Here is a 115,343-nt window from a genome sequence, read left to right on the forward strand (position 1 = left end):
TTTCTTTGATCTCGTCAAGATACCCATAACCGTTGTAAGTAGTTAAGGCTGAATTAAAACTTGAATTTATCTGACCCTTTACAGCATTGATCGATCTTCGCAATTGTTGTAAATAGGTGGAAGCATCATCTTTCATTTCTCCAAACCTATCAATAACCGAATTGATCTTTTCTACGAGGCTTAGGTCATATTCCAGATGAGAAACAGTCTCAGATAAAGCAGGATAGAGATGCTTGTTTTTTCTGAAGAATTTCAAGTGATTATTCACCGTTTCATTCAGCGAAGAAATCTTTCTGAAACCTCCAATTTCCAGAACCGACTCCTCTATAGCCAGTAATCGAAGCTCAGGTTGAATACTATCGAATCCGTGATTCGGGATCGCTTCATCCTGGGTTTTGGATTTAATAAATTCGTTGGTTTGATCGAGTCCAAAAACGGTCTTCTGAAAACTCGGGTATGGTTGGATCTTAAGAGCCTTATCTTTTCCCTGTCCTGTAATGCATAGTTCGCTAACCTGCGCGCATACTACCGGAAATTCCAAATCATCAAGACTCCTGGAACTAATTTTTATCATATCAATTTTTCCCTACATTTGAGGTACTACAAAGTTACTCAATTCTCATGAACGTAAGAATAGATCAAAGCTGGAAAAAAGTTCTGAATGCTGAATTTGAAAAGGACTATTTCAAGAATTTAATTCAATATGTAAAAAAGGAGTATACGGAGCATAAATGTTTTCCTCCAGGCGGTGAGATTTTTGCTGCTTTTGATCATTCAACATTTGATAATACCCGGGTAGTTATTCTGGGTCAGGATCCATATCATGGAGTAGGGCAGGCGAACGGTTTGTGTTTTTCTGTTCGTGATAATGTCCAGATTCCTCCTTCGCTAATCAATATTTTTAAAGAGATCGAGACTGATTTGAATAAGCCTGCGCCTTCCAGCGGAAATCTCGAGAGATGGGCAGATCAAGGTGTACTTTTATTGAATGCAACCTTAAGCGTAAGAGCTCATCAGGCCGGTTCCCACCAAAACAAAGGCTGGGAAATTTTCACAGATGAAGTGATCAGGCTCATTTCCGAACAAAAAGAAAATGTTGTATTTATGCTTTGGGGTGGTTTTGCCAAGAAAAAATCCAAGCTAATCGATAGTTCGAAGCATCTAATTTTAACCAGTGGTCATCCTTCACCACTAAGTGCAAACAGAGGATACTGGTTTGGAAACAAACATTTTAGTCTGGCCAATGAATATTTACAATTAAAAGGCAAAAAACCAATTAATTGGTAAGCATACTCAAGAAGTGCTAATTAGAATCTATATCCCAGGTTGACCATAAACTGACCAACAATAGGTGGAGATTTGTCACTAAACAAATTTCTACCAATACCACCGCTTAGGTCTAATAAAAAGCCTCCTTTAGATACAAATTTACCACCCAGACCAAATCCTATGGCAAAGTCGGTATAGTCATTAGTTTCATAAATATATTAATTAATACTTTCATTGTAATATGATCCATCTTCATATTCACCATTTGACAATATTCCAAAACCATGAACATAAAAGCCACGGGCATACTTTGAGCTAAAGAAATGCTTGTATTTACCGGTTAAAGAGAGCTCTTTGTAATAAGCATCATTGAGATAATCATCCTTAGTTGGATGGTAAAAAGCTTCGATCGCCCAGGTAGAATTTTCAGAAATTATGCGTTCATAGGTAATATCTACAATACCGAAAGCTACAAGATTAAAAGCATTCAGACTTAATTCCTGTTTTCCGAACTCTCTTGAATTTGCATTGGAAATACTGTCGTTGGTCTGGCTAAAACCCAGAGATGTAGCTGCTAAAAGCAAGCAGGTAAGTAAAAATTATATTTGTAGAAGTAGATTATTTGGCCCTGAAATTATGAATTAATTCCTTATTATCTACTTTTTCGGAAATAAGTTTAAGTCTTTTTAAATAATCCTGAACTTCAGTTAGATCCTGATCGGCGATTTGCTGCTGACTCCAATGGGTAAGATCAAGCCATTTTCTGATATCTTCTAGTTTTTGACCATATCTCTCTGCCAGTTCAACATCTATATTTTTCTGAATTTTGAAATTGCTTGTTTCAGTATTTAGAACCTCCAGCATTCTTACAAGTTCGTCTGGTTTTTCATCGATTGCTTTTTGAGAAGCTGCTATCACAAAACAAGGCCATGGAGTAGGGCAGTCGGCAATAAGTCGGAAGGTATTATTGTCCACCAGAGGTTTTGTGGTGAAATGTTCCCACATAAAATACTGCGCATCATCCTGTCTCAAAGCCTCAATAGCTCCTTCCAGATTATGAACAATCTCAAATTTGAGTGAATCTGTATTCCACCCAACATGTTCAGCATTTACATAGGCCATTAGATGTGAGCCGCTTCCTTCACGGCTAATCGCAGCTTTTGTACCCTTTAGATCGTTGATGTTTTTAAAGGAAGATCTCCCATCAACATGAATTCCCCAAATAAGCGGACTTCCAATATAATTCTGAATGATCTTACTTTTATTTCCATTTATAATGTCACGGCTGATACCTTCTGTTAGTATAACGGCTACGTCTATTTCCTCTTCCCGAAGCAAATTACACATAGCTCCCGTTCCTTCCGGAACTTCCTTCCATTTGAGGTCTAATCCTGCTTTTGCGAATTTGTTATTCTCGATACAACGATGCCAGGGTAAATTAAAATGCTCCGGTACACCACCAACTTTGATCTCAGTCATTTGAATGCTTTTCTTTTAGATAATCATATATCGCATATTGCGAACGCACAGTTTTCTCATCATCATCCTTCTGAACATAGGTATTCGTTTCTTCCTTATCCTGAATACGAGCTTTTACATTATCCTTTAACTGAATATTCAATATGTCCTTGAATTCATTAAAAATATCTTCATCCAGCACTGGAGAGATGACTTCAATTCTGCGATCAAGATTACGACTCATCCAATCTGCACTCCCATAGAACATTTTTTCAACACCCCCGTTTTCAAAAAGGTAGATTCTACCATGTTCCAGAAAACGATCAACTACACTCGTAACATAAATATTTTCACTCATGCCTTTAACTCCTGGAATTAGACAGGTAAAACCGCGTATCAGCATTCTAATCTCGACACCCGCTTCGCTCGCCCGGTACAGCAACTCGATCATTTCCTCATCTTCAAGGCTGTTCATCTTGGCGGTAATCTTAGCTTTCTTACCATCTCTGGCATTTTCGATCTCGTTGTAGATCAACTTGGTGAATTCTTGCCTGGTAGAAAATGGAGAGATCAAAAGGTTCTTTTCTCTCGGGATGATCAGTTCACCTTCCAGCACTTTGAACAAGCGATCGAGTTCTTTGGTGATCAGTTTGTTTGCTGTAAAAATTGCATGATCGCAATAAATTTCAGAAGTCTCTGCATTGAAATTTCCGGTTCCAATATAAGCATATCGTACAGTTTCATCATTCTCCTGCCTTTTTACCAGCATGATCTTGGAATGCACTTTCACCTTCGGAAAAGAATAGATCACATGAGCGCCTTTTTCTTCAAATTTCCTTCCCCAGCTAATATTGTTTTTCTCATCAAATCTCGCTTTGGCTTCAACAAAAACAGTAACATTCTTACCATTCTCCAGAGCCTGCATTAGGGAATTGGTCAGTTTGGACTCATCGGCTACCCGATAAAGAGAAATACTAATATCAGTAACCTGATCATCTGCCGCGGCCTGTTCTACAAATTTCTCAACATAATCAAAAGACATAAAAGGAAAATGCAGCGCCTGATCTTTCTCTAATATAGATTTAAAGTAATCATCACTTTTTTCCAAAGTTTTATGGGGTAGTGGAGGAAGCTTTTTAAAATGAAGATCCTTATTGCCACTTGGATCAGGGAAAGTAAAAAAGTCTTTAAAGTTATGATATTTGCCTCCAGGCATCATATCGATTTTCCCTAATTTCAGAAGTTTCCTGATTTTTCTATGAACAGGATCTGGCATACTTGCATCATAAAGTAATCTTGTAGGCTGCCCATCTGTTCTTTGCTTTAAAGATTCATAGATCTTTTCTGCCAGTACGCCTTCATATATATCGTCGATATACAGTTCAGCATCTCTGGATAATTTAATTTCATAAATTCCTGTAATATCGCTTTCAGGAAAAATTTTAAACAATTGATGTCTTAGAATTTCATCTAAATAAGTGATCTGGTGTTTTTCTGCTTCATCTTTAAAGGTCACGAATCGGCCACATTCTTCTACCGGTATATTGACAATGGCTAATTTATTTTCATCTTTAAAAGTAACCAGGAAATAGAGGATAGAATTCTTCAAAAACAATTCATTCTCTTCATCCAGATTAATTAACATAGGATCTAAATGTTGCTGAATGTTCTTTTGAAAATAATCTTCAGCAAAGGCCTTCTGCTTTTGATTATAATGATCTGCCTCCAGTAAAAAAATGTTGTTCGCTGCAAGTTCCGGGATGATCTGTTTTTTATAGATATCTCCAAACTGATTCTGTTGCTTTTTAACTTCTTCGATGATCTGTTTAGTGATTCTTGAAGGTTTGAGGGCTAGTTTTTTCCTGATACTTTTCTTCACCCTCTTCATTTGGCGGAGTTGAGAAACACGTACGCGGAAATACTCATCCAGATTGGAAGAAAAAATTGCCAGGAATTTCATCCTTTCGTAAAGAGGATTTATCTTATCTGCAGCCTCTTGTAGAACCCTTTCGTTAAAACTCAACCAGTTTAGATCTCTGTGTCTAAAACGGTTTTCATTAGGTTGCGGCATGGACATTATTTTGTTTAACCAAAAATACAAAGTAAGCCCTGTAGAGCTTTTAATATATTGTTAAATAAGCTACTTAGGAAACTATCCTTTCCAGACAGTATTTAATAAGATTATCTACAAGTTTTTTAGGATCTGCTGAAAATTCTCCGGTAGCTCTGTTCGCTAATACCGCATTCATAGAAACTGCATGATGGCCCAGTAGTTTCGACATCCCGTATATTCCTGAAGTTTCCATTTCAAGATTCGTAATAAACTTTCCATTAAAACTGAAGGCGGCAATATTTTGATTCATATCTGCTTCAGGAATGGAGTTTCGAAGAACTCTTCCCTGAGGACCATAAAAACCAATATTGGTAGCAGTGAAACCTTTGACAGTATCCTTGGATGAGAATTTCTCTATGAGTCGGCCACTTCCTTCGACTACGTAGGGATAAGCTTTTTTAGAAGACCAGTTCGTTTGTTTAACAAATTCTTCAGCATAAGCAGCTTGCAGAAAACTATCACTGTCATAGAAATGCATAAGACCATCAAAGCCCATTGCGAGTTCACTTACCAGAAATGAATCTAAAGCGATATCCTCTCTAATAGAACCGGTGGTACCAATTCTAATAATGTCCAAAGCTTTAAGATCGTTCTTAACTTCTTTTTTCTGCAGGTCGATATTGGCCAGCGCATCCAGTTCGGTTAAAGCGATATCAATATTATCGGTTCCCATTCCTGTAGACATCACGGTGATTCTTTTTCCATCCAGAAAACCAGTATGGGTGCAGAACTCACGTTTCATTCTAGTGATCTCGATTTTATCAAAATAAGCACTAATTCTTTCTACTCTAGCCGGGTCACCAACGGTGATCACTGTATCTGCGATTTCATGTGGTAGTAAACCAAGGTGATATATGGAACCGTCCTCATTGAGGATCAATTCTGAAGCTTTTAAACTCATTCTATAGTTTTAATAATCTGTTCAATTCAGGATCATAAAGGAAATCGAATTTTCGAACTCCCCCATAAACCTGTTCATTTAAAAGTTCACGATAGAAGTTCTTTTTTCCATTTAATACCTGAATTCCTTTTTCAGTAAGTTGTATTTTATTTTCGTTTTCAGAAAAGAACAGGGAGAGTCTGTCCAGTTTTCTTTGCATCTGGCTATCGCTATATCCATAATAGCCCTGATGCTGAAGAGCATATCCCAGCAGATGATTTCTACTGGTAATCTCTCTTGATTCTATAAGCTTTAAAATGTTTCTTTCAAGCGAGTTGATCCCTGTCCTACTATTTGGAAACCTTTCAATATGTGCTCTAATACAGCTCGATAAATATTCAAAATTGGACTTGGTCTTGATTTGTGCTTTTAATTTCAAAGGATCCTCACCACAATAAAGTTCCCAAATCAACAATGCAACTCCAATATCTTCAGAAGTTAATACAATGCTGTTTTCATAATGGTTCTTCAATTCTGAAATTGATAGCTGGCATAAGGGTTGAAACTCCTTCTCACCTTTGAGTTTTTTGCTACACACAAGATAAACGGGCATATCCATTCTCTTGTTCGCAAGAACCTGAATGGCAGCAAGCATATTAATATGGCAAAAAAGATCATACTCGAACCACAGATAGACCTTATCATAGTCATCCATAGCTTTTAGTCTTTCAACTTCAGAAATAAAACGTTCTTCATAATTTTTCGCAGAGATATCGTATGCTTTTAACAGGAATTTCTTGCGCATTTTGAAGAACTTGTCATTAAGCTTCCTTTTTGTAGGACCTTCACATAGGAGTTCACGCCATATAATCAATTCACCCGGTAATTTTAGCTCCTGCATATGTTCGGCTAAACCATCACCGTTCACTATATGTAAAGTCTTTTCGCTCATATTTAAGATATAAAAAACGTGCTATTAACCTCCAACACGTTTAACCTGATATCCTTCATATTGCAGGATCTGCATTATTTTTTCACGATCGTCACCCTGGATGATGATTTCTCCATCCTTGGTACTACCGCCAACGCCACATTTTTTCTTCAGCAATTTCCCGAGCTTGATGAGTTCTTCTTCAGGACCCTGGTAATTTTTGATGATAGTCACCGTTTTACCGCCTCTACCTTTATTACTGAAATGTGCTTCTAATTTCTGATCCTCTGGAGCGAGTTCTTCCTGGGAATCTCCGTTGGTATATGATGTTTCATCAAATTCATCATTGGTCGAAAATACGAAACCTCCCAGATCTTCCAGACCTAATTTCTTTTTCGCCATTATCTATTTTTTTAAGAGACCTATCTCTACAAGTCGCTGATGCAAAAATTCTCCTGCAGTAATGTCTTCATATTGTTTTGGGTTATCTTCATCGATACATTCTTCAAGACAGTCTAGTCTCATATCACTTCGTGGGTGCATAAAGAAAGGAATGGAATATCTAGGTTTTTCCCATTGATCTTTTGGCGGATTCGTAACCCGGTGAATAGTAGAGCGAAGTTTGTTATTGGTATGTCTTTCCAGCATATCCCCAACATTGATCACTAATTCATCTTCCTGTGGAACGGCATCGATCCATTCACCATCCTTCCGAAGGACTTGCAGACCACCAGTAGATGCTCCCATCAAAAGAGTAATTAAATTGATATCACCATGAGCTCCAGCTCTAACAGCTCCCTTTGGCTCTTCCGTGATTGGTGGGTAATGTATTGGTCTTAAAATACTGTTTCCATTACTTGCCCAATGATCAAAATAATGCTCTTCTAATCCAATATATAAAGCAAGGGCACGAAGCACGTAAATACCAGTTTTTTCCAGCATTCTATAAGCTTCCATCCCAATTTTATTAAAATCTGGTAATTCTTCAACCTGTACATTTTCAGGATATTCTTCAGACAGTTTCGCATCTTCTGAAGGTTCCTGTCCAAAATGCCAGAACTCCTTCAGATCTCCTTCTTTTTTACCTTTAGCATGCTCCTTTCCGAAGGAAATATAACCTCTTTGTCCAGCCAGCCCTTCAATCTCATAGTTCTTCTTAGTTTCAACCGGTAAGTCGAAAAAAGATTTTACTTCTTTGTAAAGATTATCAACCAGATTATCACTTAAAAAATGATTTTTAAGAGCTACAAAACCTATTTCTTCATAAGCTTTACCAATCTCGTTAACGAACTTTTCTTTTCTTTTAGGATCTTCCGAAAGAAAATCGGCGAGATCTACACTGGGAATATTATTCATTGCCATATAGCGCTTTTAAAATTTTAGGTAACAAACAAAGTTAAGTAAAATTAAGTAATTCATGGATTTTTAGACTCCATTCAACTTTATAATTTTACTTACATTTATCGAACAAATTATAATTTATGTCTTCCGTAGATACTTCCCAAACCAACATACAATACAAATCCAGTATTCATGATACCGAGACACTGCAAGATCTGTATTATGCCATTTTAAAACCCAGAATGATCGAAGAAAAAATGTTGATCTTGCTGCGTCAGGGTAAAATTAGTAAATGGTTTAGTGGAATTGGGCAGGAGGCGATCTCTGTAGGAGTAACCAAGGCCTTATATAAACATGAGTATATTTTGCCAATGCATCGAAATCTCGGTGTTTTTACAACCCGGGAAATTCCCTTAAAGCGGCTATTCGCTCAATGGCAGGGGAAAGCTTCTGGTTTTACAAAGGGTAGAGACAGGAGTTTTCATTTTGGAACACAGGAATTTAATATAGTAGGAATGATCTCTCATCTTGGACCACAGCTTGGAGTGGCAGATGGTATTGCACTTGCTAGCAAACTCAAAAATGAAGGATCTGTAACTGCAGTGTTTACAGGTGAAGGGGGTACCAGCGAAGGTGATTTTCATGAAGCTTTGAATATAGCGTCTGTTTGGGATCTACCTGTTTTGTTCTGTATCGAGAATAATGGTTACGGACTCTCAACTCCAACTACAGAACAATATAGATGTAAGGACCTTGCAGATCGCGGTGCTGGCTATGGGATGGAAGCGCATATAATTGATGGAAACAACATTCTCGAAGTTTATGAGAAAATTTCAGAAATAGCTGAAAGTATGAGGGTTGAACCAAGGCCGGTTCTTGTGGAATTCAAGACTTTCAGAATGAGAGGACATGAGGAAGCCAGTGGTACCAAATATGTTCCGCAGGAATTAATGGATGAGTGGCAGGCAAAAGATCCTGTGATCAATTTTGAAAATTTCCTTCTGGAACATAAAGTTATATCCCATGACCAGATTTCAGAAATGAAAGAAAAAATTTTACTGGAGATCAACGAGCATCTCGATATCGCTAATTCTGAAGCAATCGTCTCCGCCAGTCTGGAAACTGAATTGAATGACGTGTACGCTAATTGTAATTTTGAAGAAGTTCAGCCTGGATCTACAACTTCAGAGTTGAGATTTATAGATGCCATTGCTGAATCTGTTTCAGAATCTATGGAACGTCATCCCGATCTGGTACTTATGGGACAGGATATTGCCGATTACGGTGGTGTTTTTAAGATTACTGATGGTTTGCTTCATAAATATGGTAAGGAAAGAATTCGCAATACGCCAATATGTGAGTCGGCAATAGTGGGTGCTGCCATGGGTCTATCCATTAAGGGCATGAAAGCTATGGTTGAAATGCAATTCAGTGATTTTGTAAGTTCAGGATTCAATCCAATCGTGAATTACCTTGCTAAAGTGAACTATCGCTGGAACCAGAATGCCGATGTGGTCATTAGAATGCCTTGTGGCGGCAGTGTAGGTGCAGGACCATTCCATAGCCAGACAAACGAAGCCTGGTTTACAAAAATCCCCGGGCTAAAAGTCATTTATCCTGCTTTTCCTGCTGATGCGAAAGGTTTGTTGAATACCGCATTTAATGATCCTAATCCCGTATTATATTTCGAGCACAAAGCTCTTTATCGAAGTATCAGGCAGGAAGTTCCAGAAGGATATTACACTACAGAATTTGGAAAAGCCTCCTTGATTAGAGAGGGTAGCAATGTTACTATCATCACTTATGGTGCAGGTGTGCATTGGGCCATGGAAATACTGGATGAGTTGAAAATAGATTCTGCAGATCTGCTTGATCTTCGAAGTTTACAACCGCTTGATAATAGAGCAATTTGTAAATCTGTTACGAAAACAGGAAAGGCGATCGTGCTAACAGAAGATTCATTAACGGGTAGTTTTGCTTCAGAAATTGCTGCAGTGATCTCTGAAGAATGCTTTGAGAGTCTTGATGCCCCAGTATATAGAGTGGGTTCTCTGGAAACACCGATCCCGTTCGCAAAAGAGCTGGAAAATCAATACTTACCAAAGGATCGCTTTAGATCAAAATTGCAGGAATTATTGAATTATTAGCATGCTTTTATCATTAAATTGAGATAATTAAGATTAGTTAACACATTCTCTGTTAAATAATTAATAATCTTTTGTTGCCACCTTACTACTGCTGTAATTTAGATTCAACTAATCAATAAATCTATACATTATGGTACGTTTAATCGTCATTTTTCTGATTATTGCAATCGTTGCCGCAATCTTCGGTTTTGGAGGAATTGCAGACGGTGCAGCAGATATCGCGAAGATCATTTTTTATATCTTCCTTGTACTTCTGGTAATCTCATTACTAAGTCGTTTATTCAGAAGATAATCGAGCAATAACATTCTAAATCCAGTGTGCTTCGGAACAATCCTTGTCACATTGGATTTTTACTTTTAAATCAAATCCTACATGAAAAAGATATTTATTTTACTTGCAACAATTGGACTGCTTGCTTCCTGTGGAGGAACGAGTAAAGTTGCCAAAGAGGCTAGAAAGAGCTTTGATGGTCAGTGGACACTAACAAGTGTAACCTATCCTAATAACCCTGGTCAGTTTAACGTAACTCTCTTCAACGAAGCTCAGGCTTCTTGTTTTGAAAACAGCAACTGGGATTTTGTATCCAATAATAACCGAGGAACTTATACAGTTTCGGGAACAGGTTGCGACGGCGAAACAAACCAGTTTATTTGGTCTATCGATGAAGAGAATACCCCTCAGGGAATCTATGATTTTCTTCTGAAGCCTACTAATGAAGATTACAAATCTACAACGGGAAATGAAGGATTCAGACTGAACTTACAAAGTTTAACTGATACTAATATGACCTGGTCACAAACAGTGAGTCTTGATGGTTCACCGTTTACAATCAAAATGAATTTTACTAAACAATAATTATACAGAAAGCTATGAAAACAGTGATTAATAGAATGTTCGTAATACTTTTTGCATCCACACTTTTATTTGGATGTGATGCAGTAAAGAACGCAAACAATAAACAAAAAGGTGCCGTGATAGGTACTGCAGGTGGAGCCGTAATTGGTGGAGTTATTGGAAATAACACCGGAGATGGGAACTCTGCTCTTGGATCTATCATTGGTGGTGTAGTTGGTGGAGCAGCCGGAGCCATTATTGGTAACAGAATGGATGAACAGGCTAAGAAGATCGAGAACGAGATTCCTGGTGCTGAAGTTGAAAGAGTTGGTGAAGGGATCAACGTTACTTTTGATGAGAATAGTGGAGTTTATTTTGACACCGAGAAATATACCATCAACGCGAAATCTCAGGAAGCATTGAATAAGCTTGCTGGTATTTTTAAAGAATACCCTCAAACGAATGTCCTTGTTGAAGGTCATACCGATAATACAGGTAGTGATAGTTATAACCTCACTCTATCTAAAAACAGAGCACAAGCAGTAACTGGATACCTTGTAGATAACGGAATTGAGAAAGGAAGATTTACTACCAAATGGTATGGTGAGACTCAACCAAAGTATGATAATTCTACTGCTGATGGAAGAGCGAAGAATAGAAGAGTAGAGCTTGCTATAGTTGCTAATGATGAATTAAAGGAAGAGGCTAAAGAACAGGCCGAGCAGCAGGAAGGTAATTAAGATTATGTTTAAATAATTTCTGAAAGATCCCGGTTTATACCGGGATTTTTTGTGATTAATAAGTACATTCAAAGAATGAATTCAAAGGATGTTATTATACTGGGAGGGGGACTTGCAGGTCTTGTTGCGGGGATACATCTCGTGAATTCAGGCGCGAATGTTTGTTTGATTGAGAAAGACTCATATCCAGGACATAAGGTATGTGGAGAGTACTTATCTAATGAAATAAAACCATACTTAGAATTTCTCGGGCTTGATCTAGGGAGTGTTCACCTCCCAGAACTTTCAAGAATGCAATTTAGCACCCAGAAGGGTAATATGCTGGAATGTAAACTAGATCTTGGAGGAATGGGTATAAGCAGATACACTTTAGATCATTTATTATATCAGAAATTTTTAGACGCGGGAGGTGAAATTATCAAAGCTACTGCTGAAAATTGTAAATTTTATGGGGACATTTTTTTAGTTCATTGCAAGGATGGTCAGACTCTCGAAGCAAATTTTGTGTTAGGTGCATATGGCAAGAGGTCCAGTCTTGATAAGCGCCTGAGGCGATCTTTTATAAATAAAAAATCTGCATGGATGGCTGTTAAGGCGCATTACGACAATCACGATTTTCCTGATGATCTGGTTGCATTGCATAACTTTCAGGGAGGATATTGCGGACTATCAAAAACCGATCTTGGTACCGTGAATGTCTGTTATCTGGCGACTTATGAATCATTCCAGAAATATAGTAACATCAAATCATATGAGAACAAGGTTCTTAGCCGCAATCCGTATTTAAAGGATTTCTTTCAGAATTCAATAATGATCTTCGAAAAACCCCTGAGTATCGCACAAATTTCATTTGATAATAAGGAATTGGTCGAGGATCATATTATTATGATCGGGGACGCTGCAGGTTTAATTCATCCTTTATCTGGTAATGGAATGGCAATGGCTATACGTAGCGCTAAGATGGCTTCGGAAGCCTTATTAGAGTTTAAACTTAATCCTAAGAATCGTGAAAGCATAGAATCAAACTACGCTTATTCCTGGAAAAATAATTTTAGAATAAGAATGAAAACTGGCAGGATACTTCAGAAGGTACTAATGCACCAAAAACTGAGCAATTTCTCTCAAAGTTTTGTTCAGAAAGTACCCGGATTATTACCAAAGATCATTAAACTAACCCACGGAAAACAAATGCATGTCTGAAATAGATACAACAAAAAGATCTCTTGAGCCGGAGATCATGGACGATTTTGACTTTAGAGGTGAAGAATTGAGAATTACTCTGGAGGATCTTGAAAAGGTCAATTCCTGGCTGGGAGGTAATCAAATTAGTATTGATGGTCTGAGGCAACTGGATCTTGATAAAAATAAAAAAATCTCAATCGTAGACGTGGGTTGTGGTAATGGCGCGATGCTTCGAAAAATAGCAGATTGGGGCAGAATGGAGAAGTTGAAACTAAAATTGACAGGTGTAGATGCGAATGCATTTGCCATCGTAATTGCACAAGATTTATCCACAGATTATCCTGAATTAGATTTTGTAACTCAGAATATTTTTAGTTCAGAATTTCGCAGTTCAAAATTTGACGTCGTGATGTGTACGCTAACATTGCATCATTTCAAGGATTCCCAGATTCCGGAAATTTTGCATCAGTTCTACGATCAGTCTAATATAGCAGTGATCATCAATGACCTGCAACGTTCAGCATTAGCTTACAGATTGTTTCAAATGTTCTGCGCGGTATTTGTGAACAATGAAATTGCTAGGAAAGATGGTCTTATCTCAATTTTAAGAGGTTTTAAGGAGCATGATATTAATAAATATATGAATACCATTAAAGTGGATACTTACTCGATTCAATGGAAATGGGCTTTCAGATATTTATGGATCATTAATAAATAAAAGAATGAGTGTACATATAGTAAATGTTGAAAAGCAATTACCGGAATATTTTCGGGAAACCAGGCAGATCATTCCCCTGGTAGAAGATTGGCTTGGTGACCAGGATGAAAGATTCCGTAGAAAGATTGTCAAGATTTTTGAAGGAGCAGCCGTAGATAGGCGCTATTCGATCATGGATCCTGAGGAAGTCTTTACTATGACTTCATTCGAGGATAAAAATAATATTTATGTTAGAGAGGTTAAGAAGCTGGGTAGCCAGGTTTTAATAAAGTCGCTGGCTGCGGCAAACTGGGATGCTCAAAGTATCGATTATATTATAACCGTAAGTTGTACTGGAATCATGATTCCTTCTCTCGATGCTTATTTGATCAACCAATTAAAATTGAAACAGGATATTACTCGTTTGCCAGTTACCGAAATGGGCTGTGCGGCAGGTATCTCCGGTATGATATATGCTCACAATTTTTTGAAATCAAATCCCGGAAAACGTGCCGCTGTGATTGCGGTTGAAAGTCCTACAGCCACTTTTCAACTTTCAGATCTAAGTATGGCAAATATGGTTAGTGCCGCAATTTTCGGGGATGGAGCGGCTTGTATTTTACTTTCTTCTGAAGAAGGTCTGGATAGCCCAAGGATTATTGGAGAAGAAATGTACCATTTCTATGATTCGACGCAAATGATGGGCTTTGATCTCAAGAATGAAGGTCTGCAAATGATTCTTGATCCGGCAGTTCCTGAAACTATTTCTCAGCATTTCCCGCAAATAGTTCATCCTTTTCTCGAAAAACATGGGTCTTCTATAGAAAAAGTGGATCATTTAATATTTCATCCAGGTGGAAAAAAAATAGTGCAGACTGTTTCTGAACTTTTTGGTAACTTAGGTAAGAATATTGACGATACTCGCGAAGTATTGAAATTATTCGGAAATATGAGCAGCGCCACGGTACTTTATGTTCTGGAAAGATTTCTGGATAAAAATATTGCTAAGGGCGAGCAGGGTTTGATGTTAAGTTTTGGACCTGGTTTTTCTGCTCAACGAATTTTGATAGAATGGTAAAAGACTTCAGAAATACAGATTATTGGGCGGTCATACTTGGAGGTAGCAGTGGTCTTGGGTATGCCAGCGCAAAGAAGCTTGCAAACCACGGAATGAATATTATCATAATTCACCGCGACAGAAGATCTGATATTGAAGATATCGAAGACGCCTTTGAAAGTATACGAAAAACCGGTGTGGAATTTCGTAGTTTTAATACAGATGCAATTCAGAAGGAGAACAGGAATGAACTCGTTTCAAATATTAAGGAATCACTTGGAAAGTATGGCAAGGTAAGAACTCTTTTACATAGTATCGCAAAGGGAAATTTAAAACCTATGCTAGGAGATGAACAAACTCTGAGTAATATTGACTTTCAATTGACCATAGATGCCATGGCACTAAGCTTGTATGACTGGACTCAGGAACTATATAAAAATGACCTTTTCGCGAAAGACGCACGGGTGATTTCTTTCACCAGTGAAGGAAACAAAAAGGCATGGAAAAATTATGCTGCAGTTTCAGCAGCAAAAGTAACCCTGGAATCCTTAACCAGAGGTATTGCTCTTGAATTTGCTGAAAAAGGTATCCGCGCAAATTGTATTCAGGCGGGTATAACGGTTACTAGATCTTTTCAAATGATTCCGGGCAATCAAACGTTAAGGGAACATGCTTTAAAACACAATCCATTCAAAAGATTGACGGTTCCGGATGATGTCGCAAACGTGGTCTATTTACTGAGTAAAGATGAAGCTTCCTGGATCACCGGCAGTATTATTCCTGTTAACGGCGGTGAGCATTTAATGTAAATTCGCAGTCCTTGAAAAGTAAAGATATATTTTCCAAATTACCTTATTCAGCACCTTTTCTATTTGTAGACGAAATAACCTCTATAAGCGAGAATACTATTGAGGGCAATTACTTTTTTGATAAATCACATTATTTTTATCGTGGACATTTTAAGGAAAATCCCGTAACTCCGGGAGTGATCCTGGCTGAATGTATGGCCCAAATTGGTGTGGTATCCCTCGGAATCTACTTGTTAAGTAAGGAGGAGGCTGCTTCAGAAATCCCTAGAATTGCAATGACATCTTCGAACGTAGATTTTATAAAACCTGTTTATCCCGGTGAAAAAGTATTTGTAAAGTCTGAAAAAAAATATTTTAGATTTAATAAATTAAAGTGCATGGTGATCATGACAGATACTCAGGATAATATTTTATGCCGGGGTGAAATTTCGGGAATGATTTTAAAATCTACATCATGAGTAGAAGAGTCTTAATTACTGGATTGGGGGTTGCCGCGCCAAATGCAATAGGCGTTAATCAATTTGACCAGGCTTTGAGGAATGGCACTAGCGGAATTAAATTCTACCAAAACTTAAAAGATCTTAATTTCAGCTGCCAGATAGGAGGGAAGCCACCGGTTACTCAGGAGATGATAAACAATTATTTCAATCCACTTCAACAAAAAGGTTTAAATAGCAGCGGACTCATTTATGGAGTGATGGCTGGTGTAGATGCCTGGAAAGATGCTATGCTTCCAATTTCTTCGGAAGAGGAACCTGACTGGAATTCAGGGATCATTTTTGGTACAGGAATCCTGGGAGTAGATAAATTTAGAGAAGCAATTCATCTGATTGATGCCGGAAAAACCAGAAGATTGGGAAGCACTAGTGTGATTCAGACAATGGCCAGCGGTATCAGCGCTTATTTGGGCGGAATGCTTGGTTGCGGTAACCAGGTAACCACAAATTCTTCTGCATGTACTACAGGAAGTGAAGCGATCATCATGGGGTACGACCGGATAATCTCAGGAAAGGCTGAAAGAATGCTGGTTGGAAGTTGCGGCGATGATGGCCCTTATGTTTGGGGAGGATTTGACGCGATGAGGATTCTTCCGGGTAAGTACAACGATAATCCGGAAAAAGCTTCCAGACCAATGAGCGCAACTGCTTCGGGATTTGTGCCGGGTAGTGGGGCAGGAGCTTTGCTACTTGAATCCCTGGAATCTGCTTTGGAAAGAGGGGCTAATATTTATGCGGAAGTACTTGGTGGAGCTATCAATAGTGGCGGTCAGAGAGCTGGTGGAAGTATGACCGCAGCGAATAATGAAGCAGTGCAAAGATGTATAAAGGATGCAATCAGTTTTTCTAGAATTGAGGCTGAAGATATAGACTATATCAATGGTCATCTCACAGCTACTACAAGAGACGCTACAGAAATCAAGAACTGGACTTCTGCCCTCGGACTTTCAGGAGAATATTTTCCGAAGATTAATTCTCTTAAAGGAATGACCGGACATTGTTTGAGTGCTTCTGGTTCAATCGAAAGTGTTGCAAGTATACTTCAGATTAAAAATCAATATGTATTCGGAAATATAAACTGCGAAGATATTCATACAGATATAACAGCTTTGATTGATGACTCCTGTATTCCGAAGAAAACAATAGATGCTGATATTAATATCGTAGCAAAAGCCAGTTTTGGTTTTGGAGATGTAAATGCGGTCACTATCTTTAAACGGTATAAAAAATAATAGATGACCAATCAGGATATAATTTCTAAGATTAAAACAATCGTCACTCCATATACTCAGCGAAAAGAGGGTCTTTCAGAATTTGATGAAAGCACCAACTTTTTGAATGACCTGGAGATCAATTCTGCTAATCTTGTAGATGTAGTACTGGATGTTGAAGATGAATTTGATATTGAAATCGATAATGAATCTATGGAAGGAATGATGACCGTAGGTGACGCCAGGGATATCATCATCAAAAAACTGAATGATTGATCATTGGAAATGACCTCATAGATCTTGAGATCGCGTTGGGTAAACCAAGATTAAAAAATGATCGCTTTTTATCCAAAGTTTTTACAGATAGTGAAATTAGTCAAATTTATTCACAGTCTCATCCGGAACTGGCAATCTGGAAAATGTGGTCGATGAAGGAAACGGCTTATAAAGCTCATCAAAGGCTCTTTCAAATTCCAGCCAGGCTTGATCCGGTCACTTATGAATGTGATCTTTATAATCTATGTGTTATTAAAGAGCAGAAGAACTATAGCATTAATTTAGAACAGGACGAGAATCATATTTATTCCTGGCTTGAGTTTAAAAATTTAGATCATATAAAAATTCCATATTCTACAAATTATAAATCCGATTTTATAAAAGAGTTTGCTATTCGAACAGACCTCGATCTTCGAAATATCGAACTCCGAAAAAATCACATTGGAATTCCAGAATTGTTTCTGAAACATCTCGGGGCCAACTTGCCAATTTCGATCACGCACCATGGCAGGTTTGCTGCGATTTGCTTTCCGTTAATTAACTGCTAAAAGCAGTTAAACATTTAAAAACTCCGTTGTTGTCTCTTCGCCTCTTTTGTATCTTCAATCAAGAAATCAAAAATAAAAATTATGAAGCAAGTAGATAAAATGGAGATCGTTCACAGTCAGTCAGCTGAGTTTATTGAACAAGGCGAACAGGGAAAATTTTTGAAAATGATCCCGGATACTTTTCTTATCAAAGGAGATGAAGTGGATGGTAAGTATAATCAGGGTTACGCAATTAGACATTTAAATAGAAGAGATATACTTTTAATTGATGTTGTTGAAGAATCTTCAAAAGCTGCCGTAAAGAAATTTGTGGAAGAAGGTTACCAGATCAAAGGTATCTTAATCACCTGTGATGCCATTCTAAAAACAGCTTATGCAGATTTGAAAACTATTTCTGAAGATGCTGGTGGTGCTGCAATTTATGCTCATCCAAGAAATAACATTAAAGACGATTTTAAAACAAATGACATTACGAAAAGAGATCCTGTACTGGACAGTTTCTCTATTAACATATTTGACCTTCCAGGTGCCAGTGGAGCATCTGTAGTTGTTTATTCTGAAATTAATGACGGAATGTTGTTTCCAGGAGAAGACGCGGTAGGATCTGATTATTCTTCTGATCTGAATACTTTTTCCAGACCTGAAAAGACTAACGCAAATAACGATTTTGGTTTAGCTGAAAGCTGGGCTGCTTTCGATACTGAATTCAGCTTTCTATTTCCACGCAAGGGAAAACCTGGTTTCAATTTAGAAGAAGGAAATCAAATTGATATCCTGAATTCTCTTGGAAAAAGCTAGTTTCATAAATACTATTATCTAATATATTCAAAGGTTGTTTAAATAGACATTACACGATCACGATTGCCCTGAATTCAGCAAATCCGTCGATGTAGTTTCTCCTAAAAACAACCTTTTTTCTATTGATTTTTATCGGAAGTCTGAACTATAACTTCTTCAATCTCACTTCTACTTAATAGAATTTAGTTCCACAGCAAATAATTAGATAGTGATTCATACATAGGATAAGAACAAGAAAATTACTGCCTTAACTAAGGTTCTGTTAAACTCCTGCTTACTTCAGCCAAAACTATATAACTTAAAGAATAAAATAACCAACCATGTCAAAATTGAATGTCACCCAAAAATTAATTAAAGAACATTTACTGGAAGGGGAGATGACTCCTGGAAAGGAAATAGGAATTAAAATAGATCAGGCACTACTTCAGGATGCTACAGGAACCCTTGTACAATTGGAGCTGGAAGCAATGGGACTTAAGAAAGCTCAGACAGAAGTTGCAGTACAGTATGTGGATCACAACCTGCTTCAAACCGACTTTAAAAACGCTGATGATCACCTTTTTCTGCATTCCGCGGCTGAAAGATTTGGTCTTTGGTATAGCAGACCGGGAAATGGGGTAAGCCATCCCGTTCATATGCAGAGATTTGGAAAGCCAGGAAAAACCATGGTAGGATCAGATAGTCACACTCCAGCAGCCGGTTCTTTAGGAATGCTGGCGATAGGTACTGGAGGTCTTGATGTTGCTTCAGCAATTGCAGGGCAGCCGTATTTCGTAAAGATGCCTGAAGTGATGGGAGTGAAACTAACTGGAAATCTACCAGATTGGGTGAGTGCCAAAGATGTGATTCTTGAAATGCTTAGACGTTACGACGTAAAAGGTGGAGTAGGGAAGGTTATCGAGTATTATGGAGATGGTCTTAAAAATTTAAGTGCGATGGATCGCCACGTGATCGCAAATATGGGCGCTGAACTTGGAGCTACAACTACTGTATTTCCTAGTGATGAAGAAACAAAAAGATTTTTAAAATCTCAGGACAGAGAATCAGACTGGGTAGAACTACTGGCAGATGAAGGTTGTGAATATGAATATCATGATGAAATTATTCTTGATGATCTTATTCCGCTTATAGCACTTCCAACCAGTCCAGGAAATGTTGTTCCAGTATCTGAGGTTGCAGGCAAAAGTATTAGCCAGGTAGTTATAGGATCTTCGGCAAACCCTGGACTAAGAGACTTCTGGATCGCTGGAGCAATAGTGGAAGGGAAATCTGTGAATACAGATGTATCATTCGATATAAATCCTACTTCAAGACAAATGATTCAGAATATGATCGAGAACAGAGCGTTTGCCAACCTTATTAAGGCAGGAGCAAGGTTTCATCAATCTGGATGTATGGGATGTATTGGCATGGGTCAGGCACCAGCATCCGGAACCATCAGTTTAAGGACCATGCCTAGAAATTTCCCAGACAGATCTGGAACCAAAGATGACCAGGTACATTTATGCAGTCCAGAAACCGCAGCAGCTTCAGCATTAACTGGAAAGATCACAGATCCAAGAAACCTGGAGAAATTATATGATATGAAATACCCTAAATTTCAACATCCGGAGATTGAGATCATTAATACTGATATGCTGGTGGCTCCCCCGGAAGATGGAACAAATGTAGAACTTGTTAAAGGCCCGAACATAACGAGCTTACCGCATATAGACCCAATTTTAAATGAATATGAAGTACCTGTACTATTGAAAATGGGTGATAATGTCTCTACAGACGAAATATTAAAGGCAGGTGCCGAAGTTTTACCTTTCCGAAGTAATTTACCTGAAATTAGTAAATATGCATTTACCGTAATTGATGAAACCTATTATGATCGAGCGATGGATACTAAAGATAGCCATGGCGGTCACATTGTAGTTGCCAAGGATAATTATGCGCAGGGGTCGAGTAGAGAACATGCTGCAATTGCTCCTAAATATCTTGGTCAGGTAGCGGTAATAGCGAATTCTTATGCAAGAATCGCGTGGCAGAATTTGGTGAATTTTGGAATTTTACCATTGGAATTTATAGACATATCAGATTATGAAAAGATTGAACAAGCTGATATCGTGAAATTTGAAAATCTTCAAAGAGATATTAAGGAAAGAAATAATATCAAAGTGGTGGTTAAAAAGGAAAATGGAAATGAAGAAACCTTCGAAACAAAACATTCTATGAGTGATCGACAAATTCAGGTTCTGTTGAAGGGTGGAATAATAAATGAATTTAAAGAGAAATTAGAGCAGAAAGATTTAACTGCATAATTCATTCAAGTATATATATTAAAAAAACCCTCTAAATAGAGGGTTTTTTACTTGTAAGAAATTCTTAAAACTAGTGAGAACTCATTTTTGCCTTACGTTTTTCACATTGCCTGTCCAGATCACGAACAGTCTCTGCGATAGATGCTTCATAAGAGTTCTCGTTTGACTGGGCAAATATTTCCGGTCCTGGAGCGCTTAATCTAACTTCAGTAATATATCCATTTGGTTTTTGATTTTCATCATGTTTAAAATAGATATTTGCTCTTACGATCCAGTCATATTTGTTTTCAAGCTTTTCTAGTTTCTTTTCAGTAAAAGCTTCAAGATTTTCACTTTTATGGATGTTTACAAATTCAAATACAGTTTCCATTTAATTCAATTTTTTGATTGTTTAAATTAACCCAATATTGCTTGAGACACCAAGCCTGTTATGCCTCTTTTAGCAAAGTTTTAATAAAGTATTTAGAGCACAGTTTTTACATACTTAAAGTATTTCTAATAAATAGATAAAGAATATAAAACAAGCATTGCAGGGCAGGTTCAATCATTATTTTTGTTTTATGAAAACAACGGACTTACCAAAGAAGATGATGGAAAAGGCTATTTCCCTGGCAAAAGAAGGAGCTGAAAGCGATAACGGTGGTCCATTTGGAGCAGTGATCACGAAAGGAGAAGAGGTCATAGCAGCAACTTACAATAGAGTTTCTGGCGATCAGGATTGCACACAGCATGCTGAGCTAAGAGCAATACAGTTAGCTTGCAAGCAATTAGGAACTAAAAATCTGGAAGGCTGCGTTTTATACACCAGTTGCGAACCCTGCATGATGTGTCTTGGGGCAGCTCATTGGGCAAATTTCGACTATATTTACTATGCTGCTTCTGCAGAAGATGCTAAGGAAAATGGATTTCTTTACTCAGATATGTATTATAATTCCTCTACTGAGAATAGGCATCAGGAGTTTAAAATGATTCAGCTATGTCGAGATGAGGCCTTAAAGGTCTGGCTCAAGAAATAATTATATTTTACCCTACTCAAAATGAAATATGGATAACAATCAGAAGAATGAAGAAGCTAATAAAGTAAATAAAGAATTAGACAATCAGGACTCCCAGGATAAAACCATGACTAAAACACATGGTGAGATTTTAAAAGAACAGATCATTGAGGGTTGTGAAACCTATGATCGTAGTAAGAGTAGTATTTTACTGAGTTCCTTTACTGCTGGGTTAGAAATTGGTTTTAGTTTCCTGATGTTATGCTCATTATTCAGCTTTCTGGAAGGTAAAGTTGCTGAAGAAACTATATTTGCAATAATAGCCTTAGTTTATCCTTTAGGCTTTATATTGGTTGTTTTAGGAAAATCCATATTATTTACAGAACAGACTTCTTTATTAGCATTGCCGGTATTAAATAACCGTAGAAGTGTCTGGAGCTTATTCCAGATCTGGGGAGTGGTTATATTAGGAAATCTGGCAGGAGGGATGCTTATAGCTCTTACAGTTTCATGGCTTGGCTCCGGATTGAACTTGTTTGAAGCAGAAGTCATTGCTAAAATTGGTGAACACTTTGTAGACTACGATATCTTAACAATCTTCTTAAGTGCTATTATGGCTGGATGGTTAATGGGACTTTTAAGCTGGTTGGTCACTTCTTCTAAGGAAACTACGGCAGAGATCCTAATAATTTATCTGATTACAGCAGTAATGGGCTTTACAGGATTACATCATAGTATTATTGGTCATATTGAAATTTTTGCGGGGATGCTGGTTTCAGATAAGATTACCTTTCTGGTATACTTAAAAACGCTGGTTACTGCATTAGCGGGTAACGCTGTTGGTGCTACCGTATTTGTAGCATTACTAAAGTACAGAGCATTTGTATTTAATATTAAGATGTAAGAACGAATGTTAAACTCAAATTAATCCTGAGGTTATAGATACTCAATTAATTAAATTAAGATAAAAATTATGGCAAACACTAGCGATAAAGATCAGGCCGACTGGCAGAAGAATTCAGGGAGACCATCTAATTTCAATGAAAAAGATGAGAGTCTTTACAAGGGAGAAAATGGTAACCTCAGAGTAAAAAAAGAGAAAAATGGTCTTAGTGATGAAGAAGACAAGACAATTCAGGATACTTTAGATAGTCTCGAAGGAAACGAGGAAGAATGAATAAGTACGTTCTATTCTTAATTGGATTACTTAGCCTGGCACTCCTTTCTGCATGTAAAAAGCACCAATGGCGACACTTCAGACTTGAGCGAGTTGCGATTGCTAATTGAATCAAGATCTTTCGACATAGAAAATAACTGGGCGTTACCTTTACGTGGCGCTCAGATTAATCTGGTTACGAACGATAATCATTTGAGGTTTAGAAAGGATTCAATTGATATCTTTTTACCATATTTTGGAGTAAGGCAGTTTTCTGGGGGATATAATGATGAAGCAGGTATTCGTTATGAAGGAATTTTAAATGATCTGGAATTAGATTCCAGCTACGCAGATAAAGTGAAATTGAGATTCGAAACCAGTACAGGTACTGAACACATTAGATATATCATAACGATGTATCCCAATGGAAAATCTAATTTACAGTTACTAATGAATCAACGGGATATTATTTCGTATAGAGGCTTTTATACAGAAAAGCAAGTAGAGTAAAATATTCTATTTTACATAATATAAATTATAGTTCAAATACATATATCTGGAATTCTTGAGCACACTTACATTTTTAGTCTATTTCTCATCTATATCTTTTTTTTTCTTCGGAATAAGCTGTTTCACGAAGAAACATATGAAATCCGAATTTGTACGTTACGGTCTCACAAGTTACCTTAAACTTGTAGGTACATTATCGGTTTACTTGCAGGCTATTATTATGAACCAATCCTGGCAATAAGTTCCGATATTGGACTTGCGGTGCTAATGATCTTTGGTTATGGAGTACGGAGAAAAATAAAAGATAATTTTATACAATCTGCACCTTCATTTATCTATGCTATTTTCAATATTTACTTAGCATATGCATTATACTTTTTTAATTATTAGCCTTGTTCTTCAAGTAACCCTTTAAACTCCTTAAATAGTAAATCTAGTTTAGGTTTTATATATCTAGTGCAAAATGGTCGTTGAGGATCTGTTTGATAGTAATTTCTAATTTCAGGACGGGATTCCTCAAATGATGCTAACTCCAGGACTTTTGTAACTATTTTTGCCCTAATGCTATTGCTAATAATTTTCAAAGCTTTGCTGGTTTTTTCCAGTTCCATTTTATGAAACACGTATACAGCCGACCGGTATTTGTGCCGCATACCGTGATCTTTCATACTTTGATGAGTTTTCAAATGGATTAAGATTAGATCTTCCAGCTTTACTAATTCTGGATTGTATTCCAATATAATTCCTTCAAAGAATTGATCTGGAGATTTCTTAGCAGATATATATCCTTGTCGTACATTATGAACTCCATTAACAGCTTTAAACACTGCTTCAGTACACCAATGACAGCCACCTCCGAGTCCTATCTTCATGAATTTAACTTTTAACTATCTTCTTAGTTTCAACGAATGCGTAAATTTATAAAAACTGTTTTATGTGTTATCGTACTAAATTGAATAAAAAGATCTTTTCCCTGGAAAAATCACTGGATGCCAGGTTCTTGGAACCAGATAAATACCAGCCACAACTAGAGATTAATGCATTTAGTTTTTCTGAAACTCCTGTAATTACCTACGATAGTCCTGGCGAAATACAACTATTTCAGTGGGGTTTGATTCCCTTCTGGGCTAAGGATGATTCTATTAAAAAAATGACTTTAAATAGTAAAATAGAAACTGCAGCAGATAAACCAGCTTTCAGAAATTCAGTAGATAATAGATGCCTCGTGATTGCCGAAGCCTATTACGAATGGCAATGGCTGGACCCCAAGGGTAAAACCAAACAAAAATTCATTTTAGAACCCAAGGATCAGGAGATATTTGCTTTTGCCGGAATATTTTCTACCTGGAAGAATCCTGAAAATAACAATATTATTAACTCCTACTCTATTCTAACTACACAAGCCAACGAATTAATGAGCAAGGTTCATAACAATAAAAAGCGGATGCCGGTAGTCTTAAAACCTCAGGATCATAAAAACTGGTTGCAAGGTAGTGATCTTAGAAATTTTGCCTTTCCATATGATGTACCACTAACAGCTACCCCTATTGATTAATCATACTGCACCCACCAGTTTACTTTTTTGTTACTGTGAATTGTAAATACTTCTCCTGGTTCCGGTATACAATATTTTTGATCTTTTGCTGCATCGATAAATCTTTCTACGGGATCCAACCAGGAATGCAATGAAAGTGCAAATCCAGCCCAATGCACAGGCATCATATTCTTAACTTGAGCATCTCTGGCTGCCTGCACACATTCTTCCGGAAACATATGAATTTGTTTCCATTTCTCATCATATTGTCCGCACTCCATAAATCCAAAATCAAATGGACCCAATCTGTGACCAATTTCCTGGAAATGACGACCGTAACCACTATCTCCGCTAAACCAGATATTTTCTGTCGCGGTTTTTAGATTCCAACCACCCCAAAGTCCCTGAGCTCTGTCATTTATACCTCTACCCGAGAAATGTCGTGTTGGTGTGAAAGTTATATCTATGCCTCCAATATTGGTATATTCCCACCAATCATACTCGGTGATCTTTGAAGATTCGATTCCCCATCTTCCCAAATGTCTTCCTACACCCAAAGCGGTATGAAAAAGCTTAGTTTTATGTTGAAGTTTTTTTATGCTCTTAAGATCGAGATGATCATAATGATCATGTGATAAAAGAACAATGTCGATCTCCGGAAGTTCATCCAGAATTTGTAAGGTATTATTTGAGAAGCGTTTAATGCCAAATGGTGAAATTGGTGCAGCATTAGGGCCGAGCATTGGATCTATAAGAATTGTAAGCCCATTGATACGTAGCAATATCACAGAATGCCCGAACCAGATCATTTTACCTTCTACTGAAGGCTTTAAAAATTCTTGTAAATTAAAAGCTTTGATCTTAATTTCCTTCGTAGGCTGCCGACCATTCTTCTCAAAAAACTGTTTGTACAATAGTTTAGGAATATCTTTAATATTGATATCCATTCCGGTATTTTCCAGATTCATGAACCTGGCTTCTTTCCAGTTTTCAGATCGTTCGTATCTCTTTATATTCTCTTCAGATGCTTTAGCACCAAATTGATCAAACATAATTATTTGATGATAGTTCCATCTGGTTTAAACATGACATCTTTGTTTTTACCTTTCTGCTTAAACTCCACATCGAAAAACTCACCTTTAGTGGCTGATTGTACATGTTCAACTTCAGTGATCTCATATTCTGAATAATCCATTTTAATGATATCTAATATGACTTCTGGAAGTTCTTTCTTCTTTATATCATTTTCTGTCTCTACCCAGGTCCCATCAGCATTGAAATCTGCACGATATTTTTCTCCGTCTTTCTTAAAATGAGATTCCCAGTAGCCGTGGTCATCCTTTTCCCAGTCAGGATCATTTTCCCCCGGGTATTTCTTCTGAAATGCAGTCTTAACTGCTTCCGGAACGGTATCTTCCTCTTTTTTGTTTTCCTGGCAGCTCATCACGCTGATACTAAGAGCAAACACTCCAGCATATATAAATCTTTTCATAATGGTAATTTTTATAAAACTAAAAACTTAATTTCAGGGAGTTTCAAACGAAATCATAAAGTTTCTCAGGTATAGAAATTCAAGTCTAGTTCCTGTAGTGTGGCTTTCCGAAGTGGTTTGGATAGAAAGGCTTTGACCATGGAATATTTGGTTTTTTCCAACTCAAAATCTTCAATAGCCGATGTTAGAATATAAATTTCAAATATATTCTTAATGCTGTAATCAAACATTTGAAATTTATCTAGAAAATCCCAGCCAGTCACAGTAGGCATGTTTACATCCAGAAATAAGACAATTTTTTTTTGAGCTTCTTTTTTTACTAAAGATTGAAAATAAGATAAGGCTTGCTCAGGTTGCTGAAATACTGTTACACTTGAATTGGAATCGAATTTCTCGATCACCAATTTACAGATGAGATTATTGGTAGGATCATCATCTACGATAATATAATCATGGATTTTCACTTTTTGAATTTACAACTATGTTTGGGAACTGAATAGTTAATTTGGTCCATTCATTAGGTTCACTTTCAATACTAATTTTGCCTCCAATTAGATCAAGCTGAGTTTTTACCATAAATAATCCCATTCCTTTCCCTTCTATATGGTGATGATGTCTTTTTTATAATTAGAATAATTCTTTTCTATTTTTACCCAATTCGATCCCTAGTCCGTTATCAAGGAACGTTAACGTATTAAACTCGATACCAGAGCTACTAGAGATTTGAAGAATGAGCTCTCTCTCAGGATGCTTATACTTTATACTGTTCAAAATGATATTATAGAACACACTATGCAAATAACTCCTAGAAGTAAGCATTGAATCAAAATCATTAAAATTTGTTTTGATAGTTATCTGGTCTTCAGAAAGCAATGTACCTGTCATATGGAGGGCATTATCTGTCAAACATTGAAAATCTACCAGTTCCCTGGAATTATTATAGTCGGCTTTGACCTTAAGAATATTATTAAGATCACGAACTACCGTATCCAATCGCTTAACATTATTAAGCATATCGCAAACAAGTTTATTACGCATGTCTTGATCGATATCTTCATCTGCAATAATCTCAGAAATACCAATAATATTAGCAACTGGTGCACGTAAATTATGGGAGACTATATAACTAAACTGCTCGAGACCTTTATTAGCGCTAACAAGTTCATTCGTGTAGCTAGTAAGATTTTCTTAAGTTCTCTTAGCTTGTTTTCAGATTTTTTTAGTCTGCTTATATCTGAGAAAATACAGATTACTCCACTAAGACTGCCATCCTGATCAAGAATCCCAGACATGGTTATTTGAACCGGAAAAACAGTTCCATCGCTTATTCTACCGTTATACTGACTATTAAAAGTATGATTGTAGGAGAGCTTTTCTAAAATTTCTTTTAGTAAATCTGATTCATGAAGATCTGGAAACATTAATTCCACAAGCTTTTCATCTCTTACTTCTTCAAATTTCCAGCCTTATATTTTTTCAGCTGCCGCATTAAAGAATTTTATATTCCCTTCAGTATCGGTTGCTACCACCCCCTGCCCTATTTTACTTAGGATATTAGCTTGAAACTTATTCTCATCTTCAGCTTTGACTATATCAGAAATATCTATTCCAACACATTGTATTTCACTCTCTCCATTATCCCTCTTTAATAATACGATATCCCATTTGGTAGCTTTATTATGTTCGTTTTTACCCAATTTAGTAATCTCAATCTGGTAATTTCTAAATGGGTTTTTTAAACATTTTGTGATGATTTCCTGTATCTTCTCATACTTACTTGGAAGAGAATCAATTAGACTATTCTCACCAATAGAGTCATTTCCAGGGTATAGCCATCCGAAATCATCTATATAGCGTTCACTACAATATGTGAAATTACCTTTTGTGTCCAGTCTCACAAAGTAATTTGTTTGAGACTGAATCAAACTCTTGTACCTGTTTTCACTGATGGCTAATTTTTCAAAATTCAATTTCTTTTCGGTTATATCCTGTAAAGTTCCTTTACCACCAACAATTTCTTCCCCATCCATCAAGGGACTTACGATAATATTTAACCATTTAAATCCTGAATTAGAGACGTGAATACGTAATTCTATATTTTTCGTTTCACCACGGTTCAATACCGAACCTATAAGATCTTCAAAAACCTGAATATCTTCTTGAAAGACAAGAGTTCTAAATTCATCAATTTTAAGATCATCACATTGGATCTGTAAAATACTTCCAACTTCACCAGGACAGTATACCGAATTTTCTTTGAGATTTAATTCCAGATAGCCAATTCTGGCAATCTTTTCTGCATATTTAATTTTTGTGCTGTATCAATGATTTGTCGTACATGTTCCTTGTGTTCCGTAATATTCCGAATGATTGTAGCGGTTTTTTTAATCTTCCTGCCCTCTCTTTTGAATGAAATAATCGATGAGGCAACTTCGGGTGGAAATATTGTCCCATCTTTTTTTACTAAATCAAGTTCAGATTTAGCTTTTCCGCTTATTCGACGTTCTTCTAATAATTCTGCGACTCTCGCTTCATCGGTATGTATCAGTTCACTTCTATGCATTCCAATAAGTTCAGACTCTTGCATGCCTAACATCAAACACATGGCAGGATTGGCAGACGTATTAATACCATTAGTTTTCGCCAGGATGATTCCATCAATACTACTTTCGTAGAAAGCTCTAAGCTTTTCATCTTTTCCTGTAAATATTTGTTCTTTAATCTATCCTTTGTAATATCCCGAAACTTTACAATTATTCCATCGATGCCTTCGTCATCAAGATGGTTTTTCAGTATAATTTTGCAAATACTATGACCCTCAGATCTTCGAAAATCTAGAATTTCTCCTAAGCGATCACTTGAATTCTCACACTCCCTCAAAAGTTCATAAAATCTTCGATGTTTTTTAAGTTCCATTCAACAAATCTAAAAGTTATGATTTGTTGCGTTAAGTTATTGAACTCAGGCTATAGTAAGTAATTTGATATTCACGGTTTAATATGCAAATTATATCCTGAGCTGATTCTACAAGCTTCCTGAACCTATTTTCACTAAATTGAATTTGCTTTTGCATTTCCAGACGTTCCTTCTCCAATTTATATTTAGAAAGAGCATTGAAGATTGCTGGAACAAGACGCTCAGGTCTATCCTTATATAGAAAATCGTTTGCACCATTGTCCATTAATATTACGGCAACGCCCGGAGGCAGAGCGCCGGATAATATTATGAAGGGAATATAAGGATCTTTTTTCCTCACAATATCCAAGGCTTCCTCTGAATTTAGATCGGGCAGATGATGATCACATAGTATAAGGTCAAATTGATTAGTAGCTAATAAGCACTCAAACTCTGATCTGCATTTAGCAAGTTTTATGTCGAAATTCTTGTTTTTTAATTGCCTGCTGATCAAAAACGCATCTGTTTCTGAATCCTTCGACATGTAATAGTTTGAATGAATCCGTTTTTAACATAACCATTGCAAAATCGAAAATACCCTTTCGATAAACAATAACCGAAGTGTATTCCTACAGAAAAATAAATGATTGTAACTATTTTCCTAATTTAAATAATTTTATCTATTAAAAACAAATTGTTATCGATAAGTATGTGTTAAATAATTGATTTTATTACAGTTTGAAAAAACAGCGTGACTAGGTCGCGCTGTTTTGTTTCATCGAAGAGTATATTAAAAATGTTTTACTGCATAAGTTTATTGGCGTAGATATCAAGTTCAATTACAGGTTTACCTAATTTCTTAACATCTTCTAATTGTGTTGCCTTATCTCCTACTACAAGGTAAATCATCTCTTTTTCGTTTAGGTATTCAGTAATTACAGCTTTAAAATCTTCTTCTGTCATATTCATTAATTCGTCCTGTTGCGATTCTATAAAATCTTCAGAATTGTCGTACTTACTTATCTCTCTTAAAATACCCAATTTAGCACCTAAACTTTCATATGATCGGGTGTTTTCTTTCAGCAATTTATTCTGAGTAAGTTCTAGTTCCGCAGGACCAAAATCACTGGAATAATTTGTAACCATTTCTTCAATGATCTTAAGAGAAGGTAGGGTTGCATTTGCCCTTACACTAGTTGAAATATAAAACGGGGAAATTGTCTCATTCTTAGATATGCCGGAGTATGCACCATAGGTATAGCCTTTTTCTATTCTTAAAGTCTGAAATAATTTACCGCTAGAGCCACCACCAAGAATTTCATCCGCAAAATTAAGCTTACTGGCATCTTCATCATAATTGGTTAGTACCAGTTTGCCTACCATTATAACAGACTGTTTGGCATCGGGAACGTCAATAAAATATAATGTACCGGGTTCACCATCAGCCCTAATTTCAGAATTAGAAATTTCAGGGGCGTCAGTAGACCAGTCGGTCACCATAGTTGAAATAACATCTAAAACCTGTTTACTATTCATTGCTCCAGCGATATGAAACTTAGCATTATCAGGCGATAAATTGCTATAATAGGATTTAAGATCTTCCATACTAATATTTGCCGTAGTCTTTAATGTACCGTTTACAGGTACTCCAAAACTATGATTGTCACCGTATAAAAGTTTGTAAAATGCGGTGGATGCAATCGCCTGAGGATTTGCTTCCCGATCTCTCAGATTCGTTTCAAGAGCCTGTTTCAATCTGGACAATTCGGTAGTATCCCATCTCGGTTCCATCAAAATTTCTACAACCAATTTCATGGTACCTTCAAAATTCTTACTAAGACAGGTTCCTGAAATACGAAAATCCTCATTACCGGTACTTATGTAGACACTAGCCCCTAAAAGTCCAAGAGCCTCTTCTAATTCAGCTGGAGTTTTATTAGCTGTTCCCTGTAACATCAAATCACTTAGCAGGTAAGAAACTCCTTCTTTTCCATCTGGATCCAAAAGCTGTCCACCTGGAATTGTTATATCAAATTCTACAAGTGGAATTTCATTGTTTTCAATTCCATAGACCTGCATCCCATTTTTGAGTTCAGTAGTCCAGATCTTTGGTGACTTAAATAAAGGCAAATCACCAAAATCAGGTTCGCTACGATCATATTTTGAAGGGGTTTTATCATACACGGCCTCTTCTCCCTGGCTAACTTCTTCACTAGCTATATCCTTCTTGACTTCTTCTATCCAAACTTCGGCTTCTTCAGAATTTTTTATGGCGAGATCTAAGCTTCCTTTTGGAACTACACTGGTCATTATATAATGTTGATCTTTAATATACTTATTATAGACGCGCATTACATCTTCTGAAGTTACCCTATTGGTAAGTTTAGCAGTTTTTGTTAAATAGCCAGGATCACCATTAAATTCGTTATCCTGCACTAATTGAAAAGCTTTATTGAGTACGGTGCTAATTCCCTGATATAATTGAGTTTCAAGTTCAGCTTTAATTCTTTTGAGATCATCCTCGCTTACACCATCTTCCTCAAATCTTTTAAAGCCATTTTTTACTGCCTTCTGCACACTGTCCAGATCTATTCCGGCATTTGCGCGTACTCTAACTACGAATTCTCCTGCAAGTTCACTACTGCTTTGGTAAGTGCTAATACGTGGAGCAAATTTGGATTCTTCTACGACTGTTTGGTACAATGGTGATTTCTTACTTCCACTCAATAGCTGTCCTAAAATTTGTAGAGCGTACATATCCTCATCATAATCTTCAACCGTAGGATAAACCATCCTAAGCTCTGGAAGTTTTGCAAAGTTATCTTCGAAATATAGATTTTTCGTGGTTTCCAGTTCTACAGGCATCGCTTTTATAGGCTCAACCTCTGGTCCTGAAGGAATCTCACCAAACCATTGTTTAACGAGTTTCTTGGTTTCTTCAATTTCAATATCTCCTGCAATTACGAGAGAAGCATTGGCCGCTCCATAATATTGCTTATAAAAATCCTTTACATCCCCAAGGGTTGCCGACTGTAAATCTGGTAACTGGCCTATGACCGTCCAGTTATATGGATGGTCTTTCGGGTAAAGATTTTTCTTTATGATCTCATCTGTGTATCCATAAGGAGCATTATCTACACGCTGGCGTTTTTCATTTTTAACGACCTGCTTTTCACGATCAAGTGCAGCCTGTGTAACTGTATTGATCATATATCCAAATCTATCTGAATCGATCCAAAGTATCTTTTCGAAATCATCTTTGGGAACAACTTCGTAATAAACTGTACCATCGCTCCAGGTTCCACCATTTCTGCTTCCGCCCCACTCCGGAATCATCTTACGGTTGGCACCAACAGGAACATTTTCAGAATCATTGAAACTCATATGTTCAAAGAAGTGAGCAAATCCTGTTTTACCAGGTTTCTCGCGGTTAGAACCAACGTGCATCATTGTAGCAACGGCAACAATTGGATCGCTATGATCCTCGTGGAGGATAACTTCCAGTCCATTGTCAAGTGTGAACTTTTCATAGTCGAGTTCGAATTCTGGAATTTGCTGCGTTATTTCTGAAGATTGACCAACACTAACGCCTGATAATAAAAAACCTGATATCAGAAAAAAATATAATTTTCTCATTGAAGAATAATTGTTTATTCTCCCAAAATAAGAAAATATTAGCAATCAGTTCTTTGAGAACTTAGTTTTACTAAGCAAGATACCTAATGGTTTGGTTGCTTCAATATTATATAGAATTACTACTATAATACCAAGTACAGGAATCGCTAGAATCATTCCAATGATTCCCCAGATCATATTTCCAGCTATTACAGATACAATAATAAAGAATGGATGTACATCCACTCTATCGCCTACAATAAAGGGCTGTAGTACATAAGATTCTACAAACTGCGTGACCGTAAAAGTAAGTGCGATCCCAATTAGTACACTTGTATCTCCACTACTTAAGAACCCAAATGCTACCGCCATAGTAAAACCAAGAATATTACCTACATAAGGTATCAAGGTTAATACAGCTGCAATGACACTTACCAGTATGAAATTATTTACACCCGAAATTCCCAGCCCTATAGAATATAGGACTGCAAGCAATCCCATTAGCATTAATTTTCCAAGCAAATACTGAGGTGCAACTTTGATAGACTTTGTAAGGGTATTTTTAATTGATTCCTGTTTAGAATCTGGCATAATTCTCAATAGAAAATTTTTAAAAATCTCGCGGTAATTCAGCAGGAAGAAAACGTAGACAAATGTGAGTAGGTAATTCGCCATAAAGCTTGAGAGTCCGCTAAGAAAAGTAGTGATCTTTTTCCGCATATTAGAGCCCATAGCATCGCTTTCCTCATCTTTAGACTGATTGATATCATCAGGGTCAAGCGGAGTATGTTCTAGTGCAAAGGTTTTAAGCTGTTCTATCTTTGGAGTCATTTGTTCCTGAATCTCTGGCCAGTCCTCTGCAAAATTTCTCACCTGCATGCTTACCAAAGCCATTAGACCTATACTAATACCAAATAGAAGCAAACTGTTTAACATGGCCGCCCATGCTCTTTTCATATACTTCTCCATCCAGATGCTGAGTGGTAAAACAACGAGACTTAGAATGACTGCTGTAGCCAGTGGAGCGAAAAAACCTTTAGCTTTTACCAGGCCGGCTATTAAAAAATATATGGAAAGAATTGCTGCCGCTATGTAAAGTATTGCGCGCTTGCCTTCAAACATGGATAATTGATTTTGGTTGGTTAGAACAATATCGTAAATGTTTCACGTAATTTTATTAATAAAAACACAAAGAGCTTATTTCAAATATGCACATAAAAAAAGCCATCCGGATAGGATGGCTTTCATTCTATAGAATAGAATCTGATTAGTCGATTACTTCAACGTTTACAGCATTTAATCCTTTTCTTCCTTGCTCAGTTTCGAACTGAACTCTGTCGTCTTCACGAATTTCATCGATAAGACCACTAGAGTGTACAAAGATGTCTTCGCTTGTTTCGTCTGATTTAATGAAACCAAATCCTTTGGTTGCATTGAAAAATTTTACTTTACCTTCTTGCATTACTATACTAATTAATTGTTATTGATGCCGGCTCCATTTAAAGATCATCCGGCCGTGATCTATTATTTATAAGTCGCAAACTGAAACCTTAAAATAATTAGTCAATTACTTCAACGTTCACAGCATTAAGGCCTTTTTTACCTTGTTCTGTTTCAAATTGTACTCTGTCATCCTCACGAATTTCATCAATAAGACCACTAGAGTGTACAAAGATGTCTTCGCTTGTTTCGTCTGACTTAATGAAACCAAATCCTTTGGTTGCATTGAAAAATTTTACTTTACCTTCTTGCATTACTATACTAATTAATTTGTTGTTGATGCCGGCTCCATTTAAAGATCATCCGGCCGTGATCTATTATTTATAAGTCTCGAACTGAAACCTTGAAATAATTAGTCAATTACTTCAACGTTCACAGCGTTAAGGCCTTTTTTACCTTGTTCTGTTTCAAATTGTACTCTGTCATCTTCACGAATTTCATCGATAAGACCTGTTGAGTGTACAAAGATGTCCTCGTTAGAATCGTCAGCTTTTATAAATCCAAATCCTTTTGTTGAATTAAAAAACTTTACTTTACCTTCTTGCATTACTTTACTTATTAATAGTTATTGATGCCGGCTAAATTTAAAGATCATCCGGCCTTGATCTTACTTTATTTATAAGTCTCACACTGAAACTTGAAAATAATTAGTCAATTACTTCAACATTCACAGCGTTAAGGCCTTTTCTACCTTGTTCTGTTTCAAATTGTACTCTGTCATCCTCACGAATCTCATCGATAAGACCAGTTGAGTGTACAAAGATGTCTTCGTTCGAATCGTCAGCTTTTATAAATCCAAATCCTTTTGTTGAATTAAAAAACTTCACTTTTCCTTCTTGCATTACTTAATAATTAATTGTTATAAAATGCCATTAAACTTTTGAGATCGTATGGCTTCCGATCTTAATTATCCAACTCGCAATTTATCTACTTTACCTAGTTCTCGAAGCATTTTGAAATGCTCTCCAACTGCAGATACAAAGCTGTGTTGATTATGATAAGGCAAACCATATTCCTTTGCGGTCTGCGCTACTATATGTGATATTTTTCTATAATGAACATGGCAGATATTTGGTAATAAATGATGTTCAATTTGATAATTCAATCCACCAATAAACCAGGAAAACAACCTGCTCTTCGGGGAGAAATTAGCTGTCGTTAATAGTTGATGGCTAGCCCAGTCACCCTGTACAATACCTTTTTCATCAGGTAATGGATACTCAGTCGTTGGAACAATATGCGCTAACTGAAAAATGGTAGTGATCATTAAACCTGTTACGAAGTGCATGCTAATAAAAGCTAGAACTACGATCCACCATGCTTGAGGAGCCATAATTATTGGCAGTATTAATACAAAGAAGAACGAAACCAGTTTCCATCCAATTACTGTAGATAACTGTTTTCTAAATTCTTTACCTTCCTTGAAGAATCCCATTTTCTTGAATTTTGCCATTCTAACAAAATCCTTAGCGGTTACCCAACTTACCGTAGACAATCCATAAAAGAACCAACTGTACAAATGTTGAAATTTATGAATGCTATATCTCTTAGTATGTGGAGTAAATCTCAAGAAAAACGGAGGGTTGATATCATCATCAGCCTCTTCTATGTTTGTGAACGTATGATGCAATACATTATGCTGAATTCTCCAAATACCTGCATTGGCACCTATCAGGTTTAAAGTATATCCTAAATACTGATTAACCTTTTGATTTTTCGAGTAAGAGTTATGGATTGCATCGTGCATGATTCCCATGCCTATTCCTGCCATTCCAAAACCACTAATAATGTAAAGAACGAATAATAACCAGGTACTTTCCACCATTCCGGTATTCACGATCACTAAAGGAGCTACGAAAGTCAAAAGCATAAGTACAGTTTTCACTATCATGCTAGCATTAGCGTGTTTACTGATATTATTTTTTTTGAAATAGGTATTTACCCGGCTTCGAAGAGTCTTTGAGAAATCGGATGCTCGTTTTTGAGCGAATATAGGATTGTTGATACTGGTACTATTAAATTTACAAACTAAATAATGAAGTAAACAAAACTTGAAATATCCTGAAAGGACTAAAAAGTGAAGAGAACTAAAATATTTACTACGGCAAATGTAAGCTTTATTATAAAATCCACAATATAAATAATCAATTAGTTTTCAAACTTTTACGCTACAGGATACATTCAGTTCTGTATTTAGTTCAATTTCCAGGTTGGGAAATTAGTCAATGATCTTAACTCTTACTGCGTTAAGCCCTTTCATTCCTTGCTCCAGCTCGAAACTTACTTTATCATTCTCATCAATTTCATCAATAAGACCACTTACGTGTACAAAGTATTTCTCACCGGTTTGTTTACCTATAATAAACCCGAATCCTTTAGAATGATCGAAAAATGAAACTTTCCCTTCTGTATCGGTAATGATCTCTTCCTCTTCTCTATCTTCTTTCTTAGGGATAGCAATTTCGATATCCTCAACTTCTACTTCTACTTTCTGAGTTGGATCTGGGGGAGTGTCGGTTAAATTACCGTCTGCATCAACATAAGCGATCATATCCTCGAATGATCCACCTTTGTTGGAATTTTCTTTTCTTTCTAAACGCTTGGCTTCTTTCTCCTTACGCTTTTTGATCTTTTTCTTTTCTTTCTCTCTTTTGTTTTGGGTTTGTCCGGATCTTGCCATTCACTATAAATTAATTAATATTCGTTGAAAATTTCAATGCATTGAACCAACTAAACGAATACCAGAAAAATTTAATGTGTAAGATTATCTTTTGTAGGATTTATTCAGAGAGAGCATAAGCCATTCTGGCCTGCACTAAAATTTTTACAAAGATAGTCATAGCAAATCAATTCTGAAAGCATTAAATAGTCGAGTTCCGAAAATTTCCATTTTCAGAACTTTTACGTCAGAACATCACCTTCGGCTTTAGCTAATATTATCAATAAAGGTTTAGTAGCAATTGAAGTAATTTTTGATTTTAAATTATTATTTTGAAATAAAAATTATGAAAGCAATTGGATTTACAAGATCACTCCCTATCAGTAATAATGCAAGTTTGAATGAATATGAAATTGATATACCTTCCTGTAGTTCTAATGAACTTTTAGTAAAGATTAAAGCAATATCGGTGAACCCTGTTGATTATAAAGTAAGACAAAAATCGGCGCAAAATGAGGAGTTAAATGAACCAAAAATAATTGGATGGGATGCAGCCGGAGTTGTTGAACATATTGGGAGTAATGTCGAGAACTTTAGTGTGGGCGATGAAGTTTATTATGCCGGTAACATAAAGAAACCTGGGTGTTATGCAGAATACCAGTGTATAGATTCGGCAATTGTGGCAAAGAAACCAGCTAAATTAAACTGGATGCAGTCAGCTGCCTTGCCCCTTACTGCATTAACCGCCTGGGAATGTATTTTTGACAGGATGAACATTACTGAAAATGGTGGAAAAGATGAGAAGATACTCATTATTGGTGGTGCTGGTGGCGTTGGCTCTATTGCGATACAAATCTTAAAAGAATTGACTCAGTTTGAAGTTATCGCAACAGCATCTCGTGAAGATACAATACAATGGTGTAAAAAGATGGGCGCAGACAGGGTTGTGAATCACCACAAATTATCTAAAGAACTGAAGAATGAAAAAGACTCGATCTCATATATTCTAAATTTCGCAGATACTGCTGGACACTGGGAAACGATGACCAAACTGATTGCTCCACAAGGCCATATCGCCTGTATCGTTAATACCACAGAGAATGTGAATCTGAATGCTTTAAAAGAAAAAAGTGTAAGTTTTCACTGGGAATTGATGTTCACGAGACCTATGTTCAATACCAGGGATAAGTATAAGCAACATAAAATATTAGCGCGAATTGCTGAATTAGCAGATACTGGCAAGATCATATCGACTAAAAACCAAGAATTCCATGGTCTAAGTGCTGAAGTTTTTAGAGAGGTCCATAAGCTTCAGGAATCTGGCAAATCTATAGGTAAAAATGTAATTGAATTTTGAAAAAATGATGAACAGATTTATCGAGTCTGATCTTTATCTTGATATAGGCTCAATCCCTCAAGCAAGTTCCTTGCGAATCCTGCTAAGGCTTTCTGGCTTCATGCCGAGATAATTAGCGATGTGATAGTTCTGGACACGCTTTTCAATTTCCGGATAGGTTTCGCAAAAATCCAGGTACCTTTCTTTATTCGATTTCTCAAGGGATGAAAGAATTCTTTTTCTAAGTGAAACAAATGCACCGGTGGTTTTTAATCTGAAAAAACGTTCGAATTTTGGAATTCTAGCATATAGCTCTTCCAGAAGTGTACGGTTTAAGGATAATAATTTCGAGTCTTCGATTGCTTCAACGTAAAGCTTTGATGGTTGATTCGTAAAAAAAGCTTCAAAATCGCTGATCCACCAGTCCTCTATGGCGAACTGGATAATATGCTTATTTCCCTGTTCATCCAGATAGTATGCGCGCAAACAACCTTCTACTACAAAATATTCGTTTTGCACTGTTTGTCCAGGTTTAATTAGAAGTTCTTTTTTAGATAGTGAAATTTCGGAAAGAATGCTTCTAAACTCAGATTTCTCCAAATCTGAAAGATCGATTTCCCGGCTAATGTGATCTAAAATATTTGCAGGCATTTCTCAATTATTTGCATGCAAATTTAAGCTTTTATGCTTGAATGTATAAAAAAAATGCCGGGCGCAAGCCCAGCATTTTTTAAATATATAAGTTTCTAAAACTAACTAGTTTTATCGAAAGATATCTTTGCATTTACAGCATAAGAAGTAATCTTGTCCCCATCTACATGAGCTTTCATCTCTTTAACGTAGACCGATCTTATATTCTTTACCGTTTTTGCAGCTTCTGTCACTGCTTTCTGTACTGCATCATCAAAACTTTTTTCTGAAGCGGCAATCACTTCAATCACTTTTACAATTCCCATAATTTTAATTTTTATTGGTTAACTGATTTCAATTTACCAACTTAAAGAAGCTTTGGAAGAATGATTAACAGAAGATTGTCAGGGAACCTTAAGTTATTGTGAAATTATAGCTAGCATTCATACCAATACTTAATTATTTTCCAATTAAACTGGGGACATATTAATTTTTGACTACGATCAATTCGGCTTTTGCGCCAGTAAGCAGGTTCCATTCTTTTTTAGCAAGCATCTCCCCCTTTTCACTTAGAACACGTAACTCTGCAGTATTAGGACCAGAACTTCCCTGGTTGAGTGCTACAAATTGAATACTATTAAAGCCTTCCTGCAAGTTTACCAAAACCGGTTTAAAACCAGCCGTTAGTAAAACACTCGCTTCCACTAATTCACCATTTACAATGATCTGCACCTTATCACCATCTATAAACTGATGATCTCGGCAGTACACTTCCACAAATCTACCTTTTGTTACCACATTCCCAAGACTCTGATCAAATCTATATTCCTCTTTGACTTCAGCATCCTTCGACCACTTCTCTTTCATGGCATCTGCTTCAGTAAGGAGATTATTCGGGTTATCCCTAAGATCTATAGCTTTAGGCTTCTCTTTTAAAAACCGACTTTCTTTTTCAGTATTATCTCTCTTCAAGATAGGAAAACCTGTAGAATTTGATTCTTCAGCTTTAATAACCCGACCGGTATTCGTGCTTCTTGGAATCTCAATTTGAGAATAGAGAGAAGCAGAGCTAAATATTAATAATATGAGTATCAATCTATTCATAGCAATCGTTTAGATAGCATAATTATATCAAAAATACAGCCATTTTTGAAGATTAGTAAGAAAACGAACAAATTCCAGTTCGAGTGTGTTCTCAATAGTAAAATAAAAAAAGTAATTTTGAGTATTATAAAAGTCAGATTTACATGCAGGTTCACGAACTATCCCAAAATAATTCTATCGCTAATAAATTCATAAGTCAATTGAGAGACGTACATGTGCAAAAGGACCGCATGCGCTTCCGTAGAAATATTGAGCGACTGGGAGAGATCATGTCCTATGAACTTAGCCAGGAACTCAATTATCAAAAGCAATCTATTGAAACGCCGCTTGGAACTTCTGAAATTGCCCAGCCAGATAATGAGGTTGTGATCTGTTCTATATTACGAGCAGGTTTGCCGTTACATCAGGGAATCCTGAATTATTTTGATGATGCTGAAAATTCCTTTATTTCGGCTTACAGACATCATCCCGATAATGACGAAAATTTTGAAGTTTTAGTGGAATATATGGCTTCGCCTTCTCTGGAAGGTAAAACTCTCATTCTGGCAGATCCCATGCTTGCAACGGGAAAATCTTTCGCCAATGTTTTAAAAGCAATTGCCCCGATGGGAAAACCTGCCAAAATCCACCTTGTTTCTGTTATTGGCTCTTCGGAAGGAATTGAATTTTTAAAGTCAGAATTTCCTGAAAACTCTAAACTCTGGATCGCTACGATAGATAATGAGCTGGATAAAAATGGTTATATAGTTCCTGGTTTAGGTGACGCCGGAGATCTTTGTTACGGTCAGAAACTTCAGCATTAAAAAGGATATCCAATAGCGAAATTAAACACCGGGCTACCAAAATCATTTACCCATCTTTCACCTTGAGGCTCATTTGGATCGTGCATTGGAAAAGCAAGGTCGAATCTTATCACGAAACTCTGGATATCGATTCTTAATCCAGCTCCTACCCCGATTCCAAGTTCATTGATGAAATCTGATTGAAATTGACCTTTTTCAGAACCAGTTTCTTCCTGAGATTTGCTGTTCCAGACATTTCCTGCATCAACAAAAAACGCACCGTTTAAATAAGTAACTATTGGAAATCTATATTCCGCATTTGCTTCAATTCTAATGTTACCGGATTGGTCACGATATTGCTCACTGTCCTCTGCACCCTGAAAAGTACCTGGCCCTAGAGATCTGGTTCGAAAAGCTCTAACACTATATGGACCACCAGAAAAATATTGCTTACTAAAAGGCATTACATCTGAATTTCCATAAGGAATCCCATAGCCACCAAATAATCTTGTTGCAATTAAACTTTGATTGTCAAATCTATAGTGATATCGAAAGTCCATGTCCAGTTTAGCGTATTGGGCATAATCCAGTCCAAAAACTTCATCTTTGCCTTCCTCATTTTCAGAACCTATAAGGCTCATACTATTACCTGCAATATCAAAGTTCGAATTGAGGTAAAATACGTGCTTTTTCGTGGCATCGATCATTCCATTATAGGTGAAGGAATAAGTGAGACCTGCTATAAATTCCTGATCGAAACTACTTTCCAGAAGTGGGTTCTCATCCAGTATTTTTAAAAATTCTTCGCTTTCATTACCGAGTCTAATGAAGTTAAGATCTATTGGATTTAATTCATGAGTGACATACCTGTTCGCATTCCAGAAATAACCGAAGGCAGCGTTTAGACTCGTAAGTGTAAATAATTGAGCTCTCTTTAGATAATCTCCACCCAGACTTATCCTGGTTTTCGGAATGTCATATCTAAAAAAATTATTATTGAACTCTATAGGGAAAAGAAGTCGAGGTACAATCAGATCGTTACTAAGGGCAAAATTCAAAGAATTTCTACCTGGAATTCCGCCATCACCAAGCTGAACTTCATATCCAAAATTAGCTGAGATATCCAGTCGCTCTCCACCTTTGAACAGGTTCCTATTGGAAAAGGTTACTCCAAGATGGGGACCCGCAAAATTGTTGGATTTTGTCAAGGCCTGCAGCTCTGCTTTGATCGCACGCTTTTTTAAAGGTGATAGAAAAATATTAGCTTCAAGAAGACCAATACTGTCTACGGCCAGAGTATCTACTTCATCATACCGGATATTTACAAATTTGTAAGCACCTATAGTTCCCAATCTCCGACTAGTTCCTCTAGAGGCTTCAGGACTAAAATTATCTCCAGTTTCAATAAGTAGGTATGGATCTAAATACTTCGGTTTAAAGAACAGTTCATCCTGGAAGTAGTTTTTATCCTCAAAACGCTTATAATTATTGGTAACGCTATCTTCATCTACATTGTAATTTGCATACACATTCACATTCGAGATCCTGTATGGAATTACTGACTTTGACGGTACATCCTTCTTTAGTCTTAGAAACAGATCAAATTTTTTCTTATCGTATTGATTGGTATCGGCTTCAAAAATTAAAAATCCAGGGTTAAAGTTGTAATAACCTTCACCTTTAAGGAAAAGATCGATACGTTCTCTTTCCAATTTCAACTTAGGAAGGTCAAATCTCATCCCATCTTCCAGCAGTGTTTTCTCCAGGTTGCTTTTGATCTCGCGATACACTAATAAGGTATCATTGTCTAGCTGATAGGTAGCCATGATGTATGGCTCCGGCACATTTAGATTATAATTTACAGAAGCTATTTTGGCATCTTCATCTTTTACTTCTTCCGAAGTTACATTCGAATAAAAGAAACCTCTGTTTTCCAATCTATTCAGAAGTAATTCTTCCGTATTTTCTAGATCAACATCTGACAGATACACTGGCTTCTCTCCTAATTTTTTATTTAAAAATTTATTGATGATTCCAGGCTTTTCGCGTTGTGCTTTATAGTGAAAGTAAAGTCCCGGTCTCATTCCCAGGATTTGCGCGTTCGGCTCTGGTCTAAGAACACTTTGCAATTCAGTTTTTAATTGTGGTTCCTCCTTAATTACGGAATCAGATTCTATACTGATCTCAGCACCGGTATAAAGTGATTCCTCTTCAGGTATGAATTTTTCCACGCTGCAGGACTGAAACAATGCTACAGCTATTAATATGATTACTGAAATTCTAATTTTCATCTTCTGTGCTTTCTGTACCTTCTGAACTTTCTGTTTCTTCAGGTTCTTTCTTTTCCTTCTTTACTTCTTCCATCACCGCCTTTTCAAACATGTTCTTGAACTTGTTGAATTCTTTGGTGAAAATTAAGGAAATACCACTCACTACCAACTGCCCGTCGATCACATTTTCATACTGACTTCTACTGAAACCTTTCAATCTCCAGATACCATTCTCATCAAGAAGATATGATATACTTACATTTCCAATGACCGGGCTTGCCTCTTGCCCTGCCTGGTTTCCTCCCTGAATATCTACGGCACTTCCCACTTCAACGATCAACCTATCCTCAAGGAATGCTTTCTGAGCACTAATATCTAATTGCGTACGATCCTGAGGACCATTATCACCCTGGTAATCTGTATAACTATCAAGATTAAAGTTCAATTGTAGTCCGCTGTTTCCAAGTACTTTGCTTGATAACATGTTTAACTGGTCTGATAAAGCGCTATTCAGGTTATCTCTGGCAACATCCATGGTACCACCACCGGCACCTGTACTTCCGCCTTCCGGAAAGAATCTGTTTAAAACCAGTAATGAAAATACCTGTTTATTTAACTCCTGTTCCTGGCTGTTCAATTGCTGAACTCTGTTATAAACACTTCCGCCAATTGCACCACGTTCATCCTCTGACATATCTAATCCAAAGGAAATCTTTGGAGCCATAAGATCTCCATCCACGTTTAGATAAACCAGAAAAGGAATTTCCTGTCTATACATTTCTTCCTGTTCTGGGTCTACAGCGGTTAAACTTGACGACAACAATCCTGAAGCTGCAGTTTCCACACGATAAATTGCTCTTACATCGAGCTGTGCATCGAAAGGATCTCCCGCCCAGGAAACACGACTACCATCAGCGATATCGAATCTTCTTTTAACAAGATTATAGAGACTCATCTCATAATACCCATCGTTGATATTGTAAATTCCGGTAAGGGCTGTTCTACCGTTTGGATACATATTAAAGATTAGATCTCCTTCTCCCTGAACCTGGAAAATATCACCTGTTTCCTGGTTGATAATGACATTAAATTTTGCCCCTTCATTTACGGTCAACCTGGTAAAAATATCATAACCAGAAACTACATAGCTTTCTTCTTCAGTTTCAGTTAGAATATCGTTAGGATTTTCCTTATTCACAAAAATAACGATCCCATCCCTTTCCTTCATTTGAAGTTCGGTTTCCGGTACTACATAAGTAAGATTTGTACTTTTTCGTACATCAACATTCATGGTGACTTTTGGTAAAGTAAGATCACCCTTTATTTGTGCATCCACATCAACAACCGCAGTTCCGTAGAAAAGGTCATTATCCTCTTCCGTAGAATTAATAAGTTTAAAATTTTCTGCCTGTACATCGAGATCAAATCCTGGGTTTAAAAAGGTTGGAGTAGTAACTTCTCCATTTACTACAATGGAATTACTTTCAGAGTCAACCATCTCAAAATTATTAAAATACACACCTTGATTATCCATTTCAAGCTGCTCATCTGGCAGGGTAAATTGAGAATCGAGCATCGCAATGTTAAAGGAAGCAGCGTCAAACTGCAGATTTCCTTTATAAACGGGCTCTAATAGAGTTCCGTTAAGTTTGAAATTTCCACTGAAGCTTCCATCGGCATTTTTGATCTCTCCCTGGGAAAAGCCTTCCAGAGCAGTCATACGGATTTCATTTAAATCAAGATTTAGATCCAGTTTTGCTGAAGGTTCAGCAGCGATATAAGAACCAACAAGATCCAGGTCGATCTCCCCACCTTTCATCGCCATCTCGAAATCATACTGACTAAATCCAGAAGAGTTCCCCTGTAAACTAAGAGTTCCCATATCCACGCCTAGCATAGATAATTTGTTGATCTCCATATCTGCCAGGAGACCTGTCTCTCCAAAAGGCTCTTCATACACGATGTTCCCGTTCACCTGACCTTGTGCCAGCTTCTCTTCAGGATTCAGATAACTCAACAGCGCGGCTAACTTAAAGTTTTTAAAGTCAAGGCTTAAGTGCTCTTTTTCAACACCGGGTTTATCGTTGCTTATGCGCATTTCCTGATCTTCTCTAAACAGTCTAAAGTTCTGGAAATTCAGGTAGCCCGTATCAAAACTCAGTATATTCGAATCCTCTATTTGCCATGGATTACCATTTAAAATCAGGTCATTATTATCGATATGAAATTGCAAGGTATCACCCTGGAAATTCAATTGTGAAGTAGCGTGAACAACCTGGGTAGTATCATAAACCGAGGTGAATTCAAGATTCAATTTTCTACTCTGAACATCACCTCCAATTATGGTACGTTTTATAGCCAGCGGACCGGTATTTAATTCTTTGAATGCGAACTCGAATTTTAGATCCTGTGGATTGGATCTAAGATCCAGTTTTAAACTATCGATCTCACTATTGAAGTAATTTACAAAGGGTATATCGATATTGGCATCCAACCTTCTTTCAGATTCTGCAAAGTCGACATCTATATTAACCGTATCCAGTTTTTGCAGATTAATAAGAAACACTTCTGTTAGTATTGGTGCTTCACTAATCTTCGCATTGATCTTCATATTGACAGGATTGAAAATAGAGTCCTCCCTATAATTTTCAGTAATATATCTCTTAAAATGCCGATCTATGGCTGCTGAAAAAGCTGCCGGTGTAGCATTAGATTTAAGATCGAGGTTCAGAATTCTGTTATTAATGTCTACGGAAGTAGTATCCTGTCTTACAAATGCATCTGCTTTAAAGCTACCTAGTAAATAAGCTTTGTTATTATAAACCGCTACTCCATCAATGATCTCGGCTTCAAGTTCATATTCCGAAGAATTACCTTCAAACCAGCCCTGTAATTCGAATGCGGCTTTGATTGTTTTTTGAGTGACTCCCAGAGCTTCCAGATCTGCACCATCCAGGTATAAACTAAAATCTACTCTTGGAGAAACAGAATCAAGTGCAACATCCAATTGCGCTTCCATGTCCAGATTTGAATCCTGATACATTAAGTTGATTGGTCCCTTCCCGTTTTCAAGTTCCCCGGTTATATCGATCTGTCTGAATTCGTATCCGTTATAAGTAAAACTCTCTATCGTAGAATCAAGACTCGCATTAAGATCTGCTACAGAATTTCCACTTCCGGTAAGTTTTATATCTATTTGCAAATCTCCAAGGGCTTCATTTTGAAGTAATCTTCCTAGAGATATTCCATCACCCTGGACTTCTGCATCAAAAGCGATCTGATCTCCAAATTCAAAGTTCCCATTCACGTTAATATTACCATCGGTAGTAGCGATCTTAGCAGTCGTGCTAACCTTTTCCATATTACCTTTAAAACTTCCATTAATACTGATCTTTTCTGGAATTTGCATCCCAAGATCAGCTTCGCTTACAAAGTTTTGTAGATCTTTTCGAGTGGAAGAAAGTCTAACATTTGGAAGATTAAAACTTAAATTTTCTGGGTCCTGCGCATTTACGATACTTCCGCTACCTTGAATGGTCGTATTTCTCCAGCGTAATTTTAGATTTGACAGGTTTAGATTATCAACTTTCCCATTAATGGAAAGATTTCCTTTTACTGGTGATTTTGCGAGGTTTTTCAAATATTCGTTCTCTCTAAGATCTGGTTGAAATCTGAAAAATTCGCCCAGCTCTAGATTTATGTCTGAAAGATCAGCCCGTAAACTTGCACTTCCTGGATCTTTCATCAATGCATCCAGGTCACTGTAACTAAGCTGTAGATCTCCGTTGAAACTGTTCCCAATTCCTTCGAAAGTAATATCTGTGAGTTGTATCTGATCTTTGGTAAGTTCTGCTTTTAGATTGAATTGATCTATCTCAATACCGGAAGCTTCAGTAAAATTAAATTCAGAAATATTTAAACTTGCATTTTCAGGTGCGTAAGAAATATTAGAGGCTTGTAAGTCAAGGTCTTTAACATTCAGGATATCAGGATTGAAAGTTCCTTTCTTTACCTGAGCATCGTTCACGCGGTAAAGTATGTTATTATTTGCAATGTCTATTTCCTCAATATTAATCTTCCATTCGGGCCACACAAAAGCTTCAGTAGCACTCCCCTGCTCTTCTGTTGTTGCTGAAGTAGTATTTTGCTGTAGCTCAAGTGTTATATCTGAATCATGAAGTTTCAGGAATTCAGAAGAGATAATGCTATCCTTGAGATTGAAATTCGCCTGACTTGTTTCCAGCAATTTAATTTTCATATCTGCTGAAATAGAATCGGGATTGGAATTGTAACTGGCTCGAACGTCATTAAGGTTTAATTTTCTCACTTCAAAAACAGGTGCGGGACTTGTTTCACCTTCAGAAGGAGGAAAAGGTTTCGTTTGATTATAGGTGACCTTTGCGTCATTTAGAATAGCTTCTTCGACTACAAAATTCATGTTGGTAAGATCTGTTTCAGCAAAAGACAGCTGAAGTTCCTTAAACTTTGCCTTGGTGTCTATACCACTCACCTTATCTATGTAATCGACATCAAATTCTTTCAGATCAAACTCCCCAAGAGATATTTGCATACTTGAACTAGTCGTATCTGCCGGGGTGCTTGCAGTTTGTGTGGTATCTGAAGCAAATGCCTTCATTAGAACTTCATAGTTAAATCCAGTAATAGAATCTTCCCGAATAATATTAGCACGAACACGACGAGCTTCCAAAGCGTCCAGACTGAATCCATTTCCTTTTATGAGAGGCATAAAAGGGATATTCGCAGTTATATGTTCACTATATATAATGGTATCGCCATCTGGATGTTCGATATAAAGATCATCAACTTCAATATTACCATTAAATTGAATATAGATTCTTTCCAATTCAATCTTAGCTCCACTCTTCTCTTCTATGGAGGATATAAACTTGTCTTTAATAATATTCTGTCCCCAGGGACTTCTTACGAATAGAAGGATAAGAATCAACAAAATGAGAATCCCCAGAAAGATCTTCCCAATTATTTTTAAAATCTTGATAAAGCGTGCTTTGGCTGTGCTCAAAAAACTGAATTTTTAGAAGTTTCCAAAGTTATCGTTTAGATGTATTACGGCGAAGTTATTGCGCAATGTTTACTAATAAACTTCTGTTAAATGTCTGTAGAATATGCATAGGAAGCTGCTCAATCTGGAATTTAAAGAGCTTAAATTGTAGAAATTGTCACCAAATTGGAGTGATAATCTACACAATCACAATATGAATCTGCTACCCAAATTCAGGAAAGCCGGTTATTCCATTTCATTTGATAAACGAAACCAAAATACTTCAAACCGTTTGTTTTCAGAGACTAAGTGGTCGTAGCCGCTAAGTTTTAGAGCGAATTATCGGAAGCCAGAAGCAGCATTATAGTTTCATATGGCATTATTGTAGCAAGAGTTGAAAAGTATTAACTAAATAAGAATACTAAGAACTAAACTAAATTATGAGAAAAGTAATCACAGCTACCGTATTAACCGCAGGTCTTTTGACCTCATGTGTTTCTAAAAAGAAATATGTTGAATTAGAAGGTCAACTTAATGATACAAGAAGTACACTTCAAAAAACACAGGTTGAGAAAGAAGAAATTGAAGAAAAGTATGCACGTATAGAAGAACGTGTTGCCGATTATAATTCCAAAATTAATTCCCTTAGAACCGAGAATGAAGGAATGATGGAAATGAATGATCTCACCGTAATGTCTAAAAAGACAAAAGAGAAAATGAAATCCACGATTGCTAAGATAGATCCTGAAAAGGTTAAAGGAGCAGAAACCTTAGAGGATAGTATAAACCTTGCAGTTTCATATAATCTTAAGCAGAATATTTCTGAAGGAGCTGATGCAGATGATATTGATATCAATGTTGATGAAACCGTAGTGATGATCAATGTTTCAGATAAATTATTATTTGGTAGCGGAAGTTTTAGGGTTACGAAAGAAGCTCAGCCTCTACTGAAGAAATTAGCTGAAGTGATTAACAGCGAACCAGCTATGGAAGTTATGATCGAAGGTCATACCGATGATAGAACTATGGTAAAAGAATCTTACCTTCAGGATAACTGGGATCTAAGCGTTCGAAGAGCAACTTCTATCGTGAGAATTCTGCAGGATAAATATAATGTAGAGCCTTCAAAATTAATTGCTGCCGGAAGAAGTAGTTACCAGCCATTAGTTGATAATACTAATAAGGATAATATGGCTAAAAACAGAAGAACCCGAATTGTAATCATCCCTAACCTGGATAAATTCTTTGCGATGCTGGAATCTGATGGGACTATGGCAGGTACTGAATAGATCTTCTATTTATAGATATAATATTGAAAGAGAGTTTCGGCTCTCTTTTTTATTTCCGTTAACTGTAGATTAACTTCCTGTTCACGGTATCTCGAAAATCGCTTCGTATATTTCATAAAACTGAAGTTGTGAAAAAAGTAAAGACAGAATCCAGTAGTTCGAAATTAGTACAATCAGAGAACGAAGATCTTCCATATAATCCTGAGATCACGAAAGAGGATAAAGAAGCCCTGAATGAGAAAGGTAGAAGTATGAAAAAAGGTCAGGATAAAGATCTGGATCGGATAGAGCAAATAGATTTTACGCCCGATGAACTCGACATTCCAGCGAGTAACGAAACGAAACCAAAAGATAAAGCAGGCCTGGTAGATGAAGAAAATATGCAATTCAATAAGAAGGGTGCTACCAGCGAAGATGAGAAACCAGGTGAAAATTTAAGTTCTTCCAATTAATATCCAGATAGTTACACGAGAAAAAACCGCTGCTTGTCAGCGGTTTTTTTTGTTTATAAGCAGTAAAAAGAAAGTTATCAATTTTAGGTCTCTAATTGCAAACAACATTGTGGTTGCCCCCTTGTAGTAGTAAAAACTCGAGCTTAAATCCGGTCCTACTACTTATGAATTTAAGATCGAAGTATCAGAGTATGGGGATATAGAAGATGCTATTGAATTTAATCTTGAGAAAGATATAGAAGAATAGCATTAGTATTTTATTTCAAGAACTTCGAGTTTTCTAATCTCATCACCGAGTTTAAAATCTACAGTTTCACCAACTTTCTTACCCGTAACCGCACGTGCAATTGGCGCAACAAAAGCTATTTTTTGCATTTTGATATTTGCCTCATCCACCCCTACGATCTGGAATTTCTGAATTTGTGAACTATCGAGGTTCTTCAATTTTATGTGCGCTCCAAACCGAATTTCATTCTGTGCCTGTTCTTCAGGTTTTAAAACCCGGGCAGATTGAATTCTTTCGGCCAGTAATTTCATTTTTCCATCAATAAGGCCTTGAGCCCTTCTTTTTTCTGTATCGTCTTTGATACTTATACTAGATCGCTCTTTTTCAAGCCCTTTCAATTCCAGATGTAGTTCTTGTAGTCCATTTGGCGTCACATAATTTGTAACTCCATCTGGTATCGCCGCCCTTGGTGGAATGATCACTGGTTCTTCTTGATCTTCTTCCTTTACAAATCCTCTACTCATAATTCGTATCTTATGTTCTCCTAATTATAGCGAAACCCAGTGGATATGTATTAAACAACAATCATAAATATTTCTCAAAACCTAACGTCAGGTTTTGGATGGTACTACATTTAGCAAATTTTAATTATGGAAATGAGTCTGGAAATCATTGTTCTTTTCGTGATCATCCTTGGTGTGATCGTTCTATTTGCTCTGGAAGTATTCCCGGTAGATAAGATCGCATTTATTATTCTGGGCCTGTTATTATTAACAGATCTGGTTTCTCCGGAAGAAGCCATTTCAGGTTTTTCCAGTCCCGCGACGATCACGGTACTTTGTCTAATGATCATAGCGATAGGACTCGAGGACAATGGTGTTATAGATCTCCTCGCCCAGGGAATGAGGAAATTGAAAGGTCTGCCCCTGCTTATTATGATCCCGGTTTTTATGTTTATCGCAGGAAGTATTTCTGCTTTTATAAATACGACGGCTGTAGTTTTAGTCTTTGTGAAGATCATCGATGAACTGGCAGAGAAATATGACATTCCCAGTTCAAAATTATTACTACCGGTTTCTTTTGCAGGGATTATAGGTGGCAGCTGTACACTTATGGGAACTTCTACGAACCTGATTGTTAATGCGGTGGCCGTTAAAAGAGGTGTCGAGCGCTTCGGATTCTTCGAATTTAGTTGGTACGGAGTCATTTTTATGCTCATAACTATTGCTCTGGTAAGTTTGATGGCGGGATTTCTTCCGAAGAAAAAACCCAGCGATCTTAATTCGGTTTATAAATTAGACGAGTTTATTACGAAAGGAATCGTTAGTGAAACCTCAAAATTGATTGGCAAAAATCTTCGGGATATCTTCGGCGATGAAAAGGATTCTATTGAAGTGATCAGGCTCAAACGTAAAGGAGTTATCAATGACCATCCAGGTAGATATACGACCTTAAAACTTGGTGATCAATTACTACTTAGATGTAGTATAGAACAACTCATACAACTTAAAGAAGAAGGTGATCTTACGATTATTAGAAATTCTGAAGCTAAAGCTGTAAAGCCAATCGTGAACGAGGCTTCAGAAATTGAAGAAAACATTCAGCTCGTAGAAATATTAATGTTGCCTAACTCACCTTTAATTGGTAAAAGTATCAAAACCGTGGGCTGGTATGATCTTCATGGAGCAGTTCCTTTGGCGATCAGGAAAAGAAGAAGCTTCAGAAATCCTAAAAGAAGAATTTTCAATAAAAAGTCTGATGATATTGACCTTCGGGTTGGAGATCGTCTTCTGGTGGAAGTAACGCAAAACGACCTGCATGAACTTCAGAAAATGGACAATATTAGCATTCTGCAAAATCATGAAGAAATTAGTATTGTATCCAAAAAGAAACGTTCCCTTAGCCTCGGAATTTTAATTCTTGTTATTGCACTATCCGCATTTTCTATATTCCCAATTCTGAAAAGTGCCGTGATTGGCTGTTTTTTAATGATTCTGCTGAAGTGTATCGATCTGGGAAAAATCTATACACAGGTAAACTGGCAGATCGTTTTTCTGCTGGCAGGAATGATCCCGCTAGGTGTAGCCATGAGCAATACCGGGGCAGATGACTGGATCTCCACCAATCTCTTACTACTTTTCGATGGCAAACCGAATTACAGCATTATAGGATTACTATTTTTAGTGACGATGTTCCTAAGCGGATTCATCTCAAACAATGCCACGGCGATCATCATTGCACCCATAGCGATCACCATCGCAACTAAGTTACAACTGGACCCAAAACCATTTATTCTGGCTGTACTTTTTGCATCAAATTTCAGCTTTTTCACCCCGGTGGGTTACCAGACCAACACGATCATTTACGGAATGGGAATTTACAAGTTCAAACATTTCCTGATTATAGGTGGTGCTTTATCGATTGTGCTTTGGATTGCGGCAACCTTCTTACTGAGCAGACAGTTATAAAAATGTATTTTTACTAAAAAAATTATGTCCCGGTTACTCATCATTGGTTACGTATGGCCAGAACCCAATTCCTCAGCTGCGGGCGCCAGAATGATACAATTGATCGAATTTTTTAGAGAACGTAACTATAAAATTACCTATGCAACTTCAGCCCGAAGAACAGAAAATATGGCAGATCTTGAAGCTGTAGGTGTTACCAGCCGGGAGATTCAGCCAAATAATGCTGAGTTTGACGTTTTTGTACAAGAGCTGGATCCTCAAATCGTTCTTTTCGATCGTTTTATGATGGAAGAGCAGTTTGGATGGAGAATTGATAAATTTTGTCCCGATGCTTTAAAGATTCTGGATACCGAAGATCTGCATTCGTTGAGGAAAGTCAGAGAAACTATCCTGAAGTCCGGTCAGGAATTTGACGATGTTTATTTGGATGCTGATATTACGAAACGTGAAGCTGCGGCAATCTACAGGTGTGATATTTCTTTAATCATTTCTGAATTCGAAATGAACCTTTTAGTTGAAAAGCTAAAGATCCCGGAGCATATACTCTTCTACCTGCCATTTATGATGGAGACTGTTTCTTCTGAAAATAATAGCTACACTGAAAGGAAAGATTTTATAAGTATTGGTAATTTTCTTCATGAACCAAACTGGAGAGCAGTTCTAAATTTAAAGGAAAATATCTGGCCTTTACTCAGCAAACTAGTGCCAGATGCCCAGTTACATATTTATGGAGCCTATCCTTCCCAGAAAGTATGGAATTTGCATAATAAAGCCGAAAGATTTCTAGTACATGGACGGGCGGAAAATGCTCTGAAAGTGATGAATGATGCCAGGGTATGCCTTGCTTCTATTCAATTTGGAGCTGGATTAAAAGGCAAATTAGCTGAGGCAATGGCTTGCGGAACTCCTTCAGTAACAACAAAAATTGGTAGTGAAGGAATGGCTGGAGATTTAGAGTGGAATGGATTCATTGAGGACGATCCTGCTCAATTTGTTGAATCAGCTAAAATGCTATATATCGATGAGCAATTATGGAACAAAAAAAGTGAACAGGGTCCAAAGATCCTGAAAGAACGATTCAATCTGGATATTCACCAGGCGAGATTCTATAGAAAATTAAATAATACTCTCAAACAGCTTCCGCAGCATAGGAAAGAAAACTTTACGGGTCTAATGATGAAACATCATCTCCAACGGAGCACTTATTTTATGTCCAGATTCATTCAGATAAAAAATGCTATAAATTAGAAAACCGCTGGAAGCATAAGCTATCCAACGGTTTTCACTACACAAAAAACAGTTTAACCAAACATCATCAGAAGCATCAAACACTGGCTTCAAAAGCCCTTCTGAACAATTTTCTATTGAGATTCTGCAAAGCGGCAGTCTTATATTTCGTATCTACTAAGAGCGAAATGTTATTGTTGCTTCCGCCGTAAGAAATCATCCTTACCGGCACATCATCCAGAATTTCGAATAATCTTGGAGTCCCACGATCGTCAATAAGTCCCTCACCAACCACACAAATGATACTGTGATCACGATCGACACTAATCTCTCCGTAAGCCTTGAGTTCGCTTAAAATAGGTTCAAGGTTCGAAACATTGTCAATAGTGAGTGAAATGGCGATTTCTGAAGTGGTGATCATATCAATTGCCGTTTCATATTTATCGAAAACTTCAAATATCTTCCTTAGAAAACCATGAGCCATCAACATCCTGTTGGATTTAATTTTGATAGCGGTAATATTATCCTTTGCAGAGATAGCCTTTAAACCTTTAGTTTCAGAAATTGCAGAAATACAGGTTCCAGGATCGGTTGGTTTAAAAGTATTCTTTAGATATACAGGAATATTTTTCTCGATAACCGGCGATATGGTTTGTGGATGCAGGATCTTCGCACCAAAATAGGCAAGCTCTGCAGCTTCCTCGAAACTTAGCTGAGCTACCGGAAAGGTGTTTTCCACTACCCTTGGATCATTATTGTGTAAACCATTAATATCGGTCCAGATCTGTATTTCAGAAGCATTTACAGCGGCTCCAATGATCGTTGCCGTAAAATCACTTCCTCCCCGATTCAGCGTCGATATTTCTCCGCGATCATTTATTCTTACGAATCCCTGAGTTATATAAATGGATTCTTCAGCCTGCGAATTAAGTTGATTCTTAAGCAATTTTCCAACGAGTTCTGTATCTGGATTTTCAAGATTAGCAACCTGCATGAAATCCCTGGCATTCAACCATCTGTTAGAAATATCATTTTTTGTCAAATAAAAACTGAAGATCTTAGTAAGAATAGTTTCTCCAGTTGTCAATATCTTACATTCATTTTCTACAGTGAATTCCTGAGAAGCGATATGTCTCAGTTCTGAAAGTTCAGCCTGCAGGATGTCGAAAATTTCATTTCTATCATCTACGGAATTGAACAGGTTTTCAATTTCCTGTTCATGCCTGATAAAGAGTGCTTCCAGGATTTCGTCGATCTCAACCTGATCTCTCTGTTCTACACTACTAGCAAGTTCTACCAGAAGATTAGTGACACCAGACATAGCAGACAGTACCAATAACTTGCCTCCTTCAATATTCTGAATGATACTTGAAACATTCCGGATATTCTCTGCAGAACCTACTGATGTACCTCCAAATTTTAAAACTTTCATATCTCCCTGATTTCTCTTTGCATAAGTACATATAGTTTGAACTGCACTAAAGAAAATTGATCGATTTATATACATTTGCACATTATGTACAATAATTAACAATGAAGACAATTACTACCGTAGTACACGACATTATAAGGCATCAACCATTTCTGGATGATGCGATCGCCAGGGATATTGTAAATTTTAGTGGTTTGGCTGCCGACATTCAATCTCAAGTGGAACAGGAAATGCGTAAAGCTGTAAAACAGGGAAGTATAATTATGGCACTTCGTCGTTACGCACCACATAGAACCAAGATCAATATGAAAAGCCTGAGAGAATTAGGTGATATTATTGTAAGATCTGGCATTACTGAGTATACTTTCCTTAACAGTAAAACCATAATTGCTAACAAAGCTAAACTATTGGAATCTGTTAAGGATCAAACCGGAATTTACCTTAATTACTCCAGTAATTATCAGGAAAGCAATATTCTGGTTTCCTCAACTCTTACAGATCTGGTAGAAGATTGTTTCAGAAATGAAGTGAGGGTAACGGTAAAGAAGGAATTGTCTTCGATCACCATTGCACTGCCTAAGAATAGCTCTCAAACAGTTGGTCTATATTTTTATATGTTCAAATTGCTTGCTTATGAGGGAATTCCAGTTTTTGAAATGATCTCCACTTCGAATTATTTCGCTCTTTTCCTGGAAAAGGAATATGTGAATAAGGCATTTTTGCTTCTGAATGAAATCAAAGCTTAAGTACTACCAGTATTCGTAATAGACACCTGTCATTGCAACCACTGTGAAAACGATAATAAATGCAATCGCTAAGTAGATAAGCTTATTTGAATTGCTATTATTTTCATTGAAGATGTTTGGGTCTGAAGTGGTTTCAGATTTGTTCCCGGTAGGCATATTTTTGGTCGTTTGGTTAGAAATCGACCCCAATATACTAATTATCAATAATTTAATTGCAGGAATTTTAAATATTTCATATTTGAATCCAAAAATAAAATATTATTTAAATTATTGTTGATTATCACTTAGGACGCAGAAATGGTGTCAATATTCCACAAAGATTCAATTATAATCCTTCACGATACTAGCCCATTCCATTGACTTCAGAATACGAACCAGCACAGGATCGATCATATCCCGATATTCAGAATTTTTCGGAAATGCATAACTATAATAATCCTTCTTCAAACTTTGCTCAATAATTTCCAGTTCGTTTTCAAGGTTCATTTGCTCAATATGGTATCTTAGAATAGGTTCATCATAGACTACAAGAAATGTTTCTTCCTCGTTAAGTTTGTTCAATGCCTCCATCGAATTATTGACAAGTTCGGTTTCAATATTATATAATTCCAGAAGTTCCTGAGAGCTCGAACTCATTACTGTCATTACATCAAATCGATCGAGATCCTGGATATTGGTTATTTCTTCATTAATACCTTTTACAGTTAAGGAAGATGCGATCCCGGCCGTAAAACTTGAAATTATTATAACGGCCATAAACATCCAGATTAGACCTATGATCCTTCCACCCAGCGTTCGCGGTGATTTATCTCCATAACCAACCGTAGTCATGGTTACTGCACTCCACCAGAATCCCTGTAAAATTCCCTTTAAATTGCCTCCAAATTCTTCCTTGTTCTTTTTTCTTTCAAACACCCATACTAAAAAGCCGAATATAAATATGACAAGTAAAAGCAATCCTATGATAGAGAAAAACTCCCAGCTAAATAAATTTTTAAGGTGTCTTAAAGTTTGGGATTCTGATCTTTTGGCGACGCTGGTGTGAGAAATAAAGTATGGCTGAGAGAATTCCATACGATGCATACGGTTATCGGTCACTGTGACCGGATTGATACTGAAGTCTACCTCGCCTGCTTCAATACCGTCCAGTAAACTTCCAAGGTCCTCGTATTCTTTGAATTCATAACCCAATTGAAGTTCCTCATTGACCATTTTCCAGGAAGCTATACTAAGACCTCTACATTTACCATTATGTTTCTCAACAAAAGGAGCGGTTTCAGAAATACCTATGACCACTTTATTCGTTTCCGAAGAAAGGCTATCCTGAGCGATAAGCGAATTGATGCAAAAGGGGATAAAACATACAAACAGGATAGTAAACCTGGAATAACACATCATTTTAAACTTTAAATGAGCTCGAAGATAAACATTCCTATTTTTTCAACGAATCCTCTTGAAATAAGTAAGCAATATTTAGCTGCTTCTTTCCAAAATCCTTTGCTTTAGATACGTCCTGTCCCATATAGATATCAATCCTTTTTTTCCAGCGGTAGTGCATTTTGTCTTTGATATAGAAAACACTGTCAAAACCTTCTATTTTGATAGGTGAATTATAATCCAGTCCCATCTTTAAAAGATCACGCGAAACTGCGATCGCATTCATACCTGGTCTTAATGTATCTCCCCAGGCAGTAATTCTAGGGTTATTCTGAGTTTGATATTCTACCGAGTTATAGGCGGTTGCCGTCACACAAATTGTATCCCAGTCTTCAACATCCTTATTACCATCAAATGCCGTACAGGCAGTTAGATAGATCATTAGAATAAACCCGGAGATCAAAATCCCAGATTTTTTAAGCCTGTACATATGTTTAGAGTACAGCATCCTTTAAGATAAAGTGAATCCTTCAGGATATTCTCGTTTAACAAATTGATTTGCTTCATCAAAATTGGTGACTTTCATATTTTCTGAATCCCAGATCATTTTCAGGTCTCTGCCTGGATAAATGATCTGGTCCTTACCGTTCGCGTCCTTTTTCTTGTTCTGAATATCATAACCTCGAATGGCGAGATTTGCTATCAATAAAGATTCAGTCAAAGGACCTGCGATATCGAACGGTGAACTCAGTTTTTTATTGCCATACCCTGCAATGGCAGCTTCCACCCATTGAGCGTAATGACCATCCATGCCATTTGGCACACGTTCGTAAGTTTCGGCTATATTGACTTCGTCTGTTTTTGAGGTAGGTAGTAATCTTGGATTAAGTCCGTAAGTGCCACACATCATTTTACCTTTAGTTCCAATGATCAACGCACCATTACCTCCATCTCCAAATGTTTCTTCAGGACCTAATTCTTCTGGTCGCATAGGTTTGATTCCGCCATCCATCCAATGTAGCTTAATATCATCAGAACCCGGAGTCTTGCCCTCAAAGCTCATAATTACATGACTTGACGGGGGACAGCTATCCGGGAAATAACCTCTCTGGAATTCATCTACATATACACTTCCAACGCTACATTCCACTTCTTTTGGATATTTAAGATTCAGTATGCTAAAAGGCGGTTCAATAAGATGACAACCCATATCCCCAAGAGCACCAGTTCCATAATCCCACCAGCCACGCCAGTTGAAAGGAACCAATCCATCCACATATTCCTTATGCGGTGCAGTACCAAGCCATAATTTCCAGTCCAGTTCAGAAGGGATTGAACTACTCTTTTTTGGCCATGGGATTCCTTGTGGCCATACTGGTCTATTCGTCCATACATTTACTTCCTGTACTTCTCCAATTAAACCTGCGTCATACCATTCTTTCATTTTGCGCACCCCATCCCCTGAAGCACCCTGGTTACCCATTTGAGTCACTACCTTATATTCTTTAGCTGCTTGTGTAAGCTTTCTGGCTTCATAAATATCATGTGTAAGTGGTTTCTGAACGAATACGTGTTTTCCGCGTTCCATAGCAGCCATAGTTTGTACAGCATGATTATGGTCTGGAGTTGAAACACTTACTGCATCGAAATTTTTAGATTCTTTATCAAACATTTCCCGGTAATCCTTATAATACTTCGCTTTTGGAAAAGCTTTTCGGGAAGCTGCCGCTCGTCTGTCATCTACATCACATAAAAATGCTATCTCAGCTTTGCCGCTTTTGTAAAAACTCATGATATCTGATTCTCCTTTACCTCCTACTCCAATCCCGGCAATTAATAACTTATCACTTGGTGCAGTAAAACCAGGTCCACCCAGTACATGCCTGGGAACGATCATAAATCCTGAAGCTGCAACTGCAGATTTTTTAATGAAATCTCTTCTGGCGTTTGAAGTATTCTGTAAGGAAAATTTGCTCATTTTGTAAGGTGTTGGTTAGGAATTGCTTAAAGTTATCTTTTTTCAGATAATAAAACAATTAAACCTTGACTGACATATTGCCGGTGGAATCAGTTATTGTGTCGGGTAATTAGACCTTCGGCAAGGTCCTTGCACATTTGTACTTGAAAATGGTGGAGAGAATATCGAAGCCTCAATTTGTAATTGAAAATAATATTTTATGAGTCAAGTTAAGCAGAATGATGCCGTAAAGGTACACTACACAGGAAAACTAGAAGACGGACAGGTTTTTGACAGTTCAGTAGAACGTGGAGAACCTATCGAATTCACTCTAGGTGAAGGACAATTAATTCCTGGATTTGAAGAAGGCCTTATCGGTATGGAAGTTAACGAGAAGAAGACTATCAACATATCTAAAGATGAAGCTTACGGAGATCCAAAAGAAGAATTGATCCAGGAAGTTCAGAAAAATCAACTTCCAGAAGAACTTAAGCCAGAAGTTGGAATGCCATTGGTATCTAAAGGACCTGATGGTCGTGAGATTAATCTGGTAATTACAGATGTAAAAGATGAGACCATCGTAGTAGACGCAAATCACCCTCTAGCTGGAAAAGATCTTATTTTTGATCTTGAAGTAGTTGAGATCAAGTAATTTATTATCGCACATATTTGAAAAAGCCTGGTCTATCCGGGCTTTTTTTTTGATTGTGTTTGATATTCTGGTTAAGGTTATGATAATTCTTTTCGATTGACTGGTATGCTCCTTACATTAGATTAAAATCAAAATCTAAGTTATGATAAGAAAAGGATCAGCGGAGTGGAAAGGCTCTTTAAAAGAAGGAAAAGGAACAGTTAGTCTTGAGAGCGGAGTTCTTAAAGATGAACAATACTCATATAAGACACGTTTTGAAGATGGAAATGGAACAAATCCTGAAGAATTAATCGGTGCAGCACACGCAGGTTGTTTCAGTATGCAACTATCCGCTTTTCTTTCTGAAGATGGATATGAACCAAACCAGGTTGCTACGACCAGTGAGATCACATTCGAAGATGGTGAAATCACAAAATCTCATTTGATCTTGACCGCAGATGTACCAGGAATTGATAAAGATACATTTGACAAGATCGCTAATAAAGCCAAAGAAAGTTGTCCGCTTTCAAAATTACTTAAAGCAGAAATCACATTGGAATACGATCTAAAATAAGAGATTAGATCCCCCGAATTAAAGCTCCTTATTTAAGGGGCTTTTTTTATGCAATCTTTTACAGAGTTATATATAGTTTCATTTAAACTGACATTCATTTTATTCTTGAACACAAATTTTTGATTGACCTCAATTTCGATTCCTATATAATTTTCTGTAAATACTTTTCTCAGGTAAGTCGTAAAACCATCAGCTTTTCCATGATATGGATAATTTTTACGAACTCTGTATTTAGATTCATCTGTTAGAGAATTTTTAAATTGCTCACTCCATTCCTGCTCTAACCGAACCTTAGGATCATAGAGTATTCCTATATCACAGTTTCTTTCAATATCATCTAGAACGGGTGTAAACGAATGAATCGAAAGATGTAATATCGTATGATTCAATTTATGAAAATCCAGAATTATATTCTCCACATGACGACGGTAAGGTGAATAATGTTTTTCGATTATTTCACTCTTCTTAGAATGCTCAAGAATTTTTGAGAACCTGGAATATAGCTTAGGATGGTGTAAAGATCGATTAGTCTCAATCAGTAATCTTCCAATATCCTGCGCATAGCTGGCATTTGATAAAGGTTCTAAATATTTATACAGATCGTAAGCACCGGGATCATAGCCTTCATGAGTATTTAGAACATCCTTCTGCTCTTCAAATAAATAAACATATTCAGGCGGAATTGCATTCGTAGCATGTTCGCAGGTAATTACTATTTTCATGGCCGGAACATACGATCAGACTGCAGACTTTCAGCGATCTTCAAGTAAGTACGTTTTATGTTCGTTTCTGAAAAATCTCCTCTCAAGGATTTCAAGATACGTGATGAAAGACTGCCATTCTGTAATAAGAATTCAATATGATTCTGATGATTAACAGTCAATTTATTACCTACGCGTTTATAAATGTTTTTCCAGATATATCTAACTTCAGCGTCTTTTTCAATATCAAAAATTGCCAGATATCGCTTGTTTGTAATCAGCGTATTTTCAGCATCCTTGATCACATCATTAAAGATATCAAATAAATCATCCTCGTGCCATTTCTTTTGATCTTCCAGAGAAACGAGCTCTTCAGAAACCAATAATTTTAAAGCTTCTACTATAAAGGCTGCAATGGCAATATCTGCGGAAGGTGTTTCCTGAGTATCGATAACCCTGATCTCAATTGCATTCCTGTCGAACCGTGAAATAGCTCCTCTTGAATTTAAAAAGTGATGATCGAGAATTTGTTTTGTATCATACTTTTTGATCGCTTTGTTTATAGGATCGAAGATCTTTTCGTGATATTCCTTCTTACTAAAGACCTGTTCAGGTATGACCTTCCCTGTCATATGAGGTATTTCCTTCTGATTGGTCTTATAATAGTGCATTCTGGAATCCTTATATCCAGTGAAATGACCATCCAATACCGGAGAGCTTGCAGCAAGACCAGGAATGATTGGAAGTAAGATACGCACTGCTGCGTGCAACTTCTCAAATTCCTGGTCATTTGCAAATGGCAGATTGATATGCATACTCTGAACATTGCTCCAACCATGTCCTCTGCAATCAAATATCCTGTTGTAGAGGTTATAAATCTCATTATGATCATGTGGCCATAATTTTGTTTCGACCATAGTATCCATTAATGGATGGCATGCACCAGCCAGTAATTTTGAATCCATACCTCCCAGAAGCTTGTTGATCTCCTTTATATTCTGAAGAAAGTCATTTTCCAGATCTTCCAGGCTGGATACGGGACCATTTGTTTTTAATTCCACTACATGAGCTACGAGCTCATTGCTCCATTCAATCTTACCGTTGGAAACATCTGAGGTTAGAGCGCCATTTTTAAGGGTAAACAATTCATCAACTGAAGGATTTACCTTCATTGTCTTATGATGCACGAGCATGTATTCCAGCTCTATTCCAAAAACTTCAAATAAGTGATATGCCATTCTTAATTTTTTTCTAGTCGGTTTTTAAGAGCAGTAATAATATCAGTATAGACTTTATCACCATAGTACTCATCCTCTACTCCCGCATCAATATTGGGATTGTCATTTATTTCTATAACAACCGGGCCTTTTTCTGTTTCTTTAATATCAATCCCGTATAAGCCTGAACCCATGAGTTTAGCCGACTTTACCGCAATTTTTATTATTTCAGCAGGAACTTTTTCTATAGGTAGAGAATCTGCATTTCCATCCTGATCATATTTGTCTTCAGCATTCCAATTGTAGATCTGCCAATGACCTTTTGCCATATAATATTTACTGGCATAAAATGGTTTTCCATCCAGAATTCCAATTCTCCAGTCATATTCAGAATAGGAAAATTCCTGAGCAATAACCAATTCTGACTCTTTAAGCATCGCAGATGCGAGCTCATAATATTCAGATTCCGTTTTTGCTTTTTTAACACCAAAAGAGAAAGTAGAATCCGGTGATTTTAATACTACTGGCAAGCCGATAGTTTCCAGAACCTCACTTACATTTTCTTTATGAACGATCATGGTTTGCGGCGTCGGTATTCCGGCATTTTGTAAAGCTTCAGCCATAAATACCTTGTTGCAACATTTTAATATAGCATCTGGCATATCTACGAGCGCAATACCTTCCTGCTGTGCCTTGCGGGCAAAAGCGTATGCTTCGTTATTCACTTCTGTACTCTGGCGGATAAACAGAGCATCGAAAGATGAAAGTCTGGAGAGATCTTTAGGTGAAACAATTTCAGTATAAAAACCCATTTTTTCCGCGATCTCCACGAATTTCTTCAAGGCTTTGCTATTACTTGGAGGTGCGGGATCTCCATCCTTAACCAGGATTGCTAAGTCATATTCATAACTGGAAAGCTTCGGAGTATCATAACGCTTTTTGCTAAAATATTGCTCAGCAAATGCAAACATACTCTCTTTATGTTCTTCAGGAATTTCAGCTTCAGAAATCGCTTTGATACTTTTAATATTCCACTTGGTCGTAAAAGTGAATCGTACCCGTAATATTGGAATTTGAAAATGCCTGAAAAATGTAGCGCTCAATTCCTTGTATTTCGCCGCGACATTCTGCCCAAAATAAATACTGAGCGTAAACTCTTTGGATTTCAGGCTTTTAAAACTACGCTGAATAAGATCGTCAAATTCATCAGAAACTATCCTCACTAACTTTGGTTCACCAAGATCAACCAGATTCCTTATGGTTGGAATAGCTGAGTGTCCACGGGCTTCTGCCAGTAAAGACACATAATATCCTTTGGACTGGTATGAATAGTCTTTACAGAGATTAAATATTCGAACATTCTTGAGTTTTGCGAATTCAGGATTGGTAAGGTAATCCCGCGAAGAGATAATTTTAGTATTCTCCGGAGAAATTTTCCAGTTTTCAGGCTGGTTTACAACGATGTATTTATTCATTCAATTAATTGGTAACTCTAATCAAATGTATATTAAAATTCAATCGTAAATAAGATTTTAAGTTATCCTTAAATATAATTATTAAATTCAGCCTGAAAATCTAAGTTTATGAAATTATCAATATCAGGATTACTCCTTTTCTCTCTAGTATTTAATAGCAATGCACAAACTCAGGATTCAGAATTGATCGAGAAAGCGACCAGAATAAATGAGCGTGTGATTACTATAGATACTCACAACGATATAAATATCAATAATTTCACTACTGAAAAGAACTACACGCAAGACCTGGACACCCAGGTAAATTTGCCGAAAATGATGGCTGGTGGTCTTGATGTTAGCTGGTTGATAGTTTATACCGGGCAGGGCGAATTGAATGAGCAAGGTTATGCTGAAGCTTATATAAATGCAATTAACAAATTTGATGCAATCCACAGACTTATAGAAATTTATGCTCCCGAAGCTATAGGACTGGCTACGACTTCTACGGAAGTGAGAAAGTTGGTTGCAGAAGGAAAAAAAGTCGCCATGATAGGTGTGGAAAATGCGTATCCAATTGGGACAGATCTAAGCAGAATTAAAGAGTTTTACGAAAGAGGAGCCAGATATATGTCACTTTCACATAATGGTCATAGTCAGTTTTCAGACTCCAATACCGGAGAGGAGAATGATGAATGGCTACACAATGGATTGAGCGAATTGGGAGAGAAGGCAGTTCTGGAAATGAATAAATACGGAATTATGATCGATGTTTCACATCCCAGCAAAGAAGCGATCAAAGATATGTTCAGCATATCAAAAGCGCCACTTATAGCTTCTCATTCTTCTGCCAGAGCAATTTGCAATCATAGTAGAAATCTGGATGACGAACTACTTCAATTGTTTCGCGAGAATGGCGGTGTCGTTCAAACGGTAGCGTTTAGTTCCTATTTAAATACTGAGAAACATAATGCTTTTTCGAAGGCAGAAACTGAAGTTTACAAATATACTGCAGATCAATTGGGCTTGAGTTATTTAGAAAGTGACAGCGTTCGAAAACTGGATGAAACGGCGAAAGAGAACTATTACACAGATCTAAAAAAGATAAGGACCGCCGCTAAGCCTGCCCTGGATAACTTAAACGAAACTTCAACTCCGGTAGCCGTAATAGATTTCGTGGATCATATTGATTACCTCGTGAAAAAGATTGGTATTGATCATGTTGGAATTAGCTCCGACTTTGATGGAGGCGGTGGAATTTACGGTTGGGATGATGCCAGTGAAACGCTTAATGTAACCATCGAACTGGTTAGAAGAGGATATTCTGAACAGGAAATTGCTAAACTCTGGGGTGAAAATCTACTAAGAGTACTCGATGAAGTTCAGGAAGTAAGTAAAAACATGCGGGAATAAATTAATTAAACTTTATTTCTCTGATATTTGCGGGTACTCCTACTCTTTCATTAGAAATAAAAATTCTGCCGTCTTTGGAAAATGCAATTCCTTCTGGTTGTTCAAATTCAGCAGGATCCAGCAGATGAATGGATTTTATACTGCCTTGTTGATTTGTAATTATTACCTTTTGAAATTCAGCATCAAGAATATATAGATCACCGCTTAACGGATGAATTGCAAGATCTGATGGTCTTAAAAGTTTTCTGGGATTATGAGTTTTTAAACGTTCAAACTTAGGATCGTCGTAGTCAATTCTTAAAATTGGTTCTTTCTGCAGTTTTCTGGTTTTAGGATCATATTCATATACACCTTTGTAACCACTGCTATTGTCCAGATTACGATCCTTTACTGTGATCCACAACTTCCCGTCTTGAGTTGCAGTCATACCTTCTATATTGTTCCTGTATTCAAAGTCCAGCTGTGTACCTTCCAGTTCCTGATCTGCAACGTCAAGATCTGAAATATCTATGATTCTCCCATTACTTTCAGCAACCCAATAGATACCATCCAGATAAGTTAAAGCTTCATAATCTCCGGAATATGAGAACTTGTGTTTTTCAATGATCTCTTTAGTTTCCATATCAAAAATGAACAGGATACCATCTTCATCCTGCACACAGATCATAAGTCCGTCTTCATTATATACCATTCCTGAAACTTCATTCAGTTCTGAAGGTAATTCCCATGACTCGACTATTTCATAAGATTTTTCGGCATCATTAAAATCGTAATCATTCAATTGGTAGATCGCGTAAATGATTCCGGCCAGAACAATGACCATAGTTACGATTCCAATAACCCACTTATTCATATAAATACATTTGAGTTCTAATGTACAATTAAGCTAATCTCACTGAAAAAGTTTAACAATACTTTGAACAGCGAATAGTACCAATATATGTTAAATTCTGTTAATTCGGTACCTTTTATTGCATAGTACTGTAACATAGCAAGATTTGCAGCGTCTATTAAATAGAGGCCATCATCAACAACATCAAAAATGGTTTATTTATCATCTAAAACTTTAATTATGAGATATTCAGTCAATCACACAAAAGGAAGACAATGCTTTATGAACACCGAGGCGAACCTACAGAGACAGGTATTTCCGAAGCGCAAAAGAGCTTAATCAAACTTATTCATCAATCATCAAAACAATCATTATGAGACATTCAATCAATCAAACCAAATCAAGATCATGCTTCATGAATACTGAAGCCAACGCAGAAAAATCATTATTCTCGAAGCGTAGAAAGTATTAATCAATCATCAAAAATTTATCAATCATGACAAGTCTTCAAAGTAATTTACAGGTTTTTGGAAATGCCAGAACCGGTGGCATCACACACCGGAGGCCATTTCTAAATATTAAATCATCACAAAAGTCTAAATATAGCGATCAAAAATATACTGCATGAAAAGACCAATTTATCAATCAGTTCATTACAACTACAGTTAGGAAAGAGGTTAGTACTATTATTAGCCTCTTATTATTTAACAAAATTTATAAATTAAGCTTAAAATATAATTCACTAATTCAAACATTCGTTTATTTGCAAACCTTACTACTCAAGAATGTTAGCGAAACTAAAGAACAATCCCATAATTAGATGGGCACTTATTATTATATCCAGCCTTACAGGGTTTTTCCTGCTTTTCTTTGCCAGTATCTATTTTGGCCTCTTCGGAAAGATACCTACAGAATCTGAACTTTCATCCTTACAACAAAATAAAGCCACACAGGTTCTCGCTTCCAATGGTGAGTTAATAGGTAAGTTCTATGTTTATGATCGACAGCCCATCGATTTCGATCAGCTTCCCTCCCATCTTATTGAAGCCTTAATTGCTACTGAAGATGCCCGTTTCTATGAGCATGATGGTATTGATAATCGTAGTTTAGGAAGGGTTTTCTTTAAATCGATTTTACTGCAGGATGATTCTGCCGGAGGTGGAAGTACGATCACTCTTCAGCTAGCTAAAAATATTTATGGTAGAAAAGATTACGGAATCCTGGGTATTGTGATTAACAAAATGCAGGAAGCTGTAATTGCCAAACGTCTGGAAAATGTTTATAGTAAAGATGAACTTATCCAGCTATATTTTAACACGGTGCCTTTTAGTGATAATACCTACGGAATCGAAAGTGCTTCTATGAAGTTTTTCGATAAACATACTGTGGATTTAAAGCTTGAAGAAGCTGCAGTCCTGGTTGGAATGTTAAAGGCCAGTCATTACTATAATCCGCGAATCTTTCCTGAAAGAAGCAGACTTCGTCGTGATGTTGTGCTTATGCAAATGGCGAAATATAACTACCTGAGTATGCCACAGGCTGAAGAAGCCAAAATGCTGCCACTCGTTCTGGATTATCGAAGATATAGTCATGATAAAGGTATTGCACCCTATTTTAGAGAACAGGTCCGCAAAGATGTTTCAGGTATTCTCGATACTTTGAAAAACAAGGATGGAGAAAAGTATAATATCTATCGAGATGGTCTTATAGTTCATACCACGCTTAATTACGAAATGCAGCAGCTCGCTGAAGAGGCTATGCGAGAGCATATGTCTCAATTGCAAAACGATCACGAGAAATCCTACGGGAATTATGGTCCATGGGAAAAGAATAAAAAGGTATTGATGGACGCTGTAAAGCGGAGTTCAAGATATCAGAAGCTTTCTAAAGAAGGTCTTTCAGAAGAACAGATCCTGGAAAGAATGGAACAAAAACATTCTACCGAGTTGTTTACTTATGATGGAATGGAAACTAAAAATATGAGCAGTATAGATAGTATTGCACATTACCTGAAATTTCTGAATTCCGGACTTCTGGCAGTTAGTCCCAAGGATGGCGCTGTCCAGGCCTGGGTTGGGGGAATTGACTTTCGTTTCTTTAAATATGATCACGTGAGCCAGAGCAAGAGACAGGTTGGATCTACCTTCAAGCCTTTCGTTTATACCGCTGCCCTTGAAAATGGAATGGATCCATGTACCTATTTTTCAGTTCGAGAAGTTACTTATGATAAAGGCTGGACTCCTTCTAATTCTTCTTCGGAAGGTGATGATCCCAATATGAATTACAATCTGAAGACGGCACTGAGCAAGTCCATGAATACTATTGCCGTAAAAGTTTTAATGGAAACCGGAATACCGAACGTGATCAGGCAGGCCAGAGATCTTGGAATAGAATCTGAACTCCCGGCAGTTCCTTCTATCGCGCTTGGAACCGCTTCGCTTAATTTGGAGGAAATGACAGGTGCATATTCAGCTTATGCTAATGATGGATATGCTACCAAGCCATTCTATATTAGCAGAATCGAAGATGCTGAAGGCAATGTACTGGCTACTTTTAAACCTAAAGTATCTAAAAGAAAGGCTTTTTCAGAAGATACCCGAAAAATTATGGTCAATATGATGCAGGCTACTGTGGATGAAGGAACCGCAAGCCGACTTAGATATAGCTATGGATTAAAAAATGACATCGCAGGTAAAACCGGAACGACTCAGGATAATAAGGATGGTTGGTTTGTGGGAATAACGCCAGAACTGGTTTGTGTAACCTGGGTTGGATCTGACGATCACCGCATAGGTTTCAGGAACACCGGAATTGGACAGGGAGCAAACTCGGCGCTACCAATTTTTGCGAAGCTAATGCAGAAAATGAATGCAAGTTCAAGCTTCAATACTATTACAAATGCGAGATTTCAACCACTATCTTCAGAGCTGGCAAACCTGATGGAATGCCCGCCAGAAGAACGTGATAACTTTTTCGAAAGACTGTTTTCCGGTAACAATAAAGATCGGAAAGAAAGTTCAGACGATAAGAATGAAGAAAAAGGGAAGAAGAAAAAAGGTTTCTTTAAGAAACTCTTCGGCAAAAAAGACGATAATTAGAATTCCTTATTGATCTGCATTCTTAGTTTTCTGGAGTAATCTTCTTCCAGCCAGTCCCGGTAATTTTTAGTGCTTTTACTTATACAATAAGAGTATTGTTTGATTCTTGAACTAATGTCATCCTTTAATTCTTTAGCAAGGATCCTGGCATCGAAAACATCTTCACTATTCTCCACGCACATCTTAACATGCTGTTCCATGGACCATTCCAGAACCGCTTTGGATTTTAACCCTTTCTTAATAACCGTATCATAGGCAGCCTCAATATCAAAGGAGATATCTTTAGTTTTAGAGAATTGTTCCCGTATTTCCTCTGGCATCTGGTACTGAAAATCTCTTTCAATATCCTCATCACTCAGCAGATTTTCAAAATAAAAGTCTGGTGATCTAAAGATTTGTTTCCAGTCCACCGGACTGCTCCAGTTTCCAAATCTCGCCATATTGTTACCAAGGTCGATCACGGTAAATTCGCTCTTGTCTTTAAGCACCCGGGATCCACGACCAATCATCTGGAAATACAAGGTCAATGACTTGGTTGCACGGTTTAAGACAATCGTCTCTACAGTAGGCTCATCAAATCCGGTAGTAAGAATACTTACTGACGTCACGATCGCATCTGGTGTATGCTTAAACCACTTCAAAATATCCTTTCTATCCTGCTTGCTGGTGGTATTGTCTAGATGACGAATAGGCAAGCCAGCGCTTTTAAATGTATGGTAAACTTCTACGGAAGTATTAATACCATTATTGAAAATTAAGGTTTTCTTACCGCGAGAACGTTCGTAATAGGCATTGAGAAGTTTCTCCTGCATGCTATAATTCGAATAAAGTTCTTCGGAAGATTTCACAGTATAATCACCATTCATTCCTACTTTTAAATTCGTAAGACCAACATTATAGCTATAAATATTAGATTTTGCTAAAAAGCCTTTTTCAATCAAAGATGTAATAGAATCACCAACGATTAGTTCGCGGTAATTATCTTTCATTGGTAGTTTGATATTAGAGCTTAGCGGTGTAGCGGTAACTCCCAGAATAAAACAATTTTCAAAAAACTTGAAGAGTTTTCTAAAGCTATTATAATGAGCTTCATCAATAATTACCAGTCCAATATCCTCGATCTTAAGTTTTTCATCATTAAGCCTGTTGTTCAAAGTTTCCACCATTGCTACAAAACACATGTAGTCATTTTGATCTGGTAATTCCTTTACTTTACTGTTTATGATCTTATTACGCACCCCAAATCCTGAAAGCATTTTCGAAGTTTGCTTACATAATTCGATTCGGTGAGTTAGTATAAGAACCTTTTTGTTGGTTCTTTGAATATATTCCCTGGTCATTTGAGAGAAAATCACTGTCTTCCCTCCTCCTGTAGGTAATTGATATAGAAGATTATAGTTTTCAGGATGTTCTTCAATCACCCCAAAAATTTTATCTATATCCTTTTGTTGGTAATCATATAATTGTTTGTCGACCTTCTTTTTCTCAATACCAAATGTTTCTGACGCCATATAGTCCTTTATAGTAAGCAATTTTGCAAAAATAAAGCATTTTAAGCTTTGGTCAAAAATAAATTGGACATTATAGAATCTATTTTAACCCTTATACTACTTATAATTATCGTAAATTAGTGTTTCGCTAATCAAACTGATTTTACTGTCTCCAGAACAATTGATCAGATAAATGACTCCCCGGAAAATTAACCAACTAATTTCCGAGGATTTGTTCGATAAAGATTTCATCCACCAGAATAATTATACAGTATTACAGGAATGCGGTTTATTTACTGATGTTCCAGAAGAGCATTTAAAGTTACTGCTGAAAAACTTTTATCAAGAAAAATGGCCTAGACAAACCTGTCTTGTGCATTGTGAAAAATTCCTTTTTCACTTTTATATCATCAAGAATGGTAGGGTTAAAATGTATCATACAGACTTTGATAGCGCTAAGGAACACACCATTTTCTTATTGAAAAAAGGTGATGTATTTGATCTTTTCTGCTTACTGGACGGGATCAAACATAAAGCGTATTATGAATGCCTTGATCATACAGAAGTACTCGCTATTCCTATGGATAAATTGAGAAGCTGGTTACAGTCATATCCTGAATATTATAAGAATTTTCTAAGTTATGCAGGTAGATCGATGCGAATGCTGGAAGAGAATGTTTCGCAACTGGTTTTTAGCGATATAACGACACGTTTACTGCATTTACTATTGAAGAACATTAATAAATTGCAGAATATCAATGATCTTCCAGATAAAGAGCTAGCTTTTTTAATTGGCTCAAGTCGTGCAGTAGTTAACAGACATCTTCAAAAAATGAAGAAGATGGGATTTATAAAAATATCCAGAAATAAAGTACAGGTTGAAGATGTATCTCTATTAATGCAACATCTGGAAAACAACAGAATAAATAAGAATTAATCATAGATATGCTACTTAAGTGATTTGCAGCACGATGTATTTGATGTAATTTTAAAATTTCAATAATCAATTATTCATCATTAAATTCTTACATCATGAAAAAGTTCATCATTATTATTTTCGTTTTTATTTTAAGTATCGGTGCTCAGGCACAGGATGTAATTCAGCTGGATGAGACCAGAATTAATTTCAGTCCAACTGCAAATCTCGTATTTGAGGATTATCCTAACGGACTTGTGAAGGTCAGGGAGAAATTTGCAGCTCAGTTCCAATCAGATGCCATTGGTTTTACCAAAGCCAATTTCGATATTCATCGTTTTCTAGATGAAGCCGATATTAAATCTGGAAACGTAATTGTTACTCTACGTAGTAATAAAGGTTATTTAGAAGCTACCTACGACGAAAAAGGAAATCTCTTAAAAACCAGCCAGATGTTCAAAGACATCGCCTTACCAGCCCTGGTTAGAAACGAAGTTTTTGGAGAATACATGGGTTGGACTATGACCAGAAATAAGCTCGGGGAATTAGCGATCAACTTGACAATGAGCAATATATCGTAGTTCTTCGGAAAGGTAACGATCGCCAGAGACTAAAAATTACTCCTTCAAAGTATGATTATGGCGTAGCTTCCATTGAGAAGTTCTAAGTATTACAAAGTTGTATAAGATCAGGTGCCGATCGAAACCATCGGAATAAGAGAATATTGTTGACTATAGATCTTTTATGATCTTCATCACAGGTTAACCATGATCTTATACAACTTAACTTATTTTTCAAATAGGTCTGAGGAAAGATAACGGTCACCACGATCACATATAATAGACACTACCAATCCACTTTCTAAAGATTCACATAATCTAACTGCAGCCGCGGTAGCTCCACCACTACTCATTCCGGCAAAAATACCTTCTTCTTCAGCAAGCCTTCGACTCATTATTCTTGCATCTTCCTCATTTACTTCCAGCACCTCGTCTACTTTTTTCGCATCAAATATTTTAGGCAAATAAGCTTCCGGCCATTTACGAATGCCCGGGATTCTGGCATTATCTTCAGGTTGAACTCCTACAATTTGTATATCAGGATTTTTCTCTTTTAAAAATGTACTTGTCCCCATAATAGTGCCTGTAGTCCCCATAGATGAGACAAAGTGTGTGACCTTGTGTTCCGTTTCTCTCCAGATTTCAGGCCCTGTAGTTTTATAATGCGCCTTCCAGTTATCATCATTTCCAAACTGATTCAGCATAAAATAATTGCCGGATTTCATCTTATCTTCAGCATAATCTCTCGAACCTTCAATTCCATTATCTGAACTGGTTAAGGTTACCTTGGCGCCATAGGCACGCATCGTCTGGACTCTTTCAATAGTTGAATTTTCGGGCATTACTAACTCAATATCAAGACCGAAAATCCCAGCGATCATTGCTAGTGCGATACCGGTATTACCACTGGTTGCTTCGATCAATTTCGTTTTTTTGTTAATAGTTCCGCGATCCAATGCGCTTTTAATCATATTATAAGCCGCACGATCCTTCACACTTCCTCCTGGATTCTGGCCTTCAAGTTTGAAGTATAGTTCTACTCCGGGTTTTGAAAAAACTCTTGTCGCTTTCACCAGAGGTGTATTCCCAACTAAATCTATAACTGAATTATTCATTATTTATCTGCTGTATTTTTAATATTGATCTGTGGTGTATGAGAAACCATGGAATTAGCCGGAACAGATCTAGTTAGCCAAACATTCCCTCCTATCACTGAATTCTCACCAATTTCTGTTTTCCCACCTAAAATGGTCGCGTTGGCATAGATGGTTACATTATTTTTGATCGTGGGATGTCGCTTTAAATTCTGCATTGATTTATTAACCGTTAGTGCGCCAAGGGTGACACCCTGATAGATCTTAACATTGTTTTCTATAGTTGCCGTTTCTCCAATGACAACACCCGTAGCATGGTCGATAAAGAAGGATTTTCCAATTACGGCACCAGGATTAATATCGGTTCCTGTAAGACTATGAGCACATTCAGTCATTAATCTTGGAACCAAAGGCAATCCAAATTTGTAAAATTCATGACTAAGCCTGTAAATCGCTATCGCGAAAAACCCAGGATAACTTAAATAAACTTCTTCTACTGAATTTGCTGCGGGATCATTCTTAGAGATCGCTTCAGCATCAAGATTCAAATCCTCTAGGATTCCAGGTAACTTTGTGAGATAATCACTCCAGATATCCTGGCAGGGCGCACCAGGTTCCCAGCAAACTAGTTTTGCCAGCACCTCGAAGTCCTTTCCTAATTCCATTAAATTATCTGCAACGGGAGTTTGCTTATCAAATAAAGTGTAAAAAAGCTTTTTTGTAAATGCCTCGGTCTTTTCCTTTATACTGAAATTCAGATTAGGAAGATTTTTCTGAGATTCTATTTGCTTAATTATTTCTTCCAGTTTCATAGCTTTTGTTCTAATTTCAAAAATACTTAAATGCACTGAGAGCAATGTTGATTTAAGTCAATTGTAACTTTTTGTTTCAGTAAACGCTATAAAAATCAGATCTAGAATTAAAGTACCCGATCTGCTGCAGTTACGAATTGATAGCTGTTGTTCCATTTGTGATCATGACTAAACCTCGCGATCTTTTGTATTCGCTTTTCGAACTCTGAGATCACTCCATACTCAGCTACAAACTGCACTGCTTGCTCAAAAGATTTAAAAATGCTTTTCTCAAAAGCTTCAGTAATATATTCCTGTTCTTCTGAAAAGGTCTGGGCGATTTCTACATTGTAGAACATAACGTCGGCCAGCGCATGTGGTTCCATTCCTAATTTCAGATAATGCTTAATGATCTTATGAGCTACGGAACGTCTTTTTTTTGGACGCCTGTTGTTTGGTGGAAAATACTCCTTCCCTATTTTAAATTTCGCATCCTGCACGAGTTTTTCCTCATTAGGATTGAAAACGAAATTGTAGTATGTTTTCACATCCTCAAACCTGTTATATAGATCCATGATCTGCTCTTCTAGATCTTCTTTTGAAAGTTCCTTAATGTATTTTTTAAAGGCTCTTTTGCTCATCTAATTTCGCTTTTAATTTTTCGGTATTGATCTCCAGTTTTTCTGAAATATCCAAAAGCCACTCCAATTGACCGGTAATTAAATGTGCTTCCTGAAGATTCAACCTCGTGTTCTCATCGATCTGGGCTTTTCCTTCGCTTATTTCTCTATCCCTTTCAGTAGCCATCTCATCAAATTTACGATGAAGTGCCTTGCCAGCTTTAGAAATTCCTTCATGTTCCTTCTCGTGTCTGGTTTTATTTTCAAGTAAGCGTACAGAATTTTTTAGATTGAAAACAATGGTTTTAGTATACATCTCAAAATCTGAGGATGCTTTGCTTGTTGGGTGGTTCCTGATATAAGATCCCATCGATGCCAGTGCAGAGAGAAAAGTGTGATTTAAGCCTACAATTTCGTAAATAAGACTTAGTTGTTTTTGCTGAGACTTTGGCTCCTGGGTCATTCTTTGAAATGCTCCGCTAAGTTCTCCCATATCCAAAAAGGCTTTCTTTCTGGCAAGTTTGTAACTAATAGGTAGATTTCCCTTTTTGTGGTAGTAATCATCGATCTCCTCCAAATATCCCGTATTGGAATTGATGGAATTAGCAATCACATTGTTTAGTTCTTTTAATTCCCATTTTGGCCATAGAATAAAATTGCCAAGACCCGCGAGACCTGCACCAATTACTGTATCAAGGATTCTAAACTGTATCACATTGAGAACTTCAGGCTGGAGAAGCGCATATATAAATATGATACTGAGCGTAATGAACATCGCAGCGGTGGTATAATTGCGTTGAATTAGTGAAAATGCCAGCGTTAAACTTAAAATTCCCAGAAGAGCATACACCGTAGTGTTTTGAGTTATAAAAACTATTCCAATTGCCAGGGCGCCGGCTATGAGCGTTCCTATGATCCGTTTCCTGGTCCTTTGTTTAGTTAGTCCGTAATTAGGTCGCATGATCACGACGATCGTTAGTAAAACCCAGTACGCATTCTGAACCGAGAAATAGGACCCAAGTAAATATCCAACCAGTACTACGATGGAGAGTCTTAATGCATGACGAAAAATAGAACTATTGAACTGAAAATTGGTGCGAAGGGTTTTAAAACTGTATTCCTGCTGAGTTAGAAATTGCTGGACATCCTTATCCTTAAAGATCCTTTTCTTTCCTTCAAGATTTCTAAGAACGCGGTCAATATTATTAATTTTTTGAGATTGCCTGGTCTGGTAATCATAGAAGTTTCTCAGGACCAGCATACTCTCCCTTTTTTCAGAAATGTTGATCGTGTCCCGGTATTTTAGGAGACTTATCTCAACCTTCTTCAATTCTTCGGAAAGCTGATTCACAGGCATCGCGGAATTTTTATGTACTGAAAGCGCAATGAGGTCCAGCTGTTCTGCCATTTTTAATGAAAACTCCTTAAACACTTTTAATTCTATAAAATCGGAATCCAGCACCTTTCTCATCTGTGGGTAATCAATAGGATTAGCCATTGCCAGTTCCAGCATATCTACAAGATCTATAAATATGAGCAGCCTTTTTCGAGTATAACCTGAACTTCCCGAGGACATTCTGAAAGTTATTAGAAGTTCCCTCAAACTTTCGTGATGCTCATTAAGTTCGGTTTGCTTCTGGAAAAGTTCTTTCTGAATATTTTCCAGATCAGCTTCAGGATCGAGCATTCTAATTCTGAGTCGGAGATAATCTGCGGTTAGTTCCATGGTTTCAGCGATCTGCTGTTCCGAGGCTCTTTCAGGCTTTAATAAATACCAGACAATACTAATAAGCATATAAAATACTCCTCCGCCAAAGATGAGAATGGATTTTTGCCAGATCTCAATTTCCGAAGAAATATTGGCGAAACTAAGTACTACCGCAAGTAATCCGGCAAAAGTAACCAGCGAAGCTCTGAAACCATATACAGAAAGATATGCTATACTGAACATCATTACTAACAACATGGGTGCCACTGCCCAGCTGAATTGTGCAGAATAACCTGCGATACAGAAGGAAAGTGCACCAAGAAATGCCGCGGCCATGATACCCATGACCTTATGTTTAAAACTCCCAGCCACATCACTTGGAGATGAAAGTAAACTCCCCATCGCCATGCTTACTCCTATTTCAAGTAAACCTAAATTGGAAAAAACTGCAATTGGAATGACGATCGCAATGGTTAGAACAATAGCTTTCGAGAAGTCGGTACTTCTTAAAAACTTAATAAGTTCATTATAATAGTGCTGAAAATTTATCTTCAAATTTGAGGGTTTGGAACATTGAAATTACAAAGTTGAGCTTAATAATCATCGCTATCTACACTCTTTTTAGGTTTTAAGTTTTAATTATGAATGCATGTTTGCCAAATGAACAGATGCATATTAATTTGCTTAAAAATAAAAGTTATGAATAAGCAGATATTATTAAAACAACGTCCAAAAGGTAAACCTGAAACTTCAGATTTTGAGATCAAGGATTTTGAAATTTCAGAGGATAGATCACTCAAGCTTAAAACAAAATATATCTCTGTAGATCCTTATTTACGCGGAAGAATGCGTGATGAGGAATCTTATATCGAACCATTTCAGGTTGGCCAACCATTAGAATCTATGGTGGTTTCCGAAGTTGTTTCTTCTAATTCTGAAGATTTTAAAGAAGGTGAACATGTCATAGGAATGCTGGACTGGAAATTAGAGCAATCGCATGATGGAAAGGGTTTGAGAAAGATTGATAAGGAGATGGCTCCACTATCTGCATACCTGGGAGTTCTTGGGCTAACAGGATTGACCGCCCATCTTGCACTTGACACTATTGGAAAACTGAAGGAAGGTGAAACATTGTTGGTATCTGGTGCCGCCGGAGCTGTTGGAAGTGTTGTTGGTCAAATTGGAAAGATTAAGGGATGTCGTGTAATCGGTATTGCAGGATCTGATGAAAAGATCGATCATATCCAAAGTAAATTTGGATTCGACGGTGGTATCAATTACAAGACTACTTCCAATATAAAAGAAGCGATCGCTGAGCAATGCCCTGATGGAGTTGATGTATATTTTGATAATGTTGGTGGAGAAATTCTGGATGCCACTCTTCAGAATATAAATAAAGCAGCGCGTATTATTAATTGTGGTGCTATCTCAATTTATAATGAAACTGGTACACCAACTGGACCAAGACCTGAAGGGATTCTTATTAAGAAATCTGCATTAATGCAGGGTTTTCTGGTAAGAGATCACCAGGAAGAGTTTCAGAGAGCTATACAGGAACTTGCCGGTTGGTTGAAATCCGGAAAACTGAAGTATGACGAAACTGTCGTAGAAGGGTTTGAAAATACTCCTCAGGCATTTATCGATCTATTTGATGGTAAGAACACTGGTAAAATGGTCGTTAAAATTTAATGATTATTCCAATGCATAAAAAAAGCCCGGATTAAAACCGGGCTTTTTTATTTATTATACTCTTAGATACTATTGTTCTTGATCTGTTGGCATGATAAAAACATCATTCACATTTGCACGTTTTGGCTGTGTTAGAGAATAATAGATCGCATCTGCAATATCCTGAGCTTCCAGCGGAGTCATCTCTTTAAAATTGGAAAGTAATCCTTCCTTAATCCCATCATCTGTGATGGAATCTGTAAGCTCTGTATCTACGAAACCTGGTTCAATAGATGTCACATTAATTCCGAATTTAGGTGCCAGCTCCATTCTTAATCCTTCAGAAAACATTTTTACCGCAGATTTTGTATCACAGTAAATGGCTCCACCAGGATAGATCTTATTAGCAGCACTTGATGAAATATTAATGATATTACCCGACTTCTGTTCCATCATCGTTGGTAATACGGCTGCTACTACCTTCTTTTTTAATTCATTCAGACGTTCTTCTCTTCTAGCAGTCAAAACTACATTAGCACCTTCCTTTCTAATTTCAGTGCAGTTGCTTTACCAATTCCACTAGATGCTCCTGTAATAATAATAGTCTTTCCTTCAATACTCATAATCTTATTCTTTTGATTTTTGTACAAATTTAATGGATGGATAGCCTGAAACCTTAGAGAATACAGGCTTTGTCTTCAATTTAACCTTAACTCCTAAGCTTGTTAATGAAAAAAGCCACTCGAATCGAGTGGCTTTAAGAATAAATGATTTTAAACTTATTTTTTCGGTGGACGAGCCGGTCTTACTTCAATTTTACTTGGAAGCGTTCTTGGATTCATTTTCAGAAGATCTCCAACTAATTCTCCAATGTCCTCACTTTGGATTTTCCAGGCATCTTCTTCTGAAGGCTCGTTGCCATTGAAATGTGTTGCAACAGATCCAGGCATGATGGTACTTACTTTGACTCCCTTATCTCGAAGATCCAGCATGATCGCCTGAGAAAAACCTGTGACAGCAAATTTACTGGCATTATATGCGGCTCCTCCTGCAAAATAGTTCGTACCGGCAAGACTTGAGATCGTTATAATATATCCTTCAGTTTTCTTCAATGCCTCAACGCTAGCTTTTACTGAATAAAATAGTCCATTTAAGTTTGTATCTATAGTATCCTTCCAGTCTTCTACGCTCAACTCATCTACAGATCCAAAATTACCAACCCCGGCATTCGCGACAAGAACATCAAGCTGCCCCCATTTGTCCAGTAATTGCTTTACAGCTTTCTGCTGACTTTCATAACTACGTACATCTGCTTCCAGACCAAGAGCCTCTCCATTCGCAGATAATTTCTTCGCAGCATCTTCCGCAGAAGATAATGACCTGCTAGTAATAGCCACTTTATAACCCATTTTAAGAAGCGTTTCAGCAACTCCGTATCCTATCCCTTTACTACCTCCAGTGATTAGTGCAGTTTTATTATTTGTACTCATAACTTAAATTTTTTGAAGTTTAAAGCTAAGAAAGGCTTGAAGTACATAGAAATTTCTGGCGGTAAGATATTGTTAATTTTAAAGGTTAAATACTTAATAAAACCTATCAAAACACTTTTATAGAAATGTAAAAAAACTAACTTTGTCTGCTCAGGTAAAGAGTAGGATTACACCTATAAATACCTAATTAGTACTGACCAATTTAATAGAGAAAACCTTGGAAAACATTAAAGCACAAAAGTTACTTAATAAGATTCAGCGTGACCTTATGCGCAACGGAATCATTATCAATACTATCGTAGAAGACCTTAAAGAGTTGAGAAAACTGGTAGTTGAGGAGAATATTCCACTTTTGGCAAAAGTTACAAGATTGGCTCATGAACATATTAGTGAAAATCAGGACTTCCTCATCGCTATTCCAGATGATGTACCAGTTGAACTGGACGAAAATGGTGATCCTATCGAAATTGAGACTGAAGAAGAAACTGAAGTTGAGAATTCAGAAGAAATTACAGGACAGGAAAGTCTAGAGTATATGTTATCCTTAATGGCCGAACATTCTAATAAGTTGAACGAAGAAGAACTTCGAGAGTATGTGAAGGCTCTTAAAGCTGATGCTGGAGAGGATTACTAATAGTCTTGCACCTATAACGGATAACAATTTTAAGATCAGAAATTGCTACTATAAAGAAAGAAGGAGAACTGATGAAAGACAATGCGAAATCTAAAAAGAAGTCGCGAATCCGCTTATTGCACCAATACTACAGTTATACCGGTTTTTATTCTTTCGTTCTTGGGAGTTTAAGAAAAGCCGTTTTACCAATTGTACTATTTGTAGCTGCTTTGTGGGCGATCGATCACTTTCTCCTGGATATCGAAGATATGCTGGTTACTGTAACTGAAACTTACAGTCCATGGCAGGTATTATCTATCTTCTTTCTATCAGAATCCTTATTAGGCCTGGTTCCTCCAGAGCTATTTATCGCCTGGGCTGGAAAGTCTGCTATCCCATTTCTGTATTTATCATTACTAGCTTTAGGCTCATACCTTGGTGGGGTCGTTTCTTACTGGATTGGTGTTTCTATCACTAAGATTCCAGCCGTGCACAATGCACTGGAACTTAAACTTGCCAAACATATTAAGAACACCCGTAAATGGGGAGGTTTTCTGATTATTGTTGGAGCTTTACTTCCTATCCCTTTTGCGATGACCAGTATCGCCGCAGGAATTATTAGATTCCCTTTTCCAAGTTACCTAATCTTTGGTTTACTTAGGTTTGCCAGGTTCTATTTATACGCCCTGGTTATATTTGAAATGGTTTAACGCTTTGTTAGAGGTTGCTTATAAACTTTTCCCAAGGTTTATGGCACTTATTGAGTATCCTTCTACCTTGCGAGCCTGTTGAGCAAATGTTCAGCAGAACTATTAACCAAATAAATCAAAAGCTATGTCAATTCTTACAGTTGTTTTAAACATCCTATTACCACCATTGGCCGTGTTCATGAAACATGGACTTGGAGTAACATTCTTAATTAGTTTATTGCTAACGGCCTTAGGTTGGATTCCAGGTGTAATTCACGCGTTTCTTGTTAACGGAACGAAATAGAAAAAAAAGACCGGCATTTGCCGGTCTTTTTTTCTTTGATTAGTCTCCAGTAATTAATCCTGATCTTCTTCCTTTTTCTCTACTAGCTTCTGCCATTTCCAGGCACTATCCAATGCTTCATCCAGAGATCTTTTTGCTTTCCAGTTCAAATGATTATTTGCTTTATTAGTATCTGCATATGCTGCGGTGATATCCCCTTCTCTTCTACCCACTATTTTATAAGACAGATTCTTTTCAGAAACTTTTTCGAAGGACTTTATAACTTCGAGAACTGTATTACCGTTTCCTGTTCCAAGATTAAAAACTTCGTAATTCTGATTCTCATTTTCCGATAGTAGACGTTTTAAAGCTGAAACATGGGCTTCTGCAAGGTCCATAACATGAATGTAATCGCGTATAGCTGTTCCATCTCTGGTAGGATAATCATCCCCATATACAGAAAGTTCAGACCTTTTTCCAATCGCAGTTTGCGTAATGAAAGGCACTAGATTTTGCGGAGTTCCAATTGGAAGTTCCCCAATTTCCCCAGAATGATGTGCTCCAATTGGATTAAAATAACGCAAGGAAATTGTCTTTAAAGCCTGATTGACCTTACAAGTATCCCTGATGATCTCCTCACCTATCTGCTTTGTATTTCCATATGGAGATTCAGCTTGCTTTACCGGTGCATTCTCAGTTATAGGTAACTCATCAGCCTGTCCATAAACCGTACATGAAGAACTGAAAATAAAGTTGGCCTTCTCCCTATTATTTAGTTCATGCAATAAGTACAATAAGGTTGAAAGGTTATTTTCGTAATATAATAATGGATTTATGACACTTTCTCCAACTGCTTTAGAAGCAGCAAAGTGAATTACGTTTTCTATATCCGGATACTTCTCGAAAAAATCCTTTACTGCAGATTTTTCCCTGAGATCTATATTTTCAAATTCAGGGGTTTTACCGCTAATTTGAGTTATTCCTCCAAGAACATCTATCGATGAGTTCGAAAGATTATCTATGATTACCACTTCAAATCCTTCCTCTTGTAAGGCTACTACGGTGTGTGATCCAATAAAACCAAGACCGCCAGTAACCAGTACTTTTTTATTATTCATAATTTCATTTTACGGTCGCAAAATACTAAAATTGCCAGATAACATTTATCACTACTTTATTAAATTGCTCACAAAGCATAGCCGTTAAACGAGGTCATCTATATAATATCAATTATCTTTGTTGCTCAAAATTAGCTTTATGGCTTTGAAACATAAGATTACTGTATTTAAGTGGGTTAGCATACTGGAAGGTATTTCATTTTTGGTATTATTACTCATAGCAATGCCTTTAAAATATATTCTGGATATGCCGGCTATGGTTAAACATGTGGGTATGGCACACGGAGTACTTTTTGTAGCTTATGTTGTAGGAGCTTTATTACTTATAAAGCCAATGAACTGGGGACTTAAGCAGATCGCAATCATTTTTGGTTGCTCATTTATTCCATTCGGACCATTTTACGTAGAGAAAAAATATCTCTAACATTTAAAAATGGAAAACATGATCGATATTATTTGTTTTTTCGAAGATCTATTCCTCGAGTATGGAATGAATGCTGTCCTGGCACAGTATTTAAACCTGTTGATCAACATTGTTGCACTAACGTTTATCGTGTTTGCAGTTAATTATGTAGTTAAACATTTTGTGATTGAGGCCATCAGTGCATTTACCAATCGTACAAAAACCACGATAGACGACTTTCTTATTAAAAGTAACTTCCCGAGATATATAGGGAGGTTTGTACCTATCTATATAGTCTACGAGTTATTCCCTTTAATTTTTATAGATTTTCCGAAGATCTTGGAATTCTTCTTTTATACAATGAAGATCTATATTATCATTCTGGTGGTATGGATATGTCGTAGTGTGCTTCGTTCTACAAGAAATTATCTGAAAACGAGGTCTGAGTTTAATGACAAACCCCTGGAAAGTTTCAGCCAGATCATCATGATCTTTCTTTGGATAATTGGTATAATGCTCATGTTTTCGGTCATTACAGGTAAATCTGTAATTGGATTCGCAATATCCTTAGGTGCCGCTTCCGCAGTAATTTTACTGATTTTTAAGGATACAATCTTAGGTTTAGTCGCCTCTATACAAGTGTCTGTAAATGATATAGTTAGAATTGGAGACTGGATCACATTTCAAAAATTTGGCGCAGATGGAACAGTAACTGAAATTAATCTTGCAACGGTTCGGGTACAAAACTGGGACAATACTTATACCACTATTCCAACCTATAGTCTAATTTCCGATTCCTTTCAGAACTGGAGAGGTATGCAGGAGTCTCCAGGAAGAAGAATTAAACGTTCGGTTTTTATTAAACAGAATTCCGTAAAATTTCTAGGACCCGAAGACATTGCTAAGCTGAAAAAGATTCAGCTGATAGCTCCTTACCTGGAAAACAGGCAATCAGAAATTGACAAGTATAACGAGACAAATAATATAGATAAGAGTGTACTTATAAACGGAAGGAATCAAACAAACCTGGGAATTTTCAGGAAATATGCAGACTCATATTTGCAGGATCATTCAGCTATCCATAAAGAAATGTATCTCATTGTAAGACATCTTGCTCCTACACCTAATGGAATACCCTTGGAAATCCTCTGTTTCAGTAGAGATAAACGCTGGGAAAATTTTGAGTATATTTCCGCAGATATTTTTGATCATCTTATCGCTGCCATACCTTATTTCGATCTTCATTTGTTTGAAGCTCCATCAGGTGATGACATTCGTAATTTTCTTTCAGAAAGATCAAACTAACTAATTACCAAAAATGAAATTAAAACCTTTTCTACAGGGCTTCGGAATTCTTGCCGTACTAATCACTTTAATTCCGATCGTCGCTGTAGACTTTTGGTGGGTGAGAATGTTCGATTATCCGCATATTCAGCTAACGTTGCTTACATTAATGGCAATTTTCGCTTACTTTTTAAGGTTTAAAATTTCAAATTGGAGAGATTATGCTTTTATGATCATACTGGTAGGTTGCTTTATCTACCAGTCTGTAAAGATCTTACCTTATACACCATTTATTCCTTATGATGTTGGACAGCCAACTGAAGCGGTTGACGATCAAACGGGAATGATGTTGCTGACCTCGAATGTACTTCAAAAGAACAAAGAGAAGGCGATCCTGATCGAAGAGATGAAAAAACTAAATCCCGATGTAGCTGTTTTTACTGAAACTGACATTAAATGGGCAGATGCATTAAAATCTGGTATTGGGAGCGACTATCCTTATAAAGTTGAAGTGCCGCTTGATAACACATACGGAATGCTTTTATATTCAAAATTTAAGTTGAATAATTCTCAGGTTAAATACATCGTGGATGATAGTATTCCATCTATTCATACTGAAATTGAACTACGATCCGGGGATAGAATTCAATTACACGCAATTCACCCTACTCCTCCAATGCCACAACATAATCCATCATCTTCAGATCGAGATGCTGAAATGATGAAAATTGCTCTTGAAGCTATGGATTCTGATATTCCTGTTGTAGTGATAGGAGATTTTAACGATGTTGCCTGGTCGCAAACTACAAGTATGTTTCAGACTGTTAGTGAATTGCTGGACGTGAGAAAAGGACGTAGTTTCTATAATACTTTTAATGCCAATAGTTTTATCATGCGCTGGTCGCTGGATCATATATTTGTTTCTGAAGAATTTAGAGTAGAAAAGATCGCTTTAGGAGATGATGTAAAATCTGATCATTTTCCATTTTACGCCCAGCTATTTTTACAAGCAGAGCTGGCAGAAGAGCAAAAGCCTGATGATGCTCCGGAAGATGAGCTCAAGAAAGCGAAAGAACAAATTGCCGAAGAAGAGAAGGAAAATACAGAGAAAGGTCCAAATGGATCAAGTAATCAAAAATTCTCTCAGGTTATATTAACCTCCTCAAATTATTTATTTTTATAGAAAAAGGAACTCATGCAAAGTCAGGCTAAACAGGAGCTGGAAACGATAGAAGGATCGTTTAATCAATTTTATCAAAATTTAATTGATCAATTACCTGGTATTGGACTCGGTTTAGTAATTATCGTTTTAGGTGTGCTTATTGGCATCTGGTTGGGAAGATTTTTCACCAGACGAATATCTGCCAGAACTTCAGATCCTTTAATGAGTAAGTTTCTTGGTAAGGCTATTAGGTTCCTGATCATTATTACCTCCGTTATGCTTGCCTTGAAAGCTGCGGGTCTTGGAGGTGTTGCTACCGGTATCCTTACCGCAGCCGGAGCCAGTGCTGTTGTTTTGGGTTTTGCGTTCAAAGATATTGGTGAAAATTTTATCGCGGGAATAATTTTAGCCTTTAATCGTCCATTTGATGTAAACGATACTGTAGAAATTGGTAATAACTTCGGAAAAGTGAAAGCCCTAGAATTTAGATACACAAAGCTGAAAACATTTGATGGAAAGGATGTGTATATCCCAAACAGTGATGTATTAACCAAACCAGCGACCAATTATACTGAAGACGGATTTTTTCGGTGGAGCTTTGTAATTGGGATTGCTTATGAAGATAATATTGATGGTGCTAAAAAGACAGTGATGGAAGCCTTACGAAAAGAGCCAACCGTCATTGAAGATGTAGAACATCAAAATTTTGTTATCGAGGATGAACTTGCCACCAGTACGGTAAATCTAAAAGTGTTTTTCTGGGTGGACACTACCGATTTCAGAATGCAGGCGATGATTACAAAAGGAAATGTTGTAAGAGCGGTAAAAGAGGCATTGGAAGACAATGGCTACTACCTGCCTGCTGATATTCAGGAAATTAAGTTATATGGTGGCGAGACAGACTTTCCTGTTGGTGTGGCTACTAAAAAAGAAAAAACCGACTAGTTATTTGAGTCGGTCTTTTACAAATTCTATTTTATTCTTCCCATGTGGTTTGGGTTTTCCATCGTCTCCCAACGCCACCATAACTATGCGATCTACGGTAATAATGGTTTCTCTGGTCATTTTATTTCGAACTTCACACTGAAGTGTAAGAGAAGCGGTTCCAAATTTAATTACCTCGATCCCAATCTCCACGATATCACCCTGATGAGCAGAACTACGAAAGTCTATCTCACTCATATATTTAGTAACGGTTTTAGGGTTTTCCAGTTGAACTATACTATATAAAGCACATTCTTCGTCTATCCATTCCAACAAACGGCCACCAAATAAAGTTCCGTTAGGGTTTAAATCTTCAGGTTTAATCCATTTTCTGGTATGAAATCTCATGTTTTTATTTTTGAAGATAATTAAAAAGACCCGCTAAATAACGGGTCTGTAATAGAATTAGCATATTCTGAAAAAAATAAAATCAATTTAAAAATTCTTCAGAAAATGATTTATAAAATTAAATTATAAGAATTGCTGTGCAGCATTAATGATCTCGTCATGATCAAATGCCAGTTCCATTTTAGGCAAATCTTCCACAGCAACCCATCTGGCATCCTGAGCGTCATCTGAGGGACAAAGATCTTCTTCGCAAAAGATCCTGCTTAAGAATGCTATTGAAATTGTATGACCCCTAGGATCACGACCCGGATTACCAAAGGCCTGTACCTGTTCCATACTTCTAACGACTACGCCGGTCTCTTCTTTCAGTTCTCTCTTTGCTGCAGTTTCCAGTTCCTCCCCTTCATCCACAAATCCGCCAGGAAGTGCCCATTGATCTTTAAAGGGCTCATTTTTACGCTGAATTAATAAAACCTTGAATTGATCGTTTGTCTTACAGAATACGACGCTGTCAACTGTTACTGCTATCTTATTATCTGCCATAAAGTTTATTTTATATAGACTGTTTTTTTATTTACAAATTCCTGAATACCGTCTAAAGAAAGTTCCCGACCATAACCTGAAATTTTGGTTCCCCCAAATGGAAGTCGAGGATCACTTTTTACAAGCTCATTGACGAAAACTGCTCCATCCTCAAATTCCGGAATTATATTTTTTGCAAATTCTAAATCTTCCGTAAAAATTGAAACTCCTAAGCCAAAATCTGAACTATTTACAAGTTCAATAGCTTCTTCCGCAGTTTTAAATCTGGTGATACCAATTGCTGGTCCAAATGTTTCCTCTTTGAAGATGGCCATCTCCTTAGTTACCCCATCCAGAACCGTAGGCTGCATATAAGCTCCATCTCTTTCACCACCAATGAGAATCTTCGCTCCGGCATCCACAGAGGCTCTTATCTGTTTTTCAAGATCTTCCGCAAGATCTACTCTGGCCATTGTTCCAATAAACGTATCCTTGTGCATAGGATCTCCACTTTTGAGTTCCTTTACTTTTTCAACATACTTCTTTGTGAACTCTTCGGCGATATTTTCCTGAAGTAAAAGTCTTTTTCCTGCAATACAGCTTTGTCCTGTATTTTGAAACCTTGCTTGAATACAAGTGTCAAGCGCTGACTCTAAATCTGCGTTTTCGAAAACTACCAGCGCATTACTACCACCTAATTCCAGTACAGATTTTTTTATCTCACTACCTGCTGTAGAAGCTACTGCAGACCCGGCAGGCTTAGAACCTGTGAGAGTAACTGCCTTTATTCTTTTATCTTTTATAACATCATCGATCTTGTCGCTTCCTACCGTCATATTCTGAAAGCAATATTTAGGGAAACCAGCTCTCTCAAATACTTTTTGAATATTATTCGCAGAACGCATGACATTGCTGGCATGTTTAAGAACCCCTATATTGCCAGCCATTAGGGCGGGCGCAGCAAATCTAAAGACTTGCCAGAATGGATAGTTCCAGGGCATAACAGCCAGAACTACACCAATAGGTTCGTAACTTACATAACTGGTTTGTGCATCTGTATCTATTAGCCTGTCAGCAAGATGTTCTTCTGCATGCTTGGCGTAATACTCACACACCCAGGCACATTTTTCAATTTCAGAAATACTTTGAGAAATAGGTTTACCCATTTCAAGCGTTATATCTCGAGCATATTCCTCTTTATTTGCTTTAAGCTCTTCCGCAGCATTATTCATAAATTCAGCACGCTCGCTCATAGTGGTTTTTCTCCAGAGTTTGTATCGTTGCTGTGCGTTATCTAAAACTTCATCAATCTGTTCTTTAGAAAGTTCTTCAAATTTTTCAATGGACTCACCGGTATATGGATTCTTAGATTCTATCATGATTTTATTTAGCTTTTATTTTAAATATAAGAACTTGAAGGTGTCTCCCAAGTTCGATTAAGAGAGATTTAACTCGCAGTTGTTTATAAACAGTTTACAACTAAGCTGATGGCATAGTGGTTGAGATATCTCTATTGGTTATATTTAATAAAACCAACACGTCATGAATCCTAGAGACATAAAATTGCTGGAACTCAGGCCCGAGATTCCTTCTGCCAGAATTACTGATAATATGAGTGACGAGGAACGTTTTCAAAATGAAACAATTCGTCCTGTAGCCAAACTTCAGAATGATTTGATCCTGGCTATGTTTAGAAATTACATCAAGAAGCACAAAAACAAATTCTACGAATTGAAACTGGATCGCAGATTGATTTACATCGAAACTGCAATTCAGAAGGATATAAAATTCAGAAACAGTTTAAAAGGTGCGATCATCGGACAGTTTACTATTGAAGAGTATGACACTTATATCCTCAATAGTTCTGCATTAAATAAGCGAATGATGAATATTGTTCGCGAAAGATTACAGAGTAATATTCAATTACTAGAAAAACATGACGTAGCGTACTAGGAAGCCTACAATAACTGTGATGGTAAAACTCATAAGCGTTCCTACCAGAACGTATTCGGTCTGTTTCCTTGCTCCGGTTTCAGCCTTATCGCTAAACCTAAGAATCGATTTTGCGGCTATCAGGAACCCAATTGCTGAAAAATTATCGGTTAGAATAAATGTAAGCACAAGAATTCTTTCAAAAATCCCAATATAACGGCCAGCGGCATCGAGACTATTTTTCTGTAGATCATCTTTCACTTCTGTTTGCCAGCGACTTGTAGCTTTGCCAATTAAAAATCCTGAAGGGAAGATCACCATTAAATATCCCATAATGACTGCAAGGATCGAAGAGGAATTGATCATTTCCTGTAAAAACAAGATCACATTTTTAAAATTATCTGTGAGATAAAGCCACGCAAAAATGATAGCTATTAAATGAAGTAGCTGATCCAGCACAAACATTTTTAAAGTGTCTTTTCCTGACTGTAATTTCCAAAGGTCTACAATAAAGTGAGTAACACCTATAAATATTGCGATATACCAGAGTTCAGGATCTGCCAGGAATATAAAAGTTAGAATTCCCGCTACGATCGAATGTAAGTAAAGGAATCGGGATCTGCCTTTTTTTCGTCTTTTATGCTCCACCCATTTCGTAGGCTGTAGAACAAAATCGGTTACTACATGTGCCAGTAACAATTGTAAAAGAACCAAAATACTATTCTCCATCTATAAAATGTTGTTTCATAACTTGTTCATATCGCTCCATCAAACTCAAGATAGCATCCCATCCGGCAGCCTTTTTACGCTGATTAACAGCTGACTGACTAATCCCCAATGCATCTGCAATCTCCGTTTCTTTCATTTCCTTTAGCAGATAATAGATAACTTCTGCTGAAGCACTACTCCATTTATCTGTGATGGTATCAAATAGCAAAAATGCATTATCAAATTCATTGTTAATCTCATTAATTCCGGTTGTTAACGTCATTTTCCTACCCGTCTTCTTCATATCGTCAAGAGTACGACCAGAGAATTGAAAAGCTTCCCCGTTTGATTCCATGATCGAATCTCTTTTAAACTCTATTTTTCCAATACCTATCGAAATTCTAAGATCAGCCTCAATACGATAGGAATTAGAATGAATAGCTTCTTGGGATCGTAATTTATTAACCGCTGTTTTGATTCTTAAAGCACTTCGGAATGAAAATACAGGTTCTAATACACCTTGTATACTATCACCTCTATACAATTCAAATTTAGAATTCTTATACTTCATTTCAATTCCCTCGATTTCTGCATTGATAATGTCCAGAACCTCAGTAAGTAATTCCGCTGAATATTTAGTGGAATTTAGCAAGTCGGCGGTTATAACTGCAAACATCATTTAAAGTATAAAGATTAAGTATAAAGACTAATATAGTAATATTATAAGCAAATAGACTTATTTCCTCCAAATCCTATTAAATATTTCCTAATTGCTCGGCTATGACTTTTAGCTTAATTAATTTTAATTCCAATCTAGAAATAAAATAAAATGGTAGCTAATAAAACAGAATTATTCAACAAATGTCTCGATACCGTTAATAGACAGATCGATAAATATCAAAATGAAATGGACCAGATCAAGCAGTCCATGGAGAACAATGATGCTCATACAGATTATGATGAGGACGATAGTAAAGGACAATTGCTTGGTGACTTTGAAAAGTATGCTGAATACCTTGACAACTCAAGGAAAATGAAAGAAAAATTAAGCAAAATAGACAGAAACCATTATACGGAAGCAGTTGATTTTGGGAGTGTTATAGAAACCAATGATAACTATTACTTTATATCTGCCGCTTTAGGTAAAATTGATCTGGAGGATGGAACATCAGTATATGCAATTAGTACAGATGCTCCAATTTTTAGTGAGATGAAAGGTAAAAAAGCTGGTGATAAATTTTCATTCAATGGCAAAGAACAGGAAATAAAAGAAGTTCATTAAAATCCTTTTATTCCGGGTATTCGATCCTGAGATGGTAGATGTTTTTCAACTTCCGTTTCAGGATCTTTTTTATGGTCTGAATTTCCTTAAATGTAATGTTGGAATTTAAAAACTGACCTTCATCCATTTGCTTATCGATTATCTTTTCAACAAAGCTATCAATTAGAACAGCAGTTGGCTCCTTCAAACTTTTACTCGCAGCTTCTACACTGTCGCACATCATGAGAATGGCAGTTTCCTTACTAAAAGGTATTGGGCCAGGATATTTAAAATCATCAGGAGCAGTATTATCGTTACTTTCCATTTCCTTTTTATAAAAATAGTAAACGGTGCTGGTTCCATGATGAGTTCGAATAAAATCGATCACCCTATCCGGTAAATTGTTCTTTTTTGCGATCTCAATACCTTTAATCACATGCTCAATGATAATTTGTGCACTTTCTCTAGGTGAAAGCTCATCATGTGAATTGACCGATGTAGTTTGATTTTCTGTGAAGTATGTTGGATTGTGCATTTTACCAATATCATGGTATAGTGCTCCTACCCTCACCAGCATTGCATTTGCCTGAATTTCATTTGCAGCAGCTTCGGCAAGGTTCGCTACATTTAAACTATGATGAAATGTCCCTGGTGCTTTTTCAGCAAGTTGTTTCAGTAACTTTGAATTAGTATCTGAAAGTTCCAATAATGACATATCTGAAACCATTCCAAAGATTTTTTCATATACATAGATAAGAGGCTGAACGAATAAGGTTGCCAGCCCACCAAGTAGAAAAGTAAGAAAGACTTCAGCACTAATATCATCGACTGTTCCTTCCTGAATGATCGTAAATGCGAAGTAAGCAATAATATAAACCAGCGTGATCTGCCCTACTGATATGAACAGGTTCGCTCTTTTATAAAGTTCACTAATGGTTAAGATCGTTACAATACCCGCTATGATTTGCAAAAACATATACTCATAGCTGTTTGGAACTATAAATCCTATGAGGAGCACTGTTATTACGTGAGTGAACAACCCAAGTCTTGCATCAAAGAAGGCTTTTAGGGTAAGCGGAAGGATACACAATGGCACGACATAGACGTAGTTGATATCGAAATTTATGACCAGGGTGGTTAGCATTACCATAAAGATGATGTTGAAAAATATGAAAGTTACCTTCACATTATTTTCAAAAATACTGGTGCGATACTTACGCATGAATAATAGCAACATAAGCAAAGCCAGCGCTACTAGTGTACTGTAACCAACGATGATCCAGTTATAATTCGTCTGGCTCCAAACCTGTGATTCATACTCAGCTTTCAGGGATCTCAATATATGGTATTTATTTCCTTCAACTACTTCTCCCTTTGCTATGATTCTGCTTCCCTGCTCAATGACTCCACGAGTGTAACTGATATTATTCAGCTTACTCTGAAGCTCTTTCTGGGTTAACTCATTATTAAAAGTTACATTGGGCTCTATGGAGTTAAAGAAAACCTCTAGCAATTCGGTTTTAAAAGAACTAAATCCTGGACTGCTAATCTCCTCGCTAAGAAAACTGCGAATCTGGCCCTGTTTCAGAATTCGGCTATATTCAACTTCTGAAGCTTCATTACCTTTTAATAAATATACCAGCTGATCAGGCTCTAATCTTTCACTTTCCTGAAGAAGTCCGAACTGGTAGATTTTACTTACCGTTTTCTGAACAAAATTATCGACAATGGTTTCGTAGACCCTTAAAGTAGTGTCTGCAAAGACATTATTAACCTCCTGAAGAGCATCATTTTTTATTCGCTCCTCTTTTTCAGCATCAAAATTATAGTAAGGGATATGGGCCTTCTGTATATCCTGTTGTTCTGCGGAAATCTCCTCATCAGTTTTTAGAATGGCAAAATCGAACGGCGCGTATAAATTCTCATACTGCCACGGTTTCCCCTTCGGAATATCGTATTTGAATTTACCTCCTTTTGGCAGTAGGTAAACGATCAAAACTGAAGTAAGTATGAATAGGAAAACTTTATAAAAAAGTGCCTGATTCTTGTAAAGCCTGTTTACGAAATCGCTCATATATATTGAGGTAATGCTCAAATGTAGTAAAAATAGGGCTCATTAAGCTTAGGTTATTAAATTCCTTATAAAATCACTAACTTCGCAACACTCGAAATAATTAGATTTAAACATATGAATAAAGAAGTAGTTATAGTAAGCGCTGCGAGGACTCCAATAGGTAGTTTTCTTGGTAGCTTATCCAGCATTCCCGCAACTAAATTAGGTTCTATAGCCATTAAAGGTGCGCTTGATAAAATCGATCTAAAACCTGAAATGGTTCAGGAAGTTTTGATGGGTAACGTTGTACAGGCGGGTAATGGTCAGGCACCTGCGAGACAGGCATCACTTGGTGCCGGAATTCCTGATTCTGTGCCATGTACCACAGTGAACAAAGTATGTGCCAGCGGTATGAAAACAGTAATGCAGGCAGCTCAATCTATCATGCTTGGCGATAACGATATTGTTGTTGCCGGTGGAATGGAAAACATGAGTTTGATCCCTCACTATGTTCACATGAGAAATGGGAAGAAATTTGGACCTGCGACTTTGGAAGACGGAATGCAAAAAGATGGTTTAGTAGACGCCTACGATCATAATGCTATGGGTGTTTGCGCCGACTTATGTGCTTCTGAACATAATTTCTCACGCGAAGATCAGGATGATTTTGCTAGAAAATCTTATGAAAGATCTGCCCAAGCCTGGAAAGACGGGAAATTTGATAATGAAGTAGTACCGGTAGAAGTTCCTCAAAGAAAAGGTGATCCTGTGATCGTAAAAGAAGACGAAGAATTTAAAAATGTTCGAATGGACAAGATCTCTTCTCTGCGACCTGCTTTTTCTAAAGATGGAACAGTAACCGCTGCAAACGCATCTACCATTAATGATGGTGCTGGCGCCGTAGTTTTGATGAGTCGCGAAAAAGCTGATGAACTTGGTTTAAAACCTCTAGCAACGATTAAAAGTTTCGCTGATGCTGCTACAGAACCAAAATGGTTTACTACTGCTCCATCTAAAGCTTTACCTAAAGCTATTGAAAAGGCTGGAATTAGCCTTGATGATGTTGATTTCTTTGAATTTAACGAAGCATTTGCCGTTGTAGGACTTGCTAATATGAAGATATTAGGATTATCAGACAAGAACACAAACGTTAACGGTGGTGCTGTATCTCTAGGACATCCACTTGGATGTAGTGGAGTTCGTATTTTAATCACGTTACTAAACGTACTGGAACAAAATAATGGAAAAATTGGTGCTGCGGCAATCTGTAATGGTGGCGGTGGTGCATCAGCAATGGTTATAGAACGTCATTCATAAGTCAATTTTTTGTAGATGCAATATGGTATTTGCCATTTAAGTATTGTTCCGCTTAGAAATTTATCATCTGAAGAAGGTGAAATGGTTTCTCAAATCTTGTACGGTGAACACTTCAAGGTTTTGGAAAGAAGAGCACACTATAGCAAGATTAGAAATTCTCATGACAGCTTCGAAGCCTGGATTGATAATAAGCAATATAGAATGATCGAAGAATCTGACTATCAAAATCTAGATGGTCAGACTCTTCAATTATCCTCAGACCTTATCGAATTTATTACAGATGAAAAAGGTTTGCTTATGCCCATAGTTTTGGGTAGTTCAGTTAGATTTTCAGACCAGCTGAATCATAAATTCGAAGGAGAGTACGACAATGCTTCCGGGCGTACAAAGTCAGATCTTATAATAACAGCCAGCTTATACATTAATACACCTCAAACTTCTGGTGGCAGAACACCATTCGGTATAGATGCAGCAGGGTTTACGCAGGCCGTGTATAGAATTAATGGATATAAACTGGACAGGGAAGCTGCTTCACAGGCTAAACAAGGTGAAGCTCTTAGTTTTATTGAAGAGAGTGAACCCGGAGATCTGGCATTTTTCGATGATCAGGATGGTGTTATTAACCATGTGGGTATGATGATGCAGGACAACTATATCATTCATGTAGATGGAAAAGTTCGTATAGACAGGATAGATCATTCAGGAATTTTTAATACTGAACTTCAAAAGCATACCCACAAACTACGTGTGATCAAAAAGATCATTTAATTGCATAAATTTTCTCTTTTAAAGAAATAAAAAAACCCGCTGAAATTTCAGCGGGTTTTTTTATTAGTTGTACGGATTATAACCTGTCCTTTAAAGCATCAGCTTTTTCTTGTTGATCAAGATTAGTATATAAGTTCATCGCAGTTTTTACGATTTCCTTATTCTCTGGATCTACTTCCATCGCTTTCTCTAGGTATGGTAAAACCTTTTTGTATAGGTCTTTTCTCTGAGCGTCAAGTTCATCATAACGAGCATTGTCTTTTTTGCTCATTCCAAGATTGTTCATCTCATCGATAAGTGCTCTCTCTTCACCTAACATAGCAGCAACCATATTGATTCTTGCTTCATTATATTCTGAATCGATCTCTAGAGCCGTCTTATAACTTTCTACCGCCTTTTCAGTATTCTCAATTTCAGCATACATCAACCCAATGTTGTTATATACACCCGGATTGGATTTGTCCATGTTTCCAGCTTTTTCCAGGATAGAAATTGCTTTCTCCTTTTCACCCATCTGGTAGTACATATTCGCTTCTGAAAGTAATAGATCTACATCATTCGGGTTTGCAGCTTTTGCCGCATCGATAGAAGCAATAGCTTTGGGGTAATCTTCCTGATTAATATATATTCTGGCAACTAAAGATGCAATTTCTCCTTTTTTAGAAGGAATTGGTTCTACTTTAGGATCTTTGTATTGTCCTGACTTCACCATAAGATCCATCTGTTCCTTAGAACCCATGTTCTCTTTTTCCCCGGTTTCGATATTTACCGCAGTAAAAGATTTACCAGAACCGTCATAACCAAGATCACTTAGTTCTTCAAGATATTCCACAGCCTTACCATATTCCTGAGCATTCACTAAATTGTTAGCAGCATAATACAGATATACAGTATCCTGCTTACTCATTTGGTAGCTTGTGTATAATTTATCTGCTGCTGACTTATAATCTTCTTTCCCCTGGTCTTCAATTGCAGAGTTAATAAGATCATTCTTCATTTTAGTAAGTGCTGCGGAAGCATCCTCGTTTCCAAGTTCTGCCGCTTTAGCGTAGGCCATAGCCGCTGTTTGCACATCTTCATTTGAAGGATTTCCTGAAGAATAAGCTTTACCTTTATATAGGTAAAATCTCTCCTGCCATTTGTCATTCAATTCGGAAAGATTTGCTTCAGCAACTTTTAGCTGAGCCTTAGCTTCAGTAAAATTCTTGTCTTCAATAGCGTCTTCCGCATTTTTAACCTGGTCCTTCTGTGCGAACGTCGTCATGGTTAGAAATGACACAGCCGCAGCCGTTAAGATATTCGTTTTCATTGTTGTTTTGGTTTTTTATTTTTATTCTTCACTATCATCAGCAATAGTCGTGCCATCGGTCTGACTCTCCCCGCCTACAGGCTTTTCCGCATCTTCCATTAGCTCAACATCATCTTCATCATGCAATACTTTTGCCACTGCAGCTATAGAATCATTACCCTTAAGGTTGATCAGTCTCACACCCTGTGTAGCACGGCCCATAACTCTCAAATTCTCAACAGCCATTCTAATTACAATCCCAGATTTATTAATGATCATTAGGTCATCATCGTCTGATACGTTCTTAATAGCGACAAGTTGTCCTGTTTTCTCCGTGACTGAAATTGTTTTAACTCCTTTTCCACCTCTATTTGTGATTCGGTAATCCTCCAGGCTTGATCTTTTACCATAACCATTCTCAGAAACTACGAGAATATCTGAATCAAATTCGTTCACAGAAACCATTCCAACAACTTCATCGTTATCGTCGGCAAGCGTAATTCCACGAACACCTGAGGCATTTCTACCCATTGGTCGGGTTTTGCTTTCCTCAAATCTAATAGCTTTACCGCTTTTAAGTCCTAACATCACCTGGCTATTCCCGGTAGTTAGTTTTGCTTCAAGTAATTCATCACCATCCTTAATAGTTATAGCATTAATACCATTTGTTCTTGGACGGCTATATTTCTCAAGACTTGTTTTCTTGACCTGTCCTTTTTTGGTGGCCATGATAACGAAATGATTATTTACGTATTCTTCATCTTTAAGATCCTGAGTACAGATAAAGGCATTCACCTTATCCTCAGGTTCGATGTTGATAAGGTTTTGAATTGCTCTTCCTTTGGAAGCTTTACTTCCTTCCGGAATTTCATAAACTCTCATCCAGTAACATTTACCGTTTTGAGTAAAGAATAACATATACTGGTGGTTGGTACCTACGAAAAGGTATTCAAGGAAATCTTCATTTCTGGTATTAGATCCTTTTTGTCCAACTCCTCCTCTATTCTGAGTCTTGTATTCGTTGAGTGAAGTTCGTTTGATATACCCTGCATGAGAAATAGTAATCACTACTTTCTCATCCGGGATCATATCTTCGATACTAAGATCACCACCGGCGTATTCGATCTGAGATCTTCTTTCATCCCCATACTTTTCCTGTACTTCCAGAAGTTCATTCTTGATCACTTCCATTCTACGCTCTTTTCGAGCCAGGATATCTTCGAGATCTTCGATTGTTTTGATGATCTCATCATATTCAGCTCTCAGCTTATCCTGTTCAAGACCTGTAAGTTGTCTCAATCGCATTTCTACGATCGCTTTAGCCTGAATTTCTGAAAGTTCAAAACGATCAATTAATTTATTACGAGCTTCTTCAGCATTAGAAGAAGAACGTATTAAGGCGATCACTTCATCAATATTATCTGAAGCAATGATCAATCCTTCCAGGATATGAGCACGCTCTTTAGCTTTCCGAAGTTCAAATTCAGTTCTTCTTACGACCACATCATGTCTGTGTTCTACGAAGTGATGAATAAGATCCTTCAAATTCAACATTTGCGGTCTTCCATTCACCAGTGCAATATTATTTACACTAAAAGAAGATTGTAATGCTGTGTGTTTAAATAAGGTATTAAGAACGATGTTAGGAATAGCATCTCTTTTCATCTGGTATACGATACGCATACCATTTCTATCAGATTCATCTCTAATCAGACTAATTCCTTCGATCTTCTTGTCGTTTACAAGGTCTGCTGTTTTTTTGATCATATCAGCTTTGTTCACCTGATATGGTATTTCTGTAACAACAAGATATTCACGACCTGCAATCTCCTCCATATGCGATTTAGCACGCATTACGACTCTACCTCTTCCGGTTTTGAAAGCTTCCTTTACGCCATCATAACCATAAATAATTCCTCCTGTCGGGAAATCTGGAGCTTTAATATATTGTATAAGCTCATCGATCTCGATATCGTGATTATCGATATAAGCGATGGTACCATCTATAACTTCATTTAAATTATGAGGAGGCATGTTAGTCGCCATACCAACAGCAATACCACTAGCTCCATTCACCAATAAGTTTGGTACTCGCGTAGGCATTACTACAGGTTCACTTAAAGAATCATCAAAATTCAGCTGGGTATCTACTGTTTCCTTGTCGATATCTGCAAGCATGTCCTCACTGATCTTACGCATACGCGCTTCAGTATAACGCATCGCTGCAGGACTATCCCCATCTACAGATCCAAAGTTACCCTGGCCATCTACGAGCATATACCGCATGCTCCATTCCTGGGCCATACGCACCATAGTGTCGTATACTGAAGAATCCCCGTGCGGGTGATATTTACCTAATACCTCTCCTACGATTCTAGCAGATTTCTTATAGGCTCTATTTGAAAGTACTCCAAGCTCATACATACCGTAAAGCACACGTCTATGTACAGGTTTCAATCCATCACGAACATCTGGTAGTGCACGTGACACAATGACCGACATCGAATAATCGATGTAGGCAGATTTCATTTCATCTTCAATATTGATAGGAATTAGCTTTTCTCCTTCAGCCATATTAAAAAATTTAATTATCTTAAAATTGTAAGGGGCAATTTACATATTTTATACCTCTTTAACGTCCCGTAATCTCTGAGCTTAAGTATTTTTTATTAACAAATTTTTATTGTGTTTTGGTTAATAAGTTCATTATTTTCCCTTTTGAAAAGTGATGGTTATTTTGTCACTTAGCTATGGTCACCTTATTAGGTACAGTTTTTGTCCTATTTGGAGTGAAAATAAAATTGAGAAAGGAAGATAAAAATGGATGATAATTTTTCACCAAGAGTAAAAGACGTTATTGCTTACAGTAAAGAGGAAGCATTAAGGCTTGGTCATGATTTCATTGGAACAGAGCATCTAATGCTGGGGTTGTTGCGAGATGGAGACGGGAAAGCTATAGATATTCTAACCGCGTTGGAAATTGACCTTAGCCATTTGAGACGTAAAGTCGAAATACTAAGCCCTGCAAATCCCAATACTGTTACTATAAGTAATGAAAAGAAAAACCTGCATCTTACCAGGCAGGCAGAGCGAGCATTGAAAACTACATTTCTGGAAGCCAAATTATTCCAGAGTGCTTCGATTAATACCGCACATTTATTATTGTGTATTCTTAGAAATGAGAATGACCCAACTACCAAATTGCTGAATAAATTGAGAATAGATTACGATGGCGTTAAAGATCAGTTTAAATACATGATCGCTAGCGATGAAACCGACTTCTCAGATAGTCCAACGGCGGAGTCATTTTCAGATGATGAAGGAGATGAAGCTACGAGGGAAAATCCGTTTAGCGGCGGCGGCGGTGCTAGTACAGGTAAAACCAATAAGAAATCAAAAACTCCGGTTCTTGATAACTTCGGAAGAGACCTTACTGCAATGGCTGAAGCTGATAAGCTGGATCCAGTAGTTGGTAGAGAAAAGGAGATCGAAAGAGTTTCTCAGATTCTTAGTCGTAGAAAGAAAAATAATCCATTATTGATAGGAGAACCGGGAGTTGGTAAATCTGCTATTGCTGAAGGATTAGCACTAAGAATCGTAAAAAGAAAGGTTTCCAGGATCTTATTTGATAAAAGAGTGGTTACTCTTGACCTCGCTAGCCTGGTTGCTGGCACAAAATATCGAGGCCAGTTCGAAGAAAGGATGAAGGCCGTGATGAACGAGCTTGAAAAGAATGATGATATCATCCTTTTCATAGATGAGATTCATACAATTGTTGGCGCTGGTGGTGCAACAGGTAGTCTGGATGCTAGCAATATGTTTAAACCTGCACTTGCAAGAGGTGAAATCCAATGTATTGGTGCTACTACCCTTGACGAGTACAGACAATATATCGAAAAAGACGGTGCTTTAGAAAGAAGATTCCAGAAAGTAATAGTGGAACCTACTACTGTAGATGAAACCATAGAAATCCTTAATAATATTAAGGATAAATATGAGGACCATCATAATGTACAATATACAAATGAAGCGATCGAAGCTTGTGTAAAGTTAACGAATCGTTATATGACCGATAGGTTTTTACCAGATAAGGCTATTGACGCATTAGATGAAGCAGGATCAAGAGTTCATATTACTAATATCGATGTACCAAAACAGGTACTGGATCTTGAACGAAGGCTTGAAGAAGTTCGTGAAAACAAGAATTCTGTAGTTAAGAAACAGAAATATGAAGAAGCTGCGAAACTGAGGGATGATGAGAAAAATATTGAAAAAGAACTTGCCGTAGCTCAGGAGAAATGGGAAGAAGAGTCAAAGAAACATAAGGAAATTGTTTCTGAAGATAGCGTAGCTGATGTTGTTTCGATGATGACTGGAATTCCAGTGAATCGTATCGCACAAACTGAAAGTAATAAGCTTGTGGAACTTCCTCAATTGATCAAAGGAAAAGTAATTGGTCAGGACGAAGCTGTAGGCAAAGTTGTAAAAGCCATACAAAGGAATCGCGCCGGACTTAAAGATCCAAATAAACCAATTGGTTCATTCATATTCCTTGGACAAACTGGTGTAGGTAAAACTCAGTTGGCTAAAGTACTAGCAAGAGAATTATTTGATAATGATGATGCTCTTATCAGGATAGATATGAGTGAGTACATGGAGAAATTCGCTGTTTCAAGATTAATTGGAGCGCCTCCTGGATACGTTGGTTATGAAGAAGGTGGTCAACTTACAGAGAAAGTTCGTAGAAAGCCATACGCTGTGATCCTTTTGGATGAGGTGGAAAAAGCACATCCAGATGTTTTCAATATGTTATTACAGGTCTTGGATGATGGGTATCTAACCGATAGTCTTGGAAGAAAGATCGATTTTAGAAATACGATCATCATTATGACTTCCAATATTGGAGCCAGAAAATTAAAAGACTTTGGTCAGGGTGTTGGTTTTGGAACTACCGCTCAGAAATCTCAGGTGGATGATAACGCCAGAAGCGTGATTGAAAATGCATTGAAAAAAGCATTCGCTCCCGAGTTTTTAAACAGGATTGATGACGTAGTGATCTTTAATGGTCTTGAAAGAGAGGACATTCATAAGATCATCGATATCGAACTTGCGAAATTGTTTGGGAGAATTCAGGGACTTGGATACGATCTTACTCTTACAGATAAGGCTAAAGATTTTATTGCAGATAAAGGTTTTGACAGGCAATATGGTGCCAGACCATTAAATAGAGCAATTCAGAAATATATTGAAGATGCTTTAGCTGAAGAGATCATTACCTCAAATCTCAAGGAAGGTGACAAGATCACGATGGATCTGGATGAAGAGAAAAGTGAACTGACCATAGATATTCAGAAATCCGTAGAAACTGAATAATATTTAAGTTCAGAAAATAAAAAAACCTACCATTTTCATGGCAGGTTTTTTTATTCTTGTGTTTCAACCAAACTTCAGTAATTTAGCCGAAAATTGTCCCAATAATCGTATGAACTACCCTACTATTGAACTTGATTTTGGCAGTATTTCTATTCATGAAGATTTTATGATCGCTAAAATGAACGAAGGAATTCTGTTTGATATTAGCAAAAATGAAACTCTTCTTGAAATTGGAACTGAAGTATTCCAGGGAAAACCATACGCTTACATATCACACAGAGTGAATAGCTACGCGGTAGATCCAATGGTTTACAAACAATCTGCAAAGTTTCAAAATCTAAAAGTTATCGCTGTTGTCAGTGATAACGACATGACCAGAACTCTGGCCTCTACAGTTGAAAAGGAATTTTATATCGATGCAAATTCCTTCAAGGTTTTTGCTGAACTAGAGGATGCTACCAGTTGGGTACAGGAGAAATTATCGCTATCGGTCACCGAATAAGATTTATCAGTTTAATTCTTTTGCTCTGGTTCGGGATTTCTATTAAACAGTTGCTGTACTGCACGACCAATATTGTCTGCAATGTCGCCGGCAAGCAAACTTTCATATCCTAATTGATCACTTGCTAAAGTACCACTTGAACCGTGTAAGTAGACAGCCAGAATCGTTGCCGCCAAGCTGCTATAATTCTGACCTATAAAACTTGTGATAACTCCTGAGAGCACATCACCGCTACCAGCAGTTGCCATTCCCGGATTCCCTGAGGAATTTATGTAGACCTCCTCATTATTTACAATAAATGTATGAGCACCCTTTACAACAATGATAAGTTTAAACTTTTTGCTTAAAGCTTTAATCTTGTCAAGTTTATCAAAATCATCCTTCCACTCCCCTATTAGTCTTTTCAACTCGCCTGGATGCGGAGTAATAACGGAGTTTTCAGGCATTTTTTTCAAAAGTGACTTGTTTTGCGATAAAATATTGATTCCATCAGCATCAATCACAACTGGTTTCTTCTGAGTTTCTAAAAATTCTCCAAAGGCGTTAGCCGTAGCTTCATTGGTTCCTGCTCCCATTCCGAAACAAAAAACATCAGCATCAAAATCTGAAGGAAATCTAGTGATCATTTTAGAATTTTGATCTGTGAGTACCATCACTTCCGGAATGGATATCTGGAGGGCATCATATCCACATTCCGGGATGTAAACCGTACAGAGTCCCGTACCCGATCGCATCGCGGCCCTAGATGCCAGAATGACGCTACCTATTTTACCGTAGCTTCCTCCAATGATCAAAACCTTTCCATAGTCGCCTTTATGAGAGTTTATTTTTCTTGACCTATATAAACTTTGAGCTTCCTCTTTTCCTATTAAGAATATATTGGAATCCACTTTCCCCAGATATTCCCGATCTAGTGCTATATCGATGACCTGTAAATCACCAACATATTCCATGGTATCTGGCAGGTAAAAACTGAGTTTAGGAGATTGAAAGCTTAATGTATATCCTGCCTGAATTACTGCTCCATCCTTAAAAACCTGATCTGGTGCTAGACCACTCGGCATATCAATAGATAGGACGAAAGCTTGTGAAGTATTAATCAAATTAATTAAATCAGCTGGCCAGCCTTCTACCGCACGGTTTAAACCAATTCCAAACAAGGCATCTATGACAAAATCACCAGTATGAATTTCAGGAAAACCGTTGTTACTCTTTATAAGTTCCGGCCAGTCATTTGTGATTTCCTTCAATTTCTCATAATTGCTCAAGAAATCTTCAGATCTTTTATCACTATAATTAACTATAAATGTACGAACCTCGTATCCATGCTGAATAAGATGCCTGGCAACCACCAATCCGTCTCCTCCATTATTACCAATTCCACAGAAGATCTTTATGGGAATTGGGGCTCCCTGCAATCTTTTATGAATTTCATTAAATACAAGTGTTCCAGCCCGCTCCATAAGTTCTTCTGAAGTGATTTCCTGCTTTTCCAGAGTAACCTTATCTGCCTCTGCTAATTGTGCTGCCGTAAGTATTTTCATTGGGTAAATCTTTCTTGTTCTTTCTTTTTTCGAAGCCTAAAGATACTAATATAAAAACGCTTATTTAATATTGTATTCTAACTGAATTCAATAAATTTGGGCAAATTTTTGACAATAATGAAAGAAGTAGCCCTGTCTGCAATACACAATGAATTAAATGCCAAAATGGTACCTTTTGCTGGATACAATATGCCAGTATCTTATGAAGGTGTAAACATTGAACATCAAACTGTACGAGAAAAACTTGGTGTTTTCGATGTTAGCCACATGGGAGAATTCCTGATCTCCGGAGAAAATGCATTAAAGCTTATCCAGAAGATCAGTTCTAACGATGCTTCCAAGCTTACAGATGGGAAAGCTCAGTATTCTACGATGCCTAACGAAGATGGTGGTATTGTAGATGATCTTATCATTTACAGGCTGGAAGCTGAAAAATATTTGTTGGTTGTAAACGCTTCGAACATCGATAAGGACTGGAACTGGATCTCTCAGCATAATGATGTAGATGCAACTATGCGTGACATGAGTGATGAATTGTCGTTACTGGCGATACAGGGGCCTAAAGCTGCTGAAGCTATGCAATCACTTACATCGATCGACCTTCAGAATATGAAGTTCTACACTTTCGAGGTCGGTACTTTTGCCGGTGTGGAAAAAGTGATCGTTTCAGCTACAGGTTATACTGGTAGTGGCGGATTCGAAATTTACTTCAAAAATGAAGATGCTCCTCAAATCTGGGCAGCAGTAATGGAAGCGGGAGAAGAATTTGGTATTAAACCAATCGGACTCGCAGCAAGAGATACATTAAGACTGGAAATGGGATATTCCTTATACGGGAATGATATTGACGATACTACTTCCCCAATTGAAGCTGGTCTCGGCTGGATCACAAAATTCAGTAAAGATTTTATCAATAGTGAAGCCCTTAAAAAGCAAAAAGAAGAAGGTCCAAAACGAAAGCTAATCGCTTTTGAAATGGATGAAAGAGCTATTCCCAGACAGGGATATGATATTGTAGATGAAAACGGCAAGAAAATTGGAGAAGTCACTTCGGGCACCATGTCACCATCCCTTGAAAAAGGAATTGGTTTAGGATATGTACCGGTAGAAGTTGCAGGTGTTGGAAATAAGATTTCCATTCAGATCAGGAAAAAAGCTGTACAAGCAACCCAGGTGAAATTGCCCTTTTATAAAGGATAATTTATTTGAAACGAATTTTGATATTAGGAGCGAGTGGCTTTATAGGGAATTCCCTTTATAAAGAGCTCTGCTCCTATTTTGATACACACGGTACCTATTATACTGAAAATGATTTTTTTGAAAAAAATCACCAATTCCACCATTTCGATATGGAAACGGAAAACATCAGTATTCTTCTTGAAAATTTAAAGCCTGATGTCATCGTATCTTGCCTGCGTGGAGGGTTTGAAGCTCAGATTCATACTCATTTCGAGATCATCAATTACCTTCTCAATTATCGTAAAAAGCTGATATTTCTGTCATCGGCCAATGTTTTCGATGCTTTTACCAACTATCCCTCCTACGAATATGACAAAACACTTAGTCAGAGCGTTTACGGCAGATTCAAGATCAAGATAGAAAACGCATTACTTAGACTGCCGAATAAACAATATAATATCCTGAGACTTCCTATGGTCTTCGGAAAAGGTTCCCCGCGGGTCAAGCAAATAAGAACAATTCTTGATCTAAACGAACCGCTGGAAGTTTTCCCAAATGTGGTCGTGAATGCTACTGAAATTGGAAAGGTCACTCAGCAAATCCACTATATCATCAATAGAAACAGGCAGGGAGTATTTCATTTGGGCAGTGATGACCTGGTACATCAACGAGATCTGGTGGAGGACCTTACCAGGGAACTTGGTTATGAAAATCCTCTTTTCAAAAATGTTTACGATTCCAATTTTGATAGATTTCTGGCCGTACTCCCAAAGGATAATAAGCTTCCAAAGAATCTACAGATAAGTATTCAGGAAGTAGTCAAGGCATCTGCTAAATTATAGCTGTTAATCTGATATTAATCTGAAGCACCATACCAGAGATATGCTTCATTCTTAGTAACTTTAAGAAAACCAAATAATTAAGTCATGAAAAAATTAAGTGATACTGAGATAGATGATCAATTGAAAAATCTTGATGGATGGACATATGCTAAAGGTGCTATTCATACTTCCTTTGAATTTGAGAATTTTAAAGAAGCATTTACAGTAATGACAAGAATAGCATTTGAGGCTGAAGCTCAGGAGCATCATCCAAATTGGGGAAATGTATATAATCAACTGGAAATTTCCCTTTCTACCCACGATGCAAATGGTGTTACTGAAAAAGATTTTAAACTTGCCAGAACAATTGAAGAGATTATAGAGTCGACGAATTGATAAAATCTTGAAACTGCAAACTCAGCTCCGTATACATACTGTATTTAGGAGCTTTTTTATATTTTTGCGCAAACCTAATTATAATTTGAAATGGGAAGAGCTTTTGAATTTCGCAAAGCACGGAAAATGAAACGTTGGTCTGCAATGGCTAAAGCATTTACCAGGATTGGTAAAGATATAGTCATGGCGGTAAAAGAAGGTGGTCCAGATCCTGACACGAATGCTAAACTTCGTGCTGTGATCCAGAATGCGAAAAGTGTCAATATGCCTAAGGATAATATCGAGCGTGCGATCAAACGTGCTTCAGATAAAAACCAGGGTGACTACAAAGTAGTTCTTTTTGAAGGTTATGCTCCTCACGGTATTGCTGTTCTTGTAGAAACTGCAACAGATAATAACAATAGAACGGTTGCAAACATTCGTTCTCATTTCAACAAATCTGATGGAAATCTTGGAACATCAGGCTCTGTAGAATTCATGTTTGACCATACCTGTAACTTCAGAATTAATGCTGAAAATCTGGATCCGGAAGAACTTGAGTTAGAATTGATAGATTTTGGTGCTGAAGAAGTTTTTGAAGATGAAGACGGTATTCATATTTATGCACCGTTTGAATTCTTTGGTGCCATTCAGAAGGAATTAGAGAACAGGGAAATGGAAATACTTTCTTCTGGATTTGAAAGGATTCCTCAGGTTACAAAACCTTTGGAAGGTGAACAGGCCGCAGATGTAGAAAAATTACTTGAAAAACTGGAAGAAGATGATGATGTTCAAAACGTCTATCATACTATGGAAACACCAGATGAGGATTAATTAGAAATTTTCCTTGATCTTCCCTTCTACACCCTCGTAGAACTGGCTAATAACTTTAAAATCTAAATCAAAATCTCCGGTGGGCTGAAAAGCCTCGGAGATTTTTACTTTTTTGGGTTTATAGTCGAAGGAAACCATTACAATTGGAACTTCTGCTTTCAAGGCTATATAGTAAAAACCTGTTCTCCACTTATCTGTTTTCTCCCTGGTACCTTCAGGTGATAATGCTAATCGAAATATAGTCTTGTCTTCAAAAACTTTCGAGATCGCATCTACTTTATTCTTTTGTCCTGATCTATCCAAAGGTGCTCCGCCTACCCACTTGAAATACCACCCAAATGGAGGTTTAAATAATTCCTGCTTCCCTACAAAGTTAAATTCTACTTTCATAATTTTACGAACTAGAATTCCTAAGAGAAAATCAAAAGAACTTGTGTGTGGAGCAACAATAACTACACACTTCTTAGTTCTGGAAGTAAAATTATCCTCCAGACGCCAGCCTAAAATTTTGTAAAAAATAAATCTTGCCAGCCAGCGCATATGTTATTCCCGGTGATGTTTCGTGGCCTCATCTCCACGACGACGTTTCTTTTCTTCGCTAAGTAAAGCTAATTCCCTACCCGTCTGTCCTTTAACTGAAGTGTTTTCCTGAGCACGTCGCAATAGGTAAGGAACTACATCTCTAACCGGTCCAAATGGAACCAACTTTACTGCATTGTATCCTTTTTTTGCCATATTAAAACTAATATGATCACTCATTCCATAAAGCTGACTAAACCATATTCTTTTATCGTCGATAGAAATGCCCTTGTCTTCCATTATCTGCAGTGCCAGGTAACTACTTACCTCGTTATGAGTACCTATAAATACTGAAATATCTTCCAGATGATTAAGACAGTAAGACATTACTGAGTTAAAGTTAACATCTGTTGCCTCCTTACTTTCACATATAGGTGATGCGTAACCTAATTTCTTAGCTCTGGAATTTTCTTTTTCCATGTATGCACCCCTTACGATCTTGGCTCCTATTTTGAAACCTTCCTTCTGGCCTTGCTCGTGAAGATCCTTAAGGTAGTCCAGCCGGTCCCATCTATAACATTGTAGCGTGTTGAATATAAGTACTTCATCCTGGTTGTACTTTTTCATCATTTCAACCATAAGATCATCGGCAGCGGTTTGCATCCAGGTTTCTTCACCATCAGCATACAATCGAACCTTTAATTCAAATGCGCGCTTACATAAAGTTTCTACTCTGTTTTTTACTCGATCCCACTCTTCCTTTTCCTCATCGGTGAGACTAAGCTTTTCACTCACCTTTTCCCATATAGCAAACCTTCCAATACCGGTAGGCTTAAACATAGCAAAGGTAACTTCATCACTTTCATTAGCATATTCAATAAGACTCAGTTTCTTGCGCATTGCAGAATCAAATTCATCTTCACTCTCTTTACCTTCAACCGAGTAATCAAGAATACTATGTAGGTTCTCCCCATACATTTCCTTGGTAACCGGTTTACAATCTTCTTCAGTAACTCCTCCACAAAATTGCTCGAAAATCGTCTTCTTTATAAGAGTTTCTACAGGCAAGTGTAATTTCAAAGCCATTTTAGTTAATGCGCTACCTGCTTTTACCAAAGCAGAATAATTCATCATGCTAAACAAAAAAATCGCCCTGTCCAGGTCTGAATTTGATTTAAGTTTGAATGCAGATTTAGTGTTGTTGAATATCTTCTTTCTAATCATTTCATGATGTTAATCGGGCAAATATAATTATTGAAGATGACTATTTTCATAAATTCTATTTAATTTCGAAAGCTCTAAATGCCAATACCATGAATGAAGCTAAATACCTGGTTAATCCTGTATTTTACGGTAGCGAATCTTATTCGAAAATCAACCAATACATAGAAGATAAAAAGCCATCTTCAGTATTTATTCTAGTTGATACAAACACCCAACAGAATTGCTTAGGATTATTCCTAAAGAATATAACTACGGAGCTTCAAATTGAAGTTATTGAAATTGAGCCGGGGGAAGAAAATAAGCATATTGAAACCTGTACTGGTGTTTGGAGTGCACTTTCAGAGCTTGGTGCTGATCGAAAGAGTTTGATGATAAATCTTGGAGGTGGTGTTGTCACTGATCTTGGTGGTTTTGTAGCTTCAACGTTTAAGCGTGGTATTCCATTTATTAATGTTCCTACAACCTTACTTTCTATGGTAGATGCATCGGTTGGAGGTAAAACCGGTGTTGACCTTGGAAATCTTAAAAATCAGGTGGGAGCAATCGTACAGGCAGAACTGGTTGTGGTAGATAGCAAATACCTGCAAACATTATCTTCCCGTGAAATGCGGAGTGGTCTCGCTGAAATCCTGAAACATGGACTTATTGCCGATGAATCTTACTGGAATCGTATGAGCAACCTAAGCTCTCTAGATCTCTCAGACCTTGATACCATCATAGAACATTCAGTGAATATAAAATCTGAAATCGTTTCACAGGATCCTTACGAACGGTCCATCCGGAAAAATCTTAATTTTGGACATACACTCGGCCATGCTGTGGAATCCTTCTATTTAACTAATCCTGAGAAAGATAAATTACTTCACGGAGAAGCAATTGCGATTGGGATGATTTTAGAGTCCTATTTATCTTCTGAAATTCTAAATTTTCCGCAGAAAAAATTACAGGATATTTCAAATATAATAATTGATCTATTCGGTTTTACCGACATATCTACGGAAGATCTCAACCAGATTATTTCGTTGCTTAAACATGATAAAAAAAACTCGAACGGACAGGTGAATTTTGTTTTACTGAAGGATATTGCTGTTCCTAAATTGGATGTTATAGTTTCTGAAGAGCTGATTATCAAATCTTTCGACTTTTATAACTCTCTGAATTTAACTAATCATTAAATTAATCGAATATCTGGCAACTCTCTTGTGTGGCGTTTGATATTTTATTTATACTTGCATAAACCAATCACACTATGAAAAGGATAATTGTAGACTATAAAAAGCTTACTCCTGAAATTCTTGGACTTCTTGTAGAGAAATATCCTGATGGATATGATGATGACCAGGTTATCGCCTTTAAGAATGCTAAAAATGAGACTGTTGAAGCTGTGGAAGTAAAGACTGAAGATACTATTTACCTGGTGAAGGTTAGTACCAGGCTTGAAAGTACTATGGCTAATTTTGATGAAGATGATTATGAAGATTCAGAATTTACAGATCCTATTGTAGACATTCCAGAGAAGGATGATACTGAAGAAGACGAAGACAAATAAAAAAAGGGACGCAATTGCGTCCCTTTTCATTTTATAATTACTGGTAATTATGCATGTTGTAAATCATGCTTACCTTCTTTAATTTCTTCAATAACCTTTGCATTAAATGCAGGAAGGTCATCAGGATTTCTACTTGTAACTAAAGCTTCATCAACTACAACTTCCTGGTCTACCCATAAAGCGCCTGCATTCTCAAGATCTTTACGAACACTTTTAAAAGATGTCATCGTTCTACCTTCTACAACATCTGCACTAATTAAAGTCCATGGCGCGTGACAGATAGCACACACTGGTTTACTTTGTTTGAAAAAGTCTCTTACAAAGATCAATGCACTCTCTTCTGTTCTTAAGTTATCTGGATTAATTACTCCTCCGGGAAGTACTAAAGCATGGTAATCCTTTGCTGAAACCTCGTCAAGGGTTTTATCCACTTTAAAGTCTTTTCCCCAATTATCACCATCCCATGATTTAATATTACCTGACTTAAGGCTAACGATCTCTACATTGAAACCTTCTTTCTCCATCGCCTCTTTAGGGGAGGTTAGTTCTACTTCTTCAAATCCATCTGTTGCCAAAATTGCAATTCTCTTATCCATAATTTTTCTTTTTTTAGTTATTCAAAGATAGGATTAGAAAGAGCGAATCTGTATTAAGGGCCTATTAAAACTAGACGTTTAAGAGTTAAAGGTTTTTTAAAACTCTTTTTCTTCTGAAGTTTCATCTGCATCCAGGTAAGATTTCAAACGGTCCACGATATACTTCTCTTCTTTAAGCTGAACTTTCCGTTGTTCGAGTTTCTTCATCTCCTGGTAGATTGCTGGTTCACCAAAACGGTTAGGCTCAACTTTCTCTTTCTTTAGAAGGGCGTATTGTACTGTGAACTCTGCTCCAAAAAATAAGATTAAACAGGTATAGTAAACCCAAAGTAGAATTAATACCACTGAAGACGCACCACCATAAACTGAAGCCGGATCGCTCTGACCAAAATAAATACTGATAAGCGTCTCACCTATTATAAAAAGTGCCGTCGTCAATGCAGCACCAGTATAGGTGGTTTTCAATCTAATCTTAATATCTGGTAGAAGCTTAAAGATCATCGCGAATAAGGTCGTTATAAAGAAAAACGTCAGTGCGTAATTGAGTATATACATGGCAACCTGTGTGATATCAGGAATTAGCTGCTGCATAGTTTCTGTAACCAACTTTAGTAAAGTTGATACTACCAGGGCAATTAATAATAGTAAACCTATAACGACCACCATCCCCAAAGAAATTACCCGATCAAGAACCATACTGAGGAAATTAGTTTTTCTGGCCGCAACGTTCCAAATGTTGTTCATCGCGATTTTCAACTGAAAAAAAACTCCGGTTGCACCAAAGATTAGCATTGCTAAACCAAAAATAATGGCCCATGTCGAATCCTGTGACAATGCAGCGTTTTCGATCATGCCCTCAATCGCTTTAGAAGCTTCAGTTCCAATAAACTCGCCTATCTCACCTGTAAGCCTACCCTGAACAGCCTCTCTTCCGAAGAAATAACCGGCAATACTTACTACAATGATCAATAATGATGGTAAGGAAAATAATGCATAATAAGCGATGGTGGCACTTCTGGCATAGGGTTCATTTTTATCCCAGCTCACATAAGTCTTCTTGAGAAGTTTGCCGAATACCTTGATCTTACTATACATTAAAGATATTTCTCTTTGATCACCTCAATATGGTGCATAGCATGACCAACCATCATAAAGCCGAGCGCTCTGGGTGAAGCATTGATATCGTTCATGACACCAACAAGTTTTAACATATCTATAGTCATGCTTTCGAAAAGAATGATTCCCGCTTCCCGCACAATTTTATATTCTTTAATAAGATCAGGTACCGCTCTGTGTTCAGAGCGACTATTTAGGACATATATATCATGATCGAAACCTGGTAATGGCTGTGGTTCATTTCTGGCAATTGCCAATGCTCTGAATTGAAAAATCCTTTCTGTATCAATTATATGCTGAATCATCTCTTTCAGAGTCCATTTACCTTCTGCATAACGGTAATCCCATTTGTCTTCCGGAATATTCTCTAAAAGTTGAAGAAATTCTGAAGTGTTCGATTTGAGAATAGGAACTAATTCAGCTTCTGGTTCTAATCTATCGATATAACCTCTATAAAATTCGCCTATTTCTCCTTTGGTAATTTCAGATTTTCTCATTAAGCAGAATTTCTACTAGCATTAATATTACCATACAATGATCTTGTGACCATTTTTTCATATACCTCAAGCGCTTTCTGGTTGGCTTCAGGATTTTTACTCAACTCCTGCACCATTCTAAGCGCATGTTGCTGAATGGTCAATAATGGAAGTACAATCCTTTCACGCGCTTGTATGGAAGCCTTTCCTGCTGGCTGATTCTGCATCAAACTATCATAACCAGTAACTTTCAAAAGCATTTTTTTAGAACGTTCGAACTCATCATGAATTACCGTCCAGAATTCTCCAAACTCTTCATCATTTTTCATATATGCCGTTAACGGGAAGAATGATTTAGTCAAACTCATCATACTGTTTTCAAGTAAGGTTTTAAAGAATTCAGAATTGTTGTAGAGATCCTGAACTTCATCAAACCTACCTTGTTTATCCATTTCTTCCATTGCAGTTCCCACTCCGAAGAATCCAGGAACATTTTGTTTGAGCTGACTCCAGCTTCCAACGAATGGTATCGCCCTTAGATCTGATAAATTGAGTTCTGCAGACTTATTCCGTTTACTTGGTCTACTTCCAATATTGGTTTTAGCGTAGTATTTAAGAGTACTCATTTTTTCCAGGTAAGGAATAAAACGAGGATGCTTTTTAAAGTCTGTATATGTCTTGTAACTAATTTCAGCAAGCTCGCTCATGGTATTACGATCCTGATCGTTCAGTTCATTTTTACCTTCACTAAAAATTTCATTAGAAACCCCCGAACTTAATAATTGCTCCAGATTATATGTACAACTATCTTTAGTCCCAAAATTAGAGTTAATCGTTTGCCCCTGGACAGTTAATTGAATTTCCTCATTCTCTATCGTTGGACCTAAGGAAGCATAGAATTGGTGCGTTTTTCCACCACCCCTTGCCGGCGGTCCACCACGACCATCAAAAAAGACAACTTTAATTCCGTACTCACGGGAAATTCGAGTAAGTTCTTCCTTCGCCTTGTAAATACTCCAGTTTGCCATTAAGTAACCACCATCTTTAGTTCCATCACTAAAACCAAGCATGATCGTTTGCTTATTAAATCGTTTTTCAAGGTGTTCTTTATATACAGGATTCTTGTATAGTTTCTCCATCACATGATGTGCTTCTCTTAGATCCGGCACTGTTTCAAATAATGGAATAACATCTACAGTTGGTGTTTTCCAGCCACATAATTTCATATACAAATAAGGCTGTAAAACACCTTCCACACTTCCGCAGTTACTAATGATATAGCGATTAGCCCCCTGCTCCCCGTTCTTCTCCTGAATTTCCTTCATCGCATATATTGATGAAAGCGTAGATCGGGTCATCCCTTCTTCAAATTCTTCAGGATCCAACTGGGCATCTGTAGTTGTCATTACGGCAATTTTTTCCTCGTCTGAAAAAGTTTCAAAATTTTCCGGAATCAACTCTGGTTTGTATTTCTTAAGATCTGCAAAAACTTCTTCGTGTTTCGAGCTATCCTGCCTGATGTCTAAAGTTGCGAAGTGGAAACCGAAGAGTTTGATCTTGTTGATCATGTCATCGAGCTCCTCAAGGAATAGTGACTGATGCTTATTTATTAGAATCTCTCTTGCTGTTTGCAATTTCATCACCAATTCCTCCAAAGAAATTTTTGGAGTGTCTGAATTTGTAACGGCTGAATCATACAAAGCTTTCTCTATCTCTGCCATGATTTCATTAACCTCTCTAAAAGTAAGTCTTCTCTTTAGTTTCCGAATATCCCGGTAATAATTAAGGAGAATTGTGCGGCGAAGTCGGCGTGCAACTCTTAAAGTGATCTCAGTAGTTACAAACGGGTTTCCATCCCTGTCTCCTCCAGGCCAGAATCCCAGGTTGATCACCTGGTTGCCCACATCCTCTCCATCAAATATATTTTGCTGAATATAATTATGAATCTTACTTGCACTCTGGTAGAAAACATTTTCAAAATACCAGATAAGACTAACCGCCTCGTCATATGGGGTTGGTTTCTCTTTGTTGAAGAACGGAGTTTTACCTAGCTGTGCTAATAACTGCTTAATACGAACAAGATCGTTTTTCTGGATTGCCTTATCCAGATCTGTTATAATTCCTAGCACCGCACCAGGATAAAATTGGGTGGGATGTGCTGTCAAAGTGGGTCTTACGTTGAACCTCTTTAAGTATTCCTTTAACTGTTCTGTTTTTTGCTTAGCTTCCGCTTCCTCCTTTACACTCCGCAGCGTACCACGACCATCCATATTATTGACGATAGGGAACGACGCATCTTCAATAGCATCAAATAATACTACCTGGCGTTCTATATATTGGATGAAACGAAAAAGCAAAGCGTTACGCTCGTCTTCTGTAGGTGTTTCACCATAACGTTCAAAAAAGTGTTCAACGATCTCCGATGGATTCTTGTTATCAGAAAAACCACGTTCGCAAAGTTCCTGAAAAAGTGGTAAC

Annotated in this window: 119 protein-coding genes and 1 pseudogene (2 of these 120 only partly in view); 54 read left to right on the top strand and 66 right to left on the bottom strand. The window is 37.2% G+C overall.

Going from position 1 to position 115,343, the window contains the following annotated elements; genetic code table 11:
• Positions 1–574, bottom strand: partial view of an endonuclease MutS2 gene (locus tag ACSHZO_RS08935; protein WP_298247117.1) — the start only. Its footprint begins 1,613 nt before the window's first position; 574 of the gene's 2,187 nt are visible here — the first part of the coding sequence; it begins with the start codon at positions 572–574; its stop codon lies off the left edge, out of view.
• A gap of 47 nt (positions 575–621) precedes the next feature.
• On the opposite strand from ACSHZO_RS08935, the gene ung reads away from it, so the two are divergent.
• The gene (gene ung / locus ACSHZO_RS08940) at positions 622–1,287 is read left to right on the top strand and encodes a uracil-DNA glycosylase (protein ID WP_298247118.1); all 666 of its coding nucleotides are present in this window, start codon (positions 622–624) and stop codon (positions 1,285–1,287) included.
• Between the two features lie 200 nt (positions 1,288–1,487).
• Here ung and ACSHZO_RS08945 read toward each other — a convergent pair whose 3' ends face one another.
• The 7 genes from ACSHZO_RS08945 to ACSHZO_RS08975 all read right to left on the bottom strand — a co-directional run bounded on the left by ACSHZO_RS08945 (position 1,488) and on the right by ACSHZO_RS08975 (position 8,007).
• Positions 1,488–1,853 carry a hypothetical protein gene (locus ACSHZO_RS08945; RefSeq protein ID WP_298247119.1) on the bottom strand — a complete coding sequence of 122 codons (366 nt, stop codon included), beginning with the start codon at positions 1,851–1,853 and terminating at the stop codon, positions 1,488–1,490.
• A gap of 34 nt (positions 1,854–1,887) precedes the next feature.
• A complete protein-coding gene (locus tag ACSHZO_RS08950; RefSeq protein ID WP_298247120.1) occupies positions 1,888–2,748 on the bottom strand; it encodes a substrate-binding domain-containing protein in 861 nt (286 codons plus the stop codon).
• A complete protein-coding gene (gene ppk1, locus ACSHZO_RS08955) occupies positions 2,741–4,798 on the bottom strand; it encodes a polyphosphate kinase 1 (protein WP_298247121.1) in 2,058 nt (685 codons plus the stop codon). Before ppk1 ends, ACSHZO_RS08950 begins: the two co-directional genes overlap by 8 nt.
• A 73-nt stretch (positions 4,799–4,871) precedes the next feature.
• Positions 4,872–5,741: a nucleoside phosphorylase gene (locus tag ACSHZO_RS08960; protein ID WP_298247122.1), complete on the bottom strand. Its 870-nt coding sequence runs from the start codon at positions 5,739–5,741 to the stop codon at positions 4,872–4,874.
• 1 nt (position 5,742) lies between these two features.
• Positions 5,743–6,672, bottom strand: a complete 930-nt coding sequence (locus ACSHZO_RS08965) for a DUF1835 domain-containing protein (protein ID WP_298247123.1) — start codon at positions 6,670–6,672, stop codon at positions 5,743–5,745.
• 24 nt (positions 6,673–6,696) lie between these two features.
• Positions 6,697–7,053, bottom strand: a complete 357-nt coding sequence (locus ACSHZO_RS08970; protein WP_298247124.1) for a translation initiation factor — start codon at positions 7,051–7,053, stop codon at positions 6,697–6,699.
• A gap of 3 nt (positions 7,054–7,056) precedes the next feature.
• Positions 7,057–8,007, bottom strand: coding sequence for an isopenicillin N synthase family dioxygenase (locus ACSHZO_RS08975; RefSeq protein ID WP_298247278.1), 951 nt, complete (start codon positions 8,005–8,007; stop codon positions 7,057–7,059).
• 125 nt (positions 8,008–8,132) lie between these two features.
• Here ACSHZO_RS08975 and ACSHZO_RS08980 point away from each other — a divergent pair, with 125 nt between their 5' ends.
• From ACSHZO_RS08980 to ACSHZO_RS09045, 14 genes are all read left to right on the top strand, one after another.
• Positions 8,133–10,139 (top strand): alpha-ketoacid dehydrogenase subunit alpha/beta, encoded by a 2,007-nt coding sequence (locus ACSHZO_RS08980; RefSeq protein WP_298247125.1) that lies wholly within the window; start codon positions 8,133–8,135, stop codon positions 10,137–10,139.
• A gap of 130 nt (positions 10,140–10,269) precedes the next feature.
• Positions 10,270–10,431 (top strand): DUF1328 domain-containing protein, encoded by a 162-nt coding sequence (locus ACSHZO_RS08985; protein ID WP_026916217.1) that lies wholly within the window; start codon positions 10,270–10,272, stop codon positions 10,429–10,431.
• Positions 10,432–10,512: 81 nt separating this feature from the next.
• Positions 10,513–10,995: a lipocalin family protein gene (locus ACSHZO_RS08990; protein WP_295180443.1), complete on the top strand. Its 483-nt coding sequence runs from the start codon at positions 10,513–10,515 to the stop codon at positions 10,993–10,995.
• 14 nt (positions 10,996–11,009) lie between these two features.
• Positions 11,010–11,714, top strand: a complete 705-nt coding sequence (locus ACSHZO_RS08995; protein WP_295180440.1) for an OmpA family protein — start codon at positions 11,010–11,012, stop codon at positions 11,712–11,714.
• A gap of 75 nt (positions 11,715–11,789) precedes the next feature.
• Positions 11,790–12,914, top strand: a complete 1,125-nt coding sequence (locus tag ACSHZO_RS09000; protein WP_298247126.1) for an NAD(P)/FAD-dependent oxidoreductase — start codon at positions 11,790–11,792, stop codon at positions 12,912–12,914.
• The gene (locus ACSHZO_RS09005; protein ID WP_298247127.1) at positions 12,907–13,614 is read left to right on the top strand and encodes a methyltransferase domain-containing protein; all 708 of its coding nucleotides are present in this window, start codon (positions 12,907–12,909) and stop codon (positions 13,612–13,614) included. Before ACSHZO_RS09000 ends, ACSHZO_RS09005 begins: the two co-directional genes overlap by 8 nt.
• 4 nt (positions 13,615–13,618) lie before the next feature.
• Positions 13,619–14,671 carry a type III polyketide synthase gene (locus ACSHZO_RS09010; protein WP_298247128.1) on the top strand — a complete coding sequence of 351 codons (1,053 nt, stop codon included), beginning with the start codon at positions 13,619–13,621 and terminating at the stop codon, positions 14,669–14,671.
• A complete protein-coding gene (locus ACSHZO_RS09015) occupies positions 14,665–15,459 on the top strand; it encodes an enoyl-ACP reductase FabI (protein WP_298247129.1) in 795 nt (264 codons plus the stop codon). Before ACSHZO_RS09010 ends, ACSHZO_RS09015 begins: the two co-directional genes overlap by 7 nt.
• An 11-nt stretch (positions 15,460–15,470) precedes the next feature.
• Entirely contained in the window at positions 15,471–15,917 is a 447-nt protein-coding gene (locus ACSHZO_RS09020) for a 3-hydroxyacyl-ACP dehydratase FabZ family protein (RefSeq protein ID WP_298247130.1), read from the top strand.
• Positions 15,914–17,188: a beta-ketoacyl-[acyl-carrier-protein] synthase family protein gene (locus tag ACSHZO_RS09025; RefSeq protein ID WP_298247131.1), complete on the top strand. Its 1,275-nt coding sequence runs from the start codon at positions 15,914–15,916 to the stop codon at positions 17,186–17,188. Before ACSHZO_RS09020 ends, ACSHZO_RS09025 begins: the two co-directional genes overlap by 4 nt.
• 3 nt (positions 17,189–17,191) lie before the next feature.
• Positions 17,192–17,443, top strand: coding sequence for an acyl carrier protein (locus tag ACSHZO_RS09030; protein WP_298247132.1), 252 nt, complete (start codon positions 17,192–17,194; stop codon positions 17,441–17,443).
• Positions 17,440–17,991 (top strand): 4'-phosphopantetheinyl transferase superfamily protein, encoded by a 552-nt coding sequence (locus ACSHZO_RS09035; RefSeq protein WP_298247133.1) that lies wholly within the window; start codon positions 17,440–17,442, stop codon positions 17,989–17,991. Before ACSHZO_RS09030 ends, ACSHZO_RS09035 begins: the two co-directional genes overlap by 4 nt.
• 81 nt (positions 17,992–18,072) lie before the next feature.
• The gene (locus ACSHZO_RS09040) at positions 18,073–18,789 is read left to right on the top strand and encodes a hypothetical protein (RefSeq protein WP_298247134.1); all 717 of its coding nucleotides are present in this window, start codon (positions 18,073–18,075) and stop codon (positions 18,787–18,789) included.
• A gap of 320 nt (positions 18,790–19,109) precedes the next feature.
• On the top strand, positions 19,110–21,095 hold the full coding sequence (locus tag ACSHZO_RS09045) for an aconitate hydratase (RefSeq protein WP_298247135.1): 1,986 nt from the start codon (positions 19,110–19,112) through the stop codon (positions 21,093–21,095).
• A gap of 70 nt (positions 21,096–21,165) precedes the next feature.
• Here the strand turns inward: ACSHZO_RS09045 and ACSHZO_RS09050 are convergent, their stop codons facing one another.
• Positions 21,166–21,465 carry an HPF/RaiA family ribosome-associated protein gene (locus ACSHZO_RS09050; RefSeq protein ID WP_298247136.1) on the bottom strand — a complete coding sequence of 100 codons (300 nt, stop codon included), beginning with the start codon at positions 21,463–21,465 and terminating at the stop codon, positions 21,166–21,168.
• 190 nt (positions 21,466–21,655) lie between these two features.
• Between ACSHZO_RS09050 and ACSHZO_RS09055 the strand changes: the two genes are divergently transcribed.
• The 4 genes from ACSHZO_RS09055 (at position 21,656) to ACSHZO_RS09070 (ending at position 23,756) form a co-directional block, all read left to right on the top strand.
• The gene (locus ACSHZO_RS09055; protein ID WP_298247137.1) at positions 21,656–22,111 is read left to right on the top strand and encodes a nucleoside deaminase; all 456 of its coding nucleotides are present in this window, start codon (positions 21,656–21,658) and stop codon (positions 22,109–22,111) included.
• Between the two features lie 28 nt (positions 22,112–22,139).
• The gene (locus ACSHZO_RS09060; RefSeq protein WP_298247138.1) at positions 22,140–22,994 is read left to right on the top strand and encodes a formate/nitrite transporter family protein; all 855 of its coding nucleotides are present in this window, start codon (positions 22,140–22,142) and stop codon (positions 22,992–22,994) included.
• Positions 22,995–23,063: 69 nt separating this feature from the next.
• Positions 23,064–23,267: a hypothetical protein gene (locus ACSHZO_RS09065; protein WP_295180418.1), complete on the top strand. Its 204-nt coding sequence runs from the start codon at positions 23,064–23,066 to the stop codon at positions 23,265–23,267.
• Positions 23,268–23,288: 21 nt separating this feature from the next.
• Positions 23,289–23,756: a DUF4251 domain-containing protein gene (locus tag ACSHZO_RS09070; RefSeq protein ID WP_298247139.1), complete on the top strand. Its 468-nt coding sequence runs from the start codon at positions 23,289–23,291 to the stop codon at positions 23,754–23,756.
• Between the two features lie 386 nt (positions 23,757–24,142).
• Here the strand turns inward: ACSHZO_RS09070 and ACSHZO_RS09075 are convergent, their stop codons facing one another.
• The gene (locus tag ACSHZO_RS09075; protein WP_298247140.1) at positions 24,143–24,628 is read right to left on the bottom strand and encodes a peptide-methionine (S)-S-oxide reductase; all 486 of its coding nucleotides are present in this window, start codon (positions 24,626–24,628) and stop codon (positions 24,143–24,145) included.
• 62 nt (positions 24,629–24,690) lie between these two features.
• Here ACSHZO_RS09075 and ACSHZO_RS09080 point away from each other — a divergent pair, with 62 nt between their 5' ends.
• Complete coding sequence (locus ACSHZO_RS09080) at positions 24,691–25,311, top strand: SOS response-associated peptidase (RefSeq protein WP_298247141.1); 621 nt, start codon at positions 24,691–24,693, stop codon at positions 25,309–25,311.
• Here ACSHZO_RS09080 and ACSHZO_RS09085 read toward each other — a convergent pair.
• From ACSHZO_RS09085 to ACSHZO_RS09170, 18 genes and pseudogenes are all read right to left on the bottom strand, one after another.
• Positions 25,308–26,342 (bottom strand): MBL fold metallo-hydrolase, encoded by a 1,035-nt coding sequence (locus ACSHZO_RS09085; protein WP_298247142.1) that lies wholly within the window; start codon positions 26,340–26,342, stop codon positions 25,308–25,310. The genes ACSHZO_RS09080 and ACSHZO_RS09085 overlap by 4 nt on opposite strands.
• 2 nt (positions 26,343–26,344) lie before the next feature.
• Positions 26,345–26,782 (bottom strand): PepSY-like domain-containing protein, encoded by a 438-nt coding sequence (locus ACSHZO_RS09090; RefSeq protein ID WP_298247143.1) that lies wholly within the window; start codon positions 26,780–26,782, stop codon positions 26,345–26,347.
• A gap of 65 nt (positions 26,783–26,847) precedes the next feature.
• Positions 26,848–27,246, bottom strand: a complete 399-nt coding sequence (locus ACSHZO_RS09095) for a response regulator (protein WP_298247144.1) — start codon at positions 27,244–27,246, stop codon at positions 26,848–26,850.
• A complete protein-coding gene (locus tag ACSHZO_RS09100; protein WP_366878125.1) occupies positions 27,233–27,385 on the bottom strand; it encodes a hypothetical protein in 153 nt (50 codons plus the stop codon). Before ACSHZO_RS09100 ends, ACSHZO_RS09095 begins: the two co-directional genes overlap by 14 nt.
• A gap of 24 nt (positions 27,386–27,409) precedes the next feature.
• Positions 27,410–27,820, bottom strand: coding sequence for a hypothetical protein (locus tag ACSHZO_RS09105; protein ID WP_298247145.1), 411 nt, complete (start codon positions 27,818–27,820; stop codon positions 27,410–27,412).
• 80 nt (positions 27,821–27,900) lie between these two features.
• A pseudogene (locus tag ACSHZO_RS09110) lies at positions 27,901–28,236 on the bottom strand (PAS domain S-box protein); the annotation flags it as partial.
• A gap of 12 nt (positions 28,237–28,248) precedes the next feature.
• A complete protein-coding gene (locus tag ACSHZO_RS09115) occupies positions 28,249–28,812 on the bottom strand; it encodes a PAS domain-containing protein (RefSeq protein ID WP_298247146.1) in 564 nt (187 codons plus the stop codon).
• Positions 28,813–29,045: 233 nt separating this feature from the next.
• Positions 29,046–29,492: a PAS domain S-box protein gene (locus ACSHZO_RS09120; RefSeq protein WP_366878127.1), complete on the bottom strand. Its 447-nt coding sequence runs from the start codon at positions 29,490–29,492 to the stop codon at positions 29,046–29,048.
• Positions 29,378–29,698: a hypothetical protein gene (locus ACSHZO_RS09125; protein WP_298247147.1), complete on the bottom strand. Its 321-nt coding sequence runs from the start codon at positions 29,696–29,698 to the stop codon at positions 29,378–29,380. The genes ACSHZO_RS09120 and ACSHZO_RS09125 overlap by 115 nt, the downstream gene beginning before the upstream one ends.
• Positions 29,699–29,729: 31 nt before the next feature.
• Positions 29,730–30,221 (bottom strand): response regulator, encoded by a 492-nt coding sequence (locus tag ACSHZO_RS09130; protein WP_298247148.1) that lies wholly within the window; start codon positions 30,219–30,221, stop codon positions 29,730–29,732.
• A 257-nt stretch (positions 30,222–30,478) separates the two neighbouring features.
• Positions 30,479–33,313 (bottom strand): M16 family metallopeptidase, encoded by a 2,835-nt coding sequence (locus tag ACSHZO_RS09135; protein WP_298247149.1) that lies wholly within the window; start codon positions 33,311–33,313, stop codon positions 30,479–30,481.
• 45 nt (positions 33,314–33,358) lie between these two features.
• Complete coding sequence (locus ACSHZO_RS09140) at positions 33,359–34,414, bottom strand: AI-2E family transporter (RefSeq protein ID WP_298247150.1); 1,056 nt, start codon at positions 34,412–34,414, stop codon at positions 33,359–33,361.
• A gap of 145 nt (positions 34,415–34,559) precedes the next feature.
• Positions 34,560–34,754 carry a cold-shock protein gene (locus ACSHZO_RS09145; protein ID WP_141877756.1) on the bottom strand — a complete coding sequence of 65 codons (195 nt, stop codon included), beginning with the start codon at positions 34,752–34,754 and terminating at the stop codon, positions 34,560–34,562.
• A 97-nt stretch (positions 34,755–34,851) separates the two neighbouring features.
• Positions 34,852–35,046, bottom strand: coding sequence for a cold-shock protein (locus ACSHZO_RS09150; RefSeq protein WP_298247151.1), 195 nt, complete (start codon positions 35,044–35,046; stop codon positions 34,852–34,854).
• 98 nt (positions 35,047–35,144) lie between these two features.
• Positions 35,145–35,339: a cold-shock protein gene (locus tag ACSHZO_RS09155; RefSeq protein WP_141877758.1), complete on the bottom strand. Its 195-nt coding sequence runs from the start codon at positions 35,337–35,339 to the stop codon at positions 35,145–35,147.
• A gap of 100 nt (positions 35,340–35,439) precedes the next feature.
• The gene (locus ACSHZO_RS09160; protein ID WP_026916191.1) at positions 35,440–35,634 is read right to left on the bottom strand and encodes a cold-shock protein; all 195 of its coding nucleotides are present in this window, start codon (positions 35,632–35,634) and stop codon (positions 35,440–35,442) included.
• A 65-nt stretch (positions 35,635–35,699) separates the two neighbouring features.
• On the bottom strand, positions 35,700–36,662 hold the full coding sequence (locus ACSHZO_RS09165) for a fatty acid desaturase family protein (protein WP_298247152.1): 963 nt from the start codon (positions 36,660–36,662) through the stop codon (positions 35,700–35,702).
• Between the two features lie 348 nt (positions 36,663–37,010).
• Positions 37,011–37,472, bottom strand: coding sequence for a cold-shock protein (locus ACSHZO_RS09170; RefSeq protein WP_141877760.1), 462 nt, complete (start codon positions 37,470–37,472; stop codon positions 37,011–37,013).
• Between the two features lie 325 nt (positions 37,473–37,797).
• On the opposite strand from ACSHZO_RS09170, the gene ACSHZO_RS09175 reads away from it, so the two are divergent.
• Positions 37,798–38,808: a zinc-binding alcohol dehydrogenase family protein gene (locus ACSHZO_RS09175; protein ID WP_298247153.1), complete on the top strand. Its 1,011-nt coding sequence runs from the start codon at positions 37,798–37,800 to the stop codon at positions 38,806–38,808.
• 57 nt (positions 38,809–38,865) lie between these two features.
• Here ACSHZO_RS09175 and ACSHZO_RS09180 read toward each other — a convergent pair whose 3' ends face one another.
• The 3 genes from ACSHZO_RS09180 to ACSHZO_RS09190 form a co-directional block, all read right to left on the bottom strand.
• The gene (locus ACSHZO_RS09180; protein WP_298247154.1) at positions 38,866–39,438 is read right to left on the bottom strand and encodes a Crp/Fnr family transcriptional regulator; all 573 of its coding nucleotides are present in this window, start codon (positions 39,436–39,438) and stop codon (positions 38,866–38,868) included.
• A 101-nt stretch (positions 39,439–39,539) separates the two neighbouring features.
• On the bottom strand, positions 39,540–39,743 hold the full coding sequence (locus tag ACSHZO_RS09185; protein WP_141877763.1) for a dodecin family protein: 204 nt from the start codon (positions 39,741–39,743) through the stop codon (positions 39,540–39,542).
• A gap of 160 nt (positions 39,744–39,903) precedes the next feature.
• Positions 39,904–40,521 carry a hypothetical protein gene (locus ACSHZO_RS09190; RefSeq protein WP_298247155.1) on the bottom strand — a complete coding sequence of 206 codons (618 nt, stop codon included), beginning with the start codon at positions 40,519–40,521 and terminating at the stop codon, positions 39,904–39,906.
• 143 nt (positions 40,522–40,664) lie between these two features.
• Here ACSHZO_RS09190 and upp point away from each other — a divergent pair, with 143 nt between their 5' ends.
• Positions 40,665–41,324 carry a uracil phosphoribosyltransferase gene (gene upp / locus ACSHZO_RS09195; protein WP_298247156.1) on the top strand — a complete coding sequence of 220 codons (660 nt, stop codon included), beginning with the start codon at positions 40,665–40,667 and terminating at the stop codon, positions 41,322–41,324.
• On the opposite strand, the gene ACSHZO_RS09200 is transcribed toward upp, so the two are convergent.
• Together ACSHZO_RS09200 and ACSHZO_RS09205 are read right to left on the bottom strand one after the other, a co-directional pair.
• Positions 41,321–43,594 carry a BamA/TamA family outer membrane protein gene (locus ACSHZO_RS09200; protein ID WP_298247157.1) on the bottom strand — a complete coding sequence of 758 codons (2,274 nt, stop codon included), beginning with the start codon at positions 43,592–43,594 and terminating at the stop codon, positions 41,321–41,323. The two genes, upp and ACSHZO_RS09200, sit on opposite strands and share 4 nt — an antisense overlap.
• Positions 43,584–48,614, bottom strand: coding sequence for a translocation/assembly module TamB domain-containing protein (locus tag ACSHZO_RS09205; protein ID WP_298247158.1), 5,031 nt, complete (start codon positions 48,612–48,614; stop codon positions 43,584–43,586). The genes ACSHZO_RS09200 and ACSHZO_RS09205 overlap by 11 nt, the downstream gene beginning before the upstream one ends.
• A 419-nt stretch (positions 48,615–49,033) precedes the next feature.
• On the opposite strand from ACSHZO_RS09205, the gene ACSHZO_RS09210 reads away from it, so the two are divergent.
• Positions 49,034–49,882: an OmpA/MotB family protein gene (locus ACSHZO_RS09210; RefSeq protein WP_298247159.1), complete on the top strand. Its 849-nt coding sequence runs from the start codon at positions 49,034–49,036 to the stop codon at positions 49,880–49,882.
• Positions 49,883–50,010: 128 nt separating this feature from the next.
• Positions 50,011–50,334 (top strand): hypothetical protein, encoded by a 324-nt coding sequence (locus ACSHZO_RS09215; protein WP_298247160.1) that lies wholly within the window; start codon positions 50,011–50,013, stop codon positions 50,332–50,334.
• A 249-nt stretch (positions 50,335–50,583) separates the two neighbouring features.
• Here the strand turns inward: ACSHZO_RS09215 and ACSHZO_RS09220 are convergent, their stop codons facing one another.
• Positions 50,584–51,084, bottom strand: coding sequence for a GreA/GreB family elongation factor (locus ACSHZO_RS09220; protein WP_298247161.1), 501 nt, complete (start codon positions 51,082–51,084; stop codon positions 50,584–50,586).
• Between the two features lie 126 nt (positions 51,085–51,210).
• Between ACSHZO_RS09220 and ACSHZO_RS09225 the strand changes: the two genes are divergently transcribed.
• Complete coding sequence (locus tag ACSHZO_RS09225; RefSeq protein ID WP_366878081.1) at positions 51,211–53,028, top strand: SLC13 family permease; 1,818 nt, start codon at positions 51,211–51,213, stop codon at positions 53,026–53,028.
• Between the two features lie 24 nt (positions 53,029–53,052).
• Entirely contained in the window at positions 53,053–54,276 is a 1,224-nt protein-coding gene (locus ACSHZO_RS09230; RefSeq protein ID WP_298247162.1) for a glycosyltransferase family 4 protein, read from the top strand.
• A gap of 76 nt (positions 54,277–54,352) precedes the next feature.
• Here ACSHZO_RS09230 and ACSHZO_RS09235 read toward each other — a convergent pair whose 3' ends face one another.
• Entirely contained in the window at positions 54,353–55,687 is a 1,335-nt protein-coding gene (locus ACSHZO_RS09235; protein ID WP_298247163.1) for an aspartate kinase, read from the bottom strand.
• A 101-nt stretch (positions 55,688–55,788) separates the two neighbouring features.
• On the opposite strand from ACSHZO_RS09235, the gene ACSHZO_RS09240 reads away from it, so the two are divergent.
• The gene (locus ACSHZO_RS09240) at positions 55,789–56,433 is read left to right on the top strand and encodes a hypothetical protein (RefSeq protein WP_298247164.1); all 645 of its coding nucleotides are present in this window, start codon (positions 55,789–55,791) and stop codon (positions 56,431–56,433) included.
• Positions 56,434–56,436: 3 nt separating this feature from the next.
• On the opposite strand, the gene ACSHZO_RS09245 is transcribed toward ACSHZO_RS09240, so the two are convergent.
• The 4 genes from ACSHZO_RS09245 to ACSHZO_RS09260 form a co-directional block, all read right to left on the bottom strand.
• Positions 56,437–56,589, bottom strand: a complete 153-nt coding sequence (locus ACSHZO_RS09245) for a hypothetical protein (protein WP_295179867.1) — start codon at positions 56,587–56,589, stop codon at positions 56,437–56,439.
• A 165-nt stretch (positions 56,590–56,754) separates the two neighbouring features.
• Entirely contained in the window at positions 56,755–57,831 is a 1,077-nt protein-coding gene (locus ACSHZO_RS09250; RefSeq protein ID WP_298247165.1) for a transporter substrate-binding domain-containing protein, read from the bottom strand.
• A gap of 34 nt (positions 57,832–57,865) precedes the next feature.
• Positions 57,866–58,318 carry a 3D domain-containing protein gene (locus ACSHZO_RS09255; RefSeq protein ID WP_298247166.1) on the bottom strand — a complete coding sequence of 151 codons (453 nt, stop codon included), beginning with the start codon at positions 58,316–58,318 and terminating at the stop codon, positions 57,866–57,868.
• Between the two features lie 3 nt (positions 58,319–58,321).
• The gene (locus ACSHZO_RS09260) at positions 58,322–59,788 is read right to left on the bottom strand and encodes a Gfo/Idh/MocA family protein (protein ID WP_298247167.1); all 1,467 of its coding nucleotides are present in this window, start codon (positions 59,786–59,788) and stop codon (positions 58,322–58,324) included.
• A 199-nt stretch (positions 59,789–59,987) separates the two neighbouring features.
• Here ACSHZO_RS09260 and ACSHZO_RS09265 point away from each other — a divergent pair, with 199 nt between their 5' ends.
• Positions 59,988–60,419 (top strand): FKBP-type peptidyl-prolyl cis-trans isomerase, encoded by a 432-nt coding sequence (locus tag ACSHZO_RS09265; RefSeq protein WP_295179859.1) that lies wholly within the window; start codon positions 59,988–59,990, stop codon positions 60,417–60,419.
• Positions 60,420–60,561: 142 nt separating this feature from the next.
• Entirely contained in the window at positions 60,562–60,972 is a 411-nt protein-coding gene (locus ACSHZO_RS09270; protein ID WP_298247168.1) for an OsmC family protein, read from the top strand.
• Positions 60,973–61,004: 32 nt separating this feature from the next.
• Here the strand turns inward: ACSHZO_RS09270 and ACSHZO_RS09275 are convergent, their stop codons facing one another.
• The 3 genes from ACSHZO_RS09275 to ACSHZO_RS09285 are packed head-to-tail and all read right to left on the bottom strand — an operon-like array spanning position 61,005 to position 64,365.
• Entirely contained in the window at positions 61,005–61,694 is a 690-nt protein-coding gene (locus tag ACSHZO_RS09275) for an N-formylglutamate amidohydrolase (protein WP_298247169.1), read from the bottom strand.
• Positions 61,691–62,911: a carboxylate-amine ligase gene (locus tag ACSHZO_RS09280; RefSeq protein ID WP_298247170.1), complete on the bottom strand. Its 1,221-nt coding sequence runs from the start codon at positions 62,909–62,911 to the stop codon at positions 61,691–61,693. Before ACSHZO_RS09280 ends, ACSHZO_RS09275 begins: the two co-directional genes overlap by 4 nt.
• A 2-nt stretch (positions 62,912–62,913) precedes the next feature.
• On the bottom strand, positions 62,914–64,365 hold the full coding sequence (locus ACSHZO_RS09285; RefSeq protein ID WP_298247171.1) for a RimK family protein: 1,452 nt from the start codon (positions 64,363–64,365) through the stop codon (positions 62,914–62,916).
• 108 nt (positions 64,366–64,473) lie between these two features.
• Here ACSHZO_RS09285 and ACSHZO_RS09290 point away from each other — a divergent pair, with 108 nt between their 5' ends.
• A complete protein-coding gene (locus ACSHZO_RS09290; RefSeq protein WP_298247172.1) occupies positions 64,474–65,757 on the top strand; it encodes a dipeptidase in 1,284 nt (427 codons plus the stop codon).
• 1 nt (position 65,758) lies between these two features.
• Here ACSHZO_RS09290 and ACSHZO_RS09295 read toward each other — a convergent pair whose 3' ends face one another.
• Entirely contained in the window at positions 65,759–66,610 is an 852-nt protein-coding gene (locus tag ACSHZO_RS09295; RefSeq protein WP_298247173.1) for an SdiA-regulated domain-containing protein, read from the bottom strand.
• A 475-nt stretch (positions 66,611–67,085) separates the two neighbouring features.
• On the opposite strand from ACSHZO_RS09295, the gene ACSHZO_RS09300 reads away from it, so the two are divergent.
• Together ACSHZO_RS09300 and ACSHZO_RS09305 are read left to right on the top strand one after the other, a co-directional pair.
• Entirely contained in the window at positions 67,086–67,217 is a 132-nt protein-coding gene (locus ACSHZO_RS09300; RefSeq protein ID WP_298247174.1) for a hypothetical protein, read from the top strand.
• 157 nt (positions 67,218–67,374) lie between these two features.
• Positions 67,375–69,687 (top strand): penicillin-binding protein 1A, encoded by a 2,313-nt coding sequence (locus ACSHZO_RS09305; RefSeq protein ID WP_298247175.1) that lies wholly within the window; start codon positions 67,375–67,377, stop codon positions 69,685–69,687.
• Here ACSHZO_RS09305 and ACSHZO_RS09310 read toward each other — a convergent pair.
• Entirely contained in the window at positions 69,684–71,198 is a 1,515-nt protein-coding gene (locus ACSHZO_RS09310) for a DEAD/DEAH box helicase (protein ID WP_298247176.1), read from the bottom strand. The genes ACSHZO_RS09305 and ACSHZO_RS09310 overlap by 4 nt on opposite strands.
• A gap of 211 nt (positions 71,199–71,409) precedes the next feature.
• Here ACSHZO_RS09310 and ACSHZO_RS09315 point away from each other — a divergent pair, with 211 nt between their 5' ends.
• A complete protein-coding gene (locus ACSHZO_RS09315; RefSeq protein ID WP_298247177.1) occupies positions 71,410–72,114 on the top strand; it encodes a Crp/Fnr family transcriptional regulator in 705 nt (234 codons plus the stop codon).
• A 95-nt stretch (positions 72,115–72,209) separates the two neighbouring features.
• Positions 72,210–72,674 (top strand): hypothetical protein, encoded by a 465-nt coding sequence (locus tag ACSHZO_RS09320; RefSeq protein WP_298247178.1) that lies wholly within the window; start codon positions 72,210–72,212, stop codon positions 72,672–72,674.
• A 206-nt stretch (positions 72,675–72,880) separates the two neighbouring features.
• Here the strand turns inward: ACSHZO_RS09320 and cysM are convergent, their stop codons facing one another.
• The 4 genes from cysM to ACSHZO_RS09340 all read right to left on the bottom strand — a co-directional run bounded on the left by cysM (position 72,881) and on the right by ACSHZO_RS09340 (position 77,421).
• The gene (gene cysM / locus ACSHZO_RS09325) at positions 72,881–73,768 is read right to left on the bottom strand and encodes a cysteine synthase CysM (protein WP_298247179.1); all 888 of its coding nucleotides are present in this window, start codon (positions 73,766–73,768) and stop codon (positions 72,881–72,883) included.
• A complete protein-coding gene (epsC, locus tag ACSHZO_RS09330) occupies positions 73,768–74,559 on the bottom strand; it encodes a serine O-acetyltransferase EpsC (RefSeq protein WP_298247180.1) in 792 nt (263 codons plus the stop codon). The genes cysM and epsC overlap by 1 nt, the downstream gene beginning before the upstream one ends.
• A 107-nt stretch (positions 74,560–74,666) precedes the next feature.
• On the bottom strand, positions 74,667–75,179 hold the full coding sequence (locus tag ACSHZO_RS09335; RefSeq protein WP_298247181.1) for a DUF6155 family protein: 513 nt from the start codon (positions 75,177–75,179) through the stop codon (positions 74,667–74,669).
• Positions 75,160–77,421: an FUSC family protein gene (locus ACSHZO_RS09340; RefSeq protein ID WP_298247182.1), complete on the bottom strand. Its 2,262-nt coding sequence runs from the start codon at positions 77,419–77,421 to the stop codon at positions 75,160–75,162. The genes ACSHZO_RS09335 and ACSHZO_RS09340 overlap by 20 nt, the downstream gene beginning before the upstream one ends.
• Positions 77,422–77,565: 144 nt before the next feature.
• On the opposite strand from ACSHZO_RS09340, the gene ACSHZO_RS09345 reads away from it, so the two are divergent.
• Positions 77,566–78,555, top strand: coding sequence for an NADP-dependent oxidoreductase (locus tag ACSHZO_RS09345; protein WP_298247183.1), 990 nt, complete (start codon positions 77,566–77,568; stop codon positions 78,553–78,555).
• 69 nt (positions 78,556–78,624) lie between these two features.
• Here the strand turns inward: ACSHZO_RS09345 and ACSHZO_RS09350 are convergent, their stop codons facing one another.
• Together ACSHZO_RS09350 and ACSHZO_RS09355 are read right to left on the bottom strand one after the other, a co-directional pair.
• A complete protein-coding gene (locus tag ACSHZO_RS09350) occupies positions 78,625–79,059 on the bottom strand; it encodes an SDR family oxidoreductase (protein WP_366878090.1) in 435 nt (144 codons plus the stop codon).
• Between the two features lie 254 nt (positions 79,060–79,313).
• The gene (locus tag ACSHZO_RS09355) at positions 79,314–80,024 is read right to left on the bottom strand and encodes an SDR family oxidoreductase (protein WP_298247184.1); all 711 of its coding nucleotides are present in this window, start codon (positions 80,022–80,024) and stop codon (positions 79,314–79,316) included.
• Positions 80,025–80,241: 217 nt separating this feature from the next.
• Here ACSHZO_RS09355 and ACSHZO_RS09360 point away from each other — a divergent pair, with 217 nt between their 5' ends.
• The 3 genes from ACSHZO_RS09360 to ACSHZO_RS09370 all read left to right on the top strand — a co-directional run bounded on the left by ACSHZO_RS09360 (position 80,242) and on the right by ACSHZO_RS09370 (position 81,630).
• The gene (locus tag ACSHZO_RS09360) at positions 80,242–80,658 is read left to right on the top strand and encodes a hypothetical protein (protein ID WP_295180806.1); all 417 of its coding nucleotides are present in this window, start codon (positions 80,242–80,244) and stop codon (positions 80,656–80,658) included.
• A 71-nt stretch (positions 80,659–80,729) separates the two neighbouring features.
• The gene (locus ACSHZO_RS09365) at positions 80,730–81,347 is read left to right on the top strand and encodes a YqaA family protein (RefSeq protein WP_298247185.1); all 618 of its coding nucleotides are present in this window, start codon (positions 80,730–80,732) and stop codon (positions 81,345–81,347) included.
• Positions 81,348–81,471: 124 nt separating this feature from the next.
• Positions 81,472–81,630, top strand: a complete 159-nt coding sequence (locus ACSHZO_RS09370) for a YqaE/Pmp3 family membrane protein (protein ID WP_295180803.1) — start codon at positions 81,472–81,474, stop codon at positions 81,628–81,630.
• A gap of 53 nt (positions 81,631–81,683) precedes the next feature.
• Here the strand turns inward: ACSHZO_RS09370 and galE are convergent, their stop codons facing one another.
• The gene (gene galE, locus ACSHZO_RS09375) at positions 81,684–82,727 is read right to left on the bottom strand and encodes a UDP-glucose 4-epimerase GalE (protein WP_298247186.1); all 1,044 of its coding nucleotides are present in this window, start codon (positions 82,725–82,727) and stop codon (positions 81,684–81,686) included.
• Between the two features lie 139 nt (positions 82,728–82,866).
• On the opposite strand from galE, the gene ACSHZO_RS09380 reads away from it, so the two are divergent.
• From ACSHZO_RS09380 to ACSHZO_RS09395, 4 genes are read left to right on the top strand one after another with little or no spacing between them, the layout of a single operon-like run.
• The gene (locus tag ACSHZO_RS09380; protein WP_295180799.1) at positions 82,867–83,151 is read left to right on the top strand and encodes a DUF3817 domain-containing protein; all 285 of its coding nucleotides are present in this window, start codon (positions 82,867–82,869) and stop codon (positions 83,149–83,151) included.
• 9 nt (positions 83,152–83,160) lie between these two features.
• Positions 83,161–84,435: a mechanosensitive ion channel family protein gene (locus ACSHZO_RS09385; protein ID WP_298247187.1), complete on the top strand. Its 1,275-nt coding sequence runs from the start codon at positions 83,161–83,163 to the stop codon at positions 84,433–84,435.
• Positions 84,436–84,448: 13 nt separating this feature from the next.
• Positions 84,449–85,597, top strand: a complete 1,149-nt coding sequence (locus tag ACSHZO_RS09390) for an endonuclease/exonuclease/phosphatase family protein (RefSeq protein ID WP_298247188.1) — start codon at positions 84,449–84,451, stop codon at positions 85,595–85,597.
• Positions 85,598–85,609: 12 nt separating this feature from the next.
• Entirely contained in the window at positions 85,610–86,521 is a 912-nt protein-coding gene (locus tag ACSHZO_RS09395) for a mechanosensitive ion channel family protein (RefSeq protein ID WP_298247189.1), read from the top strand.
• On the opposite strand, the gene ACSHZO_RS09400 is transcribed toward ACSHZO_RS09395, so the two are convergent.
• From ACSHZO_RS09400 to ACSHZO_RS09410, 3 genes are all read right to left on the bottom strand, one after another.
• On the bottom strand, positions 86,522–86,908 hold the full coding sequence (locus ACSHZO_RS09400) for an acyl-CoA thioesterase (RefSeq protein ID WP_141877801.1): 387 nt from the start codon (positions 86,906–86,908) through the stop codon (positions 86,522–86,524).
• 123 nt (positions 86,909–87,031) lie between these two features.
• Positions 87,032–87,451 carry an NUDIX hydrolase gene (locus tag ACSHZO_RS09405; protein ID WP_298247190.1) on the bottom strand — a complete coding sequence of 140 codons (420 nt, stop codon included), beginning with the start codon at positions 87,449–87,451 and terminating at the stop codon, positions 87,032–87,034.
• A gap of 5 nt (positions 87,452–87,456) precedes the next feature.
• Positions 87,457–88,809, bottom strand: a complete 1,353-nt coding sequence (locus ACSHZO_RS09410; RefSeq protein ID WP_298247191.1) for an NAD-dependent succinate-semialdehyde dehydrogenase — start codon at positions 88,807–88,809, stop codon at positions 87,457–87,459.
• Between the two features lie 163 nt (positions 88,810–88,972).
• Between ACSHZO_RS09410 and ACSHZO_RS09415 the strand changes: the two genes are divergently transcribed.
• Positions 88,973–89,383 (top strand): glyoxalase, encoded by a 411-nt coding sequence (locus tag ACSHZO_RS09415; RefSeq protein ID WP_298247192.1) that lies wholly within the window; start codon positions 88,973–88,975, stop codon positions 89,381–89,383.
• Here the strand turns inward: ACSHZO_RS09415 and ACSHZO_RS09420 are convergent.
• A complete protein-coding gene (locus tag ACSHZO_RS09420) occupies positions 89,357–90,091 on the bottom strand; it encodes a DUF3307 domain-containing protein (protein WP_295180786.1) in 735 nt (244 codons plus the stop codon). The two genes, ACSHZO_RS09415 and ACSHZO_RS09420, sit on opposite strands and share 27 nt — an antisense overlap.
• Positions 90,081–90,749: a hypothetical protein gene (locus ACSHZO_RS09425; protein WP_298247193.1), complete on the bottom strand. Its 669-nt coding sequence runs from the start codon at positions 90,747–90,749 to the stop codon at positions 90,081–90,083. The genes ACSHZO_RS09420 and ACSHZO_RS09425 overlap by 11 nt, the downstream gene beginning before the upstream one ends.
• A gap of 150 nt (positions 90,750–90,899) precedes the next feature.
• On the opposite strand from ACSHZO_RS09425, the gene ACSHZO_RS09430 reads away from it, so the two are divergent.
• Complete coding sequence (locus tag ACSHZO_RS09430) at positions 90,900–91,352, top strand: transcription elongation factor (RefSeq protein WP_298247194.1); 453 nt, start codon at positions 90,900–90,902, stop codon at positions 91,350–91,352.
• A 7-nt stretch (positions 91,353–91,359) separates the two neighbouring features.
• Here the strand turns inward: ACSHZO_RS09430 and ACSHZO_RS09435 are convergent, their stop codons facing one another.
• Positions 91,360–93,405: an HD family phosphohydrolase gene (locus ACSHZO_RS09435; protein WP_435066979.1), complete on the bottom strand. Its 2,046-nt coding sequence runs from the start codon at positions 93,403–93,405 to the stop codon at positions 91,360–91,362.
• Between the two features lie 114 nt (positions 93,406–93,519).
• Here ACSHZO_RS09435 and ACSHZO_RS09440 point away from each other — a divergent pair, with 114 nt between their 5' ends.
• The gene (locus ACSHZO_RS09440) at positions 93,520–94,701 is read left to right on the top strand and encodes an acetyl-CoA C-acyltransferase (RefSeq protein WP_298247196.1); all 1,182 of its coding nucleotides are present in this window, start codon (positions 93,520–93,522) and stop codon (positions 94,699–94,701) included.
• A gap of 15 nt (positions 94,702–94,716) precedes the next feature.
• A complete protein-coding gene (locus ACSHZO_RS09445; protein ID WP_298247197.1) occupies positions 94,717–95,469 on the top strand; it encodes an NlpC/P60 family protein in 753 nt (250 codons plus the stop codon).
• A gap of 76 nt (positions 95,470–95,545) precedes the next feature.
• Here the strand turns inward: ACSHZO_RS09445 and ACSHZO_RS09450 are convergent, their stop codons facing one another.
• Positions 95,546–96,778, bottom strand: coding sequence for a tetratricopeptide repeat protein (locus tag ACSHZO_RS09450; RefSeq protein WP_298247198.1), 1,233 nt, complete (start codon positions 96,776–96,778; stop codon positions 95,546–95,548).
• A 21-nt stretch (positions 96,779–96,799) separates the two neighbouring features.
• Entirely contained in the window at positions 96,800–99,331 is a 2,532-nt protein-coding gene (gene gyrA, locus ACSHZO_RS09455; RefSeq protein WP_298247199.1) for a DNA gyrase subunit A, read from the bottom strand.
• Between the two features lie 246 nt (positions 99,332–99,577).
• On the opposite strand from gyrA, the gene ACSHZO_RS09460 reads away from it, so the two are divergent.
• Together ACSHZO_RS09460 and ACSHZO_RS09465 are read left to right on the top strand one after the other, a co-directional pair.
• A complete protein-coding gene (locus ACSHZO_RS09460; protein WP_295182292.1) occupies positions 99,578–102,130 on the top strand; it encodes an ATP-dependent Clp protease ATP-binding subunit in 2,553 nt (850 codons plus the stop codon).
• A gap of 37 nt (positions 102,131–102,167) precedes the next feature.
• Positions 102,168–102,632: a hypothetical protein gene (locus ACSHZO_RS09465; protein ID WP_298247200.1), complete on the top strand. Its 465-nt coding sequence runs from the start codon at positions 102,168–102,170 to the stop codon at positions 102,630–102,632.
• 11 nt (positions 102,633–102,643) lie between these two features.
• On the opposite strand, the gene ACSHZO_RS09470 is transcribed toward ACSHZO_RS09465, so the two are convergent.
• A complete protein-coding gene (locus ACSHZO_RS09470) occupies positions 102,644–104,176 on the bottom strand; it encodes an NAD(P)H-hydrate dehydratase (RefSeq protein WP_298247201.1) in 1,533 nt (510 codons plus the stop codon).
• 117 nt (positions 104,177–104,293) lie between these two features.
• Here ACSHZO_RS09470 and gcvT point away from each other — a divergent pair, with 117 nt between their 5' ends.
• From gcvT to ACSHZO_RS09490, 4 genes are all read left to right on the top strand, one after another.
• Positions 104,294–105,376, top strand: coding sequence for a glycine cleavage system aminomethyltransferase GcvT (gene gcvT, locus ACSHZO_RS09475; RefSeq protein ID WP_298247202.1), 1,083 nt, complete (start codon positions 104,294–104,296; stop codon positions 105,374–105,376).
• A 5-nt stretch (positions 105,377–105,381) separates the two neighbouring features.
• On the top strand, positions 105,382–106,197 hold the full coding sequence (locus ACSHZO_RS09480; RefSeq protein WP_298247203.1) for a sugar nucleotide-binding protein: 816 nt from the start codon (positions 105,382–105,384) through the stop codon (positions 106,195–106,197).
• A gap of 84 nt (positions 106,198–106,281) precedes the next feature.
• Positions 106,282–106,572 carry a 4a-hydroxytetrahydrobiopterin dehydratase gene (locus ACSHZO_RS09485; RefSeq protein WP_141877817.1) on the top strand — a complete coding sequence of 97 codons (291 nt, stop codon included), beginning with the start codon at positions 106,282–106,284 and terminating at the stop codon, positions 106,570–106,572.
• A gap of 90 nt (positions 106,573–106,662) precedes the next feature.
• Positions 106,663–107,385 (top strand): YebC/PmpR family DNA-binding transcriptional regulator, encoded by a 723-nt coding sequence (locus ACSHZO_RS09490; RefSeq protein ID WP_295180281.1) that lies wholly within the window; start codon positions 106,663–106,665, stop codon positions 107,383–107,385.
• Here the strand turns inward: ACSHZO_RS09490 and ACSHZO_RS09495 are convergent, their stop codons facing one another.
• Positions 107,386–107,925 (bottom strand): 1-acyl-sn-glycerol-3-phosphate acyltransferase, encoded by a 540-nt coding sequence (locus tag ACSHZO_RS09495; protein ID WP_298247204.1) that lies wholly within the window; start codon positions 107,923–107,925, stop codon positions 107,386–107,388.
• A gap of 3 nt (positions 107,926–107,928) precedes the next feature.
• On the bottom strand, positions 107,929–109,128 hold the full coding sequence (locus ACSHZO_RS09500; RefSeq protein WP_298247205.1) for a proline dehydrogenase family protein: 1,200 nt from the start codon (positions 109,126–109,128) through the stop codon (positions 107,929–107,931).
• An 89-nt stretch (positions 109,129–109,217) separates the two neighbouring features.
• Here ACSHZO_RS09500 and aroB point away from each other — a divergent pair, with 89 nt between their 5' ends.
• Both aroB and ACSHZO_RS09510 read left to right on the top strand, forming a co-directional pair.
• Positions 109,218–110,303 carry a 3-dehydroquinate synthase gene (gene aroB / locus ACSHZO_RS09505; protein WP_298247206.1) on the top strand — a complete coding sequence of 362 codons (1,086 nt, stop codon included), beginning with the start codon at positions 109,218–109,220 and terminating at the stop codon, positions 110,301–110,303.
• Between the two features lie 74 nt (positions 110,304–110,377).
• Positions 110,378–110,677, top strand: a complete 300-nt coding sequence (locus ACSHZO_RS09510; RefSeq protein WP_295180277.1) for a hypothetical protein — start codon at positions 110,378–110,380, stop codon at positions 110,675–110,677.
• A 47-nt stretch (positions 110,678–110,724) separates the two neighbouring features.
• Here ACSHZO_RS09510 and ACSHZO_RS09515 read toward each other — a convergent pair whose 3' ends face one another.
• The 4 genes from ACSHZO_RS09515 to ACSHZO_RS09530 form a co-directional block, all read right to left on the bottom strand.
• Complete coding sequence (locus ACSHZO_RS09515; RefSeq protein ID WP_298247207.1) at positions 110,725–111,273, bottom strand: type 1 glutamine amidotransferase domain-containing protein; 549 nt, start codon at positions 111,271–111,273, stop codon at positions 110,725–110,727.
• Positions 111,274–111,369: 96 nt separating this feature from the next.
• The gene (locus ACSHZO_RS09520) at positions 111,370–112,368 is read right to left on the bottom strand and encodes a YihY/virulence factor BrkB family protein (protein WP_298247208.1); all 999 of its coding nucleotides are present in this window, start codon (positions 112,366–112,368) and stop codon (positions 111,370–111,372) included.
• Positions 112,368–112,886 (bottom strand): DinB family protein, encoded by a 519-nt coding sequence (locus tag ACSHZO_RS09525; protein ID WP_298247209.1) that lies wholly within the window; start codon positions 112,884–112,886, stop codon positions 112,368–112,370. Before ACSHZO_RS09525 ends, ACSHZO_RS09520 begins: the two co-directional genes overlap by 1 nt.
• Positions 112,886–115,343, bottom strand: partial view of a phosphoenolpyruvate carboxylase gene (locus ACSHZO_RS09530; protein ID WP_435066987.1) — the 3' portion only. 116 nt of this gene lie beyond the right edge of the window; only the last 2,458 of its 2,574 coding nucleotides appear in the window; its start codon lies beyond the right edge, outside the window; its stop codon occupies positions 112,886–112,888. Before ACSHZO_RS09530 ends, ACSHZO_RS09525 begins: the two co-directional genes overlap by 1 nt.

The sequence above is a fragment of the Christiangramia sp. 3-2217-3z genome, from assembly GCF_051195275.1.
Lineage (GTDB): Bacteria > Bacteroidota > Bacteroidia > Flavobacteriales > Flavobacteriaceae > Christiangramia > Christiangramia marina.

Bases quoted from the DNA above. Each gene is read 5' to 3' on its own strand.
- ACSHZO_RS09000 (WP_298247126.1), top strand. From the start codon at position 11,790: ATGAATTCAAAGGATGTTATTATACTGGGAGGGGGACTTGCAGGTCTT.
- ACSHZO_RS08995 (WP_295180440.1), top strand. From the start codon at position 11,010: ATGAAAACAGTGATTAATAGAATGTTCGTAATACTTTTTGCATCCACA.
- ACSHZO_RS09275 (WP_298247169.1), bottom strand. From the start codon at position 61,694: ATGAAAATAGTAATTACCTGCGAACATGCTACGAATGCAATTCCGCCT.
- ACSHZO_RS09470 (WP_298247201.1), bottom strand. From the start codon at position 104,176: ATGAAAATACTTACGGCAGCACAATTAGCAGAGGCAGATAAGGTTACT.
- ACSHZO_RS09155 (WP_141877758.1), bottom strand. From the start codon at position 35,339: ATGCAAGAAGGTAAAGTAAAGTTTTTTAATTCAACAAAAGGATTTGGA.
- ACSHZO_RS09280 (WP_298247170.1), bottom strand. From the start codon at position 62,911: ATGGCATATCACTTATTTGAAGTTTTTGGAATAGAGCTGGAATACATG.
- ACSHZO_RS09055 (WP_298247137.1), top strand. From the start codon at position 21,656: ATGAAAACAACGGACTTACCAAAGAAGATGATGGAAAAGGCTATTTCC.
- ACSHZO_RS09355 (WP_298247184.1), bottom strand. From the start codon at position 80,024: ATGAGTACAAATAATAAAACTGCACTAATCACTGGAGGTAGTAAAGGG.
- ACSHZO_RS09090 (WP_298247143.1), bottom strand. From the start codon at position 26,782: ATGAAAAGATTTATATATGCTGGAGTGTTTGCTCTTAGTATCAGCGTG.
- ACSHZO_RS08970 (WP_298247124.1), bottom strand. From the start codon at position 7,053: ATGGCGAAAAAGAAATTAGGTCTGGAAGATCTGGGAGGTTTCGTATTT.
- gyrA (WP_298247199.1), bottom strand. From the start codon at position 99,331: ATGGCTGAAGGAGAAAAGCTAATTCCTATCAATATTGAAGATGAAATG.
- ACSHZO_RS09130 (WP_298247148.1), bottom strand. From the start codon at position 30,221: ATGTCGAAGGATTCAGAAACAGATGCGTTTTTGATCAGCAGGCAATTA.
- ACSHZO_RS09010 (WP_298247128.1), top strand. From the start codon at position 13,619: ATGAGTGTACATATAGTAAATGTTGAAAAGCAATTACCGGAATATTTT.
- ACSHZO_RS09040 (WP_298247134.1), top strand. From the start codon at position 18,073: ATGAAGCAAGTAGATAAAATGGAGATCGTTCACAGTCAGTCAGCTGAG.
- ACSHZO_RS09145 (WP_141877756.1), bottom strand. From the start codon at position 34,754: ATGCAAGAAGGTAAAGTAAAATTTTTCAATGCAACCAAAGGATTTGGT.
- ACSHZO_RS09015 (WP_298247129.1), top strand. From the start codon at position 14,665: ATGGTAAAAGACTTCAGAAATACAGATTATTGGGCGGTCATACTTGGA.
- ACSHZO_RS09290 (WP_298247172.1), top strand. From the start codon at position 64,474: ATGAAATTATCAATATCAGGATTACTCCTTTTCTCTCTAGTATTTAAT.
- ACSHZO_RS09030 (WP_298247132.1), top strand. From the start codon at position 17,192: ATGACCAATCAGGATATAATTTCTAAGATTAAAACAATCGTCACTCCA.
- ACSHZO_RS09365 (WP_298247185.1), top strand. From the start codon at position 80,730: ATGAAAGACAATGCGAAATCTAAAAAGAAGTCGCGAATCCGCTTATTG.
- ACSHZO_RS09305 (WP_298247175.1), top strand. From the start codon at position 67,375: ATGTTAGCGAAACTAAAGAACAATCCCATAATTAGATGGGCACTTATT.
- ACSHZO_RS09335 (WP_298247181.1), bottom strand. From the start codon at position 75,179: ATGAGCAAAAGAGCCTTTAAAAAATACATTAAGGAACTTTCAAAAGAA.
- ACSHZO_RS09210 (WP_298247159.1), top strand. From the start codon at position 49,034: ATGAGAAAAGTAATCACAGCTACCGTATTAACCGCAGGTCTTTTGACC.
- ACSHZO_RS08990 (WP_295180443.1), top strand. From the start codon at position 10,513: ATGAAAAAGATATTTATTTTACTTGCAACAATTGGACTGCTTGCTTCC.
- galE (WP_298247186.1), bottom strand. From the start codon at position 82,727: ATGAATAATAAAAAAGTACTGGTTACTGGCGGTCTTGGTTTTATTGGA.
- ACSHZO_RS09495 (WP_298247204.1), bottom strand. From the start codon at position 107,925: ATGCGCTGGCTGGCAAGATTTATTTTTTACAAAATTTTAGGCTGGCGT.
- ACSHZO_RS09320 (WP_298247178.1), top strand. From the start codon at position 72,210: ATGAAAAAGTTCATCATTATTATTTTCGTTTTTATTTTAAGTATCGGT.
- ACSHZO_RS08960 (WP_298247122.1), bottom strand. From the start codon at position 5,741: ATGAGTTTAAAAGCTTCAGAATTGATCCTCAATGAGGACGGTTCCATA.
- upp (WP_298247156.1), top strand. From the start codon at position 40,665: ATGCAGGTTCACGAACTATCCCAAAATAATTCTATCGCTAATAAATTC.
- ACSHZO_RS09515 (WP_298247207.1), bottom strand. From the start codon at position 111,273: ATGGATAAGAGAATTGCAATTTTGGCAACAGATGGATTTGAAGAAGTA.
- epsC (WP_298247180.1), bottom strand. From the start codon at position 74,559: ATGAAACTGGAAGAAATAATTAAGCAAATAGAATCTCAGAAAAATCTT.
- ACSHZO_RS09310 (WP_298247176.1), bottom strand. From the start codon at position 71,198: ATGGCGTCAGAAACATTTGGTATTGAGAAAAAGAAGGTCGACAAACAA.
- ACSHZO_RS09060 (WP_298247138.1), top strand. From the start codon at position 22,140: ATGGATAACAATCAGAAGAATGAAGAAGCTAATAAAGTAAATAAAGAA.
- ACSHZO_RS09390 (WP_298247188.1), top strand. From the start codon at position 84,449: ATGAAATTAAAACCTTTTCTACAGGGCTTCGGAATTCTTGCCGTACTA.
- ACSHZO_RS09490 (WP_295180281.1), top strand. From the start codon at position 106,663: ATGGGAAGAGCTTTTGAATTTCGCAAAGCACGGAAAATGAAACGTTGG.
- ACSHZO_RS09500 (WP_298247205.1), bottom strand. From the start codon at position 109,128: ATGATTAGAAAGAAGATATTCAACAACACTAAATCTGCATTCAAACTT.
- ACSHZO_RS09485 (WP_141877817.1), top strand. From the start codon at position 106,282: ATGAAAAAATTAAGTGATACTGAGATAGATGATCAATTGAAAAATCTT.
- ACSHZO_RS09510 (WP_295180277.1), top strand. From the start codon at position 110,378: ATGAAAAGGATAATTGTAGACTATAAAAAGCTTACTCCTGAAATTCTT.
- aroB (WP_298247206.1), top strand. From the start codon at position 109,218: ATGAATGAAGCTAAATACCTGGTTAATCCTGTATTTTACGGTAGCGAA.
- ACSHZO_RS09400 (WP_141877801.1), bottom strand. From the start codon at position 86,908: ATGAGATTTCATACCAGAAAATGGATTAAACCTGAAGATTTAAACCCT.
- ACSHZO_RS09005 (WP_298247127.1), top strand. From the start codon at position 12,907: ATGTCTGAAATAGATACAACAAAAAGATCTCTTGAGCCGGAGATCATG.
- ACSHZO_RS09295 (WP_298247173.1), bottom strand. From the start codon at position 66,610: ATGAATAAGTGGGTTATTGGAATCGTAACTATGGTCATTGTTCTGGCC.
- gcvT (WP_298247202.1), top strand. From the start codon at position 104,294: ATGAAAGAAGTAGCCCTGTCTGCAATACACAATGAATTAAATGCCAAA.
- ACSHZO_RS09240 (WP_298247164.1), top strand. From the start codon at position 55,789: ATGAAGACAATTACTACCGTAGTACACGACATTATAAGGCATCAACCA.
- ACSHZO_RS09435 (WP_435066979.1), bottom strand. From the start codon at position 93,405: ATGAGCGATTTCGTAAACAGGCTTTACAAGAATCAGGCACTTTTTTAT.
- ACSHZO_RS09065 (WP_295180418.1), top strand. From the start codon at position 23,064: ATGGCAAACACTAGCGATAAAGATCAGGCCGACTGGCAGAAGAATTCA.
- ACSHZO_RS08985 (WP_026916217.1), top strand. From the start codon at position 10,270: ATGGTACGTTTAATCGTCATTTTTCTGATTATTGCAATCGTTGCCGCA.
- ACSHZO_RS09345 (WP_298247183.1), top strand. From the start codon at position 77,566: ATGAATAAGCAGATATTATTAAAACAACGTCCAAAAGGTAAACCTGAA.
- ACSHZO_RS09150 (WP_298247151.1), bottom strand. From the start codon at position 35,046: ATGCAAGAAGGTAAAGTAAAATTTTTCAATGCAACCAAAGGATTTGGT.
- ACSHZO_RS09050 (WP_298247136.1), bottom strand. From the start codon at position 21,465: ATGGAAACTGTATTTGAATTTGTAAACATCCATAAAAGTGAAAATCTT.
- ACSHZO_RS09045 (WP_298247135.1), top strand. From the start codon at position 19,110: ATGTCAAAATTGAATGTCACCCAAAAATTAATTAAAGAACATTTACTG.
- ACSHZO_RS09260 (WP_298247167.1), bottom strand. From the start codon at position 59,788: ATGAGCAAATTTTCCTTACAGAATACTTCAAACGCCAGAAGAGATTTC.
- ACSHZO_RS09405 (WP_298247190.1), bottom strand. From the start codon at position 87,451: ATGGCAGATAATAAGATAGCAGTAACAGTTGACAGCGTCGTATTCTGT.
- ACSHZO_RS09380 (WP_295180799.1), top strand. From the start codon at position 82,867: ATGGCTTTGAAACATAAGATTACTGTATTTAAGTGGGTTAGCATACTG.
- ACSHZO_RS09180 (WP_298247154.1), bottom strand. From the start codon at position 39,438: ATGCCTGCAAATATTTTAGATCACATTAGCCGGGAAATCGATCTTTCA.
- ACSHZO_RS09425 (WP_298247193.1), bottom strand. From the start codon at position 90,749: ATGATGTTTGCAGTTATAACCGCCGACTTGCTAAATTCCACTAAATAT.
- ACSHZO_RS09420 (WP_295180786.1), bottom strand. From the start codon at position 90,091: ATGGAGAATAGTATTTTGGTTCTTTTACAATTGTTACTGGCACATGTA.
- ACSHZO_RS09080 (WP_298247141.1), top strand. From the start codon at position 24,691: ATGTGTTATCGTACTAAATTGAATAAAAAGATCTTTTCCCTGGAAAAA.
- ACSHZO_RS09520 (WP_298247208.1), bottom strand. From the start codon at position 112,368: ATGTATAGTAAGATCAAGGTATTCGGCAAACTTCTCAAGAAGACTTAT.
- ACSHZO_RS09410 (WP_298247191.1), bottom strand. From the start codon at position 88,809: ATGATAGAATCTAAGAATCCATATACCGGTGAGTCCATTGAAAAATTT.
- ACSHZO_RS09190 (WP_298247155.1), bottom strand. From the start codon at position 40,521: ATGAATAGATTGATACTCATATTATTAATATTTAGCTCTGCTTCTCTC.
- ACSHZO_RS09160 (WP_026916191.1), bottom strand. From the start codon at position 35,634: ATGCAAGAAGGAAAAGTGAAGTTTTTTAATTCAACAAAAGGATTTGGA.
- ACSHZO_RS09265 (WP_295179859.1), top strand. From the start codon at position 59,988: ATGAGTCAAGTTAAGCAGAATGATGCCGTAAAGGTACACTACACAGGA.
- ACSHZO_RS09385 (WP_298247187.1), top strand. From the start codon at position 83,161: ATGGAAAACATGATCGATATTATTTGTTTTTTCGAAGATCTATTCCTC.
- ACSHZO_RS09135 (WP_298247149.1), bottom strand. From the start codon at position 33,313: ATGAGAAAATTATATTTTTTTCTGATATCAGGTTTTTTATTATCAGGC.
- ACSHZO_RS09395 (WP_298247189.1), top strand. From the start codon at position 85,610: ATGCAAAGTCAGGCTAAACAGGAGCTGGAAACGATAGAAGGATCGTTT.
- ung (WP_298247118.1), top strand. From the start codon at position 622: ATGAACGTAAGAATAGATCAAAGCTGGAAAAAAGTTCTGAATGCTGAA.
- ppk1 (WP_298247121.1), bottom strand. From the start codon at position 4,798: ATGCCGCAACCTAATGAAAACCGTTTTAGACACAGAGATCTAAACTGG.
- ACSHZO_RS09430 (WP_298247194.1), top strand. From the start codon at position 90,900: ATGGTAGCTAATAAAACAGAATTATTCAACAAATGTCTCGATACCGTT.
- ACSHZO_RS09245 (WP_295179867.1), bottom strand. From the start codon at position 56,589: ATGCCTACCGGGAACAAATCTGAAACCACTTCAGACCCAAACATCTTC.
- ACSHZO_RS09250 (WP_298247165.1), bottom strand. From the start codon at position 57,831: ATGATGTGTTATTCCAGGTTTACTATCCTGTTTGTATGTTTTATCCCC.
- ACSHZO_RS09115 (WP_298247146.1), bottom strand. From the start codon at position 28,812: ATGGATGGGGAAGAAATTGTTGGTGGTAAAGGAACTTTACAGGATATA.
- ACSHZO_RS09025 (WP_298247131.1), top strand. From the start codon at position 15,914: ATGAGTAGAAGAGTCTTAATTACTGGATTGGGGGTTGCCGCGCCAAAT.
- ACSHZO_RS09085 (WP_298247142.1), bottom strand. From the start codon at position 26,342: ATGTTTGATCAATTTGGTGCTAAAGCATCTGAAGAGAATATAAAGAGA.
- ACSHZO_RS09225 (WP_366878081.1), top strand. From the start codon at position 51,211: ATGGAAATGAGTCTGGAAATCATTGTTCTTTTCGTGATCATCCTTGGT.
- ACSHZO_RS09165 (WP_298247152.1), bottom strand. From the start codon at position 36,662: ATGCTTTTGACTTTCGTAGCTCCTTTAGTGATCGTGAATACCGGAATG.
- ACSHZO_RS09140 (WP_298247150.1), bottom strand. From the start codon at position 34,414: ATGTTTGAAGGCAAGCGCGCAATACTTTACATAGCGGCAGCAATTCTT.
- ACSHZO_RS08950 (WP_298247120.1), bottom strand. From the start codon at position 2,748: ATGACTGAGATCAAAGTTGGTGGTGTACCGGAGCATTTTAATTTACCC.
- ACSHZO_RS09440 (WP_298247196.1), top strand. From the start codon at position 93,520: ATGAATAAAGAAGTAGTTATAGTAAGCGCTGCGAGGACTCCAATAGGT.
- ACSHZO_RS09465 (WP_298247200.1), top strand. From the start codon at position 102,168: ATGGCAGGTTTTTTTATTCTTGTGTTTCAACCAAACTTCAGTAATTTA.
- ACSHZO_RS09255 (WP_298247166.1), bottom strand. From the start codon at position 58,318: ATGCTGTACTCTAAACATATGTACAGGCTTAAAAAATCTGGGATTTTG.
- ACSHZO_RS09270 (WP_298247168.1), top strand. From the start codon at position 60,562: ATGATAAGAAAAGGATCAGCGGAGTGGAAAGGCTCTTTAAAAGAAGGA.
- ACSHZO_RS09175 (WP_298247153.1), top strand. From the start codon at position 37,798: ATGAAAGCAATTGGATTTACAAGATCACTCCCTATCAGTAATAATGCA.
- ACSHZO_RS09105 (WP_298247145.1), bottom strand. From the start codon at position 27,820: ATGCGTAATAAACTTGTTTGCGATATGCTTAATAATGTTAAGCGATTG.
- ACSHZO_RS09445 (WP_298247197.1), top strand. From the start codon at position 94,717: ATGCAATATGGTATTTGCCATTTAAGTATTGTTCCGCTTAGAAATTTA.
- ACSHZO_RS09185 (WP_141877763.1), bottom strand. From the start codon at position 39,743: ATGGGAATTGTAAAAGTGATTGAAGTGATTGCCGCTTCAGAAAAAAGT.
- ACSHZO_RS09415 (WP_298247192.1), top strand. From the start codon at position 88,973: ATGAATCCTAGAGACATAAAATTGCTGGAACTCAGGCCCGAGATTCCT.
- ACSHZO_RS08975 (WP_298247278.1), bottom strand. From the start codon at position 8,007: ATGAATAATATTCCCAGTGTAGATCTCGCCGATTTTCTTTCGGAAGAT.
- ACSHZO_RS09075 (WP_298247140.1), bottom strand. From the start codon at position 24,628: ATGAAGATAGGACTCGGAGGTGGCTGTCATTGGTGTACTGAAGCAGTG.
- ACSHZO_RS09285 (WP_298247171.1), bottom strand. From the start codon at position 64,365: ATGAATAAATACATCGTTGTAAACCAGCCTGAAAACTGGAAAATTTCT.
- ACSHZO_RS09370 (WP_295180803.1), top strand. From the start codon at position 81,472: ATGTCAATTCTTACAGTTGTTTTAAACATCCTATTACCACCATTGGCC.
- ACSHZO_RS09170 (WP_141877760.1), bottom strand. From the start codon at position 37,472: ATGGCAAGATCCGGACAAACCCAAAACAAAAGAGAGAAAGAAAAGAAA.
- ACSHZO_RS09200 (WP_298247157.1), bottom strand. From the start codon at position 43,594: ATGAAAATTAGAATTTCAGTAATCATATTAATAGCTGTAGCATTGTTT.
- ACSHZO_RS08980 (WP_298247125.1), top strand. From the start codon at position 8,133: ATGTCTTCCGTAGATACTTCCCAAACCAACATACAATACAAATCCAGT.
- ACSHZO_RS09460 (WP_295182292.1), top strand. From the start codon at position 99,578: ATGGATGATAATTTTTCACCAAGAGTAAAAGACGTTATTGCTTACAGT.
- ACSHZO_RS09230 (WP_298247162.1), top strand. From the start codon at position 53,053: ATGTCCCGGTTACTCATCATTGGTTACGTATGGCCAGAACCCAATTCC.
- ACSHZO_RS09125 (WP_298247147.1), bottom strand. From the start codon at position 29,698: ATGGAACTTAAAAAACATCGAAGATTTTATGAACTTTTGAGGGAGTGT.
- cysM (WP_298247179.1), bottom strand. From the start codon at position 73,768: ATGAATAATTCAGTTATAGATTTAGTTGGGAATACACCTCTGGTGAAA.
- ACSHZO_RS09300 (WP_298247174.1), top strand. From the start codon at position 67,086: ATGACAAGTCTTCAAAGTAATTTACAGGTTTTTGGAAATGCCAGAACC.
- ACSHZO_RS09235 (WP_298247163.1), bottom strand. From the start codon at position 55,687: ATGAAAGTTTTAAAATTTGGAGGTACATCAGTAGGTTCTGCAGAGAAT.
- ACSHZO_RS09220 (WP_298247161.1), bottom strand. From the start codon at position 51,084: ATGAGTAGAGGATTTGTAAAGGAAGAAGATCAAGAAGAACCAGTGATC.
- ACSHZO_RS08965 (WP_298247123.1), bottom strand. From the start codon at position 6,672: ATGAGCGAAAAGACTTTACATATAGTGAACGGTGATGGTTTAGCCGAA.
- ACSHZO_RS09450 (WP_298247198.1), bottom strand. From the start codon at position 96,778: ATGAAAACGAATATCTTAACGGCTGCGGCTGTGTCATTTCTAACCATG.
- ACSHZO_RS09525 (WP_298247209.1), bottom strand. From the start codon at position 112,886: ATGAGAAAATCTGAAATTACCAAAGGAGAAATAGGCGAATTTTATAGA.